Origin of the sequence: Streptomyces sp. NBC_01224 (genome assembly GCF_036002945.1) — a bacterium.
In the GTDB taxonomy this organism is placed as follows: Bacteria; Actinomycetota; Actinomycetes; order Streptomycetales; family Streptomycetaceae; genus Streptomyces.
In genome coordinates this window covers 4,623,358-4,738,700 of the sequence record NZ_CP108529.1, presented here as the reverse complement: position 1 = coordinate 4,738,700, position 115,343 = coordinate 4,623,358, and the positions used below count along the sequence as shown (strand labels likewise).

Annotated in this window: 102 protein-coding genes and 3 tRNA genes (2 of these 105 only partly in view); 47 read left to right on the top strand and 58 right to left on the bottom strand. The window is 68.8% G+C overall.

Going from position 1 to position 115,343, the window contains the following annotated elements; genetic code table 11:
- A protein-coding gene (locus OG609_RS21080) for a hypothetical protein (protein WP_327274233.1) crosses the window boundary here: on the bottom strand, positions 1-71 show its beginning. It extends 412 nt beyond the left edge of the window; the window shows 71 of its 483 coding nt (coding positions 1-71); the start codon lies at positions 69-71; its stop codon lies off the left edge, out of view.
- A gap of 398 nt (positions 72-469) precedes the next feature.
- Between OG609_RS21080 and OG609_RS21075 the strand changes: the two genes are divergently transcribed.
- The gene (locus OG609_RS21075; RefSeq protein ID WP_327274232.1) at positions 470-2,287 is read left to right on the top strand and encodes a VWA domain-containing protein; all 1,818 of its coding nucleotides are present in this window, start codon (positions 470-472) and stop codon (positions 2,285-2,287) included.
- On the opposite strand, the gene OG609_RS21070 is transcribed toward OG609_RS21075, so the two are convergent.
- On the bottom strand, positions 2,221-3,441 hold the full coding sequence (locus tag OG609_RS21070; protein WP_327274230.1) for a sensor histidine kinase: 1,221 nt from the start codon (positions 3,439-3,441) through the stop codon (positions 2,221-2,223). The two genes, OG609_RS21075 and OG609_RS21070, sit on opposite strands and share 67 nt — an antisense overlap.
- Positions 3,438-4,091 carry a response regulator transcription factor gene (locus tag OG609_RS21065; RefSeq protein WP_198677111.1) on the bottom strand — a complete coding sequence of 218 codons (654 nt, stop codon included), beginning with the start codon at positions 4,089-4,091 and terminating at the stop codon, positions 3,438-3,440. The genes OG609_RS21070 and OG609_RS21065 overlap by 4 nt, the downstream gene beginning before the upstream one ends.
- A gap of 148 nt (positions 4,092-4,239) precedes the next feature.
- On the opposite strand from OG609_RS21065, the gene metG reads away from it, so the two are divergent.
- Positions 4,240-5,844 carry a methionine--tRNA ligase gene (gene metG / locus OG609_RS21060; protein ID WP_327274229.1) on the top strand — a complete coding sequence of 535 codons (1,605 nt, stop codon included), beginning with the start codon at positions 4,240-4,242 and terminating at the stop codon, positions 5,842-5,844.
- Between the two features lie 79 nt (positions 5,845-5,923).
- On the opposite strand, the gene OG609_RS21055 is transcribed toward metG, so the two are convergent.
- The 4 genes from OG609_RS21055 to aspS all read right to left on the bottom strand — a co-directional run bounded on the left by OG609_RS21055 (position 5,924) and on the right by aspS (position 10,514).
- Positions 5,924-6,499, bottom strand: a complete 576-nt coding sequence (locus OG609_RS21055) for a Uma2 family endonuclease (protein WP_327278126.1) — start codon at positions 6,497-6,499, stop codon at positions 5,924-5,926.
- A gap of 73 nt (positions 6,500-6,572) precedes the next feature.
- Entirely contained in the window at positions 6,573-7,397 is an 825-nt protein-coding gene (locus OG609_RS21050; RefSeq protein WP_327274228.1) for a L,D-transpeptidase family protein, read from the bottom strand.
- A gap of 224 nt (positions 7,398-7,621) precedes the next feature.
- On the bottom strand, positions 7,622-8,554 hold the full coding sequence (locus tag OG609_RS21045; protein WP_327274227.1) for an intradiol ring-cleavage dioxygenase: 933 nt from the start codon (positions 8,552-8,554) through the stop codon (positions 7,622-7,624).
- Between the two features lie 142 nt (positions 8,555-8,696).
- Positions 8,697-10,514, bottom strand: a complete 1,818-nt coding sequence (aspS, locus tag OG609_RS21040) for an aspartate--tRNA ligase (protein ID WP_327274226.1) — start codon at positions 10,512-10,514, stop codon at positions 8,697-8,699.
- Positions 10,515-10,710: 196 nt separating this feature from the next.
- Here aspS and OG609_RS21035 point away from each other — a divergent pair, with 196 nt between their 5' ends.
- A complete protein-coding gene (locus OG609_RS21035) occupies positions 10,711-12,807 on the top strand; it encodes an ATP-binding SpoIIE family protein phosphatase (protein WP_327274225.1) in 2,097 nt (698 codons plus the stop codon).
- Between the two features lie 44 nt (positions 12,808-12,851).
- On the opposite strand, the gene OG609_RS21030 is transcribed toward OG609_RS21035, so the two are convergent.
- The 3 genes from OG609_RS21030 to OG609_RS21020 all read right to left on the bottom strand — a co-directional run bounded on the left by OG609_RS21030 (position 12,852) and on the right by OG609_RS21020 (position 15,497).
- Complete coding sequence (locus OG609_RS21030) at positions 12,852-13,907, bottom strand: AI-2E family transporter (RefSeq protein ID WP_327274224.1); 1,056 nt, start codon at positions 13,905-13,907, stop codon at positions 12,852-12,854.
- Positions 13,908-13,957: 50 nt separating this feature from the next.
- Positions 13,958-14,914 (bottom strand): pirin family protein, encoded by a 957-nt coding sequence (locus OG609_RS21025; RefSeq protein ID WP_327274223.1) that lies wholly within the window; start codon positions 14,912-14,914, stop codon positions 13,958-13,960.
- A gap of 142 nt (positions 14,915-15,056) precedes the next feature.
- Positions 15,057-15,497 (bottom strand): SseB family protein, encoded by a 441-nt coding sequence (locus OG609_RS21020; RefSeq protein WP_072487501.1) that lies wholly within the window; start codon positions 15,495-15,497, stop codon positions 15,057-15,059.
- 172 nt (positions 15,498-15,669) lie between these two features.
- Here OG609_RS21020 and OG609_RS21015 point away from each other — a divergent pair, with 172 nt between their 5' ends.
- The 6 genes from OG609_RS21015 (at position 15,670) to OG609_RS20990 (ending at position 24,038) form a co-directional block, all read left to right on the top strand.
- A complete protein-coding gene (locus tag OG609_RS21015; RefSeq protein WP_327274222.1) occupies positions 15,670-17,496 on the top strand; it encodes an acyl-CoA dehydrogenase in 1,827 nt (608 codons plus the stop codon).
- A 127-nt stretch (positions 17,497-17,623) separates the two neighbouring features.
- Positions 17,624-18,247 (top strand): Uma2 family endonuclease, encoded by a 624-nt coding sequence (locus OG609_RS21010; RefSeq protein ID WP_327274220.1) that lies wholly within the window; start codon positions 17,624-17,626, stop codon positions 18,245-18,247.
- A 114-nt stretch (positions 18,248-18,361) separates the two neighbouring features.
- The gene (locus OG609_RS21005) at positions 18,362-19,660 is read left to right on the top strand and encodes a M18 family aminopeptidase (RefSeq protein WP_327274219.1); all 1,299 of its coding nucleotides are present in this window, start codon (positions 18,362-18,364) and stop codon (positions 19,658-19,660) included.
- 103 nt (positions 19,661-19,763) lie between these two features.
- Positions 19,764-19,985 carry a DUF6458 family protein gene (locus tag OG609_RS21000; RefSeq protein WP_327274218.1) on the top strand — a complete coding sequence of 74 codons (222 nt, stop codon included), beginning with the start codon at positions 19,764-19,766 and terminating at the stop codon, positions 19,983-19,985.
- A gap of 131 nt (positions 19,986-20,116) precedes the next feature.
- Positions 20,117-23,125, top strand: coding sequence for an AfsR/SARP family transcriptional regulator (locus OG609_RS20995; RefSeq protein ID WP_327274217.1), 3,009 nt, complete (start codon positions 20,117-20,119; stop codon positions 23,123-23,125).
- Positions 23,126-23,294: 169 nt separating this feature from the next.
- A complete protein-coding gene (locus OG609_RS20990) occupies positions 23,295-24,038 on the top strand; it encodes a DUF4232 domain-containing protein (protein WP_327274215.1) in 744 nt (247 codons plus the stop codon).
- Positions 24,039-24,147: 109 nt separating this feature from the next.
- Here the strand turns inward: OG609_RS20990 and OG609_RS20985 are convergent, their stop codons facing one another.
- Positions 24,148-25,974, bottom strand: coding sequence for an NHL domain-containing thioredoxin family protein (locus tag OG609_RS20985; protein WP_327274214.1), 1,827 nt, complete (start codon positions 25,972-25,974; stop codon positions 24,148-24,150).
- An 82-nt stretch (positions 25,975-26,056) separates the two neighbouring features.
- On the opposite strand from OG609_RS20985, the gene OG609_RS20980 reads away from it, so the two are divergent.
- Positions 26,057-26,548, top strand: a complete 492-nt coding sequence (locus OG609_RS20980; RefSeq protein ID WP_327274213.1) for an LURP-one-related/scramblase family protein — start codon at positions 26,057-26,059, stop codon at positions 26,546-26,548.
- A 96-nt stretch (positions 26,549-26,644) separates the two neighbouring features.
- Here the strand turns inward: OG609_RS20980 and OG609_RS20975 are convergent, their stop codons facing one another.
- Positions 26,645-27,445 carry a carbon-nitrogen family hydrolase gene (locus tag OG609_RS20975; RefSeq protein ID WP_327274212.1) on the bottom strand — a complete coding sequence of 267 codons (801 nt, stop codon included), beginning with the start codon at positions 27,443-27,445 and terminating at the stop codon, positions 26,645-26,647.
- Positions 27,446-27,615: 170 nt separating this feature from the next.
- Here OG609_RS20975 and OG609_RS20970 point away from each other — a divergent pair, with 170 nt between their 5' ends.
- Complete coding sequence (locus OG609_RS20970) at positions 27,616-28,440, top strand: maleylpyruvate isomerase family mycothiol-dependent enzyme (protein WP_327274211.1); 825 nt, start codon at positions 27,616-27,618, stop codon at positions 28,438-28,440.
- Positions 28,441-28,522: 82 nt separating this feature from the next.
- Here the strand turns inward: OG609_RS20970 and OG609_RS20965 are convergent, their stop codons facing one another.
- Positions 28,523-29,833: an MFS transporter gene (locus tag OG609_RS20965; protein ID WP_327274210.1), complete on the bottom strand. Its 1,311-nt coding sequence runs from the start codon at positions 29,831-29,833 to the stop codon at positions 28,523-28,525.
- Complete coding sequence (locus OG609_RS20960; RefSeq protein WP_327274209.1) at positions 29,830-30,537, bottom strand: GntR family transcriptional regulator; 708 nt, start codon at positions 30,535-30,537, stop codon at positions 29,830-29,832. The genes OG609_RS20965 and OG609_RS20960 overlap by 4 nt, the downstream gene beginning before the upstream one ends.
- A gap of 370 nt (positions 30,538-30,907) precedes the next feature.
- On the opposite strand from OG609_RS20960, the gene OG609_RS20955 reads away from it, so the two are divergent.
- Entirely contained in the window at positions 30,908-31,807 is a 900-nt protein-coding gene (locus OG609_RS20955; protein WP_327274208.1) for a D-alanyl-D-alanine carboxypeptidase family protein, read from the top strand.
- A gap of 61 nt (positions 31,808-31,868) precedes the next feature.
- Here OG609_RS20955 and OG609_RS20950 read toward each other — a convergent pair whose 3' ends face one another.
- From OG609_RS20950 to pdhA (OG609_RS20940), 3 genes are read right to left on the bottom strand one after another with little or no spacing between them, the layout of a single operon-like run.
- Positions 31,869-33,272 carry a dihydrolipoamide acetyltransferase family protein gene (locus tag OG609_RS20950; RefSeq protein ID WP_327274207.1) on the bottom strand — a complete coding sequence of 468 codons (1,404 nt, stop codon included), beginning with the start codon at positions 33,270-33,272 and terminating at the stop codon, positions 31,869-31,871.
- Between the two features lie 10 nt (positions 33,273-33,282).
- Complete coding sequence (locus OG609_RS20945; RefSeq protein ID WP_114245456.1) at positions 33,283-34,263, bottom strand: alpha-ketoacid dehydrogenase subunit beta; 981 nt, start codon at positions 34,261-34,263, stop codon at positions 33,283-33,285.
- 2 nt (positions 34,264-34,265) lie between these two features.
- Positions 34,266-35,438, bottom strand: a complete 1,173-nt coding sequence (pdhA, locus tag OG609_RS20940) for a pyruvate dehydrogenase (acetyl-transferring) E1 component subunit alpha (RefSeq protein WP_327274206.1) — start codon at positions 35,436-35,438, stop codon at positions 34,266-34,268.
- A gap of 340 nt (positions 35,439-35,778) precedes the next feature.
- Here pdhA (OG609_RS20940) and OG609_RS20935 point away from each other — a divergent pair, with 340 nt between their 5' ends.
- From OG609_RS20935 to OG609_RS20925, 3 genes are all read left to right on the top strand, one after another.
- Positions 35,779-36,438 carry a response regulator transcription factor gene (locus OG609_RS20935; RefSeq protein WP_327278125.1) on the top strand — a complete coding sequence of 220 codons (660 nt, stop codon included), beginning with the start codon at positions 35,779-35,781 and terminating at the stop codon, positions 36,436-36,438.
- Positions 36,439-36,572: 134 nt separating this feature from the next.
- The gene (locus tag OG609_RS20930) at positions 36,573-37,001 is read left to right on the top strand and encodes a pyridoxamine 5'-phosphate oxidase family protein (protein ID WP_327274205.1); all 429 of its coding nucleotides are present in this window, start codon (positions 36,573-36,575) and stop codon (positions 36,999-37,001) included.
- A gap of 126 nt (positions 37,002-37,127) precedes the next feature.
- On the top strand, positions 37,128-38,120 hold the full coding sequence (locus OG609_RS20925) for a phosphotransferase (protein ID WP_327278124.1): 993 nt from the start codon (positions 37,128-37,130) through the stop codon (positions 38,118-38,120).
- A 25-nt stretch (positions 38,121-38,145) separates the two neighbouring features.
- Here the strand turns inward: OG609_RS20925 and OG609_RS20920 are convergent, their stop codons facing one another.
- Positions 38,146-39,774: a protein kinase domain-containing protein gene (locus OG609_RS20920; RefSeq protein WP_327274204.1), complete on the bottom strand. Its 1,629-nt coding sequence runs from the start codon at positions 39,772-39,774 to the stop codon at positions 38,146-38,148.
- A 295-nt stretch (positions 39,775-40,069) separates the two neighbouring features.
- Here OG609_RS20920 and OG609_RS20915 point away from each other — a divergent pair, with 295 nt between their 5' ends.
- Complete coding sequence (locus OG609_RS20915) at positions 40,070-41,716, top strand: protein kinase domain-containing protein (RefSeq protein ID WP_327274203.1); 1,647 nt, start codon at positions 40,070-40,072, stop codon at positions 41,714-41,716.
- A gap of 148 nt (positions 41,717-41,864) precedes the next feature.
- On the opposite strand, the gene OG609_RS20910 is transcribed toward OG609_RS20915, so the two are convergent.
- Entirely contained in the window at positions 41,865-42,416 is a 552-nt protein-coding gene (locus OG609_RS20910) for a hypothetical protein (RefSeq protein WP_327274202.1), read from the bottom strand.
- 227 nt (positions 42,417-42,643) lie between these two features.
- Between OG609_RS20910 and OG609_RS20905 the strand changes: the two genes are divergently transcribed.
- The 4 genes from OG609_RS20905 (at position 42,644) to OG609_RS20890 (ending at position 47,684) form a co-directional block, all read left to right on the top strand.
- On the top strand, positions 42,644-43,258 hold the full coding sequence (locus OG609_RS20905) for a PadR family transcriptional regulator (RefSeq protein ID WP_327274201.1): 615 nt from the start codon (positions 42,644-42,646) through the stop codon (positions 43,256-43,258).
- Between the two features lie 135 nt (positions 43,259-43,393).
- A complete protein-coding gene (locus tag OG609_RS20900) occupies positions 43,394-44,173 on the top strand; it encodes an ABC transporter ATP-binding protein (RefSeq protein ID WP_327274200.1) in 780 nt (259 codons plus the stop codon).
- On the top strand, positions 44,170-47,016 hold the full coding sequence (locus tag OG609_RS20895; protein WP_327274199.1) for an ABC transporter permease: 2,847 nt from the start codon (positions 44,170-44,172) through the stop codon (positions 47,014-47,016). The genes OG609_RS20900 and OG609_RS20895 overlap by 4 nt, the downstream gene beginning before the upstream one ends.
- 119 nt (positions 47,017-47,135) lie before the next feature.
- Positions 47,136-47,684 (top strand): bacterial proteasome activator family protein, encoded by a 549-nt coding sequence (locus tag OG609_RS20890; RefSeq protein ID WP_114245465.1) that lies wholly within the window; start codon positions 47,136-47,138, stop codon positions 47,682-47,684.
- A 130-nt stretch (positions 47,685-47,814) separates the two neighbouring features.
- Here OG609_RS20890 and OG609_RS20885 read toward each other — a convergent pair whose 3' ends face one another.
- The 7 genes from OG609_RS20885 to pdhA (OG609_RS20855) all read right to left on the bottom strand — a co-directional run bounded on the left by OG609_RS20885 (position 47,815) and on the right by pdhA (OG609_RS20855) (position 56,611).
- Positions 47,815-48,801 (bottom strand): NAD(P)H-quinone oxidoreductase, encoded by a 987-nt coding sequence (locus tag OG609_RS20885; RefSeq protein ID WP_327274198.1) that lies wholly within the window; start codon positions 48,799-48,801, stop codon positions 47,815-47,817.
- A 164-nt stretch (positions 48,802-48,965) separates the two neighbouring features.
- Positions 48,966-50,102, bottom strand: a complete 1,137-nt coding sequence (locus tag OG609_RS20880) for a potassium channel family protein (RefSeq protein ID WP_327274197.1) — start codon at positions 50,100-50,102, stop codon at positions 48,966-48,968.
- A complete protein-coding gene (locus tag OG609_RS20875) occupies positions 50,060-51,727 on the bottom strand; it encodes a molybdopterin molybdotransferase MoeA (protein WP_442817986.1) in 1,668 nt (555 codons plus the stop codon). Before OG609_RS20875 ends, OG609_RS20880 begins: the two co-directional genes overlap by 43 nt.
- 224 nt (positions 51,728-51,951) lie before the next feature.
- On the bottom strand, positions 51,952-52,800 hold the full coding sequence (locus OG609_RS20870; protein ID WP_327274195.1) for an NTP transferase domain-containing protein: 849 nt from the start codon (positions 52,798-52,800) through the stop codon (positions 51,952-51,954).
- A gap of 99 nt (positions 52,801-52,899) precedes the next feature.
- On the bottom strand, positions 52,900-54,420 hold the full coding sequence (locus OG609_RS20865) for a dihydrolipoamide acetyltransferase family protein (RefSeq protein WP_327274194.1): 1,521 nt from the start codon (positions 54,418-54,420) through the stop codon (positions 52,900-52,902).
- The gene (locus OG609_RS20860; RefSeq protein WP_327274193.1) at positions 54,420-55,451 is read right to left on the bottom strand and encodes an alpha-ketoacid dehydrogenase subunit beta; all 1,032 of its coding nucleotides are present in this window, start codon (positions 55,449-55,451) and stop codon (positions 54,420-54,422) included. The genes OG609_RS20865 and OG609_RS20860 overlap by 1 nt, the downstream gene beginning before the upstream one ends.
- Entirely contained in the window at positions 55,448-56,611 is a 1,164-nt protein-coding gene (pdhA, locus tag OG609_RS20855) for a pyruvate dehydrogenase (acetyl-transferring) E1 component subunit alpha (protein ID WP_327274192.1), read from the bottom strand. Before pdhA (OG609_RS20855) ends, OG609_RS20860 begins: the two co-directional genes overlap by 4 nt.
- 265 nt (positions 56,612-56,876) lie before the next feature.
- On the opposite strand from pdhA (OG609_RS20855), the gene OG609_RS20850 reads away from it, so the two are divergent.
- Positions 56,877-57,383 (top strand): Lrp/AsnC family transcriptional regulator, encoded by a 507-nt coding sequence (locus OG609_RS20850; RefSeq protein ID WP_327278123.1) that lies wholly within the window; start codon positions 56,877-56,879, stop codon positions 57,381-57,383.
- 51 nt (positions 57,384-57,434) lie between these two features.
- Here the strand turns inward: OG609_RS20850 and OG609_RS20845 are convergent, their stop codons facing one another.
- A complete protein-coding gene (locus tag OG609_RS20845) occupies positions 57,435-58,235 on the bottom strand; it encodes an alpha/beta hydrolase family protein (protein WP_327274191.1) in 801 nt (266 codons plus the stop codon).
- 41 nt (positions 58,236-58,276) lie between these two features.
- Entirely contained in the window at positions 58,277-58,870 is a 594-nt protein-coding gene (locus OG609_RS20840) for a TetR/AcrR family transcriptional regulator (protein ID WP_327274190.1), read from the bottom strand.
- A gap of 123 nt (positions 58,871-58,993) precedes the next feature.
- Here OG609_RS20840 and paaN point away from each other — a divergent pair, with 123 nt between their 5' ends.
- Positions 58,994-60,694, top strand: a complete 1,701-nt coding sequence (gene paaN / locus OG609_RS20835) for a phenylacetic acid degradation protein PaaN (protein WP_327274189.1) — start codon at positions 58,994-58,996, stop codon at positions 60,692-60,694.
- A gap of 206 nt (positions 60,695-60,900) precedes the next feature.
- Here the strand turns inward: paaN and OG609_RS20830 are convergent, their stop codons facing one another.
- From OG609_RS20830 to OG609_RS20820, 3 genes are all read right to left on the bottom strand, one after another.
- Entirely contained in the window at positions 60,901-61,542 is a 642-nt protein-coding gene (locus OG609_RS20830) for a TrmH family RNA methyltransferase (RefSeq protein WP_327278122.1), read from the bottom strand.
- A 125-nt stretch (positions 61,543-61,667) separates the two neighbouring features.
- Complete coding sequence (locus OG609_RS20825) at positions 61,668-62,939, bottom strand: HTTM domain-containing protein (RefSeq protein ID WP_442817985.1); 1,272 nt, start codon at positions 62,937-62,939, stop codon at positions 61,668-61,670.
- Positions 62,936-63,697: a DUF5819 family protein gene (locus OG609_RS20820; protein WP_327274187.1), complete on the bottom strand. Its 762-nt coding sequence runs from the start codon at positions 63,695-63,697 to the stop codon at positions 62,936-62,938. Before OG609_RS20820 ends, OG609_RS20825 begins: the two co-directional genes overlap by 4 nt.
- A 119-nt stretch (positions 63,698-63,816) precedes the next feature.
- Here OG609_RS20820 and paaA point away from each other — a divergent pair, with 119 nt between their 5' ends.
- From paaA to OG609_RS20790, 6 genes are all read left to right on the top strand, one after another.
- A complete protein-coding gene (gene paaA / locus OG609_RS20815) occupies positions 63,817-64,821 on the top strand; it encodes a 1,2-phenylacetyl-CoA epoxidase subunit PaaA (protein WP_327274186.1) in 1,005 nt (334 codons plus the stop codon).
- On the top strand, positions 64,818-65,108 hold the full coding sequence (gene paaB / locus OG609_RS20810; RefSeq protein WP_093548044.1) for a 1,2-phenylacetyl-CoA epoxidase subunit PaaB: 291 nt from the start codon (positions 64,818-64,820) through the stop codon (positions 65,106-65,108). Before paaA ends, paaB begins: the two co-directional genes overlap by 4 nt.
- Positions 65,105-65,806 (top strand): 1,2-phenylacetyl-CoA epoxidase subunit PaaC, encoded by a 702-nt coding sequence (gene paaC / locus OG609_RS20805; RefSeq protein WP_327274185.1) that lies wholly within the window; start codon positions 65,105-65,107, stop codon positions 65,804-65,806. The genes paaB and paaC overlap by 4 nt, the downstream gene beginning before the upstream one ends.
- A complete protein-coding gene (gene paaD, locus OG609_RS20800; RefSeq protein ID WP_327274184.1) occupies positions 65,800-66,312 on the top strand; it encodes a 1,2-phenylacetyl-CoA epoxidase subunit PaaD in 513 nt (170 codons plus the stop codon). Before paaC ends, paaD begins: the two co-directional genes overlap by 7 nt.
- Complete coding sequence (locus OG609_RS20795; RefSeq protein ID WP_327274183.1) at positions 66,313-67,371, top strand: 2Fe-2S iron-sulfur cluster-binding protein; 1,059 nt, start codon at positions 66,313-66,315, stop codon at positions 67,369-67,371.
- A gap of 117 nt (positions 67,372-67,488) precedes the next feature.
- Complete coding sequence (locus OG609_RS20790; protein WP_327274182.1) at positions 67,489-68,697, top strand: acyl-CoA dehydrogenase family protein; 1,209 nt, start codon at positions 67,489-67,491, stop codon at positions 68,695-68,697.
- Between the two features lie 85 nt (positions 68,698-68,782).
- Here OG609_RS20790 and OG609_RS20785 read toward each other — a convergent pair whose 3' ends face one another.
- The 4 genes from OG609_RS20785 to OG609_RS20770 are packed head-to-tail and all read right to left on the bottom strand — an operon-like array spanning position 68,783 to position 72,956.
- The gene (locus OG609_RS20785) at positions 68,783-69,127 is read right to left on the bottom strand and encodes a rhodanese-like domain-containing protein (RefSeq protein WP_266359861.1); all 345 of its coding nucleotides are present in this window, start codon (positions 69,125-69,127) and stop codon (positions 68,783-68,785) included.
- 46 nt (positions 69,128-69,173) lie between these two features.
- The gene (locus OG609_RS20780; RefSeq protein ID WP_327274181.1) at positions 69,174-70,148 is read right to left on the bottom strand and encodes a J domain-containing protein; all 975 of its coding nucleotides are present in this window, start codon (positions 70,146-70,148) and stop codon (positions 69,174-69,176) included.
- 59 nt (positions 70,149-70,207) lie between these two features.
- Positions 70,208-71,662 carry a DUF2252 domain-containing protein gene (locus tag OG609_RS20775; protein ID WP_327274179.1) on the bottom strand — a complete coding sequence of 485 codons (1,455 nt, stop codon included), beginning with the start codon at positions 71,660-71,662 and terminating at the stop codon, positions 70,208-70,210.
- Between the two features lie 58 nt (positions 71,663-71,720).
- Positions 71,721-72,956, bottom strand: coding sequence for a hypothetical protein (locus OG609_RS20770; protein WP_327274178.1), 1,236 nt, complete (start codon positions 72,954-72,956; stop codon positions 71,721-71,723).
- A gap of 91 nt (positions 72,957-73,047) precedes the next feature.
- Between OG609_RS20770 and OG609_RS20765 the strand changes: the two genes are divergently transcribed.
- On the top strand, positions 73,048-73,518 hold the full coding sequence (locus OG609_RS20765; RefSeq protein ID WP_327274177.1) for a MarR family winged helix-turn-helix transcriptional regulator: 471 nt from the start codon (positions 73,048-73,050) through the stop codon (positions 73,516-73,518).
- Between the two features lie 79 nt (positions 73,519-73,597).
- Here the strand turns inward: OG609_RS20765 and OG609_RS20760 are convergent, their stop codons facing one another.
- On the bottom strand, positions 73,598-73,942 hold the full coding sequence (locus OG609_RS20760; protein WP_327274176.1) for a winged helix-turn-helix transcriptional regulator: 345 nt from the start codon (positions 73,940-73,942) through the stop codon (positions 73,598-73,600).
- Between the two features lie 146 nt (positions 73,943-74,088).
- Between OG609_RS20760 and OG609_RS20755 the strand changes: the two genes are divergently transcribed.
- The gene (locus OG609_RS20755) at positions 74,089-74,700 is read left to right on the top strand and encodes an FMN-dependent NADH-azoreductase (RefSeq protein ID WP_327274175.1); all 612 of its coding nucleotides are present in this window, start codon (positions 74,089-74,091) and stop codon (positions 74,698-74,700) included.
- A gap of 241 nt (positions 74,701-74,941) precedes the next feature.
- Here OG609_RS20755 and OG609_RS20750 read toward each other — a convergent pair.
- Positions 74,942-75,024: transfer RNA gene (locus tag OG609_RS20750), tRNA-Leu, on the bottom strand.
- Positions 75,025-75,339: 315 nt separating this feature from the next.
- Here OG609_RS20750 and OG609_RS20745 point away from each other — a divergent pair.
- The 7 genes from OG609_RS20745 (at position 75,340) to OG609_RS20715 (ending at position 84,682) form a co-directional block, all read left to right on the top strand.
- Positions 75,340-76,230: a DUF3662 and FHA domain-containing protein gene (locus OG609_RS20745; RefSeq protein WP_327274174.1), complete on the top strand. Its 891-nt coding sequence runs from the start codon at positions 75,340-75,342 to the stop codon at positions 76,228-76,230.
- 10 nt (positions 76,231-76,240) lie between these two features.
- Positions 76,241-76,756 carry an FHA domain-containing protein FhaB/FipA gene (locus OG609_RS20740; protein ID WP_093895021.1) on the top strand — a complete coding sequence of 172 codons (516 nt, stop codon included), beginning with the start codon at positions 76,241-76,243 and terminating at the stop codon, positions 76,754-76,756.
- Positions 76,757-76,885: 129 nt separating this feature from the next.
- The gene (locus tag OG609_RS20735; RefSeq protein WP_327274173.1) at positions 76,886-78,379 is read left to right on the top strand and encodes a Stp1/IreP family PP2C-type Ser/Thr phosphatase; all 1,494 of its coding nucleotides are present in this window, start codon (positions 76,886-76,888) and stop codon (positions 78,377-78,379) included.
- A 23-nt stretch (positions 78,380-78,402) separates the two neighbouring features.
- Complete coding sequence (locus OG609_RS20730) at positions 78,403-79,812, top strand: FtsW/RodA/SpoVE family cell cycle protein (RefSeq protein ID WP_327274172.1); 1,410 nt, start codon at positions 78,403-78,405, stop codon at positions 79,810-79,812.
- Complete coding sequence (locus OG609_RS20725; protein ID WP_327274171.1) at positions 79,809-81,266, top strand: peptidoglycan D,D-transpeptidase FtsI family protein; 1,458 nt, start codon at positions 79,809-79,811, stop codon at positions 81,264-81,266. Before OG609_RS20730 ends, OG609_RS20725 begins: the two co-directional genes overlap by 4 nt.
- A gap of 167 nt (positions 81,267-81,433) precedes the next feature.
- Positions 81,434-83,410 carry a Stk1 family PASTA domain-containing Ser/Thr kinase gene (gene pknB, locus OG609_RS20720; RefSeq protein WP_327274170.1) on the top strand — a complete coding sequence of 659 codons (1,977 nt, stop codon included), beginning with the start codon at positions 81,434-81,436 and terminating at the stop codon, positions 83,408-83,410.
- A gap of 204 nt (positions 83,411-83,614) precedes the next feature.
- A complete protein-coding gene (locus tag OG609_RS20715; protein WP_327274169.1) occupies positions 83,615-84,682 on the top strand; it encodes a restriction endonuclease in 1,068 nt (355 codons plus the stop codon).
- 75 nt (positions 84,683-84,757) lie between these two features.
- Here the strand turns inward: OG609_RS20715 and OG609_RS20710 are convergent, their stop codons facing one another.
- The 6 genes from OG609_RS20710 to OG609_RS20685 are packed head-to-tail and all read right to left on the bottom strand — an operon-like array spanning position 84,758 to position 89,268.
- On the bottom strand, positions 84,758-85,486 hold the full coding sequence (locus OG609_RS20710; RefSeq protein ID WP_327274168.1) for a class E sortase: 729 nt from the start codon (positions 85,484-85,486) through the stop codon (positions 84,758-84,760).
- Between the two features lie 27 nt (positions 85,487-85,513).
- Positions 85,514-86,908, bottom strand: a complete 1,395-nt coding sequence (locus OG609_RS20705) for a class E sortase (protein WP_327274167.1) — start codon at positions 86,906-86,908, stop codon at positions 85,514-85,516.
- Complete coding sequence (locus tag OG609_RS20700) at positions 86,905-87,543, bottom strand: aminodeoxychorismate/anthranilate synthase component II (RefSeq protein ID WP_327274166.1); 639 nt, start codon at positions 87,541-87,543, stop codon at positions 86,905-86,907. The genes OG609_RS20705 and OG609_RS20700 overlap by 4 nt, the downstream gene beginning before the upstream one ends.
- The gene (locus OG609_RS20695) at positions 87,540-87,722 is read right to left on the bottom strand and encodes a hypothetical protein (protein ID WP_327274165.1); all 183 of its coding nucleotides are present in this window, start codon (positions 87,720-87,722) and stop codon (positions 87,540-87,542) included. The genes OG609_RS20700 and OG609_RS20695 overlap by 4 nt, the downstream gene beginning before the upstream one ends.
- A gap of 56 nt (positions 87,723-87,778) precedes the next feature.
- Positions 87,779-88,474, bottom strand: coding sequence for a class E sortase (locus tag OG609_RS20690; protein WP_327274164.1), 696 nt, complete (start codon positions 88,472-88,474; stop codon positions 87,779-87,781).
- Positions 88,475-88,500: 26 nt separating this feature from the next.
- On the bottom strand, positions 88,501-89,268 hold the full coding sequence (locus OG609_RS20685; RefSeq protein ID WP_327274163.1) for a DUF881 domain-containing protein: 768 nt from the start codon (positions 89,266-89,268) through the stop codon (positions 88,501-88,503).
- 141 nt (positions 89,269-89,409) lie between these two features.
- Between OG609_RS20685 and crgA the strand changes: the two genes are divergently transcribed.
- Positions 89,410-89,664, top strand: coding sequence for a cell division protein CrgA (crgA, locus tag OG609_RS20680; RefSeq protein ID WP_265543105.1), 255 nt, complete (start codon positions 89,410-89,412; stop codon positions 89,662-89,664).
- Between the two features lie 287 nt (positions 89,665-89,951).
- Here crgA and OG609_RS20675 read toward each other — a convergent pair whose 3' ends face one another.
- Both OG609_RS20675 and OG609_RS20670 read right to left on the bottom strand, forming a co-directional pair.
- A complete protein-coding gene (locus tag OG609_RS20675; RefSeq protein ID WP_327274162.1) occupies positions 89,952-90,851 on the bottom strand; it encodes a rhomboid family intramembrane serine protease in 900 nt (299 codons plus the stop codon).
- Between the two features lie 155 nt (positions 90,852-91,006).
- Positions 91,007-91,534 carry a peptidylprolyl isomerase gene (locus OG609_RS20670; RefSeq protein WP_114245503.1) on the bottom strand — a complete coding sequence of 176 codons (528 nt, stop codon included), beginning with the start codon at positions 91,532-91,534 and terminating at the stop codon, positions 91,007-91,009.
- A 408-nt stretch (positions 91,535-91,942) separates the two neighbouring features.
- On the opposite strand from OG609_RS20670, the gene OG609_RS20665 reads away from it, so the two are divergent.
- Positions 91,943-92,677 (top strand): DUF5324 family protein, encoded by a 735-nt coding sequence (locus OG609_RS20665; protein ID WP_327274161.1) that lies wholly within the window; start codon positions 91,943-91,945, stop codon positions 92,675-92,677.
- 66 nt (positions 92,678-92,743) lie between these two features.
- On the opposite strand, the gene OG609_RS20660 is transcribed toward OG609_RS20665, so the two are convergent.
- Positions 92,744-92,816 (bottom strand) — tRNA-Ala (locus OG609_RS20660).
- Positions 92,817-92,986: 170 nt separating this feature from the next.
- Between OG609_RS20660 and OG609_RS20655 the strand changes: the two genes are divergently transcribed.
- Both OG609_RS20655 and OG609_RS20650 read left to right on the top strand, forming a co-directional pair.
- Positions 92,987-93,535 carry a helix-turn-helix domain-containing protein gene (locus OG609_RS20655; RefSeq protein WP_327274160.1) on the top strand — a complete coding sequence of 183 codons (549 nt, stop codon included), beginning with the start codon at positions 92,987-92,989 and terminating at the stop codon, positions 93,533-93,535.
- 81 nt (positions 93,536-93,616) lie between these two features.
- The gene (locus OG609_RS20650) at positions 93,617-94,951 is read left to right on the top strand and encodes a serine/threonine-protein kinase (RefSeq protein WP_327274159.1); all 1,335 of its coding nucleotides are present in this window, start codon (positions 93,617-93,619) and stop codon (positions 94,949-94,951) included.
- Positions 94,952-95,002: 51 nt separating this feature from the next.
- Here the strand turns inward: OG609_RS20650 and OG609_RS20645 are convergent, their stop codons facing one another.
- The 3 genes from OG609_RS20645 to OG609_RS20635 all read right to left on the bottom strand — a co-directional run bounded on the left by OG609_RS20645 (position 95,003) and on the right by OG609_RS20635 (position 98,593).
- Positions 95,003-96,376 (bottom strand): hypothetical protein, encoded by a 1,374-nt coding sequence (locus OG609_RS20645; RefSeq protein WP_327274158.1) that lies wholly within the window; start codon positions 96,374-96,376, stop codon positions 95,003-95,005.
- The gene (locus OG609_RS20640; RefSeq protein WP_327278121.1) at positions 96,376-98,223 is read right to left on the bottom strand and encodes a vWA domain-containing protein; all 1,848 of its coding nucleotides are present in this window, start codon (positions 98,221-98,223) and stop codon (positions 96,376-96,378) included. The genes OG609_RS20645 and OG609_RS20640 overlap by 1 nt, the downstream gene beginning before the upstream one ends.
- A 235-nt stretch (positions 98,224-98,458) precedes the next feature.
- Positions 98,459-98,593: a DLW-39 family protein gene (locus OG609_RS20635; protein ID WP_003958712.1), complete on the bottom strand. Its 135-nt coding sequence runs from the start codon at positions 98,591-98,593 to the stop codon at positions 98,459-98,461.
- A 319-nt stretch (positions 98,594-98,912) separates the two neighbouring features.
- Between OG609_RS20635 and OG609_RS20630 the strand changes: the two genes are divergently transcribed.
- A complete protein-coding gene (locus OG609_RS20630; protein ID WP_327274157.1) occupies positions 98,913-99,284 on the top strand; it encodes a DUF6344 domain-containing protein in 372 nt (123 codons plus the stop codon).
- 293 nt (positions 99,285-99,577) lie between these two features.
- Here the strand turns inward: OG609_RS20630 and OG609_RS20625 are convergent.
- The 9 genes from OG609_RS20625 to dnaA form a co-directional block, all read right to left on the bottom strand.
- Positions 99,578-99,651, bottom strand: a tRNA-Ile gene (locus OG609_RS20625).
- Positions 99,652-99,721: 70 nt separating this feature from the next.
- Positions 99,722-100,318 (bottom strand): DUF3566 domain-containing protein, encoded by a 597-nt coding sequence (locus OG609_RS20620; RefSeq protein ID WP_327274156.1) that lies wholly within the window; start codon positions 100,316-100,318, stop codon positions 99,722-99,724.
- A gap of 93 nt (positions 100,319-100,411) precedes the next feature.
- Positions 100,412-103,045 (bottom strand): DNA gyrase subunit A, encoded by a 2,634-nt coding sequence (gene gyrA, locus OG609_RS20615; protein WP_327274155.1) that lies wholly within the window; start codon positions 103,043-103,045, stop codon positions 100,412-100,414.
- 46 nt (positions 103,046-103,091) lie between these two features.
- A complete protein-coding gene (gene gyrB / locus OG609_RS20610) occupies positions 103,092-105,173 on the bottom strand; it encodes a DNA topoisomerase (ATP-hydrolyzing) subunit B (protein ID WP_327274154.1) in 2,082 nt (693 codons plus the stop codon).
- A 421-nt stretch (positions 105,174-105,594) separates the two neighbouring features.
- Entirely contained in the window at positions 105,595-106,176 is a 582-nt protein-coding gene (locus OG609_RS20605; protein WP_382899515.1) for a DUF721 domain-containing protein, read from the bottom strand.
- Positions 106,173-107,303, bottom strand: coding sequence for a DNA replication/repair protein RecF (recF, locus tag OG609_RS20600; RefSeq protein WP_327274152.1), 1,131 nt, complete (start codon positions 107,301-107,303; stop codon positions 106,173-106,175). Before recF ends, OG609_RS20605 begins: the two co-directional genes overlap by 4 nt.
- Positions 107,304-107,389: 86 nt before the next feature.
- Positions 107,390-108,268, bottom strand: coding sequence for a phosphogluconate dehydrogenase (NAD(+)-dependent, decarboxylating) (gene gnd, locus OG609_RS20595; RefSeq protein ID WP_327274151.1), 879 nt, complete (start codon positions 108,266-108,268; stop codon positions 107,390-107,392).
- 131 nt (positions 108,269-108,399) lie between these two features.
- On the bottom strand, positions 108,400-109,530 hold the full coding sequence (gene dnaN / locus OG609_RS20590) for a DNA polymerase III subunit beta (RefSeq protein ID WP_093895044.1): 1,131 nt from the start codon (positions 109,528-109,530) through the stop codon (positions 108,400-108,402).
- A gap of 1,026 nt (positions 109,531-110,556) precedes the next feature.
- Positions 110,557-112,359, bottom strand: a complete 1,803-nt coding sequence (gene dnaA / locus OG609_RS20585) for a chromosomal replication initiator protein DnaA (protein WP_327274150.1) — start codon at positions 112,357-112,359, stop codon at positions 110,557-110,559.
- Between the two features lie 380 nt (positions 112,360-112,739).
- Between dnaA and rpmH the strand changes: the two genes are divergently transcribed.
- The 5 genes in view from rpmH to OG609_RS20560 are tightly spaced (at most 18 nt apart) and all read left to right on the top strand, a layout consistent with a single transcriptional unit that may run on beyond the window.
- The gene (gene rpmH / locus OG609_RS20580) at positions 112,740-112,877 is read left to right on the top strand and encodes a 50S ribosomal protein L34 (protein WP_327274149.1); all 138 of its coding nucleotides are present in this window, start codon (positions 112,740-112,742) and stop codon (positions 112,875-112,877) included.
- Positions 112,878-112,895: 18 nt separating this feature from the next.
- Entirely contained in the window at positions 112,896-113,267 is a 372-nt protein-coding gene (gene rnpA / locus OG609_RS20575; RefSeq protein ID WP_093895046.1) for a ribonuclease P protein component, read from the top strand.
- Positions 113,264-113,623, top strand: coding sequence for a membrane protein insertion efficiency factor YidD (gene yidD, locus OG609_RS20570; protein ID WP_327274148.1), 360 nt, complete (start codon positions 113,264-113,266; stop codon positions 113,621-113,623). Before rnpA ends, yidD begins: the two co-directional genes overlap by 4 nt.
- Before the next feature lie 3 nt (positions 113,624-113,626).
- Positions 113,627-114,892: a membrane protein insertase YidC gene (yidC, locus tag OG609_RS20565; protein WP_327274147.1), complete on the top strand. Its 1,266-nt coding sequence runs from the start codon at positions 113,627-113,629 to the stop codon at positions 114,890-114,892.
- A gap of 14 nt (positions 114,893-114,906) precedes the next feature.
- A protein-coding gene (locus OG609_RS20560; RefSeq protein WP_114245516.1) for a Jag family protein crosses the window boundary here: on the top strand, positions 114,907-115,343 show its 5' portion. 73 nt of this gene lie beyond the right edge of the window; 437 of the gene's 510 nt are visible here — the first part of the coding sequence; it begins with the start codon at positions 114,907-114,909; its stop codon lies off the right edge, out of view.

Sequence of the window (115,343 nt, the reverse complement as noted above, 5' to 3'; positions counted from 1 at the left end):
GTGGCCCGGTGCGGGATCGCCCACGGCCGACGCCGCGGACGACGGGGTGGCCGCCTGGGCGACGGTGGCACCGGCTGCCGGTACGAGGCCGGAAAACGTCGCCCCGCCGTCACAGCACAGGCCGCAAGACGTGTTCTGCGGGATCGTTTTCCCATGTGAAGGCCGTTCTTGATAACGCATGCGGATAAAACAAACAACGGTGTGCCTGACTATTTGTCAGGCACACCGGCCGCTCACGCCAACAAGGCAACTCGGGACCAGATAGGCACATTTGAACGAAGTGCATCAGGCCCGCACGGCATGCGCACAGGACTCGCTCAGGGCTCGGTTGCGGCTCAGTTGTCCCACGGGCGGGCCGCACCGCCGAACGGCCGGATCTGGCCGCTAACCTTACGTATCCGCCCTGGCCAGGGATGAATCCCGCAGGTCGGACATTTATCGCACCCAACTCACGCGAAAGGCCTCGCCCATGGGCATTCGGAGCTTGCTGCGCAAGGTGTTCGGCCGCGACCGCGCGGAGCAGGACGCGCCGGCGCCGACGGCCACGGTCCCGCCCCAGACCGAACGCACCGCACCCGCGGAGTCGGAGCCGGTCACGGTACCGGTGGACGAGTCGGCTGCGGAGACCACCTCGGTGCGCGAAACCGCCTCGGCCACCGCCTCGGTACCGGCCCCCACCTCTCACCGGTCCGCCACCGGCGACAGCGGTCTGGCATCGGACCTGGTGGCAGCGGCCTTCGACAAGGCGTCCATCGCCACGGTCCCGGCACAGGGCTCGGCCCCGAAGCCGAAACCGAAGCCGGCGGAGCCGGAGTCGGAGGCCGAGGCTGCGGAGCCGGTGGCTGCGAAGCCCGACAAGGACGAGGTCGAGCCGGTGGCCGCGAAGCCGGAGCCGGAGGCTGCACCCGCTGCCGAGGTCGAACCGGTGGCTGCGAAGCCCGACGAGGACGAGGTCGAGCCGGAGGCCGCGGAGCCGGAGCCGGAGCCGGAGGCTGCACCCGCTGCCGAGGTCGAGCCGGAGGGCGCGCCTGCTGTCGCCGAGGCCAAGGCTCCCGCCGATACGCAGCCCGTTGAGGCCGAGACTCCCGCCGAGGTGGAGCCCGCACCCGTCGTCACCGAGGCCGAAACGGAGCCCGCACCCGCCGTCACCGAGGCCGCGCCGGAGGTCGAGCCGGAGGTCGAGCCGGAGGCCGCGCCCACCGCCGAGCTGGAGCTCGTTGAGGTCGAGGCTCCCGCCGAGCCGGTGGTTGCACCCACCGCCGAGACCGAGCCGGAGCCGGTGACCGCGCCCGCCACCAAGGTCGAGCCGGAGCCCGAGCCCGCCCCCGCCGAGACCGAGCCGGAACCGGTGACCGCGCCCGCCACCAAGGTCGAGCCGGAGCCCGAGCCCGCCCCCGCCGAGCCCGAGGTCGAGGCCCCCGCCGAGACCGCGCCGGAGGCCACGTCCACTGCCGTCGAGGCCGAGGCTCCCGCCGCGCCGGAGGCCGTCGCCGAGGAGGCCGAGGTCGAGACCCCCGCCGAGGTCGAGGCCCCCGCCGAGGTCGAGCCGAAGACCGAAATCCCGGCCGACACGGCCCCCGAAGCAACCCCGACCCCCGAGCCCGCCCTCCCCCTCGCCCAGGTCAAGTCCCACGCGCCCGGGCTCGTCGACTCGTACAAGGCCGCCCAGGCCGGGCTGGAGACGCACGGGCTGACCGGGCTGCGCGCCACCGTCTACCTGGTCCTCGACCGCTCCGGCTCCATGCGGCCGTTCTACAAGGACGGCAGCGCCCAGCACCTGGGCGACCGCACCCTGGCCCTCGCCGCCCACCTGGACGAGAACGCCGCCGTCCCCGTCGTCTTCTTCTCGACCGACATCGACGGCACCGGCACGGTCGAGCTCACCTCGCACGAGGGCCGCATCGACGAGCTGAACGCGGGCCTGGGCCGCCTCGGCCGTACGAACTACCACCGCGCCGTCGAAGAGGTCGTCGCGCACTACGAGAAGTCCGAGGCCACCGGCCCCGCCCTGGTGATCTTCCAGACGGACGGCCCGCCGGACGCCAAGCAGCCCGCCAAGCAGGCGCTGGCCGAGGCGGCGCGGCTGCCGCTGTTCTTCCAGTTCGTCGCCTTCGGCGACGAGGACGCGAAGGGCTTCGACTTCCTGCGGAAGCTGGACGTCCCGAACGCCGGGTTCTTCCACGCGGGCCCCGCCCCCCGCGAGGTCGCGGACACCACGTTCTACCGCAAGGTCCTCGCCGCCCTCCCCGCCTGGATCACGGCCCGCGAAGCTGCGGCCGAGAACTGATCCGCCGGCAGGCGTACGGTCACGGCGAGCCCGCCCTCGGGGCCCGGCACCGCCGTGACCGTACCGCCGTGCGCCACAGCGATTGAACGAACGATCGAGAGACCGAGCCCCGACCCGCGCCCCATCCGGTCCTTGCCCTCGCCGCGCCGGAACGGCTCGAACAGCCCGGGAATGTCCGCCGCGTCCACCACCGGCCCGGTGTTGCGCACCTCCAACAGCACCCCGTCGCCCGCGGTCACCAGGGACATCTCCACCGTCCCGTCGGGCACGTTGTACGTGACGGCGTTGGCCAGCAGATTCGCCACCAGCTGGGCGAGCAGCAGCCGGTTCCCCCGCACCGCACAGGGCCCGGCATCGACTTTCACTCCCGGGTGCCGGGCCACCTCCTCCGCCACCACCTGGGCAAGGTCCACCGCTTCCCGCTCGCCCGCGGCGAGCCCACGCTCGCTGCGCGCCAGGACCAGCAGCCCCTCGATGAGCCGCTCGCTGCGCCGGTTGTTGTCCAGGAGCGTCTGCCGGGTCCGTACGAGATCCTCCTGGGACGGATCGTCGAGGCCGATCTGGATCGCGGCCCGCTGGGTGGCGAGCGGTGTCCGCAGCTCGTGCGAGGCGTTGGCGATGAACCGCCGCTGGCTGTCGAACGCCCTCTCCAGCCGGGCCAGCAGCGCGTCGAGCGTGTCGCCGAGCTCCTTCAGTTCGTCGTCGGGGCCGCTGGACGCGATCCGTTCGTGCAGAGTGTGCTCGGAGAGCCGGCGCGCCTTCGCGGTCATGGCGTGGACGGGCCGCAGGACCCGCCCCGCGGTCCACCACCCCACGCCGACCGCGCAGGCCGTCATGACGAGCAGCGAGGCCGCGGACCACACGAGCAACTGATGACCGGCCGCGTCGCTGACGTCGTCGGTGAGGTCGTAGACGGTGGGCGGCCCGAGGCTGCGCCGGGTGATGAGGGGGCCGTTCACCGCGTATCCGGGCTGGACGACCACGGCCGTGCGGGCGATGGCGCGCGCCTGGGAGTCCGTACCCGCGCGGGCGGCGAGGTTGACGGTGACGAGCAGCGCCGTCCCGAGCACCAGGAACACCCCGCCGTACACGAGCGCGATCCTCGTCCGGATCGTGGAGTGCTGGACGTGCGGAACGCGCGACGGACGCTTCACAGGGCGTACCCCACACCCTGCACCGTACGGATCAGGGCCGGTTCCCCGAGCTTCCCGCGCAGCTTGCTCATGCAGACGCGGACCGCGCCGGTGAACGGATCGGCGTTGGCGTCCCAGGCCCGCTCCAGCAGCTCCTCCGCGCTGACGGTCCCGCCGTCGGCCTCCAGCAGCAATTGCAGCACCGAGAACTCCTTCGGCGAGAGGTCCAGCTCCCGCCCCTCCCGGGAAGCGGTACGCCGTACGGTGTCGAGCCGGATGCCGTGCCGTTCCAGCTGCGGCGGTACGGGGCGGGCGCTGCGCCGCCGTAGCGCCCGAACCCGCGACACCAGCTCGGGGAACTCGAACGGCTTGCCCAGATAGTCGTCGGCGCCGAGGTCGAGGCCGGCGACCCGGTCCTCCATGGAACCGGCGGCGGTGAGCATCAGGATCCTGGTCCGCGAGCCGGAGGCGACCAGCCCCCGCGCCACGTCGTCGCCGTGCACCCGTGGCAGGTCGCGGTCGAGGACGACGACGTCGTAGTCGTGCAGCCCCAGGTAGGCGAGGGCGGCGTCGCCGCTGTACACCGTGTCGACGGCGAACCCCGCCCGCCGCAGCCCGGTGGCGACCAGCTCCGCCAGGATCTCCTCGTCCTCGGCGACCAGTACCCGCATCGTGATGTCCCCTGCCTCGTGCATGCGTGTCCACTCCCTCCCAGGATGCGTCTTTGTTACGGGAAGGAATGTTTCGCAAAGGTCTCCGTGCACTGGGCCCGGTTTATCGGTGTGAGTCGATCTTCCGCAGGCCGTTAGGATTTCGACCATGGCGGCCACTGGATCCGAGAAGCAGGGGGCGACGGCGTACTACGTCTCGACCCCCATCTACTACGTCAACGACGCTCCTCACCTGGGCCACGCCTACACGACCGTCGCAGGCGACGTGCTCACGCGCTGGCACCGCCAGCGCGGCGAGAAGGTGTGGTACCTCACCGGCACGGACGAGCACGGTCAGAAGATCATGCGCACTGCCGAGGCGAACAACGTCACTCCGCAGGAGTGGTGCGACAAGCTCGTCGAGGAGGCATGGAAGCCCCTCTGGGAGCACCTGAACATCAGAAACGACGACTTCATCCGTACGACGGAGAAGCGGCACACCGACCGGGTGCAGGAGTTCGTGCAGGACCTGTACGACAAGGGCGAGATCTACAAGGGCGGGTACGAGGGCCCGTACTGCGTGGGCTGCGAGGAGTACAAGCTCCCCGGCGACCTCATCGAGGACGAGAACGGCGTCAAGCTGTGCCCGATCCACAAGACGCCGGTGGAGATCCTCAAGGAGGAGAACTACTTCTTCAAGCTGAGCGCGTACGGCCCGAAGCTGATGGAGTTCTACGCGAACAACCCGGGCTTCATCCAGCCCGAGTCCGCCCGCAACGAGGTCGTGAACTTCGTCAAGCAGGGCCTGCAGGACCTCTCCATCTCCCGCTCGACCTTCGACTGGGGCGTCCCGGTGCCGTGGGACGAGAAGCACGTCATCTACGTGTGGGTCGACGCCCTGCTCAACTACGCCACGGCGGTCGGCTACGGCGCCAACCAGGAGAAGTTCGACGGAACCTTCCCCGCCGACGTCCACCTGGTCGGCAAGGACATCCTCCGCTTCCACGCGGTGATCTGGCCCGCGATGCTGATGGCACAGGGTCTGCCGCTGCCGGGCCGGGTCGCGGCCAACGGCTGGCTGATGGTCGGCGGCGAGAAGATGTCGAAGTCGAACCTGACGGGCATCAAGCCGCAGGATCTGACCTCCCACTTCGGTGTGGACGCGTACCGCTGGTACTTCCTGCGCGCCATCGCGTTCGGCAGCGACGGCTCGTTCTCCTGGGAGGACTTCTCCGCCCGCTACACCTCCGAGCTCGCCAACGACTACGGCAACCTCGCCTCGCGCGTCGCCGCCATGGTCGGCAAGTACTTCGGCGGGGCGCTCCCGGAGGCCACCGCTGCGGGTGACGCCGAGAAGGCGGTCCAGGAGGGGCTGGCGAAGGCCGTCGCCACGGCCGACCGGAAGATCGGCGAGGAGCTGGACTTCCAGGCCGGCATCCTGGCGGTCTTCGACTTCGTGAAGCAGGTCAACGGCTACATCACGGAGCAGGAGCCCTGGAAGGTCGCCAAGGACACCTCCCCCGAGGGTCAGGCCCGCCTCGCGACGATCCTCTACACGGCCGCCGAGTCACTGCGCGGTGTCGCGGTCCTGCTGAACGCCGTGATGCCGGAGACCTCGCAGAAGCTGTGGGACTCCCTCGGCGCCGAGGCGTCCCTGGGCGCGCTGTCCGACCAGCGCGTACAGGACGCGGGCACCTGGGGCCGGCTCCCGGTGGGCACAACGGTGACGAAGGGCGCGGTGCTGTTCCCCCGCCTGGAGGAGAAGCCGGCGTAAGCGGGCGCACGTACAAACGGCGAGGGCCGGGACCGCACGATCGGTCCCGGCCCTTTGCCGTGCGCTGGACGCCTTGGAGTCAGCGGACCCAGCTCTTCAGCGGCTCGGTGTCCAGTTCGATGCCCACAGGGTCGGGCAGTTCTACGGTCTTCCCGTACGGAACCGTCACCACCTGCTCGTACCGCACGCCGTCGGGCTGCGAGTGCACCTTGACCTCGCAGGTGCCGCGGTCGATGAGCAGGTAGACGGGAATGCCGGTCTCGGCGTACGCACGCGGCTTCTCGACACGGTCCCGGCGGTCGGTGTCCTCGTCGTACGAGGTGACCTCGACGACCATCAGGACGCCGTCGGGGTCGGCCCACTCGCCCTGGCCGGCAAACGTGCCACTACGGGCGAACGCCCCATCAGGACGGGCGTTGCCCTTGCGGTACGTCTCGATCCGAAGCCCCTGTTCGGCGTAGAGCCAACGCCCCGGATCGGCCTGCATGCACAGACGCGTCAGCCACTCGATGATCCGCCCGTGATCCCCGTCCGGCACAGCCTTGACCCCCAGTTTCCCGTTCACGAACTCCAGACGCAGTGCCTCCTCGGCGCGTACGGCGTGACGGGCAAGGTCCTCGAAGACCTCCTGGGTCAGCACACTCTCCTCGACCACACGAATCACTGCCTCCTGAAGGAAACGGGCTCCCTTCAGCGTACGAGCCCGACGCCGGGCCCGTACCCGGGATTCACCGCTCCAGCCCCTGTACGTCCCCCATCACGACGACCGGCTTCTTCGCCGGGTCGAGGAGTCGCAGCAGTTCCCTCATCCGGTCCTCGGGGAGCGAGATACAGCCCTGGGTCGGGCCGTCGTGGTCCACATGGATCCAGATGCCTCCGCCCCGCTCCTGGCCGAGCGGACGCTTCTGGTCCAGGGGTGAGGCGCCGGGGATCCGGTTGTAGTCGATGGCGATGACATAGTCGAAAGAACCCTCCAGAGACTCCCCGTCGAACCCCTCGCCGCTCACCGCGAACGCCGGGCTCTGGTTGTACGGGAGCATGGTCCCCGGGGGGTCGAGCAGGCCGCCCGCGGACGTCAGTCCGTAGACCCCGGTCGGGGTGCGGAGGTCGTCCTCCCAGTGCTCGTCCGTCCAGCCGTTCAGGGCGTTGCGGGCTGGCCAGCGTTCCGTGGCCGCGCGCCAGCCCTGGGCGGGGTCGTCGCGGGTGTACAGGACCGCGGTGGACAGGCTGGAGTCGTAGGCGTCGCCGGTGACGACGAGCGCCTGCCGCGAATCCGCCGGGATCGCGAACCTGGTCTTCGGCCCCAGCGCGGGGATCTCGCGGGGGCTGATGCGCGGCGCGTACGGACCGGGGGCGGCCCGCCCCCGGTCCCCGTCGGCCTGGGGACCCGCGACACCGGCGGAAACCGTGGCGCCTACCCGGACATCGCGGGTTCCCGTGGCAGTATGGGTGGTGTTGTCGCAGGCGGTGAGCAGCAGAATCGCGGCGGCACACGTTCCGGCGCAGACGGCATACGGGGGACGCCGGGCAGCCGACGGACGGAACACGGACACGGGTACTCCTCAGCGGTCGTGGTCGAAGGCAGCACGGGCGAGCTCCCCGTCACGCCTCGTCCCGCTGAACCCAGTTAACGCCGCGACACGCGAGCGCGAATCCGCACGAGGGCCATACGGCTGTACCGCCCGCCGGACACGCCCGCGGAAAGAGCCCGGAACCGTTCGTGGGTGTAGGTTCCGGGCCCTTCATCTCCGCGGGGGTACGGAGGTCTGAGGGCAGGTCAGAGATCCGTGCCGTCGTGCGTCTCGTCCGGGTCCACGCCCATCGTGATCGAGCCGACGACGCCGCGCGCCATGTGGTGCTTGCGGTACGAGAGCTTCATCAGCCCGCCCGTGACCCCGCTCTGGTCGTAGATGGTGTCCTCGGTGAGGGTCGTTCGGGTGGTGGTGCTGGTCGAGTACGGCTCGACCTCCGCCGAGTCGAGGACCGCGGACTCCGCGAAGAAGAACTGCCCGGTGTGGCAGGTGTGTCCGCCCTCGTACCCGGCATCGGTCATCTTCCCGCCGACGTGCACCTTGGTGTGGATGTGCACGCAGCGCCCCTGGTACCAGCCCGGGAAGATCGTCTTGAACTCCACGTACCCGTGCTTGTCGGTGAGCTGGGTGCCCCTCAGATACCGCTTGTCGTCGGTGGGCTCACTGTGCCCACCGCCCCCGCCTCCGGGCCCGCCGGACGGCGGCGCACCGGTGGGGGTACCGCTGGGCGCGTCGGTGGGCGTACCGCTGGGCGGCGTACCACCACCGCCGGGGCCCCCGGGCCCGCCGGAGCTCATGGCCTCGTACCCCGAGTAGACCCCCAGGGCATCGCAGTGCCAGATGTCGACGGCCGCGTGCTTCACGGGTTTGCAGGTGTCGGAGTCGATCACCTTGAGCCGGAGGGTGAGGGGGATGCCCTCCTTGTCCTCGGTGATGTCCTTCCGGAACTTGTCGGCGTCGATGTAGTACGGCCCCTCGGTGGTCTCCGAGGTGAGCCGGTAACACTCCTCGCCCTGTCCGCCGCCGGACTTCTTCGCGCCGGCCGTGTCTTCGTCGGCGGACGCGGTGGCCACAACGCCCGCCCCGATCCCGGCGGCAACGATCGCCGCACCCCCGGCGAGCACCATCCTGCGGCGCGTCATGTCCTTCTTGTGTGCGGGCCCTTGAGTCTCTGTCATGAACAGTGAGGCTAGGCAGGGGAGCTGGGAGGGGCGTGGGTGTCGGCTGTGCGTTGCTGTGGAGGGCGGCCACGACGCAAAACAGCCCCTGACCGACGGCCAGGGGCTGTTTCACGTGGAACAGAAGCGGAACTGCTGACGCTTACTTCGCGCCGGTGTCCCTCGCCACCGAGTCCTTGGCCTCGGCCTTCTCCTTCGCCGGCGCGGCGGGCTTGCGGAGCTGGATGTTCAGCTCGCGCAGCCGCGCCTCGTCCAGCACGGTCGGCGCGCCCATCATCAGGTCCTGGGCGTTGCCGTTGAGCGGGAAGGCGATCGTCTCGCGGATGTTGGGCTCGTCGGCCAGGAGCATCACGATGCGGTCGACGCCCGGGGCGATGCCGCCGTGCGGCGGGGCGCCGAGGCGGAAGGCGCGGAGCATGCCCGCGAACTCGAGCTCGACGGTCTCGCGGTCGTAGCCGGCGATCTCGAAGGCCTTGAGCATCACGTCGGGCTCGTGGTTGCGGATGGCGCCGGAGGACAGCTCGATGCCGTTGCAGACGATGTCGTACTGCCAGGCGAGGATGTCCAGCGGGTCCTTCTCCTCCAGGTCCTTCATGCCGCCCTGGGGCATCGAGAAGGGGTTGTGCGAGAAGTCGATCTTGCCGGTGTCCTCGTCCTTCTCGTACATCGGGAAGTCGACGACCCAGCAGAACCGGAAGACGCCCTCCTCGAAGTGGCCGGCGCGCTTGGCGGCCTCGACGCGAACGGCGGACATGATCTTGGAGACCTCGTCGAACTCGCCCGCGCCGAAGAAGACCGCGTGGCCCGGGACGAGGGACAGACGCTCGGTGAGGGTCTTGATGTCGGTCTCGGTCAGGAACTTGGCGATCGGACCGGCAAGGGTGCCGTCCTCGCCTACGCGGACCCAGGCCAGGCCCTTGGCGCCGTGCTGGACGGCGTAGTCGCCGAGGCCGTCGAAGAACTTCCGGGACTGGCCGGCGGTGTCCGGGACCGGGAGGGCACGGACGTGCTTGCCGGCGAACGCCTTGAACTCCGAGTCGGCGAAGATGTCGGAGATGTCGACCAGTTCCAGCTGGGCGCGCAGGTCCGGCTTGTCGTTGCCGTACTTCAGCATCGCCTCGCGGAACGGGATGCGCGGGAACGGCGAGGTGACGTGGCGGCCGTTGCCGAACTCCTCGAAGAGTTCGGTCATCAGCTTCTCGATCGGCCGGAAGACGTCCTCCTGCTCGACGAACGACATCTCGACGTCGAGCTGGTAGAACTCACCGGGCGAACGGTCGGCGCGGGCGTCCTCATCGCGGAAGCACGGCGCGATCTGGAAGTAGCGGTCGAAGCCGGAGATCATCAGCAGCTGCTTGAACTGCTGCGGGGCCTGGGGCAGGGCGTAGAACTTGCCCGGGTTCAGGCGGGACGGGACGACGAAGTCACGGGCGCCCTCGGGGGACGTCGCGGTGAGGATCGGCGTCGCCATCTCGTTGAAGCCGAGGGCCACCATCTTGGAGCGGATGGAGGCGATGACGGCCGAGCGCAGCATGATGTTGCGGTGCATGCGCTCGCGGCGCAGGTCGAGGAAGCGGTACTCCAGGCGCCGCTCCTCGTTGACCCCGTCCTCGGCGTTGATCGTGAAGGGCAGCGGGGCGGCCTCGCCCAGCACCTCGACCTCGGTGACCTCGATCTCGATCTCGCCGGTCGGGAGCTCCGGGTTGACGTTGTCGGCGCCGCGCGCGGAGACCTTGCCGTCGATCCGTACGACGGTCTCCTTGGTGAGCTTCGCCAGGGCCTCGTTGCCGGGGGTGCCGGGACGGGCGACGAGCTGCACCAGACCGTAGTGGTCGCGCAGATCGATGAAGAGGATGCCACCCAGGTCTCGGCGATTGTGCAGCCAGCCGCTCAGCCGGACGTCGGTGCCGACGTCAGAGGCGCGGAGCTCGCCGCAGGTGTGGGACCTGTACCGATGCATTCTCGTTCATCCAGTCTTCGCGGTTCGGGGTGGATTCAGCCTCCCCAGGCTACCGCCCGCACCCGCACGGAATCATTGACATTGACATTTCAAGATCATCGGTGGTGCGACGGACGGGCGGTGGACCGTGCCCGGACGGGCCCCGGGCGGCAATCCTCGGTGGCGTCCACGAAGCAGATCTTCTTAAATTGGGGCAATGCGCACCGAGGACGTCCTGGCCGCCACCGCGACCGGCCTGTGGCGCTGGGACAACGGAACCGGGACCGTCACGCTCGATGCGGAGGCGGCCCGGCTGCTCGAGCTGCCCGCCGCTGCCGGTGTCTTCCGTGAGTCCGCGGTGCGTTCCCGTTTCCATCCGGTCGACTGGAACGAGATCTACGGGGTGGTGAATCTCGCAGTCGCCGAGGGCACCCTCGCCGAGGCCCGGCTGCGGATCGTGGACGAAGGCGGCCGGGTCCTGCGTACCGTACGCAGCCGTTCCAAACCGCTCCCTCCCGAAGAGCCGGGCAGCACGGCCCATGTGCTGGTCGGCACCCTTCAGGAGGTCGCCGAGCCGCAGCCCGGCACCACCGGGGCGCACACCCCCATCACCGGTGACTGGCGCCGCTCCCGCGAGGCGTTCCTGCTGGACGCGGGCCGGGCGCTGGCCGAGGCCCGGTCGACCGAGGAGGTGCTGCGGGTCGCCGCCTCGCTCTCCATGCCCGGATTCTCGCCGGACGGCCTGGCGGTCTTCGGCATCGCGGGCGAACGGCTGACGATCATCGGGCACCATGGGCACCGAATGGGCGACGAGGGCCCGTTCAACGACATGCCGCTGGAGACCGACTATCCGGCCGCCGAGGTCGTACGGACGGGGCGGGCCATCTATCTGCCCTCGCCCGAGGACTACAGCCGCCGCTACCCGGCCACCTGGCCGCTCGCCGGCCGTTTCGGGCGCCGCTCCTGGGCCTTTCTGCCGCTGATCGTGGCGGGGCGCACCATGGGCGCCTGGATGGCGGGGTTCCACCACCCGGTGTCGTTCTCACCGGACGAACGGTCCGTGCTGACGACCGTGGCCCGGATGCTCGCCCAGGCGCTGACCCGGGCCGGGGTCGCCGAGACCGAGCGGGAGCTGTCGCTGGGGCTGCAGCGCTCGATGATGCCCTCCCTCGGCCCCGACATCCCGGGGATGGAGATCGCCGCCCGCTACATCCCGACCGGCGGCGGGCTCCAGGTCGGCGGCGACTGGTACGACAAGATTCCGCTCCCCAACGGCCGTATCGCCCTCGTCATCGGTGACGTCCAGGGCCACGATGTGCGCGCCGCGGGCCTGATGGGGCAGTTGCGGATCGCCCTGCGCGCGTACGCCGCCGAGGGACACCGCCCGGATGCGGTGCTCTCCCGTGCGTCGCGGTTCCTCTCCGGGCTCACCGATGCGTACGAGGACGGGGACGAGACCGGGCCGCGCTTCGCGACCTGTCTGTACGCGGAGGCCGACCCGGAGACCGGCGTCCTCGACATCGCCCGGGCCGGCCACCCCGATCCGGTGGTGATGACCGCCGACGGGACCGCGATGATCCGCCAGACCGAGGGCGGGCTGCCGCTCGGCGTCGAGGCGGACGCCGACTATCCGACGACCCGGCTCACCTTGGAGGCCGGAGAAACGATCATGCTCTGTACTGACGGGCTGATCGAGACCGGCGGCCATGACATGTGGACCGGCTGGGTCCGGCTGCGGCCGGTCCTGGAACGGGACACGTCCGATCTGGAGAAGCTCGCCGACGCCCTCGTCCAGGCCGTACACGGGCCGACGTCGCACTACACGACCGGGCCGCTGGCGGACCGCCGGGAGGACGACATCGCGTTGCTGCTGCTGCGGCGCGACGGTGGGACGCCGAGGGAGACGGCGCCGAGGCGCACCGCGCTGACCATCGCCCAGGCCGAGCCGGCGCGGGTCGCGGCGGCCCGGCAGCAGCTGCGGGAGCTGCTGCATGACTGGGCGGACCCGGAGCAGGTCGACGCGGCGGTGCTGATGATCTCCGAGATGGCCACCAATGTCCTCGTCCACACGGACGGGGACGCGCTGTTGGTCGCCCGGGCGACGGGGGAGCACGGTGAGCGGCGGCTGCGGGTGGAGGTGGCCGACGGCAGCGACGAGCTGCCGCACAAGCGGCGGCCCGGGGAGATGGCTTCCAGCGGACGGGGGCTGCTGCTGATGGAGATGCTCGCCGATGCGTGGGGAGTGGATCCGCGGGGGGCGGGGAAGTCGATCTGGTTCGAGCTGTACGAGTCGGGGCCGGAGGCAGGGGACTGAACCGGGTCGTCGGGTTCGGGCTCTCCGCGTGGACGGTTCCGTCCTCAAACGCCGGACGGGCTGGAACGCTCTCCGCGCAGTTCGCCGAGAATACCGAAGGCCGCCGCGCAGGCCGGCACCGCGAGCAGCATGCCCAGCAGGCCCGCCACGCTGGCGCCCGCGGTGATCGCGATCATGATGGTGGCGGGGTGCATCTGGACCGTACGGCTCTGGATCATCGGCTGGAGCACATGGCCCTCCAGCACCTGTACGGCGAGCACGACCCCCAGCGCCCACAGTGCGATCACGAATCCCCGGTCGGCGAGCGCGACCAGGATCGCGACCGCACCGGAGAGGAACGCCCCGAGGTAGGGGATGTAGGCGCCGACGAAGACCAGCGCACCGAGCCCCACCGCGCCCGGCACCCGCAGGATCAGCAGACCGGCCGTGATGCAGACGGCATCGATCAGCGCGATGAACGTGGTGCCGCGCATGAACCCCTGGACGGCTTCGAAGGCCCGCCGCCCCATGGCCTCGACCAGGTCCCCGGTACCGCGCGGGGCGACCGAGTGGGCGAGGTCCACGGCCTTGTCGGAGTCGCGCAGGAAGAAGAAGGTCAGCAGGAGGGCGAGGACGCTGGTCGCGATCAGCGAGCCGATCAGGCTGATCCCGGAGAGGAGCCCGCCCGCGGCGCTCGCGCCGAACTTCTCGACGAGCTTCTGGGCGTTGGCGACGAGATCGTCCACATTGGTGCTCTTGCTGATCCCGAAGTGGTTGATGATCCACTGCCCGGCGTCCTTCAGCGACCGGACGATCTGGTCACCGGTGTCGACGAGCGCGGTGACGACGATGTATCCGGCGCCGCCGACCACCGCGACGAGCAGGGCGCAGGTGAGCCCCGCGGCCAGCGAGCGGTTCATTCCGCGGGCGGTCAGCCGGCGGTGGACCGGGCCGAGCAGCGCCGTACCGAGCAGCGCGAGCAGAACGGGGGTGACCGCGGTCTTGAAGATGATGCACAGCCAGACCGCGACGGCGGCGACCCCGGTGACGAGGAGAACGACACCGCACCAGGCGGCTGTGCGCCGCGCACCGTCGGGCAGGAGGGGCTTTGGGGTCTGCACCCTCCCACCCGATCACGGTGCAGGTGTGATGTCCACTCCGTCCGCGGGTGTCACATTCCGTGGACGGCGGGCACCGTACCGAGGCGACCGGCCTGGAAGTCCTCGAAGGCCTGCTTCAGTTCGGCCTGACTGTTCATCACGAACGGCCCGTAGTGCGCCATCGGCTCGCGGATCGGACGACCGCCGAGCAGGACGACCTCCAGGTCAGGGGCGTTGCCGTCCTGCTTCTCGTCCGCGCGGACGGTCAGTGAGGAACCGGCGCCGAAGACCGCGGTCTGCCCCATGTGGACGGGGCGGCGCTCCGCACCGACGGTGCCGCGCCCGGCGAGCACGTACGCGAGTCCGTTGAAGTCCTCGCGCCACGGCAGGGTCACCTCGGCGCCGGGACGGACGGTGGCGTGGATCATCGTGATCGGGGTGTGGGTGATGCCGGGGCCCTCGTGCCCGTCGAGCTCACCGGCGATGACGCGGAGCAGCGCGCCGCCGTCCGGGGAGGCGAGGAGCTGGACCTGGCCGCCGCGGATGTCCTGGTAGCGGGGGGCCATCATCTTGTCGGCCTTGGGCAGGTTCACCCAGAGCTGGAGGCCGTGGAAGAGACCGCCCGACATCACGAGGGACTCCGGCGGCGCCTCGATGTGGAGGAGGCCGGACCCGGCGGTCATCCACTGGGTGTCGCCGTTGCGGATGGTTCCGCCGCCGCCGTTGGAGTCCTGGTGGACGAAGGTTCCGTCGATCAGGTACGTGACGGTCTCGAAGCCGCGGTGCGGGTGCCAGGGGGTGCCCTTCGGCTCTCCGGCCGCGTACTCCACCTCGCCCATCTGGTCCATCATGATGAACGGGTCGAGGTACTTGTAGTTGATCCCGGCGAACGCACGGCGAACCGGGAAGCCCTCGCCCTCGAATCCGCTCGGCGCCGTCGTGACGGCGAGCACGGGACGGGCCGTGGCGTCGCCCGAGGCGGCGACCTTGGGCAGGGTCAGTGGGTTTTCGACGGTCACTGCGGGCATGGGAGCCACCTCCGGGATTGTCCTGAGCCCAATTTAGTTGAATGGTGAACATCCCGCAAGGCGTCGTTCATTCCCGCACCGCCCGGACAGCGAGAAGGGGCCCGTACCAATCGGTACGGGCCCCTTCCGGAAGACTCGGACGTCAGCCGTACATACGGCGCATCGCGAAGTCGACCATCTGCTCCACGGCCTTGGCGTCGAAGACCATCCGGTGCTCACCCTCCATGTCGAGGACGAAGCCGTAGCCGGTCGGCAGCAGGTCGATCACCTCGGCCCCGGTGATCACGAAGTACTTGGACTCCTTGCCCGCGTACAGCCGCAACTCCTTGAGCGTGGTGAACATCGGGATCACCGGCTGCTGGGTGTTGTGCAGCGCGAGGAATCCGGGGTTGTCGCCACGCGGGCAGTAGACCTTCGACGTCGCGAAGATCTGCTGGAAGTCCTCGGCGGACAGCGAGCCGGTGGTGAAGGCCCGTACCGCATCCCCCAGGGACGGCGGCGAAGGCTCGGGATACAGCGGCTGCTCGCCGTAGCCGCCACCCATCTGCTGCTGTGCGCCCGGGTTCTGGTCGTAGCCGTACATACCGCAAAGAGTAATCGGACACATCAGACCCTTGAGGGGTTGCGTCTTATTACTGACGGGTAGCATCATCGGAGAGGTCAGCTGATATACGCACCGCCAGCTCGTCGCCCGCCCGGCCCACGCCCCTTCCCGGGGTGCTGCACGCCACTGCTATTGATTACGGAGCCTTCCCATGGGGCACTACAAGTCGAATCTCCGCGACATCGAGTTCAACCTCTTCGAGGTGCTCGGGCGCGACAAGACGTACGGCACCGGCCCGTTCGCCGAGATGGACGTCGAGACGGCGAAGAGCATCCTCGACGAGGTCGCCCGCCTCGCGGAGAACGAGCTGGCCGAATCCTTCGCCGACGCCGACCGCAACCCGCCGGTCTTCGACCCGGAGACCAACACCGCGCCGGTCCCGGAGAGCTTCAAGAAGTCGTACCAGGCGTTCATGGACTCCGAGTACTGGCGTCTGGGCCTGCCCGAGGAGATCGGCGGCACCACCTCCCCGCGCTCCCTGATCTGGTCCTACGCGGAGCTGCTGCTCGGCTCGAACCCGGCCGTCTGGATGTACTCCTCGGGCCCGGCGTTCGCCGGCATCCTCTTCGACGAGGGCAACGAGGCGCAGAAGAAGATCGCCGAGATCGCTGTCGAGAAGCAGTGGGGCTCGACGATGGTGCTGACCGAGCCGGACGCCGGTTCGGACGTCGGCGCGGGCCGCACGAAGGCCGTCGAGCAGGAGGACGGCTCCTGGCACATCGAAGGTGTGAAGCGCTTCATCACCTCGGGCGAGCACGACATGTCCGAGAACATCATCCACTACGTGCTGGCCCGCCCCGAGGGCGCAGGTCCGGGCACGAAGGGCCTCTCGCTCTTCATGGTCCCGAAGTTCCACTTCGACTGGACCACCGGCGAGCTGGGCGAGCGCAACGGCGTGTACGCGACGAACGTCGAGCACAAGATGGGCCTCAAGGCGTCCAACACCTGCGAGATGACGTTCGGCGACCAGCACCCCGCCAAGGGCTGGCTGATCGGTGACAAGCACGACGGCATCCGCCAGATGTTCCGCATCATCGAGTTCGCCCGCATGATGGTCGGCACGAAGGCCATCGCGACCCTGTCGACCGGCTACCTGAGCGCGCTGGAGTACGCCAAGGAGCGCGTCCAGGGCACGGACCTGTCGCAGTTCATGGACAAGGCCGCCCCCAAGGTCACCATCACGCACCACCCCGACGTGCGCCGCGCGCTCATGACGCAGAAGGCGTACGCGGAGGGCATGCGCTCCCTCGTCCTGTACACCGCCTCCGTCCAGGACGCGATCCAGGAGAAGGAGGCCGCGGGCGAGGACGCGAAGGCGCTGCACGGCCTCAACGACCTGCTGCTCCCGATCGTGAAGGGCTACGGCTCCGAGAAGTCGTACGAACAGCTGGCGCAGTCGCTCCAGACGTTCGGTGGCTCCGGGTACCTCCAGGAATACCCGATCGAGCAGTACATCCGTGACGCCAAGATCGACACGCTGTACGAGGGCACGACGGCGATCCAGGGCCAGGACTTCTTCTTCCGGAAGATCGTCCGCGACCAGGGTGCCTCGCTCAACACCCTCTCCGAGGAGATCAAGAAGTTCCTCGCCGGCGCCCAGGGCAACGAGGAACTGTCCGGTGCGCTGGACTCGCTCGCCAAGGCGGCCGTGGACCTGGAGGCGATCGTCGGCACGATGATCACCGACCTCACGGCCACCGGCGAGGACGTCAAGAACATCTACAAGGTGGGCCTCAACACCACCCGCCTGCTGATGGCCTCCGGCGATGTCGTCGTCGGCTACCTGCTGCTCAAGGGCGCGGCCGTGGCGGCCGAGAAGCTGCCGGCCGCCTCCGCGAAGGACGTCGCCTTCTACCAGGGCAAGATCGCCGCCGCGAAATTCTTCGCCGCGAACATCCTGCCGGGCGTCTCCGCCGAGCGCGCACTCGCCGAGTCCGTCGACAACTCGCTGATGGAGCTGGACGAGGCCGCGTTCTAGTCCCGCTGGAGTACTAGGCCTTCTCCGCCCGAGATCGTCAACACGCACCGTCACCCGGACACGCTTTCGGGTGGCGGTGCTGTCGTATCAGCTGGGTACGCTGAGTGCACGGCCGAGAATCCCGCCCATGGGAGGAACCATGACCGCCGAGGCACTGCCCGAAGCGTCGCAGCTGCGGCGCGACGATGCCAAGTGGCCGGTGCCGCCGCCGGACGGCTACACCGTGGACGACCTGTTCACGCTTCACGACCTCCCGCCGCACACAGAGCTGATCGACGGGAGTCTTGTTTTCGTGGGTCCGCAGCGGAAGTTCCACGCGCTGGCGATGTATCTGTTGGAACAGGGGCTGCGCAGCCACGTTCCGGAAGATCTTCGCGTTCGCCGCGAAATGGCCGTCGTGCTCGGCAAACGCAACGCCCCGGAACCCGACCTCGTCGTGGTGACGGCCGAAGCGGACGGGGACCAGCGCCAGACCCGCTACCAGGCCGCCGATGTCCTGCTCGCCGTGGAGGTCGTCTCGCCCGATTCCGAGGCCAGGGACCGCGACACCAAGCCGCACAAGTACGCGGGGGCGGGCATCCCGAACTTCTGGCTCGTCGAGATAGCCGAGAACGACCGGCCCGTGGTCTGGACGTATCAGCTGGACCCGGTCAACAAGACATACGTCTCCACCGGCGTCCACCACGACCGGCTGAAGCTCTCCGCCCCGTATGACATCGACATCGACCTGACCGCCATCGACAAGCTGTAGTCCTGGTGGCCCGGAACAGCGAGAAGCCCCCGCGACACTCCCCGGGCATCGAGCGGGCGCCGGCCGCGGGGCGACGGTGAAACCTCCCGGTCCGGCCTCGTTACAGTGAAGAACATGAGTTCCTCCCTCCGCTTCGACCGCGGTCACACCGACGATCTGATGGCCTTCCTGATGGCCTCCCCCTCCCCGTACCACGCCGTGGCCACCGCTGCCGAGCGGCTGGAGAAGGCCGGATTCCGACAGGTCGAGGAGACCGCGGCCTGGGACGGCACCAGCGGGGGGAAGTACGTCCTGCGCGGTGGTGCGATCGTGGCCTGGTACGTGCCGGAGGGCGCCGCGGCGCACACTCCGTACCGGATCGTCGGGGCGCACACCGACTCGCCGAATCTGCGGGTCAAGCCGCTGCCCGACACCGGGGCGTACGGCTGGCGGCAGATCGCCGTGGAGATCTACGGCGGGACGCTCCTCAACACCTGGCTCGACCGGGACCTCGGTCTCGCCGGCCGGATCTCGCTGCGCGACGGCACACACCGGCTGGTGAACATCGACCGGCCGCTCCTGCGCGTACCGCAGCTGGCCGTGCATCTGGACCGTTCCGCCAACCCCGACGGCCTGAAGCTCGACCGGCAGAAGCACATGCAGCCGATCTGGGGGCTCGGGGACGTCGAGGAGGGCGACCTGATCCGCTTCGTCGCCGAGGAGGCGGGCGTCGACACCGAGGACGTGACCGGCTGGGACCTGATGCCGCACCCCGTCGAGCCGCCCGCCTACCTGGGCCGGGACCGTGAGCTGCTGGCCGGGCCCAGGATGGACAACCTGCTCTCCGTGCACTCGGCGACCGCCGCGCTCGCCGCCGTCGCCGGGCAGCCGGACACCGAACTTCCGTACATCCCGGTCATGGCCGCCTTCGACCACGAGGAGAACGGCTCGCAGTCCGACACCGGCGCCGACGGACCGCTGCTCGGCACGGTCCTGGAACGCTCGGTGTTCGCCCGCGGCGGTACGTACGAGGACCGTGCCCGCGCCTTCGCCGGGACCGTCTGTCTCTCCTCCGACACCGGTCACGCGATCCACCCCAACTACGCCGAGCGTCACGACCCGACCCACCACCCGATGGTCAACGGCGGACCGATCCTCAAGGTCAACGTCAATATGCGGTACGCGACCGACGGCAGCGGCCGGGCCGTGTTCGCGGCGGCATGCCAGAAGGCGGACGTGCCGTGGCAGACGTTCGTCTCCAACAACTCGATGCCGTGCGGCACCACGATCGGCCCGATCACCGCCGCCCGGCACGGCATTCAGACCGTGGACATCGGCGTCGCGATCCTGTCGATGCACAGCGCCCGTGAACTGTGCGGCGCGGACGACCCGTATCTGCTGGCCAACGCGATGACGGCGTTCCTCGCGGGCTGAGTCTCCCCCGCCCCGACCGCAGCCCCGGGCATGGTCGTTGCCGGGCCGGGTACGCGATCCGTACACCGGCCCGGACCACCGGGCCGTCGAGGAAGCGGGATTCATGGGACTCGGAGGATGCATCATCCTCATCGGTGCCGGGGCGATACCGGCCTTCGCCACCGACTGGAAAATGGACACCGTCGACGTCGACCTGGTCGGCTGGATCATGATGATCGTCGGCATCATCGGAGTCTTCGTCCACGCGAGCATCGCGCGGCGTCGCCGGATGGTCGTGCCGCCCGGCACCACTGTCGTGTCCGAGGGCGAGCGCCACCACCCCTGACCCACGACGCCGGTCAGGTCACGCCCCGCCGACCGGGCCCGACCCGTCGTCGGCCCCTCGGAACCCCCGATATTCTGGGACTTGTCCCGAGCCCCACCTCGGGCGCATCCCGCCCGGAAGGGGAGACACTCGTGGAGTTCCGGCTGCTCGGCACCGTCTCCGTCGACACACTCACCGGGCCGCTGCCACTCGGCCCCGCCAAACGCCGCAGCCTGCTCGCCGCGCTCCTGCTGTCCGCCAACACGCCGGTCTCCATCGCCCGGTTGACGGACTGCCTGTGGGACGACACGCCGCCGCTGCACGCCCGTGGCGTCATCCAGGGGCATGTGTCCCGGCTGCGCGCCCTCCTGGTGGGCGCGGACGCGGAGGCGTACGGGGTGGAGCTGGTCACCCTCGGCGACGCGTATCTGCTGCGGGTACCGGAAACCCTGCTGGACTCCCAGAGGTTCGAAGAACTGCTGATGCTGGCGCGGGAGCAGCGCAGCCCCGCCGACTCCGTACTGATGCTCAAGGATGCCCTGTCGCTGTGGCAGGGACCGGCGCTCAACGGCGCGTTCGCCGGTCCGCCGCTCCAGGCGGCCGCGCACTCGCTGGAGGAGTCACGACTGGCGACGGTCGAACAACTGGCACTCGCCTATACGATGTTGGGGGAGCACAGCCGGGCGGCATCGGTGCTACGGGCGGAAGCGGTTGCGCATCCGATGCGGGAGTCGCTGGCGGCGGCCTTGATGACGGCGCTGTACCGGGCGGGTCGTCAGTCGGAGGCACTGGACTGGTTCCACCGCACGAGGCGGCTGCTCGCCGATGAGCTGGGGGTCGACCCGGGGCACGAGCTCGCCGATGCGTACGCACTGATCCTGCGCGGCGACCCCGGGCCGGACGCCGGACGGGACACCGCACCGGACGCCCGACGGAACACGGCCGACGGCCCGGCAGCGCCGATGCGCGGTCCGGTCCGGCCACGCACCGGCTCCGGCAGTGGCACGGGCGGCGGGAGCGGTCACGTCAACGGCACGGGCATCGCCAACAGCAGCGGGGCTGTGTCCATGGCCCGTCCGGTGGCCGAGCGTCGGGCCGGGCCGGATACGGGGGCCGAACCGGCCGACCGCCCCTGCGACTTGATCAGCGGTACGGGGGACGGGGCGGGAGCCCGTACGGGCTCCGCCCCGGGCCGCCTGCCGTCTCCCCGTCCTCTCCCTCCGCCGCCCCTCGTCGGCGAGCCGCACCCCACCGATCTGCTGCCCCGTGCACCCCGCGGCTTCCACGGGCGGGGTGCCGAACTGGCCGCGCTCACCCGGGCCGCAGCCGGCGAGGCTCCCATCTGCCTGGTCACCGGACCGGCCGGCGTGGGAAAGACCGCGCTGGCCCTCCAGTGGGCGCACCGCAACCCCGCCGCCTTCCCGGACGGACGGCTCTTCGCCGATCTGCGCGGATTCAGTGACACCGGCGAGCCCGCGCTCATCGAGGTGCTGCGTGAGTTCCTGCTGGCGCTCGGCGTCGCGCCGCGCCGCGTCCCCGAGTCCGTCCCCGCCGCAGCGGCGCTCTTCCGTTCCCTGACCGACCGGCGCCGGCTGCTCGTCGTCCTCGACAACGCCCACGGCTCCGCGACGGTCAGGCCACTGCTGCCGGGCGGTACCGACTGCGTCACGCTGGTCACCAGCCGGCACCGGCTGGAAGGCCTCATCGCCTCGGACGCGGCCCGTCCCGTTCCGCTCGACATACTCGAACCGCAGGACAGCACGGCCCTGCTGGCCGGTGTCCTCGGCGAGGAACGGGTTTTCGCCGAACCGGTGGCGGCCCGCCGGCTCGCCGGGCTCTGCGGAGGCCTGCCGCTCGCCCTGCGTGTCACCGCGGCCCGGCTGGCGGGGCGTCCGCAGTGGACGCTGGCAGGACTGGCCGACGAACTGGCCGACGAGCGCAGCCGGCTGACGTACCTCGACGTGGACGACACCGGTGTCTCGGCCGCGCTGCGGCTGACCGTGCAGCAGCTGCCGCCGGACGCCGTCCACCAGTTCGCCCGGCTCGGCCACCACCCCGGCCGCCACTTCGACCCGTACACGGCCGCCGCACTCGCCGGCACGGACCCGATCGTCGCGGCAGCGGCGCTGGAACGGCTCGCCACCGCCCACCTCGTCACCGAGACGGCGCCCGGGCGCTGGGTGCTGCACGATCTGGTACGCCTCTACGCCCTCGGTCTGGACCCCGCGTCCGGGTCCGAGACCCTCGTCCGTGTCCTCGACCACTACATCGCCACCGCGCTCGCCGCCGCCGACACGGCCGAACCCGGCGGCGAGCCCTGCTTCGTCCTGCCGGACGACTACCACCGCCCCGCCGCTACAAGGGACTTCACCGACCGGGCGGCGGCGATGCGCTGGCTGGCCACCGAACGCGACGACCTGGCACTGGCCGCCGTCGCGGCCCGGGCCGCCGGGCTCGACGACCGGGCCTGGCGGATCATCCTGCTCCAGTGGCCGCAGGTGGTGTGGCGGGTACGGGACAGCTGGGCCCCGCTGCTGGAACTGGCGCTGGACTCCGCCCGCACCGAGAGCGATCCGTACGCCGAGTCGCGGGTGATCAATCTGCTGGGCTGGGTGCTGACCGAGGAGGGCAGGACCGCCGAGGCCGTCACCCTGCTGGAGCGCTCGCCCGGCCTCGCCCGGCAGGCCGGTGACCGGCTCGGCGAGGCGACCGCGCTGATCAACCTGGCCGTCGTGCAGGCCGAGGAGGGCACGCTCGACATGGCGCTGGAAGGCTGCGGACGAGCCGTGCGCCTGGCCCGCGAAGAACGCGACGCACACACCGAGATGCTCGCGCTGCAGCACCTCGCCCGGATGCAGCTCGCCGCGAACCGGCCGCAGGACGCCCTCGACTCCGCCCGGACGGCGCTCGACCTCGGGCCCGAGCACGAGGAGGCCGCACGCCGGGTGCTGCTGCTGACCGTCAGCGGCGAGGCCCGGCTGGCACTCGGCGAGGAGGACGACGGCATCCGGCTGCTGGACCTGGCGGTGAGGGAGGCGGAAGCCGCCGGTTACGACGAGGGCGCGGTCCGGGCCCTCGAAGCGCTGCTACGGGTCACGGCACGGACGGAGTACCGCAAACGGTACGACGAGGCGGTCCGGCGGCTCACCGACGACGGCTGAGCCGCCCACCCGCGGTTTCATGAGAGTCCCGGTCCCGGACGTCAGCGGGACGTCAGCGGGACGCCAGCGGAACATGAGCGACGCACCCCAGACTCATACATGTCAGCAGGTCAGGGGCGCTCGCCAATGACCAGGCGTCCGCCGCACCGTCACACTCGGGGGAATTTCCATGAGTACGCTCCGCAACCGCACCACCGTCCTTGCCGCCGCGACCACCGCCGTGCTCGCCCTGGCCCTCACCGCCTGCGGCGGCGATGATTCCGGTACGAAGTCCGCCGGCCCGGCGAGCGACACCGCAGCGGCTGCCGCCTCGACGGACGCCACCGACGCGACGACCACGGGCACCGCGAAGACCGGCGGTGCCGGGCAGAACACCGGAGCCACGAAGACGGGCACCTCGAAGACCGGCACGTCCAACGGCAGCGCCAAGACGGGCGGCGACACCAGCGACAGCTACGCCTACAAGCACCCGTGCAAGAGCGGGGATTTGTCGGTGCGCGTGTACCCCCGCGAGGGCTCGGCCACCCAGCAGGTGATCGAGGTCAACAACGTCGGCGCGAACTCCTGCGGCCTGAGCTACTTCCCGCGGGTCAGCCTGGGCGCCGCGAAGGCCTCGGACCACAGCTCCGACATCCAGCCGACCGTTCCCGGCGGCCTGGGCGGCGCACCCGCGTACCCGGTCAAGCCCAAGACGGCCGCCATCGCCGTGATCGACCTCAACCCGAGCGGTGCGAACGGCCTGACCTGGATCGACGAGATGAACGTGCTCGCCGACGGCGACCACATGCCCAACGCGGAGACGCAGAACTTCGAGCTCGGCCCCGATGTGAAGGTGCGCGACCCGAAGCTCGGCCTGTACCGGAGCACGGTCGCCGAAGCGGTGAGCTCCATGAAGCAGGCGGGCACCTCCTGACCCGCTGAGCCGGGCCGTACGACGAGCCCCGCGGGACGCTGCCCCTACCCCCGCCGCACACACCTCACCCGGCGCAGAAGGCCCTCCGTGTCCGGGGCTCCGGGCGCCGTCAGGCCTGCTCGTCCATCCCTGCCAGCACCAGCGGCAGCCGGGGCGTTCCTTCCGCGGTCACGCGGACGGGGACGCCCCAGTCCTGTTGGTGGACATGGCAGGCCGGGTACTCGTTCTCCGGGTCGTCGTCGCAGGACGCCGCCATCGCGGACACATGCAGGACGCCCTCGGTGACGCCATCGGCCAGGACCAGGTCGCGGAACAGATCGGTACCGGGGCCGGAGCCTTCCGCCAGCAGCTCGGGCGGGGTCGCCGAGACAAGCAGCCGGGTCGAGGGACCGTACCGGGTGTCCAGCTTCTGCCCGGCGGGCGCCTGGAAGACCACATCGAGCCGGAGCGTGCCCGGGGCGATCTCGGTGGCCGCGCGCTGCGTGTGGTGTGCCTGGCCGGCGACGCGTACAGCCTCCTCCGGAAGCCGCAGCCGGGTCAGCCGGTGCCGGGCGGACTCGACGACGACGAGATCGCCTTCGACCAGCACGGCGTCGCTGGGCTCGCGCAGATCCGTGGCCAGGGTGGTGACCTCACCGCTCGCGGGATCGTAGCGCCGCAGCGCGTGGTTGTACGTGTCGCACACGGCGACGGAGCCGTCGGGCAGCGCGGTCACGCCCAGCGGATGCTGGAACAGGGCCTGATCTGCGGCACCGTCGCGGTGTCCGAAGTCGAAGAGGCCGGTGCCGACGGCCGTGCGGACGGCGAAGCCGGTGCCGTCGCGCTCGACGTACCGCAGGGCGGACGTCTCCGAGTCGGCGACCCACAGGCGCTCCCCGTCGGCCGACGTGGCGAGCCCCGATGGCTGGGCGAACCAGGCCTCGTCGGCCGGCCCGTCGACCAGGCCCTCGTTGGTCGTGCCCGCCGCGACCTGCACGGTCTCCGTCGCGGGGTCGTACGTCCACAGCTGGTGCACGCCCGCCATGGCGATCCACAGCCGGTCCGCGAACCAGGCGACGTCCCAGGGGGAGGACAGGTCGACCTCGCGGGCCGGGCCGGTCGTCGGCGAACCCTGCCACCACTGACGGCCGGTGCCGGCGAGGGTCGTCGTCACCCCGGTGGTGAGGTCGAGGGCGCGAATCGCGTGGTTGACGGTGTCGGCGACCGCGATCCGGCCGTCGGGCAGCACGGCGAGCCCCTGCGGCTCGGAGAACCGGACCTCCTCGGGCCCGCCGTCGGCGAACCCCCTGTCCCCCGTACCGACATGACGGCTGACCGTTTCACCGTCACGTCCGATCTCGACCAGGCGGTGGCGGGTGGTGTCGGAGACGAGGAACCCGCCGTCGGGCAGGAGCAGGGCCTTGCCCGGGAAACGCAGATGCGTGGCGACCGGCTCGGGCGCGACATACGGGCCGTCGCCGCGGCGCAGCGTGCCCTTGGCGCCGTGCTCGGTCTCCAGCTCCTCGACCAGCTTCGCGATGGCGTGCGCATGGCCCTCGCCCGCGTGCTGGGCGACGATGTAGCCCTCGGGGTCGATGACGACGAGCGTGGGCCAGGCGCGTACGGCGTACTGCTTCCACGTCGCCAGTTCCGGGTCGTCGAGGACCGGGTGGTGGACCTCGTACCGCTCGACGGCGTCGACGACTGCCTGGTGCTCGGCCTCGTGGACGAACTTCGGCGAGTGCACACCGATGATCACGACGGTGTCGCGGTGCTTCTCCTCCAGTTCGCGCAGCTCATCGAGAACATGCAGACAGTTCACACAGCAGAAGGTCCAGAAATCCAGGATCACAATGCGTCCTCGCAGGTCAGCGAGGGCGTACTGCTGGTCGCCTGTATTGAGCCAGCCACCCTTGCCGATCAGCTCGGGGGCCCGGACGCGCGCACGTGTTGCCATGTGAACAGTCAACAGCACCATGGCCCGCACGCATTCCGGAGGGTCCACGTATTCCGGGCGGTCCTGGGGGAACCTGTGAGCCATGAGATTCCTGGTGCGTGAACGGCTCTTCGCTGTAGGCGACGACTACTGGATCGAGGACGCGGACGGTCGCAAGGTCTTCCTCGTCGACGGCAAGGCCATGCGGGTGCGTGACACCTTCGAGCTGAAGGACGCGCAGGGCCGGATCCTGGTCGAGATCCGGCAGAAGCTGCTCAGCCTGCGCGACACGATGCTCATCGAGCGGGACGGCGAGCAGCTCGCCAAGGTCAAGCGCAAGCGGCTGTCGCTGCTGCGCAACCACTACCGGGTCACGCTGGTGGACGGTACCGAGCTCGATGTCAGCGGCAAGATCCTGGACCGCGAGTTCGCCGTCGACTACGACGGGGAGCTGTTGGCCCAGATCTCGCGGCGGTGGCTGACCGTCCGGGACACGTACGGCATCGACGTCGTACGGGAGGACGCCGACGTGGCACTGCTCATCGCCGTATCGGTGTGCGTCATCGTGCTCGCCGACAAGGAGCACGAGGACTGACGGGCTCGAAAACCAAGCCCGTCCGGCACTTGAGGACAAAGCGATCAGCGGGTGTGTCCGGCGATGACATCGAACCCGGTTTCACGTGAAACGTGCCTACTCGCCCGTCTCGGGCGGGGCCAGCCCCAGCCGCCGGTCCTTGAGCGCCGGGAACTGCTCGCGCGTGGCGGCGACCTTCGACGGGTCGAACTCCACGGTGAGCACCTCCTCGTCCGCGCCCGCCTCGGCAAGCACCTCGCCCCAGGGGTCGACGACGATGCTGTGTCCGGCCTGCTGGATTCCGGCGTGGGTGCCCGCGGTGCCGACGGCCAGGACGTACGACTGGTTCTCGACGGCGCGAGCCCGGGCCAGCAGCGTCCAGTGGGCGCGACGGCGCTCCGGCCAGCCCGCCGCGACGATCAGCGTCTCGGCGCCCGCGTCGACCAGGCCGCGGAACATTTCCGGGAAGCGCAGGTCATAGCAGGTGGCGAGGCCCAGGGTGGTCTGCGGCAGGGTGACAGTGACCAGCTCCTCGCCGGCGCCCATCATGACCGCCTCGCCCTGGTCGAAGCCGAAGCGGTGGATCTTGCGGTACGCGGCGGCCCGCTCGCCCTCGGGTGTGAAGACGAGCGCGGTGTTGTAGAGGGTGTCGTCGGCCGCGCGCTCGACGAAGGAGCCCGCGTGCAGCCAGACCCCGGCGTCGGCTGCGGCCTTCGCCATGATGTCGTGGGTGGGCCCCTGGAGCGGCTCGGCCTCGTCCGCGAAGGCGGTGTACGCGAACGCGCCGACCGGCCAGAGTTCGGGAAGAACCACCAGATCCGCACCGCGCTGGGCCGCGATCAGCGAAGCCGCGCGTTGCCTACGGGAATTGACGGATTCGTCCGGGTCTACTGCGATCTGGATGAGGGAGGCGCGCACACTACCACCGTCCTGGCATTCGAGCCGTCAACACAGGCCTACGATCGTCACACGAAAGCACTGCCGGGGTGCCTGCTCGCAGCGTAACTTAGCGATCGAACCTCCCACGCAGCCCGCCGCCCGCGCCCAGCACTCCAGCCCATGCACCGCAGAACCGCACGAGGGGTCCCGTGACCGTCCATCCCAGCCTCCAGACCTACGCCGATGCCTGGACCCACTCCATCGAGTCGATAGCCGAGCTGGTGAAGCCACTCGCCGAGGGAGAGTGGAACCGCCGTACGCCGTGCCCAGCCTGGTCGGTGCGTGACATCGTCTCGCACGTCATCGGCATGGAGTGCGAGCAGCTCGGCGACCCGCGTCCGATCCACACGCTGCCGCGCGATCTCTACCATGTACAGAACGACTTCGCTCGCTACATGGAGATGCAGGTCGATGTGCGGCGCCACCACACCGCGCCGGAGATGACCTCCGAGCTGGAGTACACGATCATTCGCCGCGCACGTCAGCTGCGCAACGAGACCCGCGACCCCGAGACCATGGTTCGGGCGCCGCTCGGCGCCGAGCAGACCCTCGAACTGGCTCTGCGGATGCGGGCCTTCGATGTCTGGGTGCATGAGCAGGATCTGCGGGCGACGCTGGGGCAGCCCGGCAATCTGGACTCCCCCGGCGCTTCTGTCGTCCAGGACACCCTGCTCGCCGCGCTGCCGAAGGTGGTCGCCAAGGACGCGGGTGCACCGGCCAATTCGGCGGTCGTGCTCGATGTGCACGGGCCGATGGAGTTCCTGCGCACGGTCAGGGTCGACGCGGAGGGCCGCGGTTCGGTGGACGGTTCGCCGTCGCTCGGGCCCGCGGTGACGCTGGCGATGGACTGGGAGACGTACTTCCGCCTCGCCTGCGGGCGGGTGCGGGCGGGTGCGGTCGCGGACCGGATCAAGGTCGAGGGCGACGAGAATCTGGCGGAGGCGATCCTGCAGAACTTCGCCGTGACGCCGTAGCGCCACGGCGCCGCGCCACCGTGGTCGGCGGCGCCCGTCGTGCGAGGACGGGCGCGCCGCCGATCAGGGCGCGACAGGCGCGTTACGCGGGTACGTGCACGGCTTCCACGCGGCTGATCACATGGTGGTCCCGCTCGCGGTGCGTGGCCCGGGAGTGCAGCCGCAGAATCTGTACGACCCCGAGCGCCTCCAGTACGAAGACCGAGGCGAACGCGATCCGGTAGTTGTCGCCGGTCGCGTCCAGAAGCACGCCGACGGCAAACAGCGTGGTCATCGAAGCGACGAAGCCGCCCATGTTCACGATGCCCGAGGCGGTGCCCTGGCGCTCCGGCGGGTTGGCGGGCCGTGCGAAGTCGAAGCCGATCATCGAGGCGGGACCGCACGCGCCGAGCACCACGCACAGGACGATCAGCAGCCACATCGGCGCACGGTCGCCCGGGTAGAAGATGGTCGACGCCCAGAGCAGGGCCGTCACGGCGACCGCCCCGAGCGCCAGCGGGGCGCGGGCCTCGTGGTGGCGGGCGATGATCTGCCCGTAGACCAGCCCGAACGCCATGTTGGAGAGCACCACCAGGGTGAGCAGCTCACCGGCGGTGGACCGGCTCAGCCCCTGCGCCTCCACCAGGAACGGCAGCCCCCACAGCAGCAGAAACACCATGGCCGGGAACTGCGTGGTGAAGTGCACCCACATACCGAGCCGGGTGCCGGGCTCCCGCCAGGAGGCGGCGATCTGCTTGCGTACGTAGGCGGCGCCCGCGTGCTCGACGGGCGGCGGCTCGTGGCCCTCGGGGTGGTCTTTCAGGAACAGCAGGAGAAGCACGAGGACGAGAACCCCGGCGGCGGAGCTGCCCACGAAGGTGGTGGTCCAGCCGAATCCGTGCAGGGCCCTCGCGATGAAGAGCGTCGAGATGAGGTTGCCCGCCATCCCGAAGAGCGCGGCGACCTGCCCGATCAGCGGACCGCGCCGGGCCGGGAACCAGCGGGCACCGAGCCGCAGCACGCTGATGAAGGTCATCGCGTCGCCGCAGCCGAGCAGCGCCCTGGACGCCAGCGCCATGCCGTACGAGGGGGAGAGCGCGAAACCGAGCTGCCCCAGGGTGAACAGAACGGCCCCGAGGGTGAGGACCTTCTTGGTGCCGAGCCGGTCGACCATCAGGCCGACGGGTATCTGCATGCCCGCGTAGACGAGCAGCTGAAGGATGGAGAACGTGGAGAGCGCGGAGGCGTTGATGTGGAACCGGTCGGCGGCATCCAGTCCGGCAACACCCAGGCTGGTGCGGAAGATGATGGCGACGAAGTAGACGGCAACGCCGATGCCCCAGACCCGCGCGGCACGCCGGCCGCCGGGTGGATCTCCGGGCAGGGACAGGGTGGGAGCGGCGGCAGAACTCACCGGTCCTCACCTCTGACCAGCACCTTGACCCGGCCGACATGACGCCGCACGACCTGTGCGGCACCGTCCGCGTCACCGGACCTGATCGCTTCCAGCAGCTCACCGTGCTCGGTGATGTTGGCGGCGATCCTGCCCGGGTGCGCCTCCATCACGGCGACGCCCATCCGCAACTGCCGGTCGCGCAGCTGGTCGTAGAGGCGCGAGAGAATGTCGTTGCCGGCGTTGCGCACGATCTCCGCGTGGAAGCAGCGGTCCTTCACGGACACGGCGGCCAGGTCCCCGGCCTCGGCCAACTGCCGCTGCTCCTCAAGAAGTTCCTCGAGCCGTCCGATCAACTGCGCGGAGGCGGGAACGGCCTTGCGGGCCGCGAACTCCTCGACGAGCAGCCGGGTCTCCACCACATCCGCGATCTCCTGCGCGGAGACGGCGAGAACAAGGGCGCCCTTCTTCGGGTACAGCTTGATCAGCCCCTCGACCTCCAGCCGCAGCAGCGCTTCGCGCACGGGCGTACGGGAGACACCGACGGCCTCCGCGAGATCACCTTCGGTGAGGAGCGTGCCGCCTTCGTAGCGGCGGTCCAGGACCGCCTCCTTGATATGGGCGTAGACGCGCTCGGCGGCGGGGGGCTGCTTGACGGAAGACTTCACGGTCGACTGCGCGGCGGACTTCGCAAGGGGCTTCACGACTGGGGGTGCGGCAGGCATGTACACAGCATAGATACAACATGCGTACATGATGAAACCCGTCCGGGATCCGGACAGGTTCCGGACGGGCACCCCCCCAAGACCCGAACCGCTCTTGCGGCCTCGCCCGCGATTGTCAGCGGCGTCGCGGTGTCTGGGACCTCCGCCTCCGGTGTTGTCGTCAGTCGCCGACGCTCCGCGTCGACTCCCTCCTCCGCCTTGGATTCGAAGGCCCCAGACGCCGCTCCTTCTCCCACTGCCAATCGTGGGCGAGGCCGTTAGCTCCGAAATTGCCTCAGGAATCAGCACATCCTTCGCCCGGCCTCATGAGTCTCACCACCGAGCGGCACCCTCATGTGGCCGCATTCCAGGGGCATTTGGAGCGTTCAAGTTGAAAATTGGCATTAAGGGCATAAACCGCATTTCCGCCACTGCCACCGTGGCCCTCACCGCGGGTGCCGTCATCGCGGGCAGTGTGTTCGCCTCCACGGCGCAGGCCGCCACGCCGCCCACTCCCACGATCACCGCCAAGGGCGGTTACGTGATGAACAACGGCACCGCGAAGACCCTGTTCAGCAAGGCCGCGGACACCCGTCGCTCCACCGGCTCCACCACCAAGATCATGACCGCCAAGGTCGTTCTGGCGCAGAAGAACCTCAACCTGGATTCCAAGGTCACGATCCAGAAGGCGTACAGCGACTACATCGTCTCCAAGGGCGCCTCGTCGGCCCGCCTGATCGTGGGCGACAAGGTCACCGTCCGCCAGCTGCTGTACGGCCTGATGCTGCCGTCCGGCTGCGACGCCGCGTACGCGCTGGCCGACAAGTTCGGCTCCGGCACCACCCGCGCGGCCCGCGTGAAGTCGTTCGTCGGCAAGATGAACGCCCAGGCCAAGTCCCTCGGGCTGAAGAACACCCACTTCGACTCGTTCGACGGCATAGGGAACGGCTCGAACTACTCGACGCCGCGCGACCTGACGAAGATCGCCAGCAGCGCGATGAAGAACTCCACGTTCCGCACGGTCGTGAAGACCAAGTCGACCAAGCAGAAGGTCACCACGAAGAGCGGTGGCTACCGCTACATGTCGTGGTCCAACACCAACACGATGCTCAGCAGCTACAGCGGCGCCATCGGTGTGAAGACCGGTTCCGGTCCGACGGCCAAGTACTGCCTGGTCTTCGCCGCGACCCGTAACGGCAAGACGGTCATCGGCACCGTTCTGTCCTCCACGAGCGCGACCACCCGTTCCGCGGACATGAAGAAGATCATGGACTACAGCTTCAAGAAGTAGTCCCGCCCGACAGCGTGAAAGGAGGGGCCCCGCGCACCGCGGGGCCCCTCCTTTCGTACCGTTACGCCCAGGTGATGAGCCGCTTCGGCTGCTCCAGGATCGCGGCGACATCCGCCAGGACCTTGGAGCCGAGCTCGCCGTCGACCAGGCGGTGATCGAACGACAGGGCCAGCGTGGTGACCTGTCGGGGCTTCACCTTGCCCTTGTGGACCCACGGCTGGAGCTTGATCGCTCCGACCGCGAGGATCGCGGACTCGCCCGGGTTCAGGATCGGCGTCCCCGTGTCGACGCCGAAGACACCGACGTTGGTGATCGTCACCGTGCCGCCCGCCATGGCCGCGGGGGACGTCCTGCCCTCACGTGCCGTGGAGACCAGCTCGCCCAGCGCCGCCGCGAGCTCCGGCAGGGTCTTGTCGTGCGCGTCCTTGATGTTCGGCACGATCAGACCGCGCGGGGTGGCGGCGGCGATGCCCAGGTTGACGTAGTGCTTGCGCACGATCTCCTGGTTCGCCTCGTCCCAGGCAGAGTTGACGTCCGGGTTGCGCCTGATCGCGACGAGGAGCGCCTTGGCGATGATCAGGAGCGGGTTGACCCGGACCCCCGCCATGTCCTTGTCTTCCTTGAGCTCCGCCACCAGCTTCATCGTGCGCGTCACATCGACGGTCACGAACTCCGTGACATGCGGTGCCGTGAAGGCACTGTCGACCATCGCCTGGGCGATGGCCTTCCGTACGCCCTTGACCGGGATACGGGTCTCCCGCGCGCCCGCGACGACAGAGGTCGGCGCCTCGGGGGCGGGAACCGGCGCGGCCTCCACCTCCACGGGGGCCTGCGCCTGCGCCGGTACGGGCGCGGCCGCCGCGTGCACATCCTCGCGGGTGATGATCCCGCCCTCGCCGGTCGGGACGACCGTCGCCAGGTCGATGCCCAGGTCCTTGGCCAGCTTGCGCACCGGCGGCTTGGCGAGCGGCCGGCTCTCCCGAACGGCCAAGGCGCCGTGGCCGTTCATCTCGCCCTGGATCGCGGCCGCCGCGGCGGGTACCGCCGTCCCGGTCCCCTTGCGGGCGCGCCGCTTCGTGGAGGTCTCGGCGACGCCGTACCCCACCAGGACGGGCTGACGGCCCTTGGGAGCCTCCGGCTCCGGTTCCGGCTGTGCGGCCGGCTCAGGAGCCGGGGCCGCGTCACCGCTGCCCGGCGCCACGTCCACCGCGATGATCACCTGGCCGACGTCGACGGTCGTGCCCTCGGGAAAGCGCAGCTCGTGCACCACCCCGTCGAACGGAATCGGCAGTTCCACGGCTGCCTTGGCCGTCTCGACCTCGCACACGACCTGGCCGTCGGTGACGGAGTCGCCGGGCTGTACGTACCACTTGAGGATCTCGGCCTCGGTCAGTCCCTCGCCCACGTCGGGCATCTTGAACTCACGGAAGCGAGCAGGGTTGGAAGTGTCGTTCATCGTTGTCACGCCCCAGTCCTCAGTACGCCAGCGAGCGGTCGACGGCGTCGAGCACACGGTCGAGACCCGGCAGGTACTCGTCCTCCAGCCGAGCCGGCGGGTATGGGGCGTGATAGCCGCCGACCCTCAGCACCGGTGCTTCCAGGTGGTAGAAGCAGCGCTCGGTGATCCGGGCGGCGATCTCGGCCCCGGAGCCGTAGAACACCGGGGCCTCGTGGACCACGACGAGCCGACCGGTCTTCTCGACCGAGGTCTGGATGGTGTCGAAGTCGATCGGGGACATCGAGCGCAGGTCCAGGACCTCGATCGACTTGCCCTCCTCCTGGGCGGCCGCGGCCGCTTCCAGGCAGACCTTCACCATCGGGCCGTACGCGACGAGCGTGAGGTCGGAGCCCGTACGCGCCACCGAGGCCCGGTGCAGCGGGCCGGGGATGGAGTCGGTCTCGACCTCACCCTTGTCCCAGTAGCGGCGCTTCGGCTCGAAGAAGATGATCGGGTCGTCGCTCTGGACGGCCTGCTGCATCATCCAGTAGGCGTCGCTCGCGTTCGAGGGCGAGACCACCTTCAGGCCCGCGACGTGCGCGAACAGGGCCTCGGGGGACTCGCTGTGGTGCTCGACGGCACCGATGCCGCCGCCGTACGGAATCCGCACGACGACCGGCAGCTTGATCTTGCCGAGCGCCCGGGCGTGCATCTTCGCGAGCTGCGTGACGATCTGGTCGTACGCAGGGAAGACGAAGCCGTCGAACTGGATCTCCACGATGGGCCGGTAGCCGCGCAGGGCCAGGCCGATCGCCGTACCGACGATGCCGGACTCTGCGAGCGGGGTGTCGATCACCCGGTCCTCGCCGAAGTCCTTCTGAAGTCCGTCGGTGATCCGGAAGACCCCGCCCAGCTTGCCGACGTCCTCACCCATGATGAGGACCTTGGGGTCGGTGTCGAGGGCCTTGCGCAGCGACTCGTTGAGAGCCTTCGCAATGGACATCTTTTCCATGGCCATGGCTAGTTGCCCTCCTCGGCGAACGATGCCTGGTAGGCGGCGAACTGGGCGCGCTCCTCGTCGACGAGCGGGTTCCCGTCGGCGTAGGCGTGGTCGAAGATCGCCATCCGGTCCGGATCGGGCATCGCTCGTACCGCTTCACGCACCCGCTTGCCGAGGGCTTCGCTCTCCTCCTCCAGCGCGGTGAAGAACGCCTCGTCGGCGGCCTGCTGCTTCTCCAGGTAGGTACGCAGCCGCAGGATCGGGTCCTTGGCCTCCCAGGAGGCCCGCTCCTCGTCCGCCCGGTACTTCGTCGGGTCGTCGGAGGTGGTGTGCGCGCCCATGCGGTAGGTGAACGCCTCGACGAGCGTGGGCCCCTCCCCCCGGCGGGCCCGCTCCAGCGCCGACCTGGTGACGGCCAGACAGGCGAGTACGTCGTTGCCGTCGACCCGGACGCCGGGGAAGCCGAAGCCCTGCGCGCGCTGGTAGAGCGGGACGCGGGTCTGCTTCTCGGTCGGCTCGGAGATCGCCCACTGGTTGTTCTGGCAGAAGAAGACGACCGGGGCGTTGTAGACCGCGGAGAAGGTGAAGGACTCGGCGACGTCGCCCTGGCTGGAGGCACCGTCGCCGAAGTACGCGATCACGGCCGAGTCCGCGCCGTCCTTGGCGACGCCCATGGCGTAGCCGGTGGCGTGCAGGGTCTGCGAGCCGATGACGATCGTGTACAGGTGGAAGTTGTTGGTGTTCGGGTCCCAGCCGCCGTGGTTCACACCGCGGAACATCCCGAGCAGATTGGTCGGGTCGACGCCCCGGCACCACGCGACGCCGTGCTCGCGGTAGGTCGGGAAGACGTAGTCGTCGTCGCGCAGGGCCCGGCCGGAGCCGATCTGGGCGGCCTCCTGGCCGAGCAGCGAGGCCCACAGGCCCAGCTCGCCCTGGCGCTGCAGGGCGGTGGCCTCGGCATCGAAGCGGCGGGTCAGGACCATGTCCCGGTACAGACCGCGCAGCTCTTCGGCGGTCAGGTCGATCTGGTAGTCCGGATGCTCCACCCGCTCGCCCTCGGGCGTCAGCAGCTGTACGAGCTCGGGCTCGGAACTCTGTGGCGTCCTGGCGGACGTCTTAGCGGGCGTTTTCACGGCGCTGGTCCGCTTGCTGCTGCGTCGCGGTTTGCGCGCGGCAGTGCTCTCCACGGTCACGTGCGTGCTCCTCCGTCGGTCCGGCCCCCGGGGTCTGCCGGGAAGCCAGTGCGGCTCGCCTGTGTCCGTACCCGTGCACGGGGTGGGTGCCGCTCGGTCCGGGAACAGGCGTGACAGGTGCCCCGGCGAGCGCCCTGCCAAAAGCACGTTACCCAGTACGCCGCATTACTGCGAAACCCTATCTGACCTGCGATTTTGCTTGGATTTCCAAGTAAATCGAAAAAGTCGGGAACTCTCGCTGGTCACAGCACTGGGAACAGCCTTGCAGGCCGCCGGAACAACGGCACGTTATCCCGCCGTTCGGCGGCAGGGAAGAGGCGAGTGTGTGAGACTGCGTTTTGTGCGCGAACAAGGAAAAATCACTGTTTTTCTGCTGGACGACCACGAAGTCGTCCGGCGCGGAGTCCATGAATTGCTCTCGGTCGAGGACGACATCGAGGTCGTCGGCGAGGCCGGCACGGCAGCGGACGCGCTGGTCCGTATCCCTGCGACCCGGCCCGATGTGGCGGTGCTCGATGTGCGGTTGCCGGACGGGAGCGGGGTGGAGGTCTGCCGGGAGATCCGCTCCCAGGACGAGAACATCAAATGCCTGATGCTGACCTCGTACGCAGATGACGAGGCGCTCTTCGACGCGATCATGGCGGGCGCGTCGGGATATGTACTGAAGGCGATCCGCGGCAACGAACTGCTGAACGCGGTACGGGACGTGGCGGCCGGGAAGTCGCTGCTGGACCCGGTGGCGACCACCCGGGTACTGGAGCGGCTGCGCGACGGCAAGAAGAGCCGGGGTGACGACAAGCTCGCCGGTCTCACCGATCAGGAGCGCAAGATCCTCGATCTGATCGGGGAGGGCCTGACGAACCGGGCGATCGGCGAGCGGCTGCACCTCGCCGAGAAGACGATCAAGAATTATGTCTCCAGTCTGCTCTCCAAGCTGGGCATGGAACGGCGCTCGCAGGCCGCCGCGTACGTGGCCAGGCTGCAGGCGGAGAAGGGCTGAGCGCTGCGTGGTGACAGGGCCGGAACGTGCACGGAGCGGCCGCGGTCCTCGGTGATCTTTCGGGACTTTGGTCCCGGACCACCTGGGGCCGCGGCCTCTTTCCACGGCCTCCCCGGTGGCGGAGAGTGGAGAGCATGCCCTCTGAGGAACTCCACGCGATCGAACTGCTCGGCCGCGTCCAGTACGGCCGGCTGGCGACGAGCATGCGGGCCCTCCCGATACTGGCGGTGGCCCGCCACATCGTGGTCGACGGCCACGTCGTCCTGCGGATGCACAGCGGCCTCGGCTACCACGAGGCCTGCGACGGCACGGTCGTCGCGTACGGAGCGGACAACTTCAACGCCGCGCCCTCGGGGGACGACGGCGAGTTGTGGTCCCTGCAGTTCACCGGCCCCGCCGAGATCGTGCACCCGACCCCCGAACAGCGGGAGCGCTTCGGCGCCGCCCCCGTCCAGGTGAACGGGGAGCCCTTCGCCCCGGCCTACCTCGGGGTCGACCCGCACTTCGTCTCCGTGCACACTCTGGGCTTCCACGCAAGTCAACTGATCCGCAACGCAGCGTGATCTAACATCTGGCGAGTGCCGCGCTCATCTGTAACTCTTCCGTCTGCCCCGCCGGCCGGCGAGGTGCTGTGCTCGTCCGTGCCCCGTTCGGCCATGCCCTGTCCGCCCGTTCCTCCGGTGGACGAGGTGCTGCGCCGCTACCCGGATGCCGGTGAGCCCCTCACCTGCAAGCCCGTCACCCAGGGCCTGCTCAATCACGGCTACCGCGTCTCCACCACCCGCGGCTCCTACTTCCTCAAGCATCACCTCGACGACTCCACCGGCGACCGCGCCACGATCGTCCGCCAGCACCGCGCCACCCAGCGGTTGCAGTCACTCGGCGTGCCCGTCGCGCCTCCCGTGGAGGACACCGAGGGCGACACGGTCACGGAGATCGGCGGCCGGTGCTACGCCCTGCACCCCTGGGTCGACGGACTGCACCGGGCCGGCGCCCAGCTCACCGCCGCCCAGTCGCAGCGGCTCGGAGCGCTGCTCGGGGCCGTGCACACCGGGCTCGAACAGGTCATGGAGGCGGGCACGGGACTCGCAGGGCGGTCCGGCGGCTACCGGAGCCCCGACCCCGCCGACACCTTCGCGCTGATCGACGACCTGCTCGCGGCCGCGCGCGGGCGCCGCCCCCGGGACTCCTTCGACGAGCTGGCCGAGCACCGCCTCCTGGAGCGGCGCACCCTGCTGGAACAGCACGCCGACCGCAGGCCGCCCACCCCCGACATCCCGGCCACCGGCTGGGTGCACGGCGACTTTCACCCGCTGAACGTCCTCTACCGGGGCACGGACCCGGTCGCGATCCTCGACTGGGACCGGCTGGGGGTCCAGCCGCGCGCGGAGGAGGCGGTACGGGCTGCGGCGATCTTCTTCGTGCAGCCGGCCGGGAAGCTGGAGCTGGAGAAGGTACGGGCGTACGCGGGGGCCTACCGGCGGGCGGCCGGGGCGGGGGCGGCGGAACTGGCCGCGGCGGTGCACCGGGTGTGGTGGGAGCGGCTCAACGACTTCTGGATACTGCGCTGGCGGTACTGCCTGCACGACCGAAGGGCCGACCCGCAGTTCCCTGCGGTGTCGGCCCTGGCGGTCTGGTGGACGCGTGAGTACGAGGCGGTGTGCGAGGCGTTCACAGGGTGAGGCCGCCCCGTCCGGGCCGTCCGGGTTAAGGGGCGGTGCCCGACGCGGCGCCGGCCCCCGCGGACGTGCCGGTGGTGGTCCCGGCGGCCTCGCCACCGGCACCGCCGCTGGGCGTCCCGGCGCCGCCGTCGGCCGCACCCGCACCACCGTCGGCCGCACCCGCACCACCGTCGGCCGCACCCGTGCCTCCCTCGGCCGCACCCGTGCCTCCGTCGGCCGTGCCGGTGCCTGCGTCGGTGCTGCCGCCTGTGGCCGGTGTGGACGGCTTGGTCGACGACGGCTCGGACGACTTGCTCGGTTTGACCGGCGGGGTGTAGGGCTGCTGCGGCGGCGAGTTCTGCTGGTCGCCGGTGGAGTTCTCCGGCTGCTGGTTCTGCTCGCTCTGCTGGTCGCTCGGTGAGGGCGAACTCTCCGACTCGGACGGCGAGCTGGAGGTCTTCGTGGGCGTCTTCTCCTGCTGGTTGTCGTTGCTGTTCGCCGCGCTGACGGCGATGGCGACACCGGCCCCGATCGCGATCAGCGCGAGCACGACGAACAGCCACAGCTTGCCGCGGCCGCCACCGCCCCGGTGTCCGCCTTCGTAGCCACCGTCGTCGGGGTTCATCGGCGGCAGGATCGGGCCCTGCGAGGTGTCCCCGTGCTGCGGGTGGCTCATCGCCATCGTGCCCCCGGCGATGCCCATGGCCGGGGTGTGTCCGCCTTCGTGCATCGCGACCGGACCGGTGTTCCACGTACCCGTGTGGCCGCCCTGCACCTGAAGCATCTGCAGGCCGTACTGGACGAGGCCGCGCATCTCCTCGGCGCTCTGGAACCGGTCGTCCGGGTCCTTCGCGAGCGAGCGCATGACCAGCCCGTCCAGCTCCGGCGGCACCGCGTCCAGGACCTCGGACGGCGGGACCGGAATGTCCTGCACATGCTGATACACCACGGAGAGCGGCGTCTCACCCGTGAACGGGGGCCGCAGCGCGAGGAGCTCGTACAGCAGGCAGCCGGTGGCGTAGAGGTCGGAGCGGTGGTCGACGGCCTTGCCCAGCGCCTGCTCGGGGGAGAGGTACTGCGGCGTGCCCATGACCATACCGGTCTGCGTCATCGTCGACTGCGCGCCGTGCAGCGCACGGGCGATGCCGAAGTCCATCACCTTGACCGCACCCGAGTTCGTGATGATCACGTTGGCGGGCTTGATGTCACGGTGCACGATGCCGTGCTGGTGCGAGTACGCGAGGGCTTCCAGCACCCCCGAGACGATGATCAGCGCCTGCTCGGGCGGTGGGGCCTCGGCATTGAGCAGAAGATCGCGGATGGTGCGGCCCTCGACGAGCTCCATCACGATGTAGGGGACGGTCTGGCCGCCCACGACGTCCTCGCCGGAGTCGTACACGGCGACGATCGCATGGTGGTTGAGGCCCGCGACCGACTGTGCCTCGCGTGTGAACCGGGCCTTGGAGACCGGGTCCTCGGCGAGATCGGAACGCAGGAGCTTGACCGCGACCGTACGTCCCAGCCTGACGTCCTCGGCCGCGAAGACCTCCGCCATGCCGCCCCGGCCGAGCCGGTGGGTCATCCGGTAGCGTCCGTCACCGACGACGCCGTCGATGCCCCAGGAGTCGGTGCCATCCGAAACTCCGCCGCCGTTTGCTTCGGAATCGGGTGCCATCAGTCCTCGCCGTCGTATCTGTCCGCGCGTCCGCGGGTTCTCACGGTGTCTAGCTGCATTGCCACGTCACGCTACAGCCTCCGCCGGACACACCGTTTCCGAGAGGGACGGGTCATCCAACCGGCCGGCGTGCCGCACGCGCAAATTCCATGCGGGTCCTGTAACGCTTCCGAGACGCTTCTTGTGCGTAGGGTCACGGAACGGGCACCTGGCTTGACGTGTCGTACCCCTCGGGCAGACTTGGCGCGTAAATAGGGATCATCGCGTCAGTCGCGCGCCGAGGGGGAAGCAAGTCATGAGCCAGGACGGCGCACACGGCGCTCAGGGGCGCTATGCGGGCGGTTCGGTCGCCGGCGGCCGGTACCAGCTTCGCGACCTGCTCGGCGAGGGCGGGATGGCGTCCGTGTATCTGGCGTACGACTCCGCACTGGACCGCCAGGTCGCGATCAAGACGCTCCACACGGAGCTGGGCCGCGAGCAGTCCTTCCGTGAGCGGTTCCGGCGCGAGGCACAGGCCGTTGCCAAACTGCAGCACACCAACATCGTCTCGGTCTTCGACACCGGCGAGGACGAGCTCGGCGGCGCGCTGATGCCGTACATCGTCATGGAGTACGTGGAGGGGCAGCCGCTCGGCTCCGTGCTCCAGGCGGACATCCGGAATTACGGTGCGATGCCGGCCGACAGGGCGCTCAAGGTGACGGCCGACGTACTGGCCGCGCTGGACACCAGCCACGAGATGGGCCTGGTCCACCGCGACATCAAGCCCGGCAACGTGATGGTGACCAAGCGCGGTGTCGTGAAGGTCATGGACTTCGGCATCGCCCGCGCCATGCAGTCGGGCGTCACATCGATGACGCAGACCGGCATGGTCGTCGGCACCCCGCAGTACCTCTCCCCCGAGCAGGCCCTGGGCCGCGGGGTGGACGCGCGCTCCGACCTGTACTCGGTCGGCATCATGCTGTTCCAGCTGCTGACCGGACGCATCCCGTTCGACGCGGACTCGCCGCTCGCCATCGCGTACGCGCACGTCCAGGAGGAGCCTGTCGCGCCCTCCACCATCAACCGGTCGATCACCCCGGCGATGGACGCACTCGTCGCCCGCGCACTGAAGAAGAACCCGAACGAGCGCTTCCCGAGCGCCGCGGCGATGCAGGACGAGATTGCGCGCGTGCTGAACGCGAGCGGGCAGACGGGCGCCCCGGCGATCGTCGCGGGCGGCGGCGCGCCGTCGAACAGCGGCTCGGGCGTCGGCTCGGCGGTCTTCCCGCCGGTCGACCAGTCCACCCCGGCGCCGCAGAACGTCCAGACGCCGTACCAGCCGGGTCCGTACCAGTCGGGCGCCCAGTCGGGGCCGTACGGTCCGCCGACCCCGGCGCCCGCTCCGTCGTACGGCTATCCGCAGTCGGCTCCGGCGTACCAGAGCCAGGCGCCGATGTCCCCGATGCAGCAGCAGACCCCGCCCCCCTACACGATCGCGCCGCAGACGCACTCCGGCTCCGGCACGGGCGGCTCCAAGCGGAACATGCCGGTGATCGTGGGCTCGATCGTGGTCGCGCTGATCGCGATCGGCGGGCTGATCACGGTGCTCTCGCTGAAGGACGACCCGGGTACGGGCGGCGACAACTCCGCGAGCGAATCGCCGGCCGCGAGCGAGCACAAGGATCCGGAGCGGAACCGGACGATGAAAACCGAGGACTGCACGGACGCGATGGAGGACAGCGACGACCCGAACAAGGTCAACGCACCGAGCTTCCTCTACAAGGACATCCTTTCGGCGAAGGCATGCGCGGACGCGGCAGGCTGGACCATCAAGCCGATCAAGGTGCCGGGAAACGCCTACGCGGAGGACCAGGTCATCGACCAATTCCCCACCTCCGGAACGGCCGTGCCCCAGAAGGGCGCCCACTTCGAGCTGCGCATCGCGACGGGTGACCCGGCCTGACCGGAGGCGTACGCGGGTACACGGAAGTGACGGCCCGGTACATGTGAGGGCACGCTTCCCGGGCCGCATACGCGTGACGGCGCCTCCGGGGGTCACCTCACATCCGAGATGCCAGACATATCGTCACATGTGACGCTGCCCTCATGGCTCAAGAACTTCTCCCCTCACGGTCCACAAGGTGTGTGGCCTGCCTCATATTGACGGCGGGCGCGGCGCTGGGAGGCGCAACTGGCGTGGCGCACGCCGACCGGCGCGCCCCCGGCGGGACGCCGGGGGCGGTCAGCACCTCGGCGACGCCGCCCACGACCGCCTCGGCCGGACCTTCCGCCCCGCCTTCCGCCACCCCCGGTGTCGAACCGTCAGGCAAGGATTCGGCCACTCCTTCGGCCGTACCGACGACCACTCCCTCGGGGGGCGCCTCGGCCGCCCCCGCACCTCCGGCATCCCCTCCGCCCTCCTCCCCGGCCTCCGGTTCCCCCTCGACCTCGCCCTCGTCCGCCGCCGCGAACGCAGGGTCGCCGCCTCCCGAAGCACAGCCCCCGCTCGCCGGGCGCGAGGCCGGGGAGGGGCGGCTGCGGCCCGGGCGGCAGCTCCCACCGTCGGAGCTCACCCCCGCGGACAGTTCGTTCGACGAGCCCGACGCGCGGCCTGCGGCGACCGACCCGGCGCCGGTGAACGCCGTGACACCGGCGGCGAGCACGTCCCCCGAGGCCGGCCGGCTTGCTCCACAAGCCCTCGACGGGCCGTCCGTGAAGCGGGTGCAGCGGGTGTCGCTGGGCGCGGGAGTCGCACTGATAGGACTGGGTCTGGGCTTCCTGGCATTCCGTTTACGCCGCCCGAACTGAGACGACCCACAGGCCTCCCACCAGCTCCCACACGCTCCGGCCGAGCTTGCATCGAACAACATACTCGGTATACATACTCAGTATGTCGATCCGCCACGGGCTACTGGCCCTGCTGGAGCGGGGGCCCCGATACGGCTCCCAGCTCCGCACCGAATTCGAGTCGCGCACCGGCTCCACCTGGCCGCTCAACGTCGGCCAGGTGTACACGACGCTGAGCCGGCTGGAGCGCGACGGCCTGGTCGCCCAGGACGACGAGGACGACCAGGGGCACGCCCTCTACGCGATCACCGACGACGGCCGCACCGAGCTGCGGAACTGGTTCGAGACGCCTGTCGACCGCAGCAACCCGCCCCGCGACGAGCTGGCCATCAAGCTCGCCATGGCGGTCGGCGCGCCCGGTGTCGACATCCGGGCCGTCATCCAGTCCCAGCGCCACCACACCGTCAAGGCGATGCAGGACTACACCCGCCTCAAGGCGCAGGCCCTCGCCGATGCCCCGGCCAACCGCGACGAGGTCGCCTGGCTGCTCGTACTCGAGCAGCTGATCTTCCAGGCGGAGGCCGAGGCCCGCTGGCTGGATCACTGCGAGTCCCGGCTGGTCCGCCTTGCCGAGGCCGCCGCCACGGAGCCGGAGCCGGAGGTACGTACGGCCAACCGCGCCCCGGCCCGTACCGCCCGCCCACGCACCCGGCGCTGACCACCGACCACCCGGAAACCGGCACTGCCCTCAGACCATCCATGTACGCACCGGGCGCCGACGACGGACTGCCACGAACCGCACCGGTGTCCGGCGCCGGTCCCACAGACCCGTTCCAAGGGGGAACCACCCACCATGTCCTCGCGTGCCCCGTCCCGATCCGCGTCCTCGTCCGATTCGCCGCCGCCGGTCGACGCACCGGTGCTCGAACTCCGAGCGCTCACCCGCACCCACGGCACCGGCATCGCCGAGGTGCACGCCCTGCGTGGCATCGACCTCTCCGTGCACACCGGTGAACTCGTCGCCGTGATGGGCCCCTCCGGCTCCGGCAAGTCCACCCTGCTGACCATCGCGGGCGGTCTCGACACCGCGACCAGCGGCCAGGTCATCATCGAGGGCCAGGACATCGCCGGCCTCGGCCGCAAGGGCGTCGCCGCCCTGCGCCGCCGCAGCGTCGGCTATGTCTTCCAGGACTACAACCTGATCCCGGCGCTGACCGCGGCCGAGAACATCGCCCTGCCGCGCGAGCTCGACGGGGTCTCCGTGCGCAAGGCCCGCAAGGAGGCGCGGGCCGCGCTGGAGGAGATGAACCTCCTGGAGATCGCCGACCGGTTCCCCGACGAGATGTCCGGCGGCCAGCAGCAGCGCGTCGCGATCGCCCGTGCGCTGGTGGGGGACCGGCGCCTGGTGCTCGCCGACGAACCGACCGGGGCGCTCGACTCCGAGACCGGCGAGGCCGTGCTCGCACTGCTGCGCAACCGCTGTGACCGGGGCGCGGCCGGTGTGATGGTGACGCACGAGCCGCGGTACGCCGCCTGGGCGGACCGGGTCGTGTTCCTCCGGGACGGTTCGATCGTCGACCAGTCGCTCACCGCCGGCGCCGACTCGCTGCTGGCCGCCGAGGGCGCCAAGTGAGCGTCTTCACGGGCTGGCGCGCCTCCCTCCGCATAGCCAGGCGCGACGCGATGCGCGCCAAGGGCCGCAGCGCACTGGTGGTCGCGATGATCGCGATACCGGTACTCGGCGTCACGGCCCTCGATGTGACGTACCGCAGCATGGAGCCGACCGTCGCCGAGCAGCTGACCAGCAAAATGGGCTCCGCCGACGCGCTGTTCAGCGACGAGATGATGGGGCCCATCGAGCAGCTCCCCGATGGGGCGTTGAGCAACATCTACATGGGCGTCGACGACGCACCGCCCGTGGAGAACGGCGACCCGGTCGACATCAGGACGACGTTTCCCAAGGGTTCGCGGGCGATCAGCATCCAGTCCGTCCCTGCGAGTGTCACCACCCGGTACGGCGTCACGAACACCGACATCGTCGAGATCCGGACGTCGGACACGATGGCCCGCGGCAAGATCGACCTCGTGCGCGGCGCATACCCGCACGGCAAGGGCGAGATGGCCGCCACGGAGCCGTTCCTGAAGGCGACCGGGCTGCACGTCGGCTCGACCACCACCGTGCGCAACTCCGGCCGGACGTACACCATCACCGGTGTGGTCGAGCTGCCCAGCGAGCTGAAGACCGAGGCGCTCTACGCCGACCCCGGTGCGGTCATCGCGCCATGGAAGGACAGCGCCGACCGCGACAAGAAGGTGCTTCCGCCGAACGCCGGATCCACGGACTGGCTGGTCAAAGGCCCCGCAGGGGTGGGTGTGACCTGGCCGCACATCATGGAGGCCAACAAGTCGGGCGTGCTCGTCACGTCCCGGCAGGTCGCTCTCGACCCGCCGCCGGACTCCAAGGTCCCGCTGATGGCCAGGAACCCGCAGATCGCCGACGGGGGCTCCGAAGAGCTCAGCACTGCACTCGTCACCGTGATCGCCATGGCGGTCCTGGAGATCGTGCTGCTCGCCGGGCCGGCCTTCGCGGTCGGTGCACGCCGTTCCCGCCGCCAGCTCGGCCTTCTCGGCACCTGCGGCGGAGACAAGCGCCACATCAGGGCCGTGGTGCTCGGTGGCGGTCTGGTGCTCGGTGGCATCGGAGCGGTGGCGGGTGTCGCGGTCGGCCTCGGGCTCACCGCGGCCCTCCAGCCCGTGATCGAGAACTGGGCCGGACACCGGTTCGGCTCTCTCTCGATGCCGCCGCTGGAGTTGCTGCTCATCGCCGCGATCGGCCTGATCACCGGTTTGCTGGCGGCGTTCGCCCCGGCGATCGTGGCGAGTCGGCAGTCCGTACTGGAGTCGCTCACCGGACGACGCGGCGTCCGCCGCTCCTCACGGGTGCTGCCCGTCCTGGGCGCCTGCGTGCTGGCCTTCGGTGCCGCGATCGCCCTCTACGGGGGCACCAGCGGGAATTCGACACTGGTCGCCGGCGGCTCGATGGTCGCCGAACTCGGGCTGCTCGCCTGCATCCCGGTGATCGTCGGCTTCCTCGGGCGGCTCGGCAGGAGGCTGCCTCTCTCGCCCCGGATGGCGCTGCGCGACGCGGCCCGCAACCGCGGTCGTACCGCTCCCGCCGTCGCCGCGGTGATGGCGGCCGTCGCGGGTTCGGTGGGCATCGCCACTTACATGTCCAGCTACTCGGCCGAGTTCGAGTACAACTACGCCCCCTCGCTCACCGAGGGAACCATCGTCGTCTCGTCCTCCGGCGAGGAGTCGGCCGAGCGGCTCCCGCTGGCTCGGACGGCCGTGGAGCGGAACATGGCCGTCACCGGCGGACACGCGGACTTCCGACGGGTCTGGGCGGGCAGCGACTGCAACTCCTACGAGGAGAACCACTGCGGCACGCTGGAACTGATCAAGCCCGGCGGCAAAGCACACAGTTGTCCGCTCACCCGCAAGGGGGCCAAGGAACTCGCCGCGCGACTCTCCGCCGACGAGCACAGGAAGCTGATGCGTTCCCCCGCCTGCCTGACCGACCGGATGACATCGGGTCTCTTCAACACGGACGAGAGCAACATCGTCGTCGCGGACGCGGCCCTGCTCGACACGTATGTGAAGCTCGACGACCCCGCGGCCGCCGAGGCGCTGGCCGCGGGCACACCGGTACTGCTCAACCCGGTGTACGCGGAGAACGGCGAGGTCACCGTCAAGGCGGTCCACCAATACAGCGAGAAGGACAAGAAGAACTGGAAGCAGCACCCGGGCAAGGCGCGGACCACCGTGGACAAGCTGAAGGTGTACGTGGCCCCCGCCAAGTACGCCGCCACCCCCGGAATCCGCATGATTCTTCCGAAGCGGACCGCGGCGCGGCTCGGCCTGCACACCAGGGCGGCCGGAAGCGTGTATGCCGTCGCCCATGCCCCGACGAACGCCGAGGACCAGCGGGTTTCCGGTGCCATCGCGCAGGCCGGCGGCGGAATGTGGGTGCAGTCCGATCACGGCCCCGGCCGGCAGGACAACACCGTACTGCTGATCCTGACCCTGTTCGCCGGGGTGGTGACCCTGGGCGCGGCCGCGATCACGACGGGCCTCGCCAAGGCGGACGCGGAGGCCGACCTCAACACCCTGAGCGCGGTGGGCGCGCCACCGGGCGTGCGGCGGAAGCTGTCCGGCTTCCAGTGCGTGGTGGTGGCGCTCACGGGTGTGGTTCTCGGCACTCTGGCAGGCCTGGTGCCCGCGGTGGCGCTGCGCCTCGTCGACCTGCGGGAAGCGCTGAAGACGATGCGGCTCGATCCCACGCAGTCGGCGTACACGCCGATCGTGCTGCCCTGGACGACCATCGGTCTGCTCGTCGTGTGCATTCCGCTGCTGGCCGGGGTGCTCGCGGCGGCGCTCACGCGCTCGCGCCTGGCGCTGGCACGACGGGCCGGATGATGACGCGGGCGGTGCGGTCAGTGGCCTGACCGGCTGATTTGGTGCCCTCGAAAACGGTGGATCAACCGTTTACGGGGGCACCACCGTGTTGTACGGCAGGTGTGCGAGACAATGGCGCCATGGAGATGCCGAGGAATGAACGGTCGCAGGAGCACCCCCAAGTCCTCGTGGTGGGGCAGGACGGCATGGCGATCGGCGGCGGTGGCACTGACGACGAATCGCGTGAGGTCCCGGTGACGGAGATGGTCGAACAGCCCGCGAAGGTCATGCGCATCGGCAGCATGATCAAGCAGCTCCTGGAGGAGGTCAGGGCGGCTCCTCTCGACGAGGCGAGCCGAGTCAGGCTCAAGGAGATCCACGCAAGCTCCGTGAAGGAGCTGGAGGACGGCCTCGCACCGGAGCTGGTGGAGGAGCTGGAGCGGCTCTCCCTGCCGTTCACCGAGGAGTCGGTGCCCTCCGAGGCGGAACTCCGGATTGCACAGGCCCAGTTGGTGGGCTGGCTGGAGGGCCTCTTCCACGGCATCCAGACGGCGCTGTTCGCCCAGCAGATGGCGGCGCGGGCCCAGCTGGAGCAGATGCGCCGCGCCCTTCCGCCGGGCAGCGGGCACGAGGACGAGGACGGCAGCGGGGACCACCACGGGGCCATCCGGTCGGGCCCGTATCTCTAGTCCTTACATCGCAATTGGTATCGCAACTGGTTCGTACACCTCGATCACGTAGCAACACCGAGGCCCGGCGCACATGGTCGACGACCTGTGTGCCGGGCCCCGTTGCGTGTGCTCGGTGGCGGGGCGCGTGTCAGCCCGCGGGGGTCTGCAGAAGCACCTTTCCGATGTGTGCGCTGGACTCCAGCACCCGGTGAGCCTCGGCGGCATCGGGCATCGGCAGCGTGCAGTGCACGATCGGCCGGACGACACCGTCGGCGATCAGCGGCCAGACGTGCTCGCGTACGGCAGCGACGATGGCGGCCTTCTCGGCGAGCGGACGGCCGCGCAGCGAGGTCGCGGTGATGGCGGCCCGCTTGTGCAGGAGGGTGTTCAGATTCAGCTCGCCCTTGACGCCGCCCTGGAGACCGATGATGGCAAGACGGCCGTTGACGGCGAGGGCCTTCACGTTCCGGTCCAGGTACTTCGCACCGACGATGTCGAGAATGACATCCGCACCGGCCCCGTCCGTCGCCTTGCGCAGCTCCTCGACGAAGTCCTGCTCCCGGTAGTCGATCAGGATGTCGGCCCCGAGCTCCGCGCAGCGCGCGAGCTTCTCCGGTCCGCCCGCGGTCACCGCGACCGTTGCGCCCACCGCCTTGGCGAGCTGGATCGCCATCGTGCCGATGCCACTGGACCCGCCGTGCACCAACAGCGTCTCGCCGGGGCGCAGATGGGCCACCGTGAACACGTTCGACCAGACCGTGGCCGTCACCTCGGGCAGCGCCGCAGCCAGAGTCAGGTCGACTCCGTCCGGTACGGGCAGCAGCTGCCCGGCGGGCACGGCAACCTTCTCCGCGTAACCGCCGCCTGCGAGCAGCGCACAGACCTCGTCGCCTACCGACCAGCCGGTGACACCGGGACCGATCGCCGAGATGCGGCCCGCGCACTCCAAGCCCGGGTACGGGGAGGCGCCGGGCGGCGGGTCGTAGAACCCCTGCCGCTGCAACACGTCGGCGCGATTGACCGCGCTGGACACGACATCGACGAGAACCTCGCCCTCGCCGGCTACCGGATCTGGCACCTCGGCCCATACGAGCGCTTCGGGGCCACCGGGTTCGGGGATCGTGATCGCATGCATGGCGGCGAGGCTACTCCGTGGCGCGGGCCGGGCGACGTCATGGCTCCGGGAGGCCGGGCGACACCATGTGGAACGGCCGGGCGACACCTTGGGCGGCGGGCCGGGCCGACGGAAGCGAACCGTGCCGGCGCGATGCCTGGGCTACGGGCGCGGCGCGAGGCCCGCTACGGACGCGGCGTGCCCGTAGCCGGGTTGCTCAGCGGTGGTTCGTTGGAGGCACGCACAATGGTGATCAAACGGTCCGTCAACTGCAGCGGGCTGGCAGCCGGATCGTCGTATCCGATCAACCGATGCCCCCGCAACACGCTGACCACGAGATCGTCGGTCTCCCGGACGCTCTTGCCCACCTCGGCCTTTATCACCGGCCGTTCGACGAGATCGAGACCGCTGCCCTGTTGGATCAGGTCCTCCATCACCGTGCCCGCGCTGGGGCTGAGGACGGAGAGGCCGAGCAGCCGGCCCGCCGCGCTGGCGCTGGTGATCACAGCATCGGCGCCGGACTGCCGGAGCAGCGGGGCGTTCTCCTCCTCGCGAACCGCGGCCACGATCTTCGCGCCGCGGTTGAGCTGCCGCGCCGTCAACGCCACCAGTACCGCCGTGTCGTCGCGCTGGGTGGCGATGATGATCTGACGCGCCTTCTGGAGCTCGGCCCGCAACAGCACCTCACTGCGCGTCGCGTCGCCGACCACACCCACGAACCCTTCGGCGTTGGCGATCTCGATCACCTTGGTCGCCGGGTCGACGATGACGATCTGTTCCTTCTTCAGGCCGGTGGCCCGCAGGGTCTGGACGGCCGAACGGCCCTTCGTGCCGAAGCCGACGACAACGGTGTGGTCACGCAAGTTGGTTCTCCAACGCTTCAGCCGAAAGTCCTCCCGGGTCCGTTCCGTAAGGACCTCGAGAGTGGTGCCGACCAGGATGATCAGGAAGAGCACCCGCAGCGGTGTCACAAGCACCACATTGGTGAGCCGGGCGCCGTCCCCGTACGGGGTGATGTCGCCGTAGCCGGTGGTGGAGAGGGTGACCGTCGCGTAGTACACCGCGTCCAGCAGGTCGACGTTGCCATCGGCGGCGTCGTGATATCCACTGCGGTCGAGCCAGACGATCAGCACGGTGGCGGCCAGCACCATCAACGCCATCATCAGCCGCTTGGCGACCTGCCGCGCCGGTCCATGGACGACCCTGCGCGGGAGCTGCACCCGCGTGGGCACGACATGTTCGTCGGCGCGCCTGGCCATCGCATCATGGCCGGGAAGTTTCACGTGAAACACCCTTCCGTCCACGGCGTCGCCGAGGCCCACGGCAAGTCGAGGATCTCCACCTCGGTGCCGGACCGTACCCCGCCCGGTGGTACGACGGCCAGCCCGTCCGCCGCGGCAATTCCCCGGAGCATCGCCGGACCGTTGTAGTGCAGCGGTATGACGTGCTCGGCACCACTGCCGGTTCCCGCGTCGCCGAGGTAGTCGGCGCTGTCGCCGGTACTGCCTGCGCGGTGGACGACAGGCACCAGACGGGTGTCGTGCGGGTGTCCGTGCACCTCGTCGCGTACGACGACCCGGTACGGCGCCTTCGGCGCAAGGCCGGCCAGCCTGCGGAGCAGGGGTTCGGCGAGCGTGAGGAGCCCGGAGACGGCGGCCAGGGGATTGCCGGGCAGTCCGACGAGATACCGGCCCACGTCCGAACCCTCCGTCTTGAGCCTGGCCAGCAGCATCGGGTGACCGGGGCGGACCGCGACGCCGTCGACCAGCAACTCGGCCCCGATCTCGGCAAGGACCGGGTGGACGTGGTCGACAGGGCCCGAGGCGGTACCGCCGGTGGTGATGACCAGATCGGCGTCCGAGGTGGTGAGGGCGCGCCGAAGGGCCGCCGCGTCGTCGCCGAGGCGCTGCGGGACGGAGACCTCGGCGCCCAGCGCTCGCACCCAGGGGCCGATCATCGGGCCCAGCGCGTCGCGGATCAACCCGTCGTGCGGCAGACCGCTGGTCAGCAGTTCGTCACCGAGGACGAGGACATCGACGCGAGGGCGGGGGACAGTGACGAGCTCGTCGTACCCGGCAGCGGCGGCCAGACCGAGGACAGCGGGCGTCACCAGGGCCCCGGCGGGCAGGAGCTGATCGCCGGAACGGCATTCCTGACCACGAGGCCTGATGTCCTGTCCGGGAAGCACCCGCTGCTTCGCGTGGAGCAGCCCCTTGGCCTCGTCCACGTGAGCGTGTTCGCTGCGGATCACGGCGTTGGCATCCGCCGGGATGCGGGCGCCGGTGGCGATCCGTACGGCATCGCCGTCGGGGAGCGTGGCGGGGGTGCTGTGCCCGGCAAGGATGCCCAGATCCTGGCCAGGGCGCGGACCCACACCCGTGCCCCCGGAACCCTTCTCCTCTCCTGCTCCTTCGACCTCGCGGATGGTCCACGGACCCGGTCCGGTGACGACCCAGCCGTCCATGGCGGAGGTGTCGAAGGACGGCAGATCGGTGAGCGCGACGAGCGGCTCGGCGAGTACGTGTCCGAGCGCCTGGTCGAGGGGCAGTCGCCGGACGCGGGCGGGAGCGTTCCGGCCCGACCGTGCGGCAAGGGCACGCGCCTCCCGCCAGGGTGCAGCCCGCTTGTGCCGGTCACGCTCGTGGGGCCGGTCGGTGCTCTGGTTCGGGGGCGGGAGCTGGGATGCGGACGCAGATCTTTCCGTGGGGTGGGGCCGGTCCTTGGTAATCGGCTGCCCCGAGGAGCCGGAGTCCATGAAGTGGGGCTGATCCGCGGAGTGGAGCTGATACGCGGACTGAGGTCGACGTGCGGGGTGGGGCTCACCCGACGACTGGCGCCCGACCAGAGCGAGGGCCTGTTCAACAGCCCGGTCCTCCTCGGAAGCCCGCAGCTCCTCCGGAGTCGGGCCCCGACCCGCCGTTGCAGGACGGTCGCTCACCGAGGACAAGTTGCCCCCTGGCGACGGGTTGGCCGCCGAAGACGGACCGACCGTCGAGGATGAGTTGGTGGCCGACGACCGATCGCCCGCATCCAGCCCTCGGTCGGCCGACGCCGGACGGTCACGGGCCGAAGACCCGACACCTGCCGAGGGCCCCACGCCCGCCGAGGGCCCGATGTCCATCGACGCGGCGTCGGCCGCCGGAGGTGGGTCGGACCTGCCGTCATGGACTGTCATTGCGTCTCGTTCTCGTCCGCCCACCGAAGTGCGAGCGCGGCAGCCTTGCGGGCGGCCTCGGCCACCGCCGCCGGTCCGTCGCCATCGCTGCTCGCCTTCGCCGCCGCGTAGCCGACCAGGAAGGTCGTCAGGGGCGCGGCGGGCCGGGCGACGCCGTGGGCGGCGTCACGGGCGAGATCGAGCAGGACGTCGGTGTCGACGTCGAGTTCGATGCCCAGTTCGTTCTTGACTGCGTTGATCCATTCGTCCAGCACGGTCCCATGCTCTCTGATACGGGCCCGGGCCGACGCGATGTCCTCCCAGGTGTCGCAGTCGAAGGAGGCGAGCGGGCCGGCCTCCACCCGGGCAAGGTCGAGTTCATCCGTCAGCAACCGCAAGGGAAGTCCGGACAGACTGCCGTGCTCGGTGGCGAGCAGAGCGAGCTCGCGGCGCAGCGGTTCGGCACGGTACACGGCGACGAGGGGCTGGTCACGGCCGCCCTGATCGGTGCACAGGGCCCCCTCCTGCTGCCCCTCACCGGCGGCGGCCAGCAGCGCTCCGACCGTGCTCTCCCCGAGGAACGGCAGATCGGCGGAGAGTACGAGAACCCAGTCCGCGGCGGTGCGCCGGACCCCGGCATCGAGCGCGGCCAACGGGCCGCCGCCCTGTGGTTCTTCCCGCGCCCAGGTCACTGCGCGCACGGTGGGCCGCCGCCCGCCCACCACCACGGTGGTCGAGGCATCGGCGCAGGCCGCCAGCACCCGGTCGAGCAGCGCACGGCCACCGACCCGGATTCCGGGCTTGTCGGCGCCGCCGAGCCGCTTGGCGGCCCCTCCGGCAAGGACGATGGCGTCATACGCGGTCATGCATCCGAGTATGCGGGCCGCAGCCTCCCGTTGATCCTCCCCATCCCCATTCCAGTGGATCAGTGAGGGGAGGTAACGAGAGCCCGCGCCCCTTTACACCTACAACGTGCGCAGCAGCACCGCTGGTTGCTCCACGCAGTCGGCCACGTAGCGCAGGAAGCCACCCGCCGTACCGCCGTCGCAGACCCGGTGGTCGAAGGTCAGCGAGAGCTGGACGACCTGGCGTACGGCCAAGTCGCCCTCGTGCACCCATGGCTTGGGCACGATCCGGCCGACACCCAGCATCGCCGCCTCCGGGTGGTTGATGATCGGGGTCGAACCGTCGACTCCGAACACCCCGTAGTTGTTCAGCGTGAACGTACCGCCGGTCAGCTCCGCCGGGGTCAGCCTCCCGGTCCGGGCCGCCTCGGTCAGCCGGGCGATCTCGGCCCCGATCGACTCCGCGTTCCGGGCCTGCGCGTTCCGTACGACGGGGACAACCAGACCCCGCTCGGTCTGGGCCGCGAACCCGAGATGGACCTCGGGCAGCCGCACGATCTCCCGCGTCTCCAGGTCCACCGTGGAGTTGAGCTCGGGGAACCGGGCCAGCGCAGCGGTGCAGATACGCGCCAGCAGGGCGAGCACCGACACCTTGGGCCCGGCAGCCGGGCCACCGGCGCTGTTCATCGCAGATCTGGCCGCCATCAGCTCGGTGGCGTCGGCGTCGACCCAGCACGTGGCATCGGGGATCTCCCGTCGGCTGCGCGCCAACTTGTCGGCGACCGCCCCCCGTACACCGCGCAACGGAATCCGCTCCACGGCCGGACTCGCAGCCGGCTGCGCCACCGACGGCTGCATAGGAGGCACCGACGGCTGCACCGGAGGCAGCGGCGTCGGTTCCGAAACCGACTCCGGCACCGAGACCGCGGCCGAGGCCTGCGTGGGAGCGGCCGCCCCCTCTGTGAGTGCCCTGATGGCGGATTCGACATCGGCCCGCAGGATCAGCCCGTCGGGCCCGGAACCCGCCAGCTGCCGCAGATCAAGATCATGCTGCCGCGCCAGCTTCCGCACCAGTGGGGAGACAACGGCTATCGGCCCCTGGACCGCGTCCGGAACAGCCGCAGAAACCGCAGCCGCAGCCGTCACATGTGCGGCAACAGTCGCCGCCATCGCCTCGGGACGGATTCGTCGACGGCGCGCAACCGGTGCGCCCGTCCCGTACCCGACCAGCACATTGCCGGACGCCTCCGCCTCACCGGACCCGGAACCCGCCCCGCCTGAACCGGCCCCCGGCCCCACAGCCGATACCACCGCCCCAGCCCCAGCCCCCGCGCCCGAGCCCGATCCCGATCCGGCCCCAGAGTCCGCCGGCCCCACTGATCCCAAGGCTCCCTCGGACCCCACCGCCACCGTCAACAGCGGCGCCCCGACCGGAAGTTCCGTTCCCTCATCGCCGAACCGCGCGGTCACCACGCCCCCGTAAGGACACGGCACCTCCACCATCGCCTTGGCCGTCTCGACCTCGACGACCGGCTGGTCGATGGCGACGACATCGCCGACCTCCACCAGCCAGCGCACGATCTCCGCCTCGGTGAGCCCCTCGCCGAGGTCCGGCAGCTTGAACTCGAATACCTTGGGCATCAGCTCTCCGCCTCCCACTGCAGGCGGGCGACCGCGTCGAGCACCCGGTCCACGCCCGGCAGATGGTGCCGCTCCTGCATCGGCGGCGGATACGGAATGTCGAACCCGGAGACCCGCAGCACCGGCGCCTCCAGATGGTGGAAACAGCGCTCGGTGACCCGGGCCGCGATCTCGCCGCCCGGACCGCCGAAACCGGAGGACTCATGGACGACGACGGCGCGCCCCGTACGCCGCACGGAAGCGGCGACGGTCTCGTCGTCGAACGGCACCAATGAGCGCAGATCGACGACTTCGAGATCCCAGCCCTCTTCGACGGCTGCTTCCGCAGCCTCCATACAGACCGGCAGCGACGGCCCGTACGTGATCAGCGTCGCGCTGCGCCCGGGCCGGCGGACGACAGCCCGTCCGATCGGTTCCACGGCCACCGGCGCCTCGGGCGACCAGTCCGCCTTCGACCAGTAGAGCCGCTTCGGCTCCAGGAAGACCACAGGATCGTCGGAGGCGATCGAGGCCCTCAGCAGCCCGTACGCGTCCTCGACTGTGGCAGGCGTGACGACATGGAGGCCGGGCGTCGCGATGTAGTACGCCTCCGAGGAGTCGCTGTGATGCTCGACCCCGCCGATCCCGCCGCCGTACGGCACGCGGACCGTGATCGGCAACGGCATGGCACCGGCCGTCCGGTTCCGCATCTTTGCGACATGGCTGATGAGCTGCTCGAACGCCGGATAGGCAAAGGCATCGAACTGCATCTCCACCACGGGCCGCAGCCCGTACATAGCCATGCCGACGGCCGTGCCGAGGATGCCCGCCTCGGCCAGCGGGGTGTCCGTGCAACGGTCCTCGCCGAACTCCTTCGCCAGTCCGTCGGTGATCCGGAAGACCCCACCGAGCGTGCCGACATCCTCGCCGAGGACATGCACCGTCGGGTCCTCGGCCATCGAATCGCGCAGCGCTCGCCCGAGCGCCTGCGCCATGGTGGCGGGTTTGGCCTTCGCTGTCCGCTCTCCGGCCGGCGCCGCTGCGGTGGTCATCGCCCTTCCTCCAGGTCGTTGTGGCCGTGCCGGCCCTGCTCGGCCTCCAGCTCGACACGCAATCGGGCGGCCTGCTCACGTAGCTGCGTGGTCTGCTCCACGTAGACATGGGCGAAGAGATCCATCGGGTCGAGCACCGGATCGGCGTTCATCCGCTCGCGCAGAGCGGCAGCCATCCGCTCCGCGGCCACGCGCGCCTCCTCGATCCCGTCGTCGCCGAGCAACCCCCGTCCGGTCAGCTCCCGCTCCAGGAGCCGGATGGGATCGTGTGCACGCCACGCCTCCACTTCGCTGTCGACGCGGTAGCGCGTGGCGTCGTCGGCGTTCGTATGGGCGTCCATGCGGTACGTCACCGCCTCGACGAGCGTAGGACCGCCACCGCTCCGGGCCCGCGCGACCGCCTCACCGAGGACTTGGTGCACGGCGGCCGCGTCATTGCCGTCCACCAGCCGGCCAGGCATCCCGTATCCCACGGCCTTGTGCGCCAGGGACGGAGCAGCGGTCTGCTTGGCCAGCGGTACGGAGATCGCGAAGCCGTTGTTCTGCACGAGGAAGACCACCGGGGCCCGCCAGACGGCCGCGAAATTCAGCGCCTCGTGGAAATCACCCTCGCTGGTCCCGCCGTCACCGACCATGGCCAGCGCCACCACGTCGTCGCCCTTGAGGCGCGCCGCGTGTGCCAGCCCCACCGCGTGCGGCAGCTGGGTGGCGAGGGGGGTGCAGAGCGGAGCGATGCGGTGCTCGCGCGGGTCGTAACCGGTGTGCCGGTCGCCGCGCAGCAGCGTCAGTGCCTCGACCGGGTCCAGGCCGCGCGCCACGGCCGCCAGCGTGTCGCGATAGCTGGGAAAGAGCCAGTCCCGCTCCTCCAGCACCAGCGCGGCCGCTATCTCGCAGGCCTCCTGCCCCGTGCTCGACGGGTAGACAGCCAGCCGGCCCTGCTTGGTGAGAGCGGTGGCCTGCGCGTTGTACCGCCGTCCACGCACCAGCTCCGTGTAGAGCCGCAGCAGCAGTTCGGGGTCGACATCGGCCACGGCATCCGTACCGAGCACGCGGTACGGCTCGGGGTCCGGGAGCAGCGGCGCGGGATCGGTGAGCGGCTTCCAGGCCGGGGGCGGCGTGGGCCGGTAAGCGGCCGCGCCGGGCAGCTCTTGGACCGTCATGACAAGCACCTCCTGGCATCGAGGGGTTTTCGAGCGGCGTCTTGCGACATCGGGGGATCGTCCGATGTCGAGGGGTGTCGAAATACTTCGAAATGTCGAGCGCTGTCCGAGGCACGGATGTGGTGTGCCTCACCTACCGATTGTTCGGTCGCGAGCGCATTTTGGCTACAGGCACCTTCAGCCTGTGGACAAACGGTTCTCCACAGCCTGGGATAGGGGCAGGTCGTCCAGGACAGGGAGGCGGGGGCACATGTCAGCTGAACAAATGGCCGACGGGGGCGAGGACCCCGGCCAGGCTCCGCCCGCGCGCCCGCTCGACGCCATCGACCGCGACATCCTGCGACTGCTCCAGACGGACGGCCGTGCCTCGATACGGTCGGTGGCCGATCGCGTCCATGTGTCCCGGGCCAACGCGTATGCCCGGATCAATCGGCTCGTCGACGACGGCGTGATCCGCGGTTTCAGCGCGCGTGTGAACCATGAGCGGGCGGGGCAGGGCGCCTCCGCGTACATCACTCTCAAGATCGTCCAGAATTCCTGGCGCACCGTGCGCGAGCAGCTCCAGGCGCTGCCGGGGGCCACGCACATCGCATTGGTCAGCGGCGACTTCGATGTCCTGCTGCTGGTGCACACCCCGGACAACCGGTCGCTGCGCGAGCTGGTCCTGACCAGGATCCAGTCCATCCCGGAGGTGCTCTCCACCCGCACACTTCTGGTGTTCGAGGAGACGGACCTGGCCCCGGGCCCGGCCAGACCCACCGAGCTGACCTGACGGGAACCGGTGAACGGGAACCAGCAATCCGAATCGGGACCGGAAACTTCTTCAGGAACCGTACTTCTTGAGGAATGCCTGGACCGTGGCCCAGTTCTTCACGCTGTCGAGCAGCGCCACCCCGTGCTCGCCCGCACCCCTGACGTAGATCAGCTTGTGCTCCGACGCATTGGTGCTGGCCTTGTTCAGCGCCTTCGCATCCTCCCCGAAGGACTCGTCGTACTCGGCAGCCATGTAGAGCACCGGCGCGGTCAGCTTCGGGACGGCGTCCAGAGCGTTCATTGCGGAGTACACCGTCGGCGCGGAGAGCGCGATCACCGCGTCCGGCTGCGGCCGTATGGCAGGCGCAGCGGTGAGCACGGCGGTACCGCCCTTGGACGCCCCCATCAGCAGCAGCCTCTTCGCGCCCTTGCCGCGCAGGTACCCGGCCGCCCCGACGATCTCGGAGACCTCCTGACCCGCCGAATTGACCGCGAGCACCCGATAGCCGGCCCGGTGCAGTTCGTCGGCCTTGTCCTTCCACTGGCAGGCGGTGCCGTCGGACTGGTGCGCGAGCACGATCCCCGCGCCGGTCCTGCCGTCGCTCGCACCGCCCGGTGCATAGGCGCCGGTCCCGGTCCCGTCCGCGGACTTGAAGGTGAGGGAAGCAGCCTTCGCCTCCTCCGACGTCAGACAGCCGAAATCGTCCGGCACCGCTGCGTCGGTCGCACTCCGGCCGCCGCGTACGTCCGCGCCGGCCCCTCCGTCACCGTCGCCTCCACCGCATCCGGTCAGTGATACGGCCGCAAGCAGCACGGCAGCCGCCAGGATCCCGGGAACGCGCAGAACAGGAGCACGCAAGACAGCGGTCATGCCGAAGGATGGTGGTCTGGGCCTGTCCGGCCGTCAACGGCTCAGCGGCTGGACCGCATCCCCTCGAAGGCCACCCGGACAAGCGTGTCCGCCAGCTGCTCCCCGTCGACACCACCGTCCGGTTGCGGCCGATACCACTCCACCAGAGAGTTGACCATCCCGAAGACCAGCCGTGTCACCAGCCGTATGTCCACGTCGGAGCGGAGATCGCCGTCCGCGACCGCCGCCCTGAGCAGATCGGTCACCCGGTGGTCGAACTCGCGCCGCCGCTCCATGGCCCAGCGCTCGGTCTTCGTATTGCCCCGTACGCGCAGCAGCAGCGTGACGTAGGGCAGTTCGGCTATCAGCACATCGACGGTACGACGGGTGACGTACTCGACCCGCTCGATCGCACGCCCCTGCGTCGCTCCCGGCTCGTCGAGGATTCCGAAGAGCCCGTCCAGCGCCCGGCTGACCGCACGGCGGAGCAGTTCCTCCTTGCCCGCGACATGGTGATAGATGGACGACTTGGAGATGCCCGCCGCCTTGGAGAGATGCTCCATGGACGTGCCGTCGTAGCCGCGCTCGTTGAAGACACGGACGGCGACGGTGAGCAGAGTCTCCGGGGTGTACGTGTCCCGCTTGGCCGTGGTCATGTCCGCGATCCTCCCCTACGAGTTGTCCACAGGTTTGGCGGGCCCCCTTGTCCCGACCGATCGTTCGGTTACTCTAACTCTGTCCGCCCTTCCCTGCCCAGCTCGATGAGGAGTTGGTCCGTCATGGCCGCCGAGCTCTCCCCGCACCTGCTGTCCGAGAAGCACCGCCCCACGCTCGACCAGGCCCTCGACGCGATCCGTACGCGCGCCTACTGGTCCCCGCATCCCGAGCATCCGAAGGCATACGGCGAGGGCGGCGCCCCCGGTAGCCTGAGCGCCGCCGAGGGCAAAGCGGCCTTCGACGCCGTGCTGCACACCCGGCTCGACCTCGGCCAGCCGGGCACCGACGGCTGGACGGGCAAAGAGACCTCTCCGTACGGACCGGAGCTCGGCGTCGAATATCCGCACGCCGACCTGGACGTCCTGCTGCCGGCGATGCGTACGGGAATGGCCGCCTGGCGTGCGGCGGGCCCCGAGACCAGGGCCCTGGTCTGTCTGGAAATCCTGGCGCGGATCAGTGCCAGGACCCATGAGTTCGGCCACGCCGTGATGCACACCAGCGGCCAGGCCTTCATGATGGCGTTCCAGGCGGGCGGCCCGCACGCCCAGGACCGCGGCCTGGAGGCGGTGGCGTACGCGTACGAGGAGCAGATCCGCACCCCACAGAGCGCCGACTGGTCCAAGCCGCAGGGCAAGCGCGACCCGCTCCAACTGCACAAGTCGTTCACCGCAGCACCCCGCGGCATCTCGCTCCTGATCGGCTGCAACACGTTCCCCACATGGAACGGCTATCCGGGCCTCTTCGCCTCCCTGGCCACCGGCAACCCCGTCCTGGTCAAGCCGCACCCGCGCGCCGTGCTTCCGCTCGCGCTCACGGTGCAGCTGGCCCGCGAGGTGCTCGTCGAGGCGGGCTTCGATCCCAACCTGGTAGCTCTGGCGGCCGAACGGCCGGGCGAAGGCATCGCGAAGACGCTGGCCGTCCGCCCCGAGATCAAGATCATCGACTACACCGGATCCACCGCCTTCGGCGACTGGCTGGAGGCCAACGCCCGCCAGGCCCAGGTCTATACGGAGAAGGCCGGAGTCAACACGATCGTCCTCGACTCCACCGACAACTACCAGGGCATGCTCGCCAACCTGGCGTTCTCCCTCTCGCTGTACAGCGGCCAGATGTGCACCACCCCGCAGAACCTGCTGATCCCCCGGGACGGCATCACGACCGATGCCGGCGACAAGACGTACGACGAAGTCGTCGACGACATCGCCACCGCTGTCAACGGACTGCTGGGCGACGACGCCCGGGCGAATGCACTGCTCGGCGCCCTGGTCAACCCGGATGTGAAGGCCCGCCTGGAGGCAGCCGTGGAGCTGGGCGAAGTCGCCCTGCCCTCCCGCGAGGTGACCAACCCGGAATTCCCCGGCGCCGTGGTCCGCACCCCCGTCATCGTCAAACTGGACGGCACCAAGCCCGACGACGAAGAGCACTACCTGTCGGAGTGCTTCGGACCGGTCTCCTTCGCAGTAGCGGTCGACTCGACAGACGACGCCGTGGAACTGCTCCGCCGCACGATCCGCGACAAGGGCGCGATGACGGTAGGCGCGTACACCACCTCACCGGAGGTGGAGCGCGCGGTGGAGGACGTCTGCCTGGATGAGTCGGCCCAGCTCTCGCTGAACCTGACCGGCGGGGTGTACGTCAACCAGACCGCGGCGTTCTCCGACTTCCACGGTTCGGGCGGCAACCCGGCAGCGAACGCGGCGCTGTGCGACGGAGCCTTCGTAGCAAGCCGATTCCGCATCGTGGAAGTCCGTCGCCAGGCGTAATCCTCCGTTCGTCCGCCCAGTCATCTTCCGGGCTCCCCAATCAGGAGCGGGCGTCCGGGGGCGGAGCCCCTGTTACGAGAAGGGGCGGGTGGGGGAACAAACCCGCCGCACGCCCACCCGCGCCTACGCCCACACCCGCCGCCCCGCCTACGTCAGAACGCCAGCCCTCCCCGGGGCCCGGGCCCGCCTCCCCGGGGCCCGGGCCCCTACTCCCGCCCCGCCCCCGAAATCTCCGCATACCGCTGCACCCACGCATGCATGGCGATCGCCGCCGCAGCCCCCGCATTGATCGACCGCGTCGACCCGAACTGCGCAATGGAGCACACCATCGCCGCGTGCTTTCGGGCCTCTTCCGTCAGCCCGGGCCCTTCCTGCCCGAAGAGCAGCACACACCGCCGCGGCAGCTCGGTCTGCTCCAGCGGCACCGCCCCCGGCAGATTGTCGATCCCGATGATCGGCAGCCCTTCCGCCGCCGCCCACTCGGTCAGCGATTCCGTGTCGGGGTGGTGCCGCACATGCTGGTACCGGTCGGTGACCATCGCACCGCGCCGGTTCCAGCGCCGCCGCCCCACAATGTGGATCTCCTTGGCCAGGAAGGCGTTCGCGGTGCGCACCACGGAGCCGATATTGAAGTCGTGGCCCCAGTTCTCGACCGCCACATGGAAGTCGTGCCGCCGCAGATCCAGATCGGCGACGATCGCCTCCCGTGTCCAGTACCGGTAGGCGTCGCCCACGTTGCGCCGGTCGCCGTGGGCAAGCAGCTCGGGGTCGTACCGTTCGTCCACGGGCCAGGGCAGCGGATGCGGCCCGACGCCGACCTCCGTCCCGAATCCGTCGTCGTACTGCATGGGTTCCGTCGCCGGCACGGATCCGACGGACGGTTCGCGTCCGAGCCCTCCGGACTCTTCGGTCAACGAATCCCCGCCGGTACTGCCGGTACTACCGGTGTTGCTACTGCTGCCGCTCTCACTACTCACCCGACGAGCGTATGGCCCCCGTCGCCACTGTGCTGCGGGGCCTCCTCGTCATCGACGGCTCGCCGCTGCCCCGGCACCTTGCCCCTGCGCGAGAACAGCAGTTCCCGCCCGAGGGTCACCCGGCCGCCGAGCCACACCAGGAAGACGGTCGGCAGGAAGACGGAGTCGGCGGCGATCATCGCCATCGAGAAGAACGGCAGCCCGAGCAGCAGGGCGATGCCGGCGTGCTCACACACCATGACGACGAGCAGGACGTTCTTGACCCGCCGGTTGAACAGGGTGAAGGGGAAGGCGACCTGCACGATGACCGTGCCGTACGTCAGCAGCATCACCATGACACCGCTGGACGCGAGGATGTCCGACAGCCCGGGCCAGGGCGTGAAGGCGTCGAGCTTGAGCGGGTAGTACAGCGCCGTGCCGTCCTGCCACCGCGAACCCTGGATCTTGTACCACCCTGCTGTCGCGTAGATCAGGCAGACCTCGGCCATGATCACGACGAGGGTCGCGTTGTGGGCGAGATTGGCGACGACATCCAGCAGGGTGCGCGCTTCGCTGTGGGGCGCGTAACGATTCACGGCCCACCAGGCACCCTGGCCGGCCCAGAGGACCCAGAAGAGAACCGGCAGCCACCAGGTGCCGCCGAGGCCATCTGTCACGGTGGCCACGGTCAGAACCAGGCCGAGTACCACCCAGAGAACCGGACCGGCCACATCCCCCAGCCCCGAACGCCGCGGAGCATCGTCTTCCGCATACGCATACGCATCCGTCACACGGCCCACACGCGCCGCGCGCGCCGCACGCCGTGCATCCAACGACCAGACCTGCCCGCAGCGCGTCAGCACGAGGTAGATCGCCATCAGATGGATGACATTGTCGCCGCCGTCGCCCATGAAAATGCTGCGGTTCTGCAGGGAGAGCACACCGGCCATGAAGAGGACCGACATGCCGCGGGTATGCCAGCCGACCATCAGCAGCGCGGCGGAGAGCAGAGCAACCGCGTACACGATCTCGAACCAGACCGTACTGTCCGACCACATGAGCGTGGTGAATGCCTGATTGCCCGATATGAGCTGCCGCGCCATGTCCCAGCGCCACGGGGCGTCGGGTCCGTACATCTCGTGGCGGTGCGGCAGTTCGCGCAGCAGGTACAGCAGATAGGTGGCGGAGAAACCGATTCGGATTACGGCGCTCTGGTACGGGCCCAGGGCCGAGGAAGTGATGCGCTGGACGGCGCGGGCGAGCTTGCGGTCGAAGGTGAACGTACTCACTTGTCCGCTCCCTTGGCGTTCTCGGGGAGGTCGGCGGGGGTCACGGTCCACCACGGCAGCACCCGGTATGACGGCTTCGTACTGATCTTTTCCTCGCTCCATCCGGGCGCCGCGATGGACCGCACCTCGGAACGGATCTGGATGCGCTCGACGGTGCCGCCGTAGTCGTGTTCGCCGAGGCGCCGCATCGCGATGCGGCGGATGTATTGCTCGGAGAGCTCACCGCGCAGGCCGTTCGCCCGGTTCTCGTTGTCATGGGAACCGACATAGAATTCCCAGCCGCGACGGAGCTCGTTCTGATGGATGTGGCTGGGGAGCAGATTGCCGCGTATCGCCTTGCCGTCCTCACCGGAGAGGCTCATCCAGGGGGTGGTGCGGCGGCCGTCGGCGCCGGCTATCTCGGCTCGTACATGAACGGCCACGTTCTGCTGAAGCGGGTTGGGGGCGAAGAGCTTCCAGTTCTGCTCGAACTCGGGATAGATCCAGTCGTCGACCGCTTCGCCGTGCTGCTTGGTCAGGGTGTTGGAGGGTGCGACATGCAGAAACACCATGGCCAGCTGAGCGCAGGCAACGAGCCCGATGACCGACAGTGCGATCGCGGCAACGATCTGGTACGGAAGTGACAGGGCAGCCATGCCGACACGGGGACCTTGACCCGCCCCCCGACCGGCGCCGGACGACGCGTCCTCGCGCTGCCCCGGCCCTGGCCCGGCGCTCCCGTTCCCACTCCCGACAGCCCTGTCGTCGTACGAATCCATCCCGCCCCGATCCCCGTCGATCCCCGGTGAGTTATCCACAGGGTTGACACCCTACGGGCCACCGACTCACCATTGAAGACATTGAACCGAACGATCGGTCGGTCGGTAGGGAGTCCGGGATGACGGCAGTGACTGCGGACCAGACAGCGCAGGCAGAGGCAGGCAGGCCTGAAGGGACGGGCGAGGCCCTGGAGGCGGCCTTCGATGCTGCGGTGGCGGCGGACGAGCGCATCGAGCCGCGCGACTGGATGCCGGATGCGTACCGTGCCTCACTGGTCAGGCAAATGGCCCAGCATGCCCATTCCGAAATCATCGGAATGCAGCCGGAGGCCAACTGGATCTCGCGAGCGCCCTCGCTGCGCCGCAAGGCGATCCTGATGGCCAAAGTGCAGGACGAGGCCGGACACGGGCTCTATCTGTACAGCGCCGCGGAGACCCTCGGCACCGGCCGCGAGGAGCTGCTGGACAAGCTCCACGCAGGCCGCCAGAGGTATTCATCGATCTTCAATTACCCCACGCTGACCTGGGCGGACGTCGGCGCGATCGGCTGGCTCGTGGACGGCGCCGCGATCACCAACCAGGTTCCGCTCTGTCGCTGCTCCTACGGCCCGTACGCCCGGGCGATGGTCCGTATCTGCAAGGAGGAGTCCTTCCACCAGCGTCAGGGTTACGAGCTGCTGCTCACCCTCAGCCGCGGCACCCCGGCACAGCACGAGATGGCGCAGGACGCGGTGAACCGCTGGTGGTGGCCGTCCCTGATGATGTTCGGCCCTCCGGATGACGCATCGGCCCACTCGGCGCAGTCGATGACCTGGAAGATCAAGCGGCACTCCAACGACGAGCTGCGGCAGCGCTTCGTGGACATCTGTGTCCCCCAGGCCGAGGCGCTGGGGCTCACCCTTCCGGACCCGGACCTCCGGTGGAACGAGAAGCGTGGACAGCACGACTTCGGGGCGATCGACTGGCAGGAGTTCCAGGAGGTCCTCAAGGGCAACGGCCCGTGCAACGAGCAGCGCCTCACCCAGCGCCGCCGGGCGCACGAGGAGGGCTCCTGGGTCCGGGACGCGGCGGTCGCGTATGCCGAGAAGCACACAGCAGTACGGAACGGGGAGGCAACAGCATGAGCAGTTCGACCGAATGGCCGCTGTGGGAGGTGTTCGTGCGTTCGCGGCGCGGGCTGTCCCACACCCACGCCGGCAGCCTGCACGCCCCGGACGCGGAAATGGCCCTGCGCAACGCGCGCGATCTGTACACGCGCCGTTCCGAGGGCGTCTCCATCTGGGTGGTCCCGTCCGCACAGGTCACGGCCTCCTCGCCCGACGAGAAGGACTCCTTCTTCGAGCCGGCCGGTGACAAGCCGTACCGGCACCCGACGTTCTACGAGATCCCGGAAGGGGTGAAGCACCTGTGACCGCGGCCCTCGCCCTGGGCGACGACGCATTGGTGCTCTCGCACCGGCTGGGGGAGTGGGCCGGCCATGCCCCCGTACTGGAAGAGGAAGTGGCCCTGGCCAACATCGCCCTGGACCTGTTGGGACAGGCACGGGTGCTGCTCTCCCTTGTCGGGGACGAGGACGAGCTGGCATATCTGCGCGAGGAGCGTGCCTTCCGCAACGTCCAACTGGTCGAGCAGCCGAACGGCGACTTCGCCCACACCATCGCCCGCCAGCTCTACTTCTCCACGTACCAGCGGCTGCTCCACGAGCAGCTGGCGGCCGGTGAAGGTCCATTCGCCGGGCTGGCGGCGAAGGCAGTCAAGGAGGTCGCCTACCACCAGGACCACGCGGAGCACTGGACGCTGCGGCTCGGCGACGGCACTGCAGAGAGCCATGAGCGGATGCAGCGCGGGGTCGACGCCCTGTGGCGGTTCACCGGCGAACTGTTCCAGCCCGTCGAGGGCGTGGAGATCGACTGGCAGTCGCTGAACAGCGGCTGGCTTGAGTCCGTCACCGCAGTGCTGCAGCAGGCCACGCTGACCGTACCGGCCGGCCCACAGTCCGGAGCATGGACGGCGGGCGCGGGACGGCAGGGCATCCACACCGAACCCTTCGGCCGGATGATCGCCGAGATGCAGCACCTGCATCGCAGCCACCCGGGGGCGTCATGGTGACCGAAACGCTCCTGGAGGAGGAGCTGTGCCGACTGGCAGGCTCCGTACCCGATCCCGAACTGCCCGTGCTGACCCTGGACGATCTGGGGGTGCTCCGGGGCGTGGACGTGGTGGCGCCCGGCAAGGTCACGGTACGCCTCACCCCGACCTACACCGGCTGCCCGGCGATCGAGGCAATGTCCGCCGACATCGAGCAGGTGCTGCACGACCACGGCATACCGGAAGTCTCCGTGGTCACCGTACTCTCGCCTGCCTGGTCCACGGACGACATCAGCGCGGAAGGGCGGCGCAAGCTGGCCGAGTTCGGCATCGCGCCCCCGCGCCCGCGCCCGCACAATGCAACGGCCCCCGCAGGCGGCCCAGTGCTGCTCACTCTCTCGGTCCGCTGCCCGCACTGCGGCTCGACCGATACGGAGCTGCTGAGCCGGTTCTCCTCCACCGCATGCAAGGCACTGCGCCGCTGTGTGACATGTCGCGAACCGTTCGACCACTTCAAGGAGTTGTAGATGTTCCATCCGCTCCGGGTCCGCGCGATCGAACGGCTCACGGACGATTCGGTGGCCGTCACCTTCGCCGTGCCACCCGAGCTGCGCGAGACCTTCCGCCACAAGCCCGGCCAGCACCTCAATGTGCGCTACAGCGTCGAAGGTGAAGAGATCCGCCGCTCGTACTCGATCTGTTCCCCAGCCACCGATGAACCGTCGGATCCGGCGCTACGGGTGGGCATTAGGCTCGTCGACGGCGGCGCGTTCTCCACGTACGCGCTAAAGGAACTCGCCGTCGGTGACCTGATCGAGTCGATGCCACCGATGGGCCGCTTCGTGCTCACGCCCCGTGCCGGACATTTCGCGGCGATCGTAGGGGGCAGCGGGATCACCCCGGTGCTGTCGATCGCGGCGACACTGCTGGCGCGGGAGCCCGACGCCAGTTTCTGTCTGATCCGCAGCGACCGGACGGCGGTCTCGACGATGTTCCTGGACGAGGTCGCCGACCTCAAAGACCGCTATCCGGACCGGTTCCAGCTGGTCACGGTGCTCTCCCGGGAGGAGCAGCAGGCAGGTCTCCCTTCCGGCCGGCTGGACGGGGACCGGCTCACCGAGCTGCTGCCCGCGCTGCTACCCGTGCCGGAGGTGGACGGCTGGTATCTGTGCGGGCCATTCGGGCTGGTACAGGCCGCCGAACGCGCGCTGCACGACCTGGGTGTCGACCGGACCCGCATCCACCAGGAGATCTTCCATGTGGACGACGGCCCGAACGCACCTGCCCGCACCCGGGCCGAAACGCCTGCTCACAGCAGCCTCACCGCGACCCTGGACGGCCGCTCCGGCACATGGCCGGTACAGGAGGGCGAATCGCTGCTGGAGACCGTGCTGCGCAGCCGCTCCGACGCACCGTACGCCTGCAAGGGCGGTGTGTGCGGGACCTGCCGGGCATTCCTGGTCTCGGGCGAGGTACGGATGGACCGCAATTTCGCGCTGGAACCCGAAGAGACGGGCGCCGGCTATGTGCTGGCGTGCCAGTCACATCCCGTCACTCCGGAGGTGGAGCTCGACTTCGACCGCTGACCGCGCCCCCTCCGTCTCCGCCCCCCTTCCTCCTGTTCCCTTCTCATAGAACCTGTTCTATCTTGACGATCCGTCAAGTCCGGGTACGGGAGCAGCGGTTCGCGGGAGGCCAGGGCAGTGGACTTCACCTTCACCGAGGAACAGCAGGCAGCCACTGAGGCAGCGAGAGCGGTCTTCTCGGGCGTTGCGCCCGACGGGGTACCCAGCCCCGCTCTCGTGCCGGGAGCGGTGGCCGAGGACATCGACCGGCCTCTGTGGGCCGGGCTCGCCGCAGGCGACCTGCTGGGTCTGACGCTGTCGCCGGAGCATGGCGGGGCCGGGCTCGATCCAGTCGCGCTCTGTCTGGTGCTGCGTGAGTCCGCCAGGGTACTTGCGCGGGTGCCGCTGCTGGAGACGTGCGCGGTCGCGATGGCGCTCCAGCGCTACGGCGACGCGGGGCTGGTCGCCGAGCTGCTGCCCGGGGTCGGCCGGGGCGAGCTGGTCCTCACCGTCGGGGCCAGCGGCCGCACCGGCCACGACCCGGCCGAGCTCGCCGTCACCGCCCGCCGGGAAGCCCCCGCGAGCAACCGGCTTGGCAAGGGTCTTGGCGACGGGCCTGGCAACGCCCCCGGCGACGCCGACGGTGATGCTGCGGGCTGGGTGCTCGACGGGGTGCAGTCAGGGGTGCCCTGGGCGCAGGCCGCGGACTGGATCGCGATTCCTGCCCACACGGGCGAGGGCCGGGCCGTTGTGGCCCTGATCCGGCCCACCCACGACGGCGTCACTCTGGCCGAGCAGGTCTCCACCAGCGGTGAGCTGTTCGCCGAGGTCCGGCTGGATTCGGTACGGATCGACAGCCGTGCGCTGATCGACACCGTCGGGGCCTGGGAGTGGTTGCGCGCCCTGCTCATCACCGGGACGTGCGCACTCGCGCTGGGTCTGGGCGAGGCTGTGCTGACCATGACGAGCGAATACACCGGCAAGCGCGAGCAGTTCGGCTTTCCCGTCGCGACCTTCCAGTCCGTCGCCGTACAGGCCGCGGACCGTTACATCGACCTGCGGGCCATGGAAGTGACGCTCTGGCAGGCGGCCTGGAGGATCTCCACCGGGGCCGGCGGTGCGCTGCCCGCTGAGGGCGACATTGCCGTGGCGAAGATCTGGGCGTCGGACGGTGTCCGCCGGGTCGTGCAGACGGCACAGCATCTGCACGGCGGCTTCGGCGCGGACACCGACTACCCACTGCACCGCTTCCATGCCTGGGCGAAGCAGATCGAGCTCTCCCTCGGCCCGGCGGCGGCACACGAGGAGGCACTGGGCGACCTACTGGCCGCGCACCTCCTCAGCTGATACCGGCCAGGCCCTCAAACAACACGTCGAGCGTCCGCTCGACACCCCAGCAGCCCGGCACTCCAGCAGCCGAGCGGCCCCGGTCTCAGAGCACGAAAGCCGGGTTGCCGTTGTCGGTGACCATGGGACGTCCGGCCCCGTCCCAGGCGAGCATCCCGCCATCGATGTTCACGGCGTCGATGCCCTGCTGCACCAGGTACTGGGTGACCTGGGCGGACCGGCCACCGACCCGGCACATCACATGCACGCGCCGACCGTCCTCGGCAGCTTCGGTCAGCTCACCGAAACGGCCCACGAAGTCACTCATCGGAATGTGCAGGGCGCCTGCGACATGCCCGGCCGCCCATTCGTCGTTCTCCCGGACGTCCAGCACAAAGCCGTCCGACGGAACCGCCGCGACATCCACCGAGGGCAGCGGGGCGAAATTCATGGGTCATGCCTTCTCTCGTACGTACGCTCCAGAGTCACCGGAAACGCTACTGCACCAGACCCGCCAGCTCCGCCTCACGCTGAGCGACCTCGCCCAGCAGCTGATCGGCGATCTCGTCGAGCAGCCGGTCCGGATCGTCGGGCGCCATCCGCAGCATGGCCCCGATCGCGCTCTCCTCGAGCTCCTGGGCGAGCACTGCCAGGAGTTCCTTGCGCTGGGTCAGCCAGTTCAGCCGGGCGTAGAGCTCCTCGCTCTCGCTGAGCTCCGCCTCCGGCACCACCGGCCCCGCCGCCCACTCCTGCGCCAGCTCCATCAGCAGCGCCTCGTCCCCACGCCCATAAGCAGCGTTGACGCGGGTGATGAATTCCTCCCGGCGTGCCCGCTCCGTCTCGTCCTGCGCCAGGTCCGGGTGGGCCTTGCGCGCCAGCTCGCGGTAGAGCTTGCGCGCCTCCTCGGTCGGCCGGACCCGCTTGGGCGGCCGGACCGGCTGCTCGGTCAGCATCGCCGCCGCCTCGGGGGACAGCCCGTCGGAGTCGATCCAGTCGTGGAACAGCTCGTCGACGCCCGGCATCGGCATCACGATCGCCCGGGCCTCCTGCGCCTTGCGAAGGTCTTCGGGGTCACCGGTCCTGGCGGCCTGGGCCTCCGCGATCTGCGCATCGAGCTCATCGAGTCGGGCGTACATCGGCCCGAGCTTCTGATGGTGCAACCGGGAGAAGTTCTCGACCTCGACCCGGAAGGTCTCCACCGCGATCTCGAACTCGATCAGCGCCTGCTCCGCCACCCGCACAGCCTTGGCAAGCCGAGCCTCGGGCCGAGCTCCCTCAGCAGTTCCGTCGGCAGCCCCGCCAGGCCCGCCGTCAGTCCCAGCGGCAGCGTCGACCTCGGCACCTGCACTGGCCTCGGCACCGGCCGACCCTCCGTGCTGCGCATCCTGCTCGTACTGCTCGTGCTGCCGGTCGTTTTCCTGCCGGTCATCGTCGTTCCGGGTGGTCGGCACCCCGGCGGCTTCGTGGGTCACCCGTCCAGCGTATGGCCACCGTCCACGCCCCGAGGACGCGCGGTCGACTCAATGCCCCCTCACACGCCCAGTTCGGCGGCTATCCGCCCCGAACCGATGGCCCGCACCAGCTCCACGTGGTCCGCTTCAGTACGGTCCGCGTACGTCACCGCGAACGCCGCCACCGCCTCGTCCAGCTCCTCGTTCTTGCCGCAGTAGCCCGCGATCAGTCGCGGGTCGGCGCTGTGCGCATGGGCCCGAGCCAATAGCGCCCCGGTCATCCGGCCGTAGTCGTCGACCTGGTCGGCTGCCAATGCTGCCGGGTCCACACTGCCCTTGCGGTTCCTGAACTGCCGCACCTGGAACGGGCGCCCGTCGACGGTGGCCCAACCCAAAAGAATGTCGCTGACGACCTGCATCCGCTTCTGCCCGAGCACCACCCGGCGCCCCTCGTGCGCCACCGCCGGCACATCGAAGCCGACAGCCGGGAGGTACGGCGCCATCACGGAGGGCCGCGCCTCCTTCACCTGCAGCACCAAGGGCTCGCCACGATGATCGAGCAGGAGCACCACGTACGACCGGGTGCCGACGCTCCCCGTGCCGACCACCCGGAACGCCACGTCGTGGATCGCGTATCTGGCGAGGAGCGGTACACGGTCATCCGAGATCGTGCCCAGATAGTCGCCGAGTCCCGCCGCCACCGCCGCGGCTTCCTCGTCCGGCACCCGCCGCAGCACCGGCGGCGCGTCTATGAAACGGCGTCCACCGTCCCCGGAATCCTCGGTGGACTTGGCCGCGAAGCGGGCGCTGGTGTTGTTACGGGCCTTCTCCGATACCCGCTCCAGGGTGCCGAGCAGATCCCGCGCATCCGTGTGCGAGACCAACTCCTCGTCCGCGATGGCGTTCCAAGCATCGAGCGCGGGCAATTTGGCCAGCAGCCGCATCGTCCGCCGGTATGCGCCCACCGTGTCGTATGCGCCCTGGCGGCAGGTGTCCTCGTCCGCCCCGGCCTCACGCCCGGCGAGCACGAGCGAGGTGGCGAGGCGCTTGAGGTCCCATTCCCAGGGGCCGAACACGGTCTCGTCAAAATCGTTCAGATCGATGACCAGGCTGCCCCGCGCATCGCCGTACAGCCCGAAATTGGCCGCGTGCGCATCGCCGCAGAGCTGGGCGCCCACCCCGCTGACCGGCGTGCCCACCAGGTCATGGGCCATCAGCCCGGCCGAGCCACGCAGAAACGCGAACGGTGTGGCGGCCATCCGCCCCACCCGGATCGGGGCGAGACCGGGCACCCTGCCCCGGCTCGACTCCTCGACCGCCTGCACGGCATCGGGCCGCCCGGCCGGAAGGTCAAGGCCGGAGTGAGAGGCCCTGGGCACCCTCTCCCGCAGCGCCTTGCCCGCCTCCCTGGGCGACTGCGGCGCGCTCTTGCTCGCCGCAGTCGTCCGACGCGACGCAAATCCGGGCACGACCGGAATGCGCGGATCAACTGTCACAGCCCGCTGAACCGGCACTGTCGCATCGATTTCGCCCATGGCGCGCAGCCTCCCCCGCCTTCGCCCCTGCGCTCCTGGCCCCATGCCCTGTCGCAGATCAATTGCGACGAAGGTACCGCCGTCCACCGAAGGCCGTCTGCCCCTGTGGAAAACTCGCCTCACGGCCTGTGGAAAACATTCTGTCCTGGTCAGACGCCGATGGCCGCCTCTTCCAGTTCTTCCTCCAGCTCTTCCTCGTCGTCCGCTCGGTCCGGGCTTCCGCCTTGACGTGCCGCCCCCGTCCCTGTGCTCCCCCGGCCTCGGCGGACCCGACGACGGCGCCGGCCTGAGCCGTCTCCACGGCGGCCCTCCGCCGCTTCGCCTCGGCCAGCCCCGCCGCACCCATCACTGCCAGGCCCACCACGAACCAGAGCGCGAGCACCAGCACATGCCGGCCGAGCGCGTGTCCGCCGAAGTACACGTGGCTGCGTACACCCTCGACGAAGCCCGCACCGTTCCAGAAGGAGTGCAGCGCACCGAAGAAGCCGGGCTGCAACTCGGGCCGGAAGATGCCGCCGGAGCTGGTGAAGTTGAGCATCACGAAGAGCACCATCACGCCGAGCGTCGTCCACCGCTTGAGGAAGGTGTGCAGTCCGACGCCGATCAGCAGAATGCCCAGCGAGTAGAGCCAGGCCATCGCCCAGAGACCGCCGAGCCCATGGTCCACGAGACCGAACAGCGGACCGGCGAAGATCACTCCGATCACGCTCACCGCCAGGGACGCGGCAACCGTCAGAGCGGCCCTGATCCGCAGCGCCAGCACCGCGCCCGCACCACCGATCACCGCGACCGATGCGTACGAGCCGATACTCACCGCGACCAGCAGGAAGAAGATGCCCTGACCGGTCGGATCGCCGTCAGCAGTCGGTGCCGTGTCCGTCACCTTCAGCGGGTCCCCCTCCGCGGCCGCAACCTTGGTGAAGACCTTCTCGACCACCGTGGCGCTGGTGTCGGAGGACGCGCTGGCCACCAACAGCTCGGGGTGCTTCCCCGGCAGGTAGGCACCGTAACTCGCCTGCGTCCTGAGGTGGTTCACAGCCGTCGCACGATCGGGGACCGTGCGCACACTCAGCGCCCCGTCCCCCTTGTCCTGCAGCGTCTGCGCGAGCACCTGCGCTCTCGGCCCCGACCCGACCACGTCCACCCGCAGATCGTGCGGCTCGGGGGCGTGGAACGCCCCGAGGTAGGCGAGCCCCATGCCGATGCACATCAGTAGCGGCGTGACGAGATGGCTCAGCACATGACGCAGAGCGGCGGCGGTGGAGCCGGCGGCGGCGCTCGGGCCTGACGACATTCGGAACACTCCAATAGTTGCCTTTTACAACTCTTAACTCGTTGTACTATACAACTGGAATTCCGAGGAAGGCGAAGAGGAAGGCGAAGCAGTGCCAGGCACCCCCGGAGAACGCCAGGAATCACTGGATGTCATCCAGCGCGAACTGACCGCCTTCGCGCGCCGCGCGCGCGCCGCGGCGGCCCGCCTCCATCCAGAGCTGCCTCTGGTCTCGTACACACTGCTGGCACACATCGACGATCGACACGGCTGCCGCGCAACGGATCTGGCCGCGCACTACATGCTGGACAAATCGACGGTCAGCCGACAGATCGGCGCCCTGGAGAAACTGGGACTGGTCGAGCGACACCCGGACCCGGACGACCACCGCATCCAGGTGCTGCACCCCACCGAGGCCGGAACCCAGGCGCTCGCATCGACACAGGCCAGCCGCCGCTCCGCCTACCAGGAGCGCCTCGCGGACTGGACGGCGGACGACCTCGCCGGCTTCGCGGAGTACCTGCTGCGCTACAACGCGGCGGGCGACCCGAGCACGACCTCCCCGCAGACACCGAAGGTCTGACCCGGCAGAACATCCTGCGGCCCACTACAACCAGCGCGACGGCCAGGACGCATCCTCAGCCCCCAGCATCCGGCACGCGTCAGCAGGGGCCGTCGGAGGTCAGGTACGTCTTCGACCAGTGAGCCAGCTCCTTGAGCGCGGGCTCCATCGCGGCGCCGGCCCGGGTCAAGCGGTACGAGACCCGCAGGGGTGGCCCCTCGTCGACCTCGCGGACAACCAGCCCGGCCGCACCCAGCTCGGAAAGCCGGTCCGAGAGCATGCGTTCACTGATGCCCGGAATCGCCCGCCGCAGATCCGCGAAGTGCACCGGCTGCTGCATCAGCACCGAGACGATCGGCCCCGTCCAACGCTTCCCGAACAGCTCGAAGACGCGGGTGATGCCCACATCGACCCGCTGACACGCCTGCTCGCTGTGCTCCGCCATACGCCCAGGGTACTGCGCCACAGTGTGGAACTTACGAATAGTAAGTACCTATGTCATTACTAGGTACGAACGAAAATAAGGCCTGCCACATCGGCCCGCCGCCATCCCTAGATAGCCGTCATCCCTAGATATCCGTGGAGACCCCCATGGCCACACTTCTGCACCTCGATTCCGCCGTCTTCCCCGAGGGTTCCGCGTCGCGCGATGTCAGTGCCGCCTTTGTGCAGGCCTGGCGTGAACAGCACCCCGACGGACAGGTTGTCTACCGCGATCTCGCCGCCGCCCCGCTGCCCCACCTGGACGCAGCGGCCGTCGCCGCCGGCGCCGAGGACCCGCTGCGCCGCGAGCTCGCAGACGAGCTGACAGCGGCGGACGCCGTTCTGATCGGCGCTCCGATGTACAACTTCAGCATTCCGTCCACACTGAAGGCCTGGCTCGACCAGGTGATCATCGTCGGCCACAACGCGGGCCCGGACAGCCCCGTGACGGGCACCCCGATCACCGTCGTCGCCAGCCGCGGTGGCTCGTACGCCTCCGGCACCCCGCGCGAGGACGCCGAGTTCGTCCAGAACTACCTGGAGAAGCTGCTGACGAGCATGTTCGGCGCCGAGGTCGACTTCATCGTCCCGGAACTGACACTGGCCCGGTCCCAGCCCTCGATGGCCGAGCTCATTCCGCTCGCCGACGCCTCCCGCGCCCAGGCGTTCACTGCGGCTGCAGAGAAGGCCAAGGCCCTCGCTGCCCGCCTCGCAGCCTGAGTCGTACGACACAGAGCCGATCAGGGCCGACGGGAGCCGGGACTTGAACAGCAGCCCGCGGAGGTCAAGACTCCGCGGGCTGTGGAGGCTCCCCCTCGACGCCCCCACAAGCCCCGCTAAGCCCACGAACCCCGAAAGCCCCATGTCACCACAGGGCGCCCCGAATCCGGCGTTTCACGTGAAACAAAACCCGGGAACGAAGAAGCCCCACAGACCGTTGGCCTGTGGGGCTTCTCTCTTGTGCGCGAGGGGGGATTTGAACCCCCACGTCCCTAAGGACACTGGCACCTGAAGCCAGCGCGTCTGCCGTTCCGCCACTCGCGCAAGAGTGGTGTTTCCAGACTCTCTCACCGTTTGGTGCGAGCGCCTGGCGACATCCGGAAGATTAGCACGCTGGACAGGGTGGATTCACATCCGTTGTTTCACCGAACGCCTGGCGGGAACCGGGAACGCCGTGCGGCCGCCCCCACTCCTCCTCAGTGCACCCTGGGTGCGGGACACTGTCAGGAGGCCGCCTCTACGATCCGTGTGAGAGGTGACACTCATCCACAGGGCAGACAAGGGGAACCAGCCGATTTCCCCACGCGTGGATACGATCAGTAAGCAGTACAGGGACGACTACAACGGAGGAGGTGCCCCATGGGAGTCATGAAGCGTTTCGAGCAGCGTCTCGAAGGTCTGGTCAATGGCACCTTCGCCAAGGTCTTCAAGTCCGAGGTCCAGCCGGTCGAGATCGCGGGAGCCCTCCAGCGCGAGTGCGACAACAACGCAACCATCTGGAACCGTGAGCGGACCGTCGTCCCCAACGACTTCATCGTCGAGCTCAGCACCCCGGACTACGAGCGACTCAGCCCGTACTCCGGCCAGTTGGGCGACGAACTCTCCGGCCTGGTCCGCGACTACGCCAAGCAGCAGCGTTACACCTTCATGGGCCCCATCAAGGTCCACCTCGAGAAGGCCGACGACCTCGACACCGGGCTCTACCGTGTGCGCAGCCGCACCCTGGCGTCGAGTTCGTCACAGCAGCAGGACCCCCAGGGCCGGCAAGGACTGCAAAGCCCCCCGGGACAGCACGGCCAGCCTCCTTACCCGGGCGCGGGGCGGCCTGCACAGCCCACCGGAGGCTACGGCTACCCGCCCAGCTCCGCCCCGCCCATGCCCGCGGCCCCGCCGCCGGGCGCGGGCAGGCCCGGAGCGCCCAGTAGCGACCGGCACCCGCCGGCCGGACCCAGCCCCCTGCCGAACGCGCAGGTGCGGCGCTGGATCGAGATCAACGGCACCCGCCATCAGATCTCCCGCCCGACGCTGGTGCTGGGACGCAGCACCGACGCCGACGTGCGGATCGACGACCCCGGCGTATCGCGTCGGCACTGTGAGATCCGGACCGGAACGCCCTCGACGATCCAGGATCTCGGGTCTACCAACGGCATCGTGGTAGACGGGCAGCACACAACCCGCGCTACGCTCCGCGACGGCTCGCGGATCGTCGTGGGCAGCACCACCATCGTTTACCGGCAAGCCGAAGGGTGAAGCGGGGGCAATGTCAGAGCTGACCCTGACGGTCATGCGGCTAGGTTTCCTGGCTGTTCTGTGGCTGTTCGTGATCGTGGCCGTCCAGGTCATCCGCAGCGACCTGTTCGGAACGCGCGTCACGCAGCGCGGCTCACGCCGCACTGCGACCGACGCACGGCCGCCACAGGCACGCCAGAATGCCGCGGCACCGCCGCAGCAACGTCAACAGCCCGGCCGTCAGCGCCGGGGGGCACCCACAAAGCTGGTCGTCTCCGAGGGCACACTCACCGGCACCACGGTGGCGCTCCAGGGGCAGACCATCACGCTGGGCCGTGCCCACGACTCAACGATCGTCCTGGACGACGACTACGCGTCCAGCAGGCATGCCAGGATCTACCCCGACCGTGACGGCCAGTGGATCGTCGAGGATCTCGGGTCCACCAACGGCACATATCTCGACCGGACCCGACTCACCACCCCGACACCTGTTCCGCTGGGCGCGCCGATCCGGATCGGCAAGACCGTCATCGAGCTGCGGAAGTAGTACGACAATGAGCGAGCGGAGCGAGCGAGCCGCGGCGGTCCGGGCAACGGACCCGGCCCGGCTCCCGACCGGAGGGTGGGCAGTGTGGCTCGAGACCGGCTGTACCCCGAGCCGACGGGAGAGGTGCGCATGAGTCTTTCCCTGCGCTTCGCCGCCGGATCGCACAAGGGCATGATCCGGGAAGGGAACGAGGACTCCGGCTACGCCGGTCCGCGCCTTCTCGCCATCGCCGACGGCATGGGTGGCCAGGCAGCCGGCGAGGTCGCCAGCTCCGAGGTGATCTCCACGCTCGTCCAGCTCGACGACGACGTCCCGGGTTCGGACATCCTCACCTCGCTCGGTACGGCGGTCCAGCGGGCCAACGACCAACTGCGCATGATGGTCGAGGAGGACCCCCAGCTGGAGGGCATGGGCACCACGCTCACCGCCCTGCTCTGGACCGGCCAGCGCCTCGGCCTCGTCCACGTCGGCGACTCCCGCGCGTACCTGCTGCGCGACGGCGTGCTCACCCAGATCACCCAGGATCACACCTGGGTGCAGCGGCTGGTCGACGAGGGCCGGATCACCGAGGAAGAGGCCACCACCCACCCTCAGCGCGCCCTTCTGATGCGTGCCCTGGGCAGTGGCGACCACGTCGAACCCGATCTCTCCATTCGTGAGGTCCGGGTCGGCGACCGCTATCTGATCTGCTCCGACGGGCTCTCCGGCGTCGTCTCCCACCAGACCATGGAAGAGACCCTTGCCAGTTACCAGGGCCCCCAGGAGACCATCCAGGAGCTGATCCAGCTCGCCCTGCGCGGCGGCGGCCCGGACAACATCACCTGCATCGTCGCCGACGTCCTCGACGTCGACAGCAATGACACCCTGGCCGGACAGCTCAACGACACCCCGGTCATCGTCGGCGCGGTCGCCGAGAACCAGGCTGCCCAGCTGAACGACGGCAGCGCCATGCAGACCCCCGCCGGACGCGCGGCCGGCCTCGGCCGCCCCGTCCCGCCGCCCGCAGGCGGCTTCGGTCCGCCCGGAAGCGGTGACGGCGTCGGCTACGGCGAAATGTCTGACGACTCCTTCGACGCGTACACCGACGACGACTTCATCAAGCCCGGCGGCGGCCATAAGTGGCTCAAGAGGTCCTTCTACGTCGTGCTCGCGCTCGCTGTCGTCGGCGGCGGTCTCTACGGCGGCTACCGCTGGACCCAGAACCAGTTCTATGTCGGCGCGAAGAACGAACATGTCGCGCTGTTCCGAGGCATCAACCAGGACCTGGCCTGGGTCTCGCTCTCGAAGGTCGAGAAGGACCACCCCGAGATCGAACTCAAGTACCTCCCGCCCTACCAGCGCAAGCAGGTCGAGGCAACCATCGCCGAAGGCAACCTCACCGCCGCACGCGAGAAGGTCGGCGAGCTCGCTGTCCAGGCATCCGCCTGCAAGAAGGACGCCCAGCGACGCGCGGCCGAGAAAGCCCGCTCCGACGAGAGCCAAGCCGGTGGTACGGGCTCGGACGTCACCAAGACGTCGGCCACTTCCGGTGCCACCAAGACCAAGCCGACCGCAACTCCCACTCCTGGTCCCAGCCTCTCGGAGGAAGAGAAAAAGCTGGTCCCGCAGTGCGGTAAGCAGTAAAGCCGTAGGGGGCCTTCAGCACCATGAGCGTTGTCACCAACACGACCACGATCGGCGCGATCGACGCACCGAGCCGCCGCAACACCGAACTGATGATGATGGTCTTCGCCGTCGCCATCTCGGTATTCGCCTACGCCAATGTCGGACTCGCCATGGACGGCAAGCTCCCGTCCGGCATGTTCGGATACGGAGCCGGGCTCATCCTGCTCGGCGGCGTCGCCCACCTCGTGGTACGCAAGTTCGCGCCCTATGCGGACCCGCTGCTGCTGCCGCTGGCGACCCTGCTCAACGGCCTGGGGCTGGTGCTGATCTGGCGGCTGGACCAGTCGCCGAGACTGATCCAGCGTGCGGAGGTTCTTTACGGGGCGTACAGCCCCGACGCCCCCAAGCAGCTGCTCTACTCGGCGATCGGCGTCGCCTTCTTTGTCGCCGTGCTGGTGATCCTCAAGGACCACCGCATCCTTCAGCGCTACACCTACATCTCGATGGTCGCGGCGCTCATCCTGCTGATCCTGCCGATGTTCTTCCCGGCGGTGAACGGCGCGAAGATCTGGATCAGCCTCGGCCCGTTCTCGATCCAGCCGGGAGAGTTCGCCAAGATCCTGATCGCGGTGTTCTTCTCCGGCTATCTCATGGTGAAGCGCGATGCGCTGGCACTGGCCAGCCGCCGTTTCATGGGGCTGTACCTGCCGCGCGGACGCGACCTCGGACCGATCATCACCATCTGGGCCCTGTCGATCCTGATCCTGGTCTTCGAGACCGACCTCGGCACCTCACTGCTGTTCTTCGGCCTCTTCGTGGTCATGCTGTACGTCGCCACCGAGCGGACTAGCTGGATCGTCTTCGGTCTGCTGATGTCCGCAGTAGGCGCGGTGGGTGTGGCGTCCTTCGAGCCGCACGTGCAGTCCCGGGTGAACGCCTGGCTCGACCCGTTCTCCAAGGCGACGATGGCGCAGAGCGACCAGATCGCCCAGTCGCTGATGTCCTTCGGCTCCGGCGGCACGCTCGGCACCGGACTGGGCCAGGGCCACTCGGACCTGATCATGTTCGCCGCCAACGCCGACTTCATCCTCTCCACCGTCGGCGAGGAGCTGGGTCTGGCCGGAATGATGGCCGTCCTGCTGATCTACGGCCTGATCGTCGAGCGAGGCGTCCGCACGGCGCTGGCCGCCCGTGACCCCTTCGGCAAGCTTCTCGCCATCGGGCTGTCGGGGGCCTTCGCAATCCAGGTCTTCGTGGTAGCCGGCGGTGTCATGGGGCTCATCCCGCTGAGCGGTATGACCATGCCGTTCCTCGCGTACGGTGGCTCGTCCGTGCTGGCCAACTGGGCGCTGATCGCCATTCTGATCCGAATCAGCGACACCGCACGTCGCCCCGCCCCGGCCCCCGCCCCGTCCTCCGACGCCGAGATGACCCAGGTGGTCCGACCGTGAACAAGCCTCTTCGCCGGATCGCGATCTTCTGCGGAGTCCTCATCCTCGCCCTGCTCGTACGGACCAACTACCTGCAGTACGTCCGTGCCGACGAGCTGAACAGCCGCGACGAGAACCGTCGCGTCCGCATCGAACGTTACGCACACGAGCGCGGCAACATCATCGTTGACGGCAACCCCGTGACCGGGTCGGTCGAGACCAAGGACAGCGACTTCAAATACAAGCGCGTCTGGAAGAACGGCCCCATGTGGGCGCCCGTGACCGGGTACTCCTCGCAGGCGTTCGACGCCAACTTCCTTGAGAAGCTTGAGGATGGCATCCTCACCGGCAACGACGACCAGCTCTTCTTCAACCGGACCCTGTCGATGTTCACCGGCGAGAAGAAGCAGGGCGGCAACGTCGTCACCACCCTCAACGCGGCCGCTCAGAAGGCCGCCTTCAAGGGACTTGGCGACAAGAAGGGCGCCGTCGCCGCGCTCGACCCGCAGACCGGCGCCATCCTGGCCCTCGTCAGTACCCCTTCGTACGACCCCTCGACCTTCGCGGGCAACTCCACCGCCGACTCCAAGGCCTGGGAGAAGCTCTCCAAGGACAAGAACAAGCCGATGCTCAACCGGGCACTGCGCGAGACCTACCCCCCGGGCTCGACCTTCAAGGTCGTCACCGCCGCGGCCGCGCTGGAGAACGGGCTGTACACCAGCATCGACGAGCACACCAAGTCGCCGCTGCCCTACCGGCTCCCGCTGACCACCGGCAACCTGGAGAACGAGGGCAACATCCCGTGCGAGAACGCCTCGCTGCGGGAAGCCCTGCGATGGTCCTGCAACACCGTCTTCGGCAAGATCAGCGATGACCTCGGCAACCAGAAGATGATCGACCAGGCCAACAAGTTCGGCTTCAACAAGGACGTCTTCACCCCGGTCCGCGCCGACGCCAGCGTCTACCCCAAGGACAACCGCCCGCAGAACGCCATGGCCGGCATCGGCCAGGCGTCCAACCGCGCCACCCCGCTGCAGATGGCCATGGTCGCCGCCGCGGTCGCCAACGACGGCAAGCTGATGCAGCCGTACATGGTCGCCGAGCGCAAGGCCCCCAACCTGGACGTGATCTACACCCATGAGAAGGAGCAGCTCAGCCAGCCCCTCTCGGGTGAGAACGCCCAGAAGCTCCAGCAGATGATGGAGACCGTGGTCAAGAACGGCACGGGAACCAACGCCCTCATCAACGGCGTCACTGTCGGCGGCAAGACCGGTACCGCCCAGCACGGTCTGAACAACAGCGAGAAGCCGTACGCCTGGTTCATCTCCTACGCCAAGACCGACAAGGGCTCCCCGGTCGCCGTCGCCGTCGTTGTCGAGGACGGCCAGGCCAACCGGGACGACATCTCCGGTGGCGGTCTGGCCGCCCCGATCGCAAAGGCTGTAATGAAGGCGGTCATCGACAGCAAGAAGTGATGCCCGTCACATGGGCAGCCATACCTGCACATTGGGATACCGGTCAGGTATCAGGTCCGGACTCCGGGCCGATCAGGTAGTGCGCGGCCGGTAGCGTATGCGCGAGCAGCACACCGCCGGACCGCACACCGGTGCGGTCGGGACTGACGGAGAGGGCTGGAACAGTTATGGAAGAGCCGCGTCGCCTCGGCGGCCGGTACGAGCTGGGCTCGGTGCTCGGCCGTGGTGGCATGGCCGAGGTCTACCTCGCACACGACACCCGGCTCGGCCGCACCGTAGCTGTGAAGACGCTGCGGGCCGATCTGGCCCGCGACCCGTCCTTCCAGGCCCGGTTCCGCCGTGAGGCCCAGTCCGCCGCCTCGCTCAATCACCCGGCGATCGTCGCTGTCTACGACACCGGTGAGGATTACGTCGACGGGGTCTCCATCCCGTACATCGTGATGGAGTACGTCGACGGGTCGACGCTCAGGGAACTTCTGCACTCCGGCCGCAAGCTGCTGCCCGAGCGCACCCTCGAGATGACCGTCGGCATCCTCCAGGCGCTGGAGTACTCGCACCGCGCAGGCATCGTCCACCGCGACATCAAGCCGGCGAACGTCATGTTGACGCGCACCGGCCAGGTCAAGGTCATGGACTTCGGTATCGCCCGCGCCATGGGCGACTCCGGTATGACGATGACCCAGACCGCGGCCGTCATCGGCACCGCCCAGTACCTCTCCCCGGAACAGGCCAAGGGCGAGCAGGTCGACGCACGCTCCGATCTGTACTCGACCGGTTGCCTGCTCTACGAGCTGCTGACGGTCCGGCCGCCGTTCATCGGGGACTCACCCGTAGCAGTTGCCTACCAGCACGTACGGGAAGAGCCGCAGACGCCCAGCAACTTCGACCCCGAGATCACGCCCGAGATGGACGCGATCGTGTTGAAGGCCCTGGTCAAGGACCCCGACTACCGCTACCAGTCGGCCGACGAGATGCGCGCCGACATCGAGGCCTGCCTCGACGGCCGGCCGGTCGCCGCCGCGGCGATGGGTGTGCCCGGTTACGGCGGCTACGACGGTTACGGCAACGACCAGCCCACCACCGCACTGCGCGCTGCGGACCAGAACGGCGCGCCCACGTCCATGCTGCCCCCGGTCAACCCGGACGACGGCGGCTACGGCTACGACGACCGCCCGGACCGCCGCCGCCAGAAGAAGAGCAACACCTCGACGATCCTGCTGATCGTGGCGGGCATCCTGGTGCTCATCGGCGCGATCCTGATCGGCCGGTCGGTGTCCAGCAACACCAACAGCAACAGCGGCAAGGTCGATGTGCCGAACATGATCGGCTTGACCGTGAAGGAAGCACAGAAACGCGCGGACTACTCCGACGTCATTCTCAAGGTCGGCTCGCGGGAACCCTGCGAGAAGCAGCCCAAGGGCAAGATCTGCAGCCAGACCCCGACCCCGGACGGCCAGATGGCGGAGAAGGAGGTCGTCACGGTCGTCGTCTCCACCGGAGCGCCGAAGGTCGAGGTCCCGGACGTCGTGGAGAAGACCGAGGCGACCGCCCGTAAGGACCTTGAGGACAAGGGCTTCACGGTGAACGTCACCGCGGTCGAGTCCGAGAAGACCGCGGGTACGGTCATCAAGCAGGACCCCGACGGCGGCACGAAGGCCGAGAAGAACTCCGAGGTCACGATCACCGTCGCCAAGCAGGCCCTGCTGGACCTCCCCGACGTTCGCACCCGCACGTACCAGGATGCAGAGGCCCAGCTCAGGGGCATCGGGTTCACAACCATCTCGCGTGTCGACATCGACTCGCCCCAGCCGGTGGACACCGTGGTCGAGCAGTCCCCCGGAGTCGGCAAGCAGGCCAAGGACGCCCCGATCGTCCTGAAGGTCTCGAAGGGTCCGCCGCAGCCGGAGAAGGCCACGGTTCCCGACCTGCAGGGCAAGACCCTCGCGGAGGCGAAGGCCCTGCTGGCCCAGGCGGGCCTGCAGATCCAGGTGGTGGGACCGAATGACGACAACGCGAAGGTCGTCGCCTTCCAGCCCGGCCCGGGCCAGCAGGTCGACAAGAACAGTGCGGTCAACGTCCAGACCATGCCGGGCGGTGGCGACGGCAACATCTTCGGCGGCCCGTCCGGCTCACGTCGGCACTGACCCCGAATCGCGACTGCCATCGGGCCCCAGTCACCGCAACGGTGACCGGGGCCCTTTGCGGTGTCCGCAGCGATGCCCTCTGCTCTGGCATACCGCACATGCAGCCGTAACTCGATCGTGTCTTCATATGTGCCGATTCGTTGACCGGGTGAGGCGGGGCATCGGACTCCGTCCGCATCGCTGGATACGCGAAGGGCCAAGAGCGTGATCAACGAAGTCGCTCTGGTGGAATCACAGGCGCTGCGTCAGAGCTTCACCGAGCGGACGGAGGCACTCGACCGAGTCAAGACGCTGTCCTTGCTGCCGGACGGCATGCACGTGACCACCGCCATGGTCGCCGCCTACTTCGAGGTGGCGGAAACCGTCATCAACAACCTCCTCAGCCGTCATCGAGAAGAGCTCGAATCGAATGGCCTCAGGGTGATCCGGGGCGCTGAGCTGCAGAAATTTAAGGAACTCACCCTGAGTTCCTATCCGGAGAGTTATCCACAGCCCCGTTCGAGCATGGCCGTCCGGCCGCGGCGGACCGTCCTCAACGTCGCCATGCTGCTCCGTGACAGCGAGATCGCGCGCCGTGTCCGTACATATCTGCTCGACGTCGAACACACCTCCCGGGTGCATCCGGTGATCACGGATACCCCTCGGCGTGACAGCGACGTCGAATCCCTCGACGCCCACATCACGCGACTCAGCGAGAAGAGCTTCACCCGCCTCCTCGGCGCCACCGTCGTCCCTATACTCAGCGCCCTCATCGAGACCTCCGGCGAGCAGCAGCGAGAACTCATCAGCCTCCGCGAGAACGTCCAGCAGATCGAGCGGAGGCTCGTCCGCCACGACATCCAGCTGCGCCGCCTTCAGCGCGCGCAGGAACAGCGCCCCCTCACCGGGGTCATGGCCTCCATCGACGCCATGAACTGGCGGGAGTTCGAGCAGCACATCGCAGGGCTGCTGCGCCGGGACGGCTGCATCGACGTCGAGATCCACGGTGGCAGCGGCGACCGCGGGGCCGACGTCACCGCGTACACCGCCGACGGGCGGCGGGTGGTCGTCCAGTGCAAGAACTTCACCCCGTACCGCTCGGTGTGGAGCGGCGAGATACAGAAGTTCGTCGGCACAAAGACGCTGCACCGGGCGGACGTTGCCGTGTACGTGGCGACCTGTCCGTTCTCCCGCGAGTCGCTCGATATCGCGATGCAGGTCGGCGTCCCCGCCGTTCACCGCGGCCTGCTGAAGGCCTGGAGCGCAGGCGCGAAGCTGCAGGTACTCAAGTAAGCAAGTAGACCAGGACGGCAGAAGGCCCGAAGTCGCAAGGAATGGTTGCGACTTCGGGCCCGCTCAGCGTACCGGTTACCGCAGCTCCGCCGGCTTCGTACGGTCCTTGTCCACCTTCTCTGTACGCACCAGCTCGCCCCACACGATGTAGCGGTACTTCGACGTGTAGACCGGCGTGCAGGTCGTCAACGTGATGTAGCGGCCGGGTTTCTTCGCTCCCGATCCCTTCGGCACCGCCTGCAGCACATCGACGTTGTACTTCGACGTCTCGGGAAGCTCCTTGAAGACCTTGTAGACGTACCAGGTGTCCTTGGTCTCGAAGACGACCGCGTCACCGTTCTTCACCTTGTCGATGTTGTGGAACTTGGCGCCGTGCCCGTCGCGGTGTGCCGCCAGGGTGAAGTTGCCCTCCTCGTCCCAGGGGAGAGCCGACTTCACCGGGTCCGTGTAGTAGCCCGCGATGCCGTCGTTGAGATTCTCGGTGTCGGTACCCTTCTTGACCAGTACCTCGCCGTTCTTCATCGACGGAACGTGCAGGAAGCCGATGCCGTCCTTGGTGTCCAGCGCGCCCGGTCTGCCCGCCCAGCGGTCGCGGACGGTGTGGCCCTGTTTGGTGGCCTCGCGATCAGCGAGCACATTTGTCCACCAGAGGGAGTAGACGACGAAGAGCCCCAGCACCAGGCCTGCGGTGATCAGCAGTTCGCCGAAAACGCTGACCGCGGTCGCGACGGGATGGCGGCCTCTGCGCCGCGACGGGAGCGCGGACTCACCGATTCGCTCTTCGTGCTCGGTCCTCGCTGTCACCGCACCCGTCCCTGTCGTGATGATGTATCAGCCGACGAGCGCGTCGGGCTTGCCTTTGCTGCGCGGTCGTTCGTCGACCATCTTGCCCCAGACGATCAAACGGTACGTACTCGTGAATTCCGGCGTACAAGTCGTCAGAGTGATGTACCGGCCCGGCCCGGTGAACCCCGAACCGGGCGGCACCGGGCCGATCACCGAGACATTGGACGGCGATGTCTGCGGAAGGGTCTTCGTCGCCTCGTACGTGTAGTACTCATCCTGTGTCTCGACCACGATCAGGTCGCCGGGGCGCAGCCGGTTGATGTAGCGGAAGGGTTCGCCGTGCGTGTTGCGGTGGCCCGCCAGCGCGAAGTTGCCCTGCTTGGCCGATGGCATCGCGGTGCGGAGCGCGCCCTCGCCGTAATGGCCGACCATGCCCCGGTCGAGGACTTTTTCCTTGCTGGTGCCCTCGGCGATCGGAGCGACGACGTCCAGTTTGGGGATGTGGATGATGGCGAATCCCTGCCCCGCTTCGAACACACCGGGATTGCGGTCGCCCTTCGCCCAGTCGTCCTGGATCTTGTGCGTCTCCTTGCCGGCGTACTGGTCGGCACGCACATTCGTCCACCACAGCTGGTACGTGACGAACAGCAGCATCAGCACGCCGAGGGTGATGAACAGCTCCCCGACGACCCGGCTGGCGACAACGGCCGGGCTGTCCTTGGCCGCGCGCGCCGCACGCCTTGCCTCGACGCGTGACATCGGCTTCGCGGCCGGCGCCGTTGTCTCCGGCTGCGGTCCGGTACGTCGGCGACCGCGCCCCTTGGCAGCGCGCCGGCGCTCGGCGCGACCTCCGGTGGGTGGTTCCGGACCGACCTTCTCGGGCCCCGTGCCCGGTTCCGCGAAGCTCTCCACATCGCTCGCCGACCCCAGCTCCGGCTCCGGCTCCAGCTCCGGCCCGGGATTCGGCTGCCGGGTCGTCACCGCCCGGTCGACCAGGCGCCGGGTGTCCGCCGTCCGCAGACCGACCGTCTCGTCGTCGAGCGGGAAGGGATGGGCGACGGGTTGCGCCCGGCGCGTCGGCGCAGGCGTCGGCGCGGGCGCCTGCTGCCCGTACCAGTCCCGTTCGAACCCCTCGGGGTCGTACCACTCCTGCGGGGTCTCCTCGGGCTTCTGCGCCCCTTGTGGCGGCTGTGCCTGCGCCTGCGGCGGCTGATCCGGCGCCCGGTGCAGCCCCCGCCCCGGCTTCTGCTCCTGCCCCGGCTCTTCGGACGGGATGTTGTCCGCCCGGAACCACGGCGAGGCATGCTGCCCCGGCAGCGGATCGTTCAGCGGATCCGCCAGCTGGTCGACCGCCGCCTCGAACGCGCCTGCGGCCTCGTACGCTCCTTGCTCGTACGGACCGTCCTGTCCGGCGTCGTGTTCGGGGCGGAGTGCGGTCACGCGACGGCCTTGCCCACCACCGGCGCGAGCCCCGCCGACCTCGCGACAGCTCCTGTGTCGCCGCACTGTGCCAGCCAGTTGGCCAGCATCAGATGGCCGTGCTCGGTCAGCACCGACTCCGGGTGGAACTGCACGCCCTCCACCGCCAGCTCGCGGTGGCGCAGCCCCATGATGATGCCGTCGGCGGTACGCGCGGTCACCTCCAGCTCCGGCGGAACCGTGTCGGGTTCGGCGGCGAGCGAGTGGTAGCGGGTCGCGGTGAAGGGGGACGGCAGACCGGTGAAGACCCCGGTGCCCTCATGGGCCACCAGCGAGGTCTTGCCGTGCAGCAGCTCCGGGGCCCGGTCCACCACACCGCCGTACGCCACCGCCATCGACTGCATCCCGAGGCAGACCCCGAAGACCGGAACGCCCGTGGCCGCGCAGTGGCGCACCATCTCGACGCAGACACCTGCCTGCTCCGGGGTGCCGGGGCCGGGTGACAGCAGCACGCCGTCGAAGCCGTCCTGGGCGTGTGCCGTGGTCACCTCGTCGTTGCGCAGCACCTCGCACTCGGCACCGAGCTGGTAGAGGTACTGGACGAGGTTGAAGACAAAGCTGTCGTAGTTGTCCACGACGAGGATGCGGGCACTCACTGGCCGGCCCCCGATCCGGTCGAGCCGTCGACCGTCACGTCACCGAACGGAAGCAGCGGCTCCGCCCACGGGAAGACGTACTGGAAAAGCGCGTAGACGACAGCCAGCGCCAGCACGAGCGAGATGAGCGCACGCACCCATGCGCTGCCCGGCAGATGCCGCCAGATCCAGCCGTACATGCTGTCCCCTCCATTCGGTACGGGACCAGACTAAAGGGCCGGGGCAGGAGCGTGGGTCAGCTGTGGAAAGCTGCCGGCTTGCCGTCGGTCACAGGCAGGGTCGCATCGAGGTGAGCCCATGCGATCAACCGGTGACTGCTGCCCCATTCGGGATCGCAGGTGGTCAGCGTCAGATAGCGGCCCGGCCCGTCGAAGCCGGACTTGCGGGGTACGGGATCGATGACCCCGATGTCGCTCGGTACCGTCCGGTAGGGCCTCTTGTCGATGCGGTACGTGAACCACGTCGCTCCGTCCGTCAGCACCACCGCGTCTCCCGGGCGCAGCTTCGGGAAGTCCTTGAACGGGTCCCCGTATGTGCGACGGTGCCCGGCCACCGCGAAATTGCCCCTCGCGCCGAGGCGGGCGGTCCCGGCGTAGTGGCCGAGCCCCTTCTGTAAGGTCCTGACCTCGGTGTTCTCCAGGACGGGCCACTCCCAGCCCTTCCCGAAGCGGGGTATGTACAGCATCGCGAACGGCTTTCCGTCCCGGTACGCCGCGGGAGCGGGGGGCGCCCCCGTCGGGGATGTGTGCGGCGCGGGTGCGGACACCGTTCCCTGGGCCCACCGGTCGCGCAGGGTGTCGATCTGCCCCTCGGTCGCGTCGGCGGCCTTCACTCCGGTCCAGAACAGCACGTACACCACAAAGAGCACGATCAGGGCGCCGACGGTGATGCAGAGTTCGCTGAACGTCCTCACGATCAGTCGCACCGACACCTCGTCGGCCTCCCCACAGCTGCTCGCTACTTCGCCGGCTCCGCATAGTGGAGATCCACTGTGCCCGAGTAGCCGGGAAGAGTCACCGCCTTGTGCTCGTCGACTTTCCAGCCGAGTCCGTACGCCTTCACATACAGCAGGTAGTTGCTGATCGCCGGGGAGTTGTCGAGAGCCTGCTTGAGTTCGGCCGGGTCACCGACTGCGGTGATCTTGTACGGCGGGGAGTAGACCCGGCCCTGGAGGATCAAGGTGTTGCCGACGCAGCGCACGGCGCTCGTGGAGATCAGCCGCTGGTCCATGACCTGGATGCCCCGTGCGCCGCCCTGCCAGAGGGCGTTGACGACCGCCTGCAGGTCCTGCTGGTGAATGACCAGGTCATTGGGTTGCGGGTCGGGGTAGCCGGGGTTGGCGGTGGCGTTGGGCGGGGCGTCGTCGAGCGTGACGGCCACGGACCGGCCGGAGAGCTTTGTGGTGCCCGCGGCCCGCTCCAGCTCCTTGAGCCGTGCGTCCTCCGCCTTGGTGCTGCCGTCGTCGCGCCGGACGAGGGTGTCGATGTCCTCGCGCACGGATGCGTTGGTCTCGTCCAGCTGGGCGTTCTTGCCGCTGCGCTGTTGGATGAGGTCGGAGAGCTTCAGCAGTGAGGAGTCGGTGCGGATATTGGTGCCCTTGGCCGTGTTGGCGCTGGTGACGAAGATCAGTCCGGCGAGGGCGAAGACTGCAGCGGTGAGCACCCTGACCGGGTGCCGGAAGGTACGCCGGACCGGTCCTTGGGGGGAGTCGGCAGAATTGCTCAACGTACCCTTATCTCCTTCGGAGCCGCGGAAGCACTACGCTAACGGACGCCCGGGGGAGGCAGCATTCCCCCTCGCGCCCCGCCCCGGCGCCAGCCATAGTTCCCTGCGCGGTCACGCAGCGCATCGACAGGAGAGTTCCTCGTGCCGAAGTCACGTATCCGCAAGAAGGCCGACTTCACGCCCCCTCCGGCGAAGCAGGCAACCAACATAAAGCTGACCAGCCGGAGCTGGGTGGCGCCGGTGATGCTGGCGCTCTTCCTGATCGGTCTGGCCTGGATCGTCGTTTTCTATGTGACCGACGGCGATCTGCCGATCAAGTCGCTGGGGAACTGGAACATCGTCGTCGGCTTCGGCTTCATCGCCGGCGGCTTCGGTGTCTCCACGCAGTGGAAGTAGCACCGCAGGGCACCTGACCCCACAGCAGGGCCCGGTCCTGCAACCCTTGCCCCGAGTTACCCACAGCGTTATCCACAGGCGGGGGAAAAGGTCAGACGATCTGTGGATAACTCCCTAGCTGTTGACGCCGATGTGACTGCAGCCTCCCTCGTCGGGGATGGCACGCCCCTTGTCTCTGCTGGAAAAACCCAGCTCAGCGACAAGGGGCACAGTTGTTCCCACAGAATGCACAAGATCCGGCACGCGCTGTGGACAACTGACCGGGGAATCGCCAGGGAACGGCGTCCTCAGGTCAGCGCGGCTGTTCTGGCGACGACGATGGCGACCACAGCCACCAGGACCATGGCGCAGGTGCCGTACTGCACCAGTGCGCGCCGCTCACGGGGTGCGTGCACCATGCCGATCGCGATCAGCGTGCCCGCGATCAGACCGCCGACATGTGCCTGCCAGGCGATTCCGCCCCAGGGGTTGAAGGTGATGACCAGGTTCACCGCGAGAAGCACGAAGACCGGGCGCATGTCGTAGTTGAGCCGGCGCATGAGCACGGCAGTGGCGCCCAGCAGACCGAAGATCGCTCCGGAGGCTCCGAGCGAGCCCTGTACGGGTGCGGAGAGCCAGTAAGTGAGGGCGCCGCCCGCCAGGCCGGAGAGCATGTAGAGCGTGAGGTAGCGGGCACGGCCGAGCGCCGCCTCCAGCGGCCCGCCGAGCCACCACAGCCCCAGCATGTTGAACAGGATGTGCCACATCTCCTGATGCAGGAACATCGACGTCACCAGCCGGTACCACTGGCCCTCGGCGACGCCTTCCAGCGGACCGCCGAAGTGGGTCGTGGCGCGGCCGAGCAGCACCAACTCGTTGACCAGAGCGCCATTCGCCAGCACGGCGATGTACACGGCGACATTGATGCCGAGAAGGATCTTGGTGATGAGCCGGGGGTCGGCCGTTACGGGGGCGCCCGCAACCGTGCGCGGCCGGGCGGCGCCCGGGCCGTGTCCCGTACCGGCTCCCTGGCGGGCGCAGTCCGGACACTGGAAGCCGACCGAGGCGTTGACCATGCACTCGGGGCAGATCGGACGGTCGCAGCGGGTGCAGCGGATGTATGTCCCACGACCGGGGTGGCGGTAGCAGCTGAGCGAGCCGTCCGTGGCGGCGGACCGGTCCTGGTCTCCCGGCGGCTGCTGGTCCATCGGTCCCATCGCTTCCCGGTCCCCTCGGTGCTCGTCGTGGCGGCAGCACGCACAACGCAGCCCTGCTCGTCCGCTATGTAACAAGTACGGCCGAGCAGGGCGATTGGTTCCCCGAAAGGGCAATCAGAGCGTGATCATTTGATGACTACTGGCGATCATCGGTTCTCGATGACGACCGACTCGATCACGACGTCCTGCAGCGGACGGTCGGTGCGGGAGTTGGTCTTGGTGGCCGCGATGGCATCCACGACCTTCTGGCTGGCGGGGTCGACGACCTCACCGAAGATGGTGTGCTTGCCGGTCAGCCAGGCAGTCGGCGAAACCGTCACGAAGAACTGCGAGCCGTTGGTGCCCGGGCCGGCGTTGGCCATGGCCAGCAGGTACGGCTTGTTGAAGCTGAGGTCGGGGTGGAACTCGTCACCGAACTCGTACCCCGGGCCACCCGTGCCGTTGCCCAGCGGGTCACCGCCCTGGATCATGAAGCCGCTGATGACACGGTGGAAGACGGTGCCGTCGTACAGCCTGTCCGTGGACTTCTTGCCGGTCTCGGGATGCGTCCACTCACGCTCACCCTTGGCGAGCTCGACGAAGTTCTTGACCGTCTTGGGCGCGTGGTTCGGCAGAAGCCGGATCTCGATGTCGCCCTGATTGGTCTTCAAGGTGGCGTAAAGCTGCTCAGCCACGATCTGCCTTCCGTAAGTCTTCAGTGACGTTCACCGATCCTCGCACGGACCGTCCACTCCGGCGCCCGGCCGCCACCACCAACGCACTCCACTCACCTTCTTGCCCGATTCCGCGCCCGTGCGCCGAGGCCGTTCTCGCCCCGCTCGCCTGCGGCTTCCCCGAAACCCCTCACGTGCCGCTCCCCGCAGGAACAAATGCGGCCAAGTGCGTGACGAACCGGCGCGGGCTGAACCGAACCGTGGCATTGTCATCGGCAAGCTCCCCTTGCACCGCATTGCCCGAAGGCGTCACCGATGACCTGAATAACCCGGATGCCTGCCCCGCATGCCATACAGGCCTCCGGCAGGCATGATCTCGAAATGGGTGGAAAGGCGGAGTATCCACCCGCCACCAAGGAGGAGGATCCCGTGACCCGCATCGACAGCGTGCGCGCCGCAACCGACTCGGCAAAGGACAGCGTGCAGCACGCCGCGGAAGTGGTGGCGCCCTACGCCGACACGGCCAAGGACCAGGCCGCGCATCTTGCGTACGAGGCCCGCACGCGGCTCGCGCCGAAGGTGTCGAAGGCAGCCCAGCAGGCCCGCGTCCAATACGACGCGCATCTCGCACCACGTATCGAACTGGCCCGTGCTCACGTACCCCCCAAGGTCGACGAGGCGGCCCAGCGCGCCGCACACCGCACCCGCCGGGCCGCCCGTACCGCCGCGGACTACACCGTGCCGCGCGTCGGGCACGCGATGGCCGTCGCCCAGCCCATGGCCGAGGAGGCCTCGGCCCGCAGCGCCGCCGCGCTGGCCGCGCTGCGCAGTCAGGTGACCGCGAAGGAGATCAAGCAGCTGGCCAGAAAGCACGAGCGGCGGGCGAAGGCCGGGCGGCTGTTCAAGGGGTTCGTCGTGGTCGGCATCGTGGCGGGCGGTGCCTACGCCGCCTGGAGGTGGTGGGACAAGCAGGCCAACCCGGACTGGCTGGTCGAACCACCCGCTCCCACGGAGGTCTCCGACCGCGCGCCCCTGTCCTCGGTCGACGGCAGTGGTCCGAGCTCGCTCGACCCGGAGGTCCAGGCCAAGCAGGCCGATGCGGAGACCAAGGGGACGGACGGCCCGGAAGGTGTGGACGGCACCGATCTCGACGACCGCCGCTGAACAGCCCCTGCACGACAAACGGGCGCCGGAAGACCTGAGGTCTTCCGGCGCCCGTTCTGTCACTTGTGGAGCCTAGGAGATTCGAACTCCTGACATCTGCCTTGCAAAGGCAGCGCTCTACCAACTGAGCTAAGGCCCCGAAAAGCGGACAGCACCGGACGCTTCTGCGTCTCGGCGACCGCCGCAGACCAGAGTACCGGGTACCCCCCGGAATCTTGCAAAAAGATGGGGACTCCCGGTCGGCGACCACTCTCCGTAAGATGCTCGACGAGGTTCGCAGCAGCGAAGCCGCAGCGAAGGGGAGACGCCATGGATGCAGCTCAGCAAGAGGCAACAGCAAGAGCCAGGGAGCTTCAGCGCAGCTGGTACGGAGAACCTCTCGGGGCGCTCTTCCGCCGGCTGATCGATGATCTCGGCCTGAACCAGGCCCGGCTCGCCGCGGTCCTCGGGCTGTCCGCCCCCATGCTTTCCCAGCTGATGAGCGGTCAGCGGGCGAAGATCGGCAACCCCGCGGTCGTCCAGCGTGTCCAGGCGCTCCAGGAACTGGCCAGCCAGGTCGCCGACGGCAGCGTCAGCGCGGGAGAGGCCACCGACCGCATGGAAGAGGTCAAGAAGTCCCAGGGCGGCTCCGTCCTCACCGGCACCAGCCAGACCTCCAACACCGGCGGCGCTCCGACCGTCCGGCGCGTGGTGCGTGAGATCCAGTCGCTGCTGCGGTCGGTCGCAGCCGCCGGTGACATCATCGATGCCGCCGACTCCCTCGCCCCGACCCACCCGGAACTGGCAGAGTTCCTCAAGGTGTACGGCGCGGGGCGCACCGCGGACGCGGTGGCGCACTACGAGGGACACCAGAGCTAGGGCCTGTCCTTTCAGGCCCTGGGGCACTACCCCCGAGAGCCGGGCACGAGCCGAAACAGGACTGGGAGCGGGCGCAGCGCAATGGGTGAGGTCTTCGCCGGTCGGTACGAACTGATCGATCCGATCGGACGTGGTGGGGTCGGCGCCGTCTGGCGCGCCTGGGACCACCGACGCCGCCGTTATGTGGCGGCCAAGGTCCTCCAGCAGAGCGACGCACACACGCTGCTGCGCTTCGTCCGCGAGCAGGCGCTGCGGATCGAGCATCCGCATGTGCTCGCCCCGGCCAGCTGGGCCGCGGACGACGACAAGGTCCTGTTCACCATGGATCTGGTGAGCGGTGGTTCGCTGGCGCATGTCATCGGCGACTACGGACCGCTGCCTCCCCGTTTCGTCTGCACGCTGCTCGACCAACTGCTGTCCGGACTGTCGACGGTGCATGCGGAGGGCGTCGTGCACCGGGACATCAAACCCGCGAACATCCTGATGGAGGCCACCGGCACCGGGCGGCCGCATCTGCGGCTGTCCGACTTCGGTATCTCCATGCGCAAGGGTGAGCCGCGCCTGACCGAGACCAACTACGTGGTGGGCACGCCCGGTTACTTCGCGCCCGAACAGATGATGGGCGCGGAACCCGATTTCCCCGCGGACCTCTTCGCGGTCGGACTGGTCGCGCTGTATCTGCTGCAGGGGAAGAAGCCGGACGCGCGGGCCCTCGTCGAGCACTTCGCCTCGTACGGAACTCCCAGCGCCCCGGAGGGGATTCCCGAGCCGTTGTGGCAGGTGCTCGCGGGGCTGCTGCAGCCGGATCCCCAGGCCAGGTTCCGTACGGCCACGGGCGCACGCAAGGCGCTTACGGCCGCGGTCGACATGTTGCCCGAGCCCGGCGCCGACGACGAGCCGGTGGAGGTCTTCGACCAACTCGGGCCACTGCCTGCGGGCTTCGGCCCCGCCGGACCGATCGCGTCCCCCCGGACAACCTCACAGGACGCGCAGCCCGCGCAGACGGACCCGTCCACCCAGCAGCCCTACACCCAGCCGCCGGTCCCGATGTCGGAAACGGGCAGCTTCCACCTCCCACCGCCTCCGCGGCAGCCCACACCGCTGCCCCATCCGGCGCAGCCGGCCACGCCCCCCACACCGATCCCGGCGCACGCGGCTTCCCCCTTCCCTGCGCCGGATCCCGCGCAGGGCCCCACTTCCGCGGCGCAGCACGAACCGGCTCTCACCCGCGCGTACACCGCCGGACAGCCGCACGTTCCCGCTCCCGGAGCAGCGGTTCCCCCGCACCTCTCGGCCGCTGTTCCCGCGCACGCACCGCACAAGCGTCCGGGACCGCCCCCGAAGGTGGCGGTCCCGGTCCTGCTGGTGGCACTGATCTGTTTCGCCGTGGGCATCTGGGCGCTGACCCGGAGCTGAGCACGGCCGGCCGGAGCCCCTGCCCCGCGCGGCGGCGGCTCCGGCCCCCGGCTACCAGGCCTGCGGCGGCCCTCCGTGCGGCAGTTGCCCGCCCCCGGCCGGGCCTCCCACAACCGGACTGTTCGAACCGATCGGTGCCGCCTGGGCGGCGACCGCACGGCGCCGTGCCAGCAGCGTCCACACACCCAGCCCGAGCACCAGCACCGCACCCACGCCGATCCCGGCCACGCCGACCACCCTCATGGTGTCGCTCTCGGCCGCCTCGGGGCCGCTCTGGCCGCTCCTCGCCATGTCCTTGTCGTGCTGCGTGACCGAGAAAATCCCGGCATCCCCCTTGTACGGCGACTTTTCCGCCGTCCCCTCGACCTTGATTCTGAGGGTCAGCGGAATCGCCTTGTCGCCGTACGACTTCGCGACCTGTGGGCTGAGGGACACCGACAGGTAGTACCAGCCGGCGAACCGCATGGCGCTGTCGCTGCTGGTGGAGTCGTAGCGGTTCTCGTACGCCACCGGAGGCAGTGGATCCATCGACACGGACGCGGGCTTGCCGGAGTACGACAGCGGCGACGCATCGTCGACATGGCCGTGCGCAGGGTTGTCCAGGGACATCGCGAGCGCGTTGCCGATGTATTCGTCCGAGGCCTTGTTGTTGCTCAGGTCGGCGGTGGCGAAGATCTGCTGGCCCCAGTCCACCGGCACCCGGTAGAAGCGGGTCTGCCCGGGTGCGATGCTGTCGTGCCACTCGCCGGTTTCCAGGCTGGTCGCGTCGTAGTAGCTGGTGCCGCCCGACCGCCTCTGCGGGGCTGTGGTGGGCGGCGCGGGCGACGCCGAGGGCCAGCTCTCCGGCGCCTGGGTCGGCATCGAACCGCCCGCTTCCAGCTGCGGCTCCGACTCGTACCGCAGTTCCAGGTCCCACTCATCGGATGCCGAGGTGGCCTTGCTCTCCCGCTCGATCAGGACGTTGTACGTTCCGGCTTTCTGACAGGTGCTGCTGTCCTTCTGCGTGATCCGGTAGGCGTACGCCGCGATCGGACGCGGAAATTCCGCCGACTCGAACCGTGCGTCCTCCGAACTGCACTGCAGGTCGGCGTTGTCCCTGATGCTGACCGTGATGCCATCCCCGTAGGCGACCTGGCCGCCGCCCCTGGGCACGGCCACCGCCGAGACGTACGCGTTCGTCCTGTCGTCGAGGTCCAGACGGTAGTAGAGCTTCTCGCCCCGCTTGATCGAGCTCTTGTAGACCGATCCGGGCGTGAGCGCCGACGCCTCGGTGCTGACCTCCGCACCGCTGACCTTCTTCGCCCCGGGAACGAAGGCGTACGCAGCACTCTCCCCGTCCGCGTACGCCTGCCCCGGCAGCGCCGCCGCCACGCACATCGCCGCGACCATGGCCAGCGCCACCCGGCCCCTGTTGCGCTGCCTCATCACGCGCTTCCCCTCGTCGTCTGTGTGGCCCGCCTGCGACGCCCGCGTACGGACACGAGCCCCGCGATCACCACCACCACGGCGCCCGCACCGGCAGCGGCCGCAATGCCGGTCCATCCTGCCCCGCCCGTACCGCCGCTGTCTTCGGCACCGCTCGAATTGCCGTTCTTGTCCGCCTTCTTGGCTACGGCAGGAGCATGGTGCTCGGGGCCGGCCAGCTCGTCGCCGAGCACCGACACCCGCAGCACCACACCGATCTGCGGGTTCTCCGCGATATCGGCGGCCCTCGCCCCCAGCGTCACCGAGATGTAGAAGTCACCCCCGGCGTGTACGGGCTGGACGTTGGAGCGGTACTCGTAGCGGTTGGTCCAGGCGATTGGCACCCCGCCCATCCTGACCGCCGACGGACGGCCGTTGTACATGGCCGTCGAGGTGAACTCGCCGCCTCCGGTGAGCGGGAATCGAGCGGGAGTGAACAGCTGGGTCGCCCCGTACGAGTACGTGGAGGTACCGCGCTCCACCGTGGGCTCGTTCGCGAATTCCACGTCATAGCGCACCTGCTGACCCCAGCCGGCCGTGACCTTGTACCAGAGGGTCTGCGACGGAAGGATCCGGTCGCGCCACACGCCCCGGCCGAGCTCCTTGGCGTCGTTGAAGCCGGTACCGCCCCGCACATCGCGGGGGTCACCGGTGGGCAGCACGGCGTCCTTGCCGCCCTTGCCGTACTCCGGCTGCGACTGGGCGGGCGTCACACCCTTCTCCAGTGGCGCCTCCACCCCGTAAAGGAGCTCGAGCGGCCAACGCCCGGCGTCGGAACCCTTCTTGCTCTCCCGCTCCACCACCAGCCAGTACCGGCCCGCCCGGTCGCAGGCGTGGTTGCCCTCCTCCGCGGGGATTCGGGCGACCGCCGAGGTCAGCGGGGTCGCACCCTCCTTCTGGTAGAAGTGCGCGGTGTCCGTCACGCAGGAACCGCCGGTGCCGTACACGATGCCGGTGCGCAGTGCGTCGAAGGTGTCGACGGCCGCCCCGGGCTGCGGCACCGCCGTCGCCGAGAAGTCCACCGTCGAAACGGCATCCAGGTCGATGGCGTAGTACCGCTTCTCACCGGCTCCGATGGTGTCCAGATACTGCCCTGGTACGAGCGCGGGTGCCGCCGCACCCGTCGCCGTGCCCTCGACCCGCTCGCCCCGGAACCGGTAGCCGTCCGCGGAGAGTTGCGACGCCCGTTGCAGCTGCCGGGCCAGCGCCTTGGCATCCGGTGCGTCGTAGTAGCGGCCGTTGCCGGCCGCCGCGATGCATTCGAGCTGTTCGCGCGCCGCGCCCTTCACCTGGAAGCCGACGGTGTCGATCCGCAGCCCGATCCCCTCCTTGCCGAGCTGCTCGGCAACCTCGCAGGGCTGCGGCGTACCGCAGTTGTCCTCGCCGTCGGAGATCAGCAGGATCGTGCGCGTACCGATGGCACCGCCCGCGGGCCGCGGAAGGTCCTCGGCGGCCTTCCGCAACGACAGCCCGACGGGAGTGTCACCTTTGGGCTCCACGGCCGCCACAGCCCGCTTCACGGCTTCCCGGTCGAGCCTCTGCACCGGCTGTACGAGCCTGGTGTCCGTGCAGCCCCGGGAACGGTCCGCGCCGTACACCCGCAGCCCGGTCGGATATCCGTCGGGAAGGCCGTCGACGACGGTGCCGACGGCCGTACGGGCGCTCTCCATCCGGGTACGCCCCGTGCCGTCGTCGTCCCCCATGGATCCGGACGAGTCGAGCACCATGACCAGGCTGCTGCCCGAGCTGGGTCGTGGTGTCTCAGAAGTGGCGGGTGCACCGCCCGGTGCCGCCGCCGCGGCCGGCATCGCGCCCGCCACCAGGGCGAGCAGCGCCCCGCCGATCCATGCCCCCGCAGCTGCAGTACGGCGGTGGTGGTCCCGTGCCTTCACCCGTGCCCCCTCGACCGAAAAACCCGGCTATTTTGCTCTCGCAACCTATTGATTTGCTTAGGTGAACTCAAGGGCACAGGTGTCACGGTCCCGCAACAGCACGAAGCCCCGGCCGCTCAGCGACCGGGGCCCGTAATCAGGCTGTTCTGTCTCACACACCCGAACCTGCGGGCACGGAGTCAGTCGCCTCCGTCCACAGATCCTGCTCGGCGCGATCCGCCTGGATCTGGCGGTACACGAGGAGCCCGCCGATGGCGGCCAGTGCGACCAGGAGAAGCTTCTTCACCGCGCGACCTCGTCTTTCCTTGACGTAGGGGACTTCTGCCGCCCGACTATACACACCGGCCGATATCGACCGGTGACCTACCTGCGGCCCAACTGGCGTCCGTGGAAAAGCGATCATCCAAGGATCGCTCCGCGGATCGTCCCGGCCGGAGGACCCGGCCACGCCGATCACCCCGCGCAAGCCCGTCAAGGCCGGTTGAACCATACGAGTGGTGTTCATCTGAAGATCGGTGGATCGGCGGCGTCGGTCCACGAAATCGCGGGCCCCATCCACATCATCAGAAAGGTAAGCAAACCAGACCACCCGAAAGCGAGGGGCCATGAGCACCTTCAAGGCCAAGAACATCTGGACCGCCTTCGTCACCGCCTTTTTCGCACTCCTCGCCGCACTGGGGCTCATGAGCACCCCGGCGGCGGCCACGGAGCCGACCACCACGGAGCCGACCACCACGAACCAGGAGCACACGGGTGCGACCGCGGCAATCGCGACCACCCCGTCGGTGCGATGGACCCTTCCGCGTGACAGGGCGCTGCCACCCACGATGAAGCAGCGCATCCGCGCCGAAGCACACGGCTCCTCACCCGCCACGCGGCATCTGTCCGCAGACACGACGGACGCCATGGAGACCAGGAACACCGCCCGCGCCGCCCACGGGGCCCCGGCGGGGGACGCATCCCTCCTCCCGCCGTGAGAGCCGCGCAACTGACACACAGAGCCCCTGGGCCGGTTCGCGCCGGACGGGGGCTTCTTCATGTACTCAGTCCCCGCTCCGCCCCCGTCGGCGCGGGAACACGGCAACCTCCGTGCCGCACCGGGCCCCGGGAAGGTCTCCCTGTACGCGCCCAGGCCCGGGGGCTGGGCGCGTACAGGCACCAAAACCGCGTTCCTCAACCCCTGCGCATGCACACCCGGGGACACATCGCACCGGCCACACGCAGAAGGCCCGGTATCTCCGAAGAGATACCGGGCCTTCAACTGTCACTGTGGGGCTAACAGGATTTGAACCTGTGGCCTCATCCTTATCAGGGATGCGCTCTAACCAACTGAGCTATAGCCCCGCCGCGCTGTGCGCTGACTTCTGAAGATTAGCGCACGTCGGGGCCAGTCCCAAAATCGATACCCGGCGTCCTACTCGTCCTCGGCCAGCGTGAGCTCGATCCCGCCCACGAAGCCCGCCGACAAGTTGTAGATGAAGGAGCCCAGCGTCGCCAGCGCGGTCGCCAGAACCACATCGATCACAGCGATGACCGAGGTGAAGATGAGGACCCGCGGCAGTGACAGGAACGACTGGAGATCGAAGCCGTTGTTCTCGTTCGAGCCGGTGGCCTCGCTGATCGTGCCGCCCACGGTGGTGAAGACGCCCATCGCGTCCATGACCATCCACAGCACCGCGGCCGCCACCACCGTGCAGATACCGAGCGCGATGGAGAGCAGGAAGCTGACCTTCATCACCGACCACGGGTCGGCCTTGGCCACCCGCAGGCGCGCCTTGCGGGTACGCGGAGTGGTCCGCGCCCCTGTCCGCGGCCGCCGGGCCGCCTGCGCGGCGGCAGCGCCCTGCGTACCGTGCGGTCGGCCGCCCTGCGTCCCGTCCGCGGGCGAGGGGTACGCCTGCGGCGGGTGATACGGCCCGCTCGCCTGCCCCGATGCGGGCTCGCGCTCACCGGGCAACGGCCCGGTCGCGTAACCCTCGTACTGGGGCTGAGGCCCCCGAGTGTCCGTCACAGTGCCCCCTTGGGAGTCCGTGGCAGGGCCACGGGCACCGTTCGCTCCAGCTCCGGAAGCGGCCGAACCGGCGCCCGTGGCTCCACTCACGCTCTACTCCTCGTGCTCCCCGGCCGAAGGCGGCGTGCCTTCGACATTGCCCTCGACTGTGCTCTCGGCAGCCTCTGCCGTCGCGGCCTCGGCGTCCTCGGACCCCTCGACCTCTTCGGCCTCGCGGCCGGCTTCGGCGTTACGAGCGATACCGACGACGGCATCGCGCTTGCCCAGATTGATCAGTTGGACGCCCATGGTGTCACGGCCCGTCTCCCTGACTTCATTGACTCGCGTACGAATCACACCACCGCCGAGCGTGATGGCGAGGATCTCATCAGTCTCCTCGACCACCAGCGCACCGACCAACGAGCCCCTGTCCTCCACGATCTTGGCGGCCTTGATGCCCAGGCCACCACGACCCTGAACGCGGTACTCGTCGACGGGAGTCCGCTTCGCGTACCCACCATCGGTGGCAGTGAACACGAACGTACCCGGCCGGACAACATTCATCGAGAGCAGTTCGTCGCCTTCGCGGAAACTCATGCCCTTGACGCCCGAAGTGGCACGGCCCATCGGGCGCAGCGCATCGTCCGTCGCAGTGAACCTGATCGACTGGGCCTTCTTGCTGATGAGCAGCAGATCGTCCTCGGCCGACACCAGCTCCGCACCGATCAGCTCGTCGGCAGTGCCTTCGGCGCCATCTGCCGTCTCCCGGAGGTTGATGGCGATGACACCGCCGGAACGCGGCGAGTCATAGTCCTTCAGCGCGGTCTTCTTCACGAGACCGCCCTTCGTGGCCAGGATCAGATAGGGCGCGGCTTCGTAGTCACGGATCGCCAGGATCTGAGCGATCTGCTCGTCCGGCTGGAAAGCCAGCAGGTTGGCGACATGCTGACCACGGGCATCGCGGCCGGCGTCCGGGAGCTCGTACGCCTTCGCCCGGTACACCCGGCCCTTGTTGGTGAAGAACAGCAGCCAGTGGTGCGTCGTCGACACGAAGAAGTGGTCGACGATGTCGTCTTCCTTGAGCTTCGTACCGCGCACGCCCTTGCCGCCGCGCTTCTGCGAGCGGTAGTCGTCCGTCTTCGTACGCTTCACATAGCCGCCGCGCGAGATCGTGACGACGATGTCCTCCTCGGCGATCAGGTCCTCGATGGACATGTCACCGTCGAAGGGCACCAGCTTGGAACGCCGGTCGTCGCCGAACTTCTCGACGATCGCCGCCAGCTCCTCGCTGACGATCTGACGCTGCCGCTCCGGCGACACCAGGATCGCGTTGTACTCGTTGATCTTCGCCTGGAGCTCGTCGTGCTCGGCCGTGATCTTCTGGTGCTCCAGCGCGGCCAGCCGGCGCAGCTGCATCTCCAGGATCGCGTTCGCCTGGATCTCGTCGATCTCCAGCAGGCCCATCAGGCCCTCGCGCGCCACCTCGACCGTCTGGCTGCGCCGGATGAGGGCGATGACCTCGTCGATCGCGTCCAGCGCCTTGAGCAGACCACGCAGAATGTGCGCCCGCTCCTCCGCCTTGCGCAGACGGAACTTCGTACGCCGGACAATGACCTCGATCTGGTGCGTCACCCAGTGGCGGATGAACGCATCGATCGACAGGGTGCGCGGCACACCGTCGACCAGCGCCAGCATGTTGGCGCCGAAATTGGTCTGCAGATCGGTGTGCTTGTACAGGTTGTTCAGAACGACCTTGGCGACCGCGTCCCGCTTCAGCACGACGACCAGACGCTGACCTGTACGCGACGAGGTCTCGTCACGGACGTCCGCGATCCCGCCGACCTTGCCGTCCTTCACCAGGTCGGCGATCTTCTGCGCCAGGTTGTCGGGGTTGGTCTGGTACGGAAGCTCCGTGACGACCAGGCACTGCCGGTTCTGGATCTCCTCGACCGCGACGACCGCACGCATCGTGATCGAGCCACGGCCGGTGCGGTACGCCTCCTCGATGCCCTTGCGGCCCACGACGAGCGCACCCGTCGGGAAGTCCGGGCCCTTGATCCGCTCGATCAGCGCGTCCAGAAGCTCCTCCTGAGAGGCCTCCGGGTGCTCCAGGTACCACTGGGCGCCGGCCGCGACCTCACGCAGGTTGTGCGGCGGGATGTTGGTCGCCATACCGACCGCGATGCCTGCGGAACCGTTGACCAGCAGGTTCGGGAAGCGCGCCGGCAGAACCGTCGGCTCCTGGTTGCGGCCGTCGTAGTTGTCCTGGAAGTCGACGGTCTCCTCGTCGATGTCCCGGACCATCTCCATGGACAGCGGCATCATCTTGCACTCGGTGTACCGCATGGCGGCGGCCGGGTCGTTGCCCGGAGAACCGAAGTTGCCGTTGGAGTCCACCAGCGGCATGCGCATCGACCAGTGCTGCGCCAGCCGCACCAGCGCGTCATAGATCGAGGAGTCGCCGTGCGGGTGGTACGTACCCATGACGTCACCGACGACACGGGCACACTTGTAGAAGCCCTTCTCGGGCCGGTAACCGCCGTCGTACATCGCGTACAGCACCCGGCGGTGAACGGGCTTGAGACCGTCCCGTACATCAGGCAGCGCACGCGAGACGATCACGGACATCGCGTAGTCGAGGTAGGAGCGCTGCATCTCCGTCTCGAGCCCCACGGGCTCGACACGCATGCCCACGCCGGCGGCGGTGGGCTCCTCTTCAGGTGTCACAGGGGTGTTCTCGTCGGCCATTGCTGGTCAAAGTCCTTTCGAGCGGCGGCTTGCTGGTACGGCCGACTCAGATGTCGAGGAAGCGGACGTCCTTGGCGTTGCGCTGGATGAACGAGCGCCGCGCCTCGACGTCCTCGCCCATCAGCACCGAGAAGAGGTCGTCGGCCTGCGCCGCGTCGTCCAGCGTGACCTGGCCGAGGACCCGGTGGTCGACGTCCATCGTGGTGACGCGCAGCTCCTCGGCGTTCATCTCGCCGAGACCCTTGAAGCGCTGGATCGAGTCTTCCCTGATCCGCTTGCCGTTCTGCTTGCCCAGCTCGACCAGGGCGTCGCGCTCCCGGTCCGAGTACGCGTACTCGAAGTCGTCCCGGCCCCACTTGATCTTGTAGAGCGGCGGGCGGGAGAGATACACGTGCCCGGCCTCGACCAGCGGACGCATGAAGCGGAAGAGGAACGTCAGCAGCAGGGTGTTGATGTGCTGACCGTCGACATCGGCGTCCGCCATCAAGATGATCTTGTGATAGCGGAGCTTCTCGATGTCGAAGTCCTCGTGGACCCCGGTACCGAAGGCCGAGATCAGCGCCTGGACCTCGGTGTTCTGAAGGATCTTGTCGATCCGGGCCTTCTCGACGTTCAGGATCTTGCCCCGGATCGGCAGGATCGCCTGGTACATCGGGTTACGGCCGGACTTCGCCGAACCACCGGCGGAGTCACCCTCGACGATGAAGATCTCGCACTTCGTCGGGTCGTTGGACTGACAGTCGCTCAGCTTGCCCGGCAGCGAGGCGCTCTCCAGAAGCCCCTTGCGGCGGGTCAGATCACGCGCCTTGCGGGCCGCGACACGGGCCGTGGCCGCAGCGATGCCCTTGCGGATGATGTCCGCCGCCTCGTTCGGATTGCGGTCGAACCAGTCCGTCAGCTGCTCGTGGACCACCTTCTGGACGAAGGTCTTCGCCTCCGTGTTGCCCAGCTTGGTCTTCGTCTGCCCCTCGAACTGCGGCTCGCCCAGCTTCACCGAGATGATCGCCGTCAAACCCTCACGGACGTCGTCACCGGTGAGGTTGTCGTCCTTCTCGCGCAGCAGCTTCTTGTCCCGCGCGTACTTGTTGACCAGCGTCGTCAGAGCCGCACGGAAACCCTCCTCGTGCGTACCGCCCTCATGCGTGTGGATCGTATTGGCGAAGGAGTACACACCCTCGCTGTACTGCGTGTTCCACTGCATCGCGATCTCGGCCGAGAGGAGACGCTCCTTGTCCTCGGCGTCGATGTCGATCACCGACTGGTGAATGACATCGCCCTTGCGGGAGTTGAGGTACTTCACGAAGTCGACGATGCCGCCCTCGTAGTGGTACGTGACCGTACGGGCCTGCTCCTCCTCGGCGACCTCGGCCACCTCGGCGACATCCGCGCCCGCCGTCGCCTTCGCCGACTCACGCTCGTCGGTGAGCTTGAGCGTCAGACCCTTGTTGAGGAACGCCATCTCCTGGAAGCGGCGCGACAAGGTCTCGAAGGAGTACTCGGTCGTCTCGAAGATGTCCCCGTCGGCCCAGAAGGTGACGGTCGTGCCGGTCTCGTCGGTGGCCTCGTTACGGGCCAGCGGAGCCGTCGGCACACCGAGCTTGTAGTCCTGGGTCCAGCGGTAACCGTCCCGCCTGACCTCGACCGCGACCCTCGCCGACAGCGCGTTCACAACGGAGACGCCGACGCCGTGCAGACCGCCGGAGACGGCGTAACCGCCGCCGCCGAACTTACCGCCGGCGTGCAGCACGGTCAGCACGACCTCGACCGCCGGCTTCTTCTCCGACGGCACGATGTCGACCGGGATACCACGGCCGTTGTCGATCACACGCACCCCGCCGTCGGCGAGGATCGTGACGTCGATCGTGTCCGCGTGCCCGGCCAGGGCTTCATCGACCGAGTTGTCGACGACCTCGTACACAAGGTGGTGGAGTCCACGCTCACCGGTCGAGCCGATGTACATGCCAGGTCGCTTGCGGACCGCGTCCAGGCCCTCGAGGACGGTGATCGCGCTCGCGTCGTACGAGGCAGTGACCGAGGCAGTTGCCCCGCCGCTCTCACCGGGTGTGGACGGAATGTTCTCGTTGGGGTTGCCGGAATCGGCCACGAAGCGCCCTTTCTGGCACAGCACAGGCCGTTCTCCGGACAGTCGGGAGCGGCTGCGTCGTTCGGCTTGTAATCGACGACTCCCGCAAAGATGCGGGATTACCCACCAGTCTACCGGTAGCACCGACATGAATGGGGGTTTGCCGGTACCTGAGTACGCATGTGCCGCCCTGAATGAGCGCCTGACGACTCCCCATATTCAGGAAGGCCTCTCAAGAGGCTCACGCGGGCATTGAGCGCTTCGGCCTGTCAACCTCTCACTACCGTGAGGGACGCCCCACTCCCACCGCGCGGTTTCAATTACCGCATACCGGCATAACACGGACGCGACAGGCAGCACGACCGAGAAGACAGCACAAGGCCATGAAGACAGCACAAGGCCATGACTCAAATCGGAACAGAGCCCCACGGAGCTCAGAAATAGAGAAAAGCCCAGCTCAGAGGCCTCATCCGTACGTATCGCCGGGACCGGTGCTCCCCGGCGCCCGCAGCGGACCGAACCTGCGCTGCGGACCCCCCGGCCCCAACACCTTGATCAACCTCACCGTGCCATGCCCCAGGTCCGCATTCAGCCGGGCCACCAGCTGAGGCGCCAGCAACCGCAGCTGCGTCGCCCACGCCGTCGAATCGCACTGCACCGTCAGCACCCGCTCGTCCGGATCCTCGTCGTACCGCAACGGCACACAGTGATTGGCCAGATCCTCACCGACGATCTGCGGCCAGCGCCCCATCACCCCACCCACCGCCGCAGGCGTCTCCCAGCCACGCTCAGTGATCAGACGATTGATCGCAGCACCCAACGGCAACGGGTCACGCCCATCCGCCCGCGCCCCCGAACGCAGCCCACCACCCCGCCTGGCCTGCTTCTTCTGCTGCGCCGCAGCACCACGCGCCCGCGCCTGCTCCTTCGCAGCACGCAGCGCCACCCGCGCCAGGTCGACACCCGAGGGCTCCGGCTGCTTCCCTTCCACCGATCGCTCCTGCGCCTGCTCCCCAGAAGCCCCGGACGCCTCACCACGACCGCTCACAGCCGCTCCACCCCACCCGCGGACACCGCATACCGCGTCCCCGCCAGCACACCCGGAACGTCGTCGTCCACCGCAGCCGTCACCAGCACCTGCTCACCCGGAGCCACCAACTCCGCCAACCGCTCACGACGACGCGCATCCAGCTCGGCGAAGACATCGTCCAGCACCAGCACCGGCTCATTGCCCTCGCTGCGCAGCAGATCGTACGAAGCCAGCCGCAGCGCCAACGCATACGACCAGGACTCACCGTGGCTCGCGTACCCCTTGGCCGGCATCCCCCGCAAACCCAGCAACAGATCATCACGGTGCGGACCGACCAACGTCACTCCCCGCTCGATCTCCTGCTTACGGACCTCCGCGAGGGCGGCGATCAGCTGCTCGTACAGCTCGTCACGGGTACGGGCCGGCTCCACGCCCGCACCGACCGAACTGCGGTACTCCAATGTCACGGGGCCACCGCCGGGCGCGACATCCGCGTATGCCTTGTCGGCCAGCGGCCGCAGGGTCGCGATCAGATCCAGCCGCTGAGCCAGCAGCTCCGCGCCCACCCGGCCCAGATGCTGGTCCCATACATCGAGCGTGGACAGATCCATCGATCTGCCGCCGTGCCTGCGCGCCATCGCCGCGGACTTCAGCAAGGTGTTGCGCTGCTTCAGCACCCGCTCGTAGTCCGAACGCACCCCCGCCATCCGCGGCGAACGCGCCGTGATCAGCTCGTCGAGAAAACGCCGACGCTCCCCGGGGTCCCCCTTGACCAGCGCCAGATCCTCCGGCGCGAACAGCACCGTACGTACGATCCCCAGCACATCACGTGGCCTGACCTGCGACGATCTATTGATCCGGGCCCGATTGGCCTTGCCCGGATTGAGCTCCAGCTCGACCAGCTGCGCGCGCTCGCCCTGCGTCACGGCGGCCCGGATGACAGCCCGGTCCGCGCCTATCCGCACCAGCGGCGCATCGGAGGAGACCCGATGGCTGCCGAGCGTCGCAAGGTAGCCGACGGCCTCCACCAGATTCGTCTTGCCCTGGCCGTTGGCCCCCACGAAAGCGGTGACGCCCGGATCGAGAGGTACCTCGACCCGGGCGTACGAGCGGAAGTCGGCCAGCGAGAGATGCGTGACATGCATGGGTGTACGCCGACCTTCCCGGCTTCCTGCTCCGTGCTCCGTAGTTACGGGTCGGACGCTTCGGCCCGGCCCGCTCCTCGTTGCGGTTACTTCTTGTTCTCGACCGCGTGGCCACCGAACTGGTTGCGCAGCGCGGCGATCATCTTCATCTGCGGGGAGTCGTCCTGCCGCGAGGCGAAACGCGCGAAGAGCGACGCCGTGATTGCGGGCAGCGGCACCGCGTTGTCGATCGCGGCCTCCACCGTCCAGCGGCCCTCACCGGAGTCGGCGGCGAAACCACGGAGCTTGTCGAGGTGCTCGTCGTCGTCCAGTGCGTTGACCGCCAGGTCGAGCAGCCAGGAACGGATGACCGTGCCTTCCTGCCAGGAGCGGAAGACCTCGCGCACATCGGTGACGGAGTCGACCTTCTCCAGCAGCTCCCAGCCCTCGGCGTAGGCCTGCATCATGGCGTACTCGATGCCGTTGTGGACCATCTTCGCGAAGTGGCCGGCGCCGACCTTGCCCGCGTGGACGGAACCGAAGTCGCCCTCGGGCTTCAGCGCGTCGAAGACCGGCTGGACCTTCGCCACGTTCTCGGCGTCGCCGCCGTACATCAGCGCGTAGCCGTTCTCCAGGCCCCAGACGCCGCCGGAGACGCCGCAGTCCACGAATCCGATGCCCTTGATGCCGAGCTCGACCGCGTGCTTCTCGTCGTCCGTCCAGCGGGAGTTTCCGCCGTCCACAACGATGTCACCGGGCGAGAGGAGCCCGGCCAGCTCGTCGATGGTGGCCTGGGTCGGCGCGCCGGCCGGAACCATCACCCAGATGACCCGGGGGCCCTTCAGCTTGCCCACAAGCTCTTCGAGGCTGTGGACATCGGAGACGTCCGGGTTGCGGTCGTAACCGATGACGGTGTGGCCTGCGCGGCGGATGCGCTCGCGCATGTTGCCGCCCATCTTGCCGAGGCCGACGAGACCGAGCTCCATCAGAGATTCCTTAAGCGTTGTGCCGATTCGTACCCAAGGCCGAGCCTACGCCCGGCAGAGGACAGACCGACGGGCATGCTCGGCGCTGAGCGTGCCCGTCGGGAGCTGCCGTTGCAGGACCAATGGCCGGATCAACCGGAAAGGCGGACCGGCATGATCAGGTACTTGTACGCGTCATCCGCCTCGGCATCCACGGCCGGACGGCCGCTGAGCAGCGCAGGCTTGGTGGACGTCGTGAACGAGAGCTGGGCGACCGGGGAGTCGATCGCGCTCAGCCCGTCCAGCAGGAAGGTCGGGTTGAAGGCGATCGAGATGTCGTCACCCTCCAGCACCGCGTCGACCCGCTCCACGGCCTGTGCATCGTCACTGGAACCCGCCTCCAGGATCAGCACACCCTGCTCGAAGCTGAGCCGCACCGGAGTGTTCCGCTCGGCGACGAGAGCCACACGCTTGACGGCCTCGACGAACGGAGCGGTCTCGATGACCGCGACCGAGTTGAACTCGGTGGGGAACAGCGTCCGGTACTTCGGCAGATCGCCTTCGAGCAGTCGCGTGGTCGTACGGCGGCCCGCGCCCTCGAAACCGATCAGGCCCTCACCCGCACCCGAGCCGGACAGCGCCAGAGTCACCGTGTCACCGCTGGTCAGAGCCTTGGCGGTGTCCAGCAGCGTCTTGGCGGGCACCAGGGCGACAGCCGAGGCATCCGGGTTTTCCGGCTTCCAGAGGAACTCGCGGACCGCAAAGCGGTAACGGTCGGTGGAGGCCAGGGTGACGGTCTCGCCCTCGATCTCGATCCGCACACCGGTCAGGACCGGCAGCGTGTCGTCACGGCCCGCGGCGATGGCGACCTGGGCGGCGGCCGAGGCGAAGACCTCACCCGGGACCGTACCGGTCGCGGTCGGCATCTCCGGCAGTGCCGGGTACTCCTCCACAGGAAGGGTGTGGAGTGTGAATCGCGAGGAGCCGCAGACCACGGTGGCTCGTACACCGTCTGTGGAAATCTCCACCGGGCGGTTGGGAAGGGCGCGGCAGATGTCGGCGAGCAGTCGGCCGGAGACCAGCACCGTGCCGTCCTCCTCGACCTCGGCGTCCACCGAGACCCGGGCCGAGACCTCGTAGTCGAAGCTGGAGAAGCTGAGGACGCCGTCCTCAGCCTTCAGCAGAAGGCCCGCAAGAACGGGCGCCGGCGGACGGGCCGGGAGGCTACGGGCCACCCAGGCCACAGCCTCCGCGAGTACATCGCGCTCCACCCGGATCTTCACCGGAACCGCCTCCTGCTGTTGCTCGCTCGCCCTGCTGGCCTTCGTCGTCTGATCGGGTCTCCCACCGGTGACAGCGGGAGGACGCCGGGGACCAGTCTGACGTACGGCACCGACACTCGGTGCTGCTCGGGGTCAAGTCGCGACAAGAGGTTCGGAGAGCTCCGGCGCGGAGTTGTGCACAGGCCCCACTTCGAAGCGGATTCCGGGCTAACTCTAGGTGGCAGTAGTAGTAGGGCCTGTGGAAACCGTGGATAACGTCGTTTCCGCAGGTCAAGCCGGGTTTTTTGTCCACCGACCCTGTGGGTGGCACCGGTGGACAACCCGGTGTTTCTGTGGACACACGAAAGTTCTGCACACCCGATGCACAGGACAGGGGGGTTTCTCCCCAGGGCTGTCCCCAGCTTTACCCACGTTCCCCACAGCCCAACCGACCCTCTTGGTGTGACGCCTTTCACTCGGCGCGGTGAAAGGCGGTGTTGCGTTGCCGAACAGTGGACAGGGGTGTGGAGAAGCCCGAGGAAGCTGGGGACAACGCGGCCCGTGCTGTGGGCAGCCGGTGGACAACATCATCGGCTCCCTGTGGACGAATATTTTGTCCACAGGCTGTGGATCATTGTTGACCACAAATCCCCAGCCCCTTGACCTGGCCTGATGGAGTATCGGCAGTGGCCCCTGTGGAAGCAATATGGACAACTTCCGGATCCCCAGCCTGTGGAGGGGAAAATCTCCCCAGATCTGTGGAGAACGGACGGCCGGCGCCGGGTATTCGAACACCGCGACTGCATCGGAGCCTCAGAGGCCGGGCCCGGAGGGGGCCGTCGAGGCTCTGGAAGGGCTCGGGGAAGGCTTCAGGAGGGGCTGGACGGTTTCGAGAGAGCCCGGGAGCGGCAGCTGGAAACCCTCTGGGACGCCCTCTGGAAGGACTTCGGGCAAGCCTTGGGCAACGCAGAAGGGCGCCTGGGGAACCCTGCGAGGGTTCCCCAGGCGCCCTTTCGGCGCGTACAGAGAGCGTGTGCCGGTGGTCCGTCAGCCGTTCTTGATGCGGTTGGTGAGCTCGGTGACCTGGTTGTAGATGGAGCGTCGCTCCGCCATCAGCGCGCGGATCTTCCGGTCCGCGTGCATCACCGTCGTATGGTCGCGGCCACCGAACTGCGCTCCGATCTTGGGCAGCGAGAGGTCGGTCAGCTCCCGGCAGAGGTACATGGCGATCTGCCGGGCCGTCACCAGCACACGGCTGCGCGAGGTTCCACAGAGATCGTCGACCGTCAGACCGAAGTAGTCCGCGGTCGCCGCCATGATGGCCGTTGCCGTGATCTCCGGAGCCGAGTCCTCGCCACCCGGGATCAGATCCTTCAGCACATGCTCGGTCAGCCCGAGGTCCACCGGCTGGCGGTTGAGACTGGCGAAGGCCGTGACCCGGATCAGCGCCCCCTCCAGCTCCCTGATGTTCCGGGAGATGCGGGAGGCGATGAACTCCAGTACCTCCGGCGGGGCGTTGAGCTGCTCCTGCACCGCCTTCTTGCGGAGGATCGCGATCCGCGTCTCCAGCTCCGGCGGCTGCACATCGGTGGTCAGACCCCACTCGAAACGGTTCCGCAACCGGTCTTCCAGGGTCACCAGCTGCTTGGGCGGCCGGTCCGAGGAAAGCACGATCTGCTTGTTGGCGTTGTGGAGCGTATTGAAGGTGTGGAAGAACTCCTCCTGCGTCGACTCCTTGCTCGCCAGGAACTGGATGTCGTCGACCAGCAGGATGTCCACATCGCGGTAGCGCTTGCGGAAGGTGTCGCCCTTGCCGTCGCGGATCGAGTTGATGAACTCGTTGGTGAACTCCTCGGAGCTCACGTACCGCACCCTGGTGCCCGGGTAGAGACTGCGGGCGTAGTGCCCGATGGCGTGCAGCAGGTGGGTCTTGCCGAGTCCGGACTCCCCATAGATGAAGAGCGGGTTGTAGGCCTTGGCGGGTGCTTCGGCGACGGCGACCGCTGCGGCGTGCGCAAATCGGTTGGACGCACCGATGACGAAGGTGTCGAAGAGGTACTTCGGATTCAGCCGGGCCGCCGGCTCGCCGGGGCCGGGCGTGGGAGCGGGCTGCGCGCCCGTCGGCCCGGTGGCGCCGCCGGGCCGTCCGGTGCCGGCGCCGCCCTGGCGGTGCTGGGGGGCCTGCATGTCGTGGCGCTCGGAGCGCTGTTGCTCGTAACTCTGACGCTCGGGCGGCTGCGACCGGTAGTCGTGCTGCGGCTGCGGGGGGCGGCCGCCGGCGTACGGCTCGCGCCACTGTTCCGCCGAGGTGTCGCGGTCCTGGAATCCGCCGAGCCGGGGCTGCTGCCAGGAGAGGTCCTCCTGGGTGCGCGGCCACGCACCGGGGTCGGGGCGCTGCTGCTGGTAGTCGGGGTAGGCGGGCCTGGCGGTCGGCATGCCGTCGTCGGAGGGCCGGTGTCCGTACCCGTCGTATGCGTCGTTGTGCTGACGCTCGTCGTGCTGCGGTCCCTGGTAGCGGTGCTGCTGAGGCTGCTGGGACTGGTGCATCGGAGGCGCGGGCGGGCTCGGAGGTTCACCCGCGGAGTCGTCGACGGTGATCGCGATGCGGATCGGGCGGCCGCACTCGCGGCTCAGCGTCTCGCTGATGAGCGGCGCGAGCCGGCCTTCCAGGACTCGCTTGCCCCATTCATTGGGAACGGCGAGCAGCGCCGTGTCGGCGACCAGTGCGAGCGGCTGGCAGCGCTCGATCCACTGCTTGTCCTTCGGCTCGATGCCCTGCTGGCCCTCCCCGAGGAGTTGCTCCAGCACTCGTGGCCACACTGCGGCAAGATCGGCAGGTACATCAGCCACAAGGCACGCTCTCTCGCTGGTCCCACGAATGTGTGGTTCTCGGGACGGGATGGGTCGGGATGGGTGAGGACCGGCAGGCAGGAAGAAAAAGAACCGGGGTTCAGCCACGGTAGTCAGGCCGACCGCGTGGTTCAAGTCGTTGTCCACAGGCTGTGCACAGTGGGGGGTGTTGTGGAGCCGGTTTGACCGGATGGCGTAGCCGCGCGTACCGTGACCAGGTCGAGTTGTCGATGGCTGCTGCCGCCTGCCTCCGATGGGCAAAGATCACGATCTGTGATTGTGAAGCGGTGCACTAGGGCGTTTACGCGAGTCTCTCGTGGGCGCACGGTGACAGCCAGGCGATGTCCCGCCAACACACGAGTCATTTCTGGAGCCCCCGAGTGAGCAAGCGCACCTTCCAGCCGAACAACCGTCGTCGCGCGAAGACCCACGGCTTCCGGCTGCGTATGCGCACCCGTGCCGGCCGCGCGATCCTCGCGTCCCGCCGTGGCAAGGGTCGCACCAACCTGTCCGCCTGATCGCTTACAGGTCATGACGTGCTGCCTACCGAGAATCGGCTGAGGCGGCGCGAGGACTTCGCGACCGCAGTACGTCGAGGACGCCGGGCCGGCCGCCCGCTACTCGTCGTTCATCTACGCAGCGGTGCAACGGACCCGCACGTGACTGGGGAGAACGCTCCCCCGCCGCGTGCGGGTTTCGTTGTCAGCAAAGCTGTGGGTGGAGCGGTTGTACGCACAGCGGTGAAGCGCAGGCTTCGCCATCTGGTCCGCGAGCGACTGGCCCTGCTGCCCCCCGGTAGCCTGGTTGTCGTACGAGCGCTGCCCGGAGCGGGCGACGCCGACCATGAACAGCTGGCCCGAGACCTGGACGCCGCTCTGCAGCGGCTGCTGGGAGGGGGCGCGCGATGAAGTACCCGCTGCTGGCTCTTATCAAGCTGTATCAGTGGACGATCAGCCCACTTCTCGGGCCTGTCTGCCGTTACTACCCGTCGTGTTCCCACTATGGATATACGGCGATCGACCGGCACGGAGCGATCAAGGGAACTGCGCTGACGGCCTGGCGCATCCTGCGATGCAATCCGTGGTCACCCGGCGGCGTGGATCACGTCCCGCCACGCAAACGCCCGCGTTGGCACGAACTGCTGCGTAATGCCATGCGCGGCAGCAAGGGCGGGGACTCCGCCGCTGATGTGCCTCCCGGGGGGTCGGTTTCCGAACCCCCGAGCCCGGCCGCAGAGACTTCGCCCAAAGCTCAAGGAGCCTGATTAGTGGACACGATTGCCAGTCTGTTCAGCTTTATCACCTGGCCTGTTTCCTGGGTCATCGTCCAGTTCCACAAGTTGTACGGAGCGATCTTCGGCGATGACACGGGCTGGGCCTGGGGCCTGTCCATCGTGTCCCTGGTGGTGCTGATCCGGATCTGCCTGATCCCGCTTTTCGTTAAGCAGATCAAGTCGACCCGGAACATGCAGGTGCTCCAGCCGAAGATGAAGGCGATCCAGGAGCGCTACAAGAGCGACAAGCAGCGTCAGTCCGAAGAGATGATGAAGCTGTACAAGGAGACGGGCACCAACCCGCTCTCCTCGTGCCTTCCCATCCTGGCGCAGTCGCCGTTCTTCTTCGCCCTGTATCACGTGCTCTCGGCCATCGCCTCGGGCAAGACGATCGGTGTCATCGACCAGCCGCTGCTCGACAGCGCCCGTAAGGCACACATCTTCGGTGCTCCGCTCGCTGCCAAGTTCATGGACAGCGCGTCGGACGTCAGCGCTCTCGGTGCTTCTCTGCTCGACGTCCGGGTCGTCACCGCGGTCATGATCGTGATGATGTCGGCGTCGCAGTTCTTCACCCAGCGCCAGCTGATGACGAAGAACGTCGACCTGACGGTCAAGACGCCGTACATGCAGCAGCAGAAGATGCTGATGTACATCTTCCCGCTGATCTTCGCTGTCATGGGCATCAACTTCCCCGTCGGTGTCCTCGTCTACTGGCTGACCACCAACGTCTGGACCATGGGTCAGCAGATGTACGTGATCAACCAGAACCCGACCCCGGGCAGCAAGGCGCAGGACCACTACCTGGGACGTCTGCTGAAGAGCGTCACCGCTCACGGTGAGGTTCGCGGCAGGACCAAGCGCAATACGGTCAAGCGGATCGTGTCCAAGGGCTCGGATCGCAATGACATCGAGCGGAAGTTCATCACGGGACTGGCCAAGCTGGGCTTCGCCGCCCAGGAGGACGGCACGGTGATCAAGAGCGATACGGCCCTTGCCGAGTCCGAGAGCGGAGCCGCGCAGCGGCGTCAGCAGCCCAAGCGCCAGACCAAGGCCCAGCGTCAGACCGGTGCCGCCCAGCAGACGGGGGCCAAGGACAGCGACTCCACCGAGTCGGGATCCAAGACCTCCCTGGAGAAGCCGGACGCATCGCAGGACGACAAGCCCAAGCCGGCGGGCAAGCCCGCGTCCGGCTCCTCACGCCAAGCCAAGTCCGGACAGCGCAAGGGCCCGCAGCGGCCCAAGCACCCGTCCAAGAAGTAAGAAGGAGTCCATCCGTGACGGAAGGCACCACCTCCACGGCCGCTGAGGGCAGCGACACCTTGACCCGCCTTGAGCAGGAGGGCGAGATCGCAGCGGACTACCTCGAGGGCCTGCTCGACATCGCCGATCTCGACGGCGACATCGACATGGACGTCGAGGCGGACCGGGCCGCGGTCTCGATCATCAGCGACTCGGCACGTGATCTGCAGAAGCTCGTGGGCCGCGACGGTGAGGTGCTGGAGGCGCTCCAGGAGCTGACGCGGCTTGCTGTGCACCGGGAGACCGGTGACCGGAGTCGGCTGATGCTGGACATCGCGGGCTTCCGGGCCAAGAAGCGGGCTGAGCTCGCCGAGCTGGGTGCCAAGGCCGCGGACGAGGTCAAGAGCACCGGTGAGCCGGTGAAGCTGGACCCGATGACGCCGTTCGAGCGCAAGGTTGTGCACGATGCGGT

Coding starts and splice junctions, on each gene's coding strand:
- OG609_RS21075 (WP_327274232.1), top strand. CDS start 470: ATGGGCATTCGGAGCTTGCTGCGCAAGGTGTTCGGCCGCGACCGCGCG.
- OG609_RS21065 (WP_198677111.1), bottom strand. CDS start 4,091: ATGCGGGTACTGGTCGCCGAGGACGAGGAGATCCTGGCGGAGCTGGTC.
- metG (WP_327274229.1), top strand. CDS start 4,240: ATGGCGGCCACTGGATCCGAGAAGCAGGGGGCGACGGCGTACTACGTC.
- OG609_RS21045 (WP_327274227.1), bottom strand. CDS start 8,554: ATGACAGAGACTCAAGGGCCCGCACACAAGAAGGACATGACGCGCCGC.
- aspS (WP_327274226.1), bottom strand. CDS start 10,514: ATGCATCGGTACAGGTCCCACACCTGCGGCGAGCTCCGCGCCTCTGAC.
- OG609_RS21035 (WP_327274225.1), top strand. CDS start 10,711: ATGCGCACCGAGGACGTCCTGGCCGCCACCGCGACCGGCCTGTGGCGC.
- OG609_RS21025 (WP_327274223.1), bottom strand. CDS start 14,914: ATGCCCGCAGTGACCGTCGAAAACCCACTGACCCTGCCCAAGGTCGCC.
- OG609_RS21020 (WP_072487501.1), bottom strand. CDS start 15,497: ATGTACGGCTACGACCAGAACCCGGGCGCACAGCAGCAGATGGGTGGC.
- OG609_RS21015 (WP_327274222.1), top strand. CDS start 15,670: ATGGGGCACTACAAGTCGAATCTCCGCGACATCGAGTTCAACCTCTTC.
- OG609_RS21010 (WP_327274220.1), top strand. CDS start 17,624: ATGGGAGGAACCATGACCGCCGAGGCACTGCCCGAAGCGTCGCAGCTG.
- OG609_RS21005 (WP_327274219.1), top strand. CDS start 18,362: ATGAGTTCCTCCCTCCGCTTCGACCGCGGTCACACCGACGATCTGATG.
- OG609_RS21000 (WP_327274218.1), top strand. CDS start 19,764: ATGGGACTCGGAGGATGCATCATCCTCATCGGTGCCGGGGCGATACCG.
- OG609_RS20990 (WP_327274215.1), top strand. CDS start 23,295: ATGAGTACGCTCCGCAACCGCACCACCGTCCTTGCCGCCGCGACCACC.
- OG609_RS20985 (WP_327274214.1), bottom strand. CDS start 25,974: ATGGCAACACGTGCGCGCGTCCGGGCCCCCGAGCTGATCGGCAAGGGT.
- OG609_RS20980 (WP_327274213.1), top strand. CDS start 26,057: ATGAGATTCCTGGTGCGTGAACGGCTCTTCGCTGTAGGCGACGACTAC.
- OG609_RS20960 (WP_327274209.1), bottom strand. CDS start 30,537: ATGCCTGCCGCACCCCCAGTCGTGAAGCCCCTTGCGAAGTCCGCCGCG.
- OG609_RS20945 (WP_114245456.1), bottom strand. CDS start 34,263: ATGGCCATGGAAAAGATGTCCATTGCGAAGGCTCTCAACGAGTCGCTG.
- OG609_RS20930 (WP_327274205.1), top strand. CDS start 36,573: ATGCCCTCTGAGGAACTCCACGCGATCGAACTGCTCGGCCGCGTCCAG.
- OG609_RS20920 (WP_327274204.1), bottom strand. CDS start 39,774: ATGGCACCCGATTCCGAAGCAAACGGCGGCGGAGTTTCGGATGGCACC.
- OG609_RS20915 (WP_327274203.1), top strand. CDS start 40,070: ATGAGCCAGGACGGCGCACACGGCGCTCAGGGGCGCTATGCGGGCGGT.
- OG609_RS20905 (WP_327274201.1), top strand. CDS start 42,644: ATGTCGATCCGCCACGGGCTACTGGCCCTGCTGGAGCGGGGGCCCCGA.
- OG609_RS20900 (WP_327274200.1), top strand. CDS start 43,394: ATGTCCTCGCGTGCCCCGTCCCGATCCGCGTCCTCGTCCGATTCGCCG.
- OG609_RS20890 (WP_114245465.1), top strand. CDS start 47,136: ATGGAGATGCCGAGGAATGAACGGTCGCAGGAGCACCCCCAAGTCCTC.
- OG609_RS20885 (WP_327274198.1), bottom strand. CDS start 48,801: ATGCATGCGATCACGATCCCCGAACCCGGTGGCCCCGAAGCGCTCGTA.
- OG609_RS20870 (WP_327274195.1), bottom strand. CDS start 52,800: ATGACCGCGTATGACGCCATCGTCCTTGCCGGAGGGGCCGCCAAGCGG.
- OG609_RS20865 (WP_327274194.1), bottom strand. CDS start 54,420: ATGCCCAAGGTATTCGAGTTCAAGCTGCCGGACCTCGGCGAGGGGCTC.
- OG609_RS20860 (WP_327274193.1), bottom strand. CDS start 55,451: ATGACCACCGCAGCGGCGCCGGCCGGAGAGCGGACAGCGAAGGCCAAA.
- pdhA (WP_327274192.1), bottom strand. CDS start 56,611: ATGACGGTCCAAGAGCTGCCCGGCGCGGCCGCTTACCGGCCCACGCCG.
- OG609_RS20850 (WP_327278123.1), top strand. CDS start 56,877: ATGGCCGACGGGGGCGAGGACCCCGGCCAGGCTCCGCCCGCGCGCCCG.
- OG609_RS20845 (WP_327274191.1), bottom strand. CDS start 58,235: ATGACCGCTGTCTTGCGTGCTCCTGTTCTGCGCGTTCCCGGGATCCTG.
- OG609_RS20840 (WP_327274190.1), bottom strand. CDS start 58,870: ATGACCACGGCCAAGCGGGACACGTACACCCCGGAGACTCTGCTCACC.
- paaN (WP_327274189.1), top strand. CDS start 58,994: ATGGCCGCCGAGCTCTCCCCGCACCTGCTGTCCGAGAAGCACCGCCCC.
- OG609_RS20830 (WP_327278122.1), bottom strand. CDS start 61,542: ATGCAGTACGACGACGGATTCGGGACGGAGGTCGGCGTCGGGCCGCAT.
- OG609_RS20820 (WP_327274187.1), bottom strand. CDS start 63,697: ATGGATTCGTACGACGACAGGGCTGTCGGGAGTGGGAACGGGAGCGCC.
- paaA (WP_327274186.1), top strand. CDS start 63,817: ATGACGGCAGTGACTGCGGACCAGACAGCGCAGGCAGAGGCAGGCAGG.
- paaB (WP_093548044.1), top strand. CDS start 64,818: ATGAGCAGTTCGACCGAATGGCCGCTGTGGGAGGTGTTCGTGCGTTCG.
- paaD (WP_327274184.1), top strand. CDS start 65,800: ATGGTGACCGAAACGCTCCTGGAGGAGGAGCTGTGCCGACTGGCAGGC.
- OG609_RS20795 (WP_327274183.1), top strand. CDS start 66,313: ATGTTCCATCCGCTCCGGGTCCGCGCGATCGAACGGCTCACGGACGAT.
- OG609_RS20785 (WP_266359861.1), bottom strand. CDS start 69,127: ATGAATTTCGCCCCGCTGCCCTCGGTGGATGTCGCGGCGGTTCCGTCG.
- OG609_RS20775 (WP_327274179.1), bottom strand. CDS start 71,662: ATGGGCGAAATCGATGCGACAGTGCCGGTTCAGCGGGCTGTGACAGTT.
- OG609_RS20770 (WP_327274178.1), bottom strand. CDS start 72,956: ATGTCGTCAGGCCCGAGCGCCGCCGCCGGCTCCACCGCCGCCGCTCTG.
- OG609_RS20760 (WP_327274176.1), bottom strand. CDS start 73,942: ATGGCGGAGCACAGCGAGCAGGCGTGTCAGCGGGTCGATGTGGGCATC.
- OG609_RS20755 (WP_327274175.1), top strand. CDS start 74,089: ATGGCCACACTTCTGCACCTCGATTCCGCCGTCTTCCCCGAGGGTTCC.
- OG609_RS20745 (WP_327274174.1), top strand. CDS start 75,340: ATGGGAGTCATGAAGCGTTTCGAGCAGCGTCTCGAAGGTCTGGTCAAT.
- OG609_RS20740 (WP_093895021.1), top strand. CDS start 76,241: ATGTCAGAGCTGACCCTGACGGTCATGCGGCTAGGTTTCCTGGCTGTT.
- OG609_RS20735 (WP_327274173.1), top strand. CDS start 76,886: ATGAGTCTTTCCCTGCGCTTCGCCGCCGGATCGCACAAGGGCATGATC.
- OG609_RS20730 (WP_327274172.1), top strand. CDS start 78,403: ATGAGCGTTGTCACCAACACGACCACGATCGGCGCGATCGACGCACCG.
- pknB (WP_327274170.1), top strand. CDS start 81,434: ATGGAAGAGCCGCGTCGCCTCGGCGGCCGGTACGAGCTGGGCTCGGTG.
- OG609_RS20695 (WP_327274165.1), bottom strand. CDS start 87,722: ATGTACGGCTGGATCTGGCGGCATCTGCCGGGCAGCGCATGGGTGCGT.
- OG609_RS20675 (WP_327274162.1), bottom strand. CDS start 90,851: ATGGACCAGCAGCCGCCGGGAGACCAGGACCGGTCCGCCGCCACGGAC.
- OG609_RS20655 (WP_327274160.1), top strand. CDS start 92,987: ATGGATGCAGCTCAGCAAGAGGCAACAGCAAGAGCCAGGGAGCTTCAG.
- OG609_RS20650 (WP_327274159.1), top strand. CDS start 93,617: ATGGGTGAGGTCTTCGCCGGTCGGTACGAACTGATCGATCCGATCGGA.
- OG609_RS20645 (WP_327274158.1), bottom strand. CDS start 96,376: ATGAGGCAGCGCAACAGGGGCCGGGTGGCGCTGGCCATGGTCGCGGCG.
- OG609_RS20640 (WP_327278121.1), bottom strand. CDS start 98,223: ATGCCGGCCGCGGCGGCGGCACCGGGCGGTGCACCCGCCACTTCTGAG.
- OG609_RS20630 (WP_327274157.1), top strand. CDS start 98,913: ATGAGCACCTTCAAGGCCAAGAACATCTGGACCGCCTTCGTCACCGCC.
- gyrA (WP_327274155.1), bottom strand. CDS start 103,045: ATGGCCGACGAGAACACCCCTGTGACACCTGAAGAGGAGCCCACCGCC.
- recF (WP_327274152.1), bottom strand. CDS start 107,303: ATGCATGTCACGCATCTCTCGCTGGCCGACTTCCGCTCGTACGCCCGG.
- gnd (WP_327274151.1), bottom strand. CDS start 108,268: ATGGAGCTCGGTCTCGTCGGCCTCGGCAAGATGGGCGGCAACATGCGC.
- yidD (WP_327274148.1), top strand. CDS start 113,264: ATGAAGTACCCGCTGCTGGCTCTTATCAAGCTGTATCAGTGGACGATC.